The organism is Deltaproteobacteria bacterium (assembly GCA_030690165.1).
Taxonomy (GTDB): domain Bacteria; phylum Desulfobacterota; class GWC2-55-46; order UBA9637; family UBA9637; genus JACRNJ01.
Genome location: JAUYHF010000033.1, coordinates 1 through 95754 on the forward strand (window position 1 = coordinate 1; position 95754 = coordinate 95754).

General features: G+C 42.8%; 90 protein-coding genes, 3 tRNA genes and 1 riboswitch. Of the genes, 56 read left to right on the forward strand and 37 right to left on the reverse strand.

Annotated features, from left to right (window positions below):
- Nucleotides 1-248 precede the first annotated feature (248 nt).
- From Q8P28_05675 to Q8P28_05700, 6 genes are all read left to right on the forward strand, one after another.
- Nucleotides 249-434, forward strand: coding sequence for a 4Fe-4S binding protein (locus Q8P28_05675; GenBank protein ID MDP2682281.1), 186 nt, complete (start codon nt 249-251; stop codon nt 432-434).
- Between the two features lie 72 nt (nt 435-506).
- Nucleotides 507-1460, forward strand: coding sequence for a CoB--CoM heterodisulfide reductase iron-sulfur subunit B family protein (locus Q8P28_05680; protein MDP2682282.1), 954 nt, complete (start codon nt 507-509; stop codon nt 1458-1460).
- Nucleotides 1441-1887 (forward strand): 4Fe-4S dicluster domain-containing protein, encoded by a 447-nt coding sequence (locus Q8P28_05685; GenBank protein MDP2682283.1) that lies wholly within the window; start codon nt 1441-1443, stop codon nt 1885-1887. The genes Q8P28_05680 and Q8P28_05685 overlap by 20 nt, the downstream gene beginning before the upstream one ends.
- Before the next feature lie 21 nt (nt 1888-1908).
- Complete coding sequence (locus Q8P28_05690) at nt 1909-2994, forward strand: glutamine amidotransferase family protein (protein MDP2682284.1); 1086 nt, start codon at nt 1909-1911, stop codon at nt 2992-2994.
- Complete coding sequence (locus Q8P28_05695; protein MDP2682285.1) at nt 2995-4506, forward strand: glutamate synthase-related protein; 1512 nt, start codon at nt 2995-2997, stop codon at nt 4504-4506.
- An 82-nt stretch (nt 4507-4588) separates the two neighbouring features.
- A complete protein-coding gene (locus Q8P28_05700; protein MDP2682286.1) occupies nt 4589-5341 on the forward strand; it encodes a hypothetical protein in 753 nt (250 codons plus the stop codon).
- Here Q8P28_05700 and Q8P28_05705 read toward each other — a convergent pair.
- Both Q8P28_05705 and Q8P28_05710 read right to left on the reverse strand, forming a co-directional pair.
- A complete protein-coding gene (locus Q8P28_05705; GenBank protein ID MDP2682287.1) occupies nt 5338-5721 on the reverse strand; it encodes a hypothetical protein in 384 nt (127 codons plus the stop codon). The two genes, Q8P28_05700 and Q8P28_05705, sit on opposite strands and share 4 nt — an antisense overlap.
- Nucleotides 5722-5945: 224 nt before the next feature.
- Nucleotides 5946-7937, reverse strand: coding sequence for a hypothetical protein (locus Q8P28_05710; protein ID MDP2682288.1), 1992 nt, complete (start codon nt 7935-7937; stop codon nt 5946-5948).
- A 163-nt stretch (nt 7938-8100) separates the two neighbouring features.
- Between Q8P28_05710 and hisB the strand changes: the two genes are divergently transcribed.
- From hisB to hisA, 3 genes are read left to right on the forward strand one after another with little or no spacing between them, the layout of a single operon-like run.
- Complete coding sequence (gene hisB, locus Q8P28_05715; protein ID MDP2682289.1) at nt 8101-8691, forward strand: imidazoleglycerol-phosphate dehydratase HisB; 591 nt, start codon at nt 8101-8103, stop codon at nt 8689-8691.
- On the forward strand, nt 8692-9309 hold the full coding sequence (gene hisH, locus Q8P28_05720; protein ID MDP2682290.1) for an imidazole glycerol phosphate synthase subunit HisH: 618 nt from the start codon (nt 8692-8694) through the stop codon (nt 9307-9309).
- A 5-nt stretch (nt 9310-9314) separates the two neighbouring features.
- Complete coding sequence (gene hisA, locus Q8P28_05725; GenBank protein ID MDP2682291.1) at nt 9315-10043, forward strand: 1-(5-phosphoribosyl)-5-[(5-phosphoribosylamino)methylideneamino]imidazole-4-carboxamide isomerase; 729 nt, start codon at nt 9315-9317, stop codon at nt 10041-10043.
- Here hisA and prmA read toward each other — a convergent pair.
- From prmA to Q8P28_05740, 3 genes are read right to left on the reverse strand one after another with little or no spacing between them, the layout of a single operon-like run.
- Nucleotides 9983-10948 (reverse strand): 50S ribosomal protein L11 methyltransferase, encoded by a 966-nt coding sequence (prmA, locus tag Q8P28_05730; GenBank protein MDP2682292.1) that lies wholly within the window; start codon nt 10946-10948, stop codon nt 9983-9985. The genes hisA and prmA overlap by 61 nt on opposite strands.
- Nucleotides 10949-10960: 12 nt before the next feature.
- Nucleotides 10961-11740 carry an inositol monophosphatase family protein gene (locus Q8P28_05735; protein ID MDP2682293.1) on the reverse strand — a complete coding sequence of 260 codons (780 nt, stop codon included), beginning with the start codon at nt 11738-11740 and terminating at the stop codon, nt 10961-10963.
- 53 nt (nt 11741-11793) lie between these two features.
- On the reverse strand, nt 11794-13467 hold the full coding sequence (locus Q8P28_05740; protein MDP2682294.1) for a ribonuclease J: 1674 nt from the start codon (nt 13465-13467) through the stop codon (nt 11794-11796).
- 122 nt (nt 13468-13589) lie between these two features.
- Between Q8P28_05740 and mgtE the strand changes: the two genes are divergently transcribed.
- The 5 genes from mgtE to nth all read left to right on the forward strand — a co-directional run bounded on the left by mgtE (nt 13590) and on the right by nth (nt 18330).
- On the forward strand, nt 13590-14948 hold the full coding sequence (gene mgtE / locus Q8P28_05745; protein MDP2682295.1) for a magnesium transporter: 1359 nt from the start codon (nt 13590-13592) through the stop codon (nt 14946-14948).
- A 62-nt stretch (nt 14949-15010) separates the two neighbouring features.
- Nucleotides 15011-15802, forward strand: coding sequence for a DNA repair protein RecO (recO, locus tag Q8P28_05750; GenBank protein ID MDP2682296.1), 792 nt, complete (start codon nt 15011-15013; stop codon nt 15800-15802).
- A gap of 5 nt (nt 15803-15807) precedes the next feature.
- Entirely contained in the window at nt 15808-16647 is an 840-nt protein-coding gene (locus Q8P28_05755) for a glycine--tRNA ligase subunit alpha (GenBank protein MDP2682297.1), read from the forward strand.
- Nucleotides 16648-16665: 18 nt separating this feature from the next.
- Nucleotides 16666-17640, forward strand: a complete 975-nt coding sequence (locus Q8P28_05760; GenBank protein ID MDP2682298.1) for a polyprenyl synthetase family protein — start codon at nt 16666-16668, stop codon at nt 17638-17640.
- Nucleotides 17641-17691: 51 nt separating this feature from the next.
- Nucleotides 17692-18330 carry an endonuclease III gene (gene nth / locus Q8P28_05765; GenBank protein MDP2682299.1) on the forward strand — a complete coding sequence of 213 codons (639 nt, stop codon included), beginning with the start codon at nt 17692-17694 and terminating at the stop codon, nt 18328-18330.
- Nucleotides 18331-18557: 227 nt separating this feature from the next.
- Here nth and Q8P28_05770 read toward each other — a convergent pair whose 3' ends face one another.
- The 4 genes from Q8P28_05770 to Q8P28_05785 form a co-directional block, all read right to left on the reverse strand.
- Complete coding sequence (locus tag Q8P28_05770) at nt 18558-20114, reverse strand: hypothetical protein (GenBank protein MDP2682300.1); 1557 nt, start codon at nt 20112-20114, stop codon at nt 18558-18560.
- 5 nt (nt 20115-20119) lie between these two features.
- Nucleotides 20120-21202: a DNA adenine methylase gene (locus Q8P28_05775; GenBank protein ID MDP2682301.1), complete on the reverse strand. Its 1083-nt coding sequence runs from the start codon at nt 21200-21202 to the stop codon at nt 20120-20122.
- A 2-nt stretch (nt 21203-21204) separates the two neighbouring features.
- Nucleotides 21205-21990, reverse strand: coding sequence for a type II restriction endonuclease (locus Q8P28_05780; protein ID MDP2682302.1), 786 nt, complete (start codon nt 21988-21990; stop codon nt 21205-21207).
- 182 nt (nt 21991-22172) lie between these two features.
- Nucleotides 22173-22256: transfer RNA gene (locus Q8P28_05785), tRNA-Leu, on the reverse strand.
- Nucleotides 22257-22336: 80 nt separating this feature from the next.
- On the opposite strand from Q8P28_05785, the gene fsa reads away from it, so the two are divergent.
- Genes fsa through rlmB form a run of 3 tightly spaced genes read left to right on the forward strand, consistent with a single transcriptional unit; the run spans nt 22337 to nt 25321 of the window.
- The gene (gene fsa / locus Q8P28_05790; GenBank protein MDP2682303.1) at nt 22337-22984 is read left to right on the forward strand and encodes a fructose-6-phosphate aldolase; all 648 of its coding nucleotides are present in this window, start codon (nt 22337-22339) and stop codon (nt 22982-22984) included.
- A 20-nt stretch (nt 22985-23004) separates the two neighbouring features.
- Nucleotides 23005-24546: an MFS transporter gene (locus Q8P28_05795; protein ID MDP2682304.1), complete on the forward strand. Its 1542-nt coding sequence runs from the start codon at nt 23005-23007 to the stop codon at nt 24544-24546.
- Nucleotides 24547-24583: 37 nt separating this feature from the next.
- The gene (gene rlmB / locus Q8P28_05800) at nt 24584-25321 is read left to right on the forward strand and encodes a 23S rRNA (guanosine(2251)-2'-O)-methyltransferase RlmB (GenBank protein ID MDP2682305.1); all 738 of its coding nucleotides are present in this window, start codon (nt 24584-24586) and stop codon (nt 25319-25321) included.
- Here the strand turns inward: rlmB and Q8P28_05805 are convergent.
- From Q8P28_05805 to mnmG, 12 genes are all read right to left on the reverse strand, one after another.
- A complete protein-coding gene (locus Q8P28_05805; GenBank protein MDP2682306.1) occupies nt 25256-25909 on the reverse strand; it encodes an XTP/dITP diphosphatase in 654 nt (217 codons plus the stop codon). The two genes, rlmB and Q8P28_05805, sit on opposite strands and share 66 nt — an antisense overlap.
- Nucleotides 25910-25942: 33 nt before the next feature.
- Nucleotides 25943-26863 (reverse strand): branched-chain amino acid transaminase, encoded by a 921-nt coding sequence (locus Q8P28_05810; protein MDP2682307.1) that lies wholly within the window; start codon nt 26861-26863, stop codon nt 25943-25945.
- A gap of 123 nt (nt 26864-26986) precedes the next feature.
- Entirely contained in the window at nt 26987-27151 is a 165-nt protein-coding gene (locus Q8P28_05815) for a hypothetical protein (protein MDP2682308.1), read from the reverse strand.
- Nucleotides 27152-27235: 84 nt separating this feature from the next.
- Complete coding sequence (locus tag Q8P28_05820; GenBank protein MDP2682309.1) at nt 27236-29188, reverse strand: hypothetical protein; 1953 nt, start codon at nt 29186-29188, stop codon at nt 27236-27238.
- 6 nt (nt 29189-29194) lie between these two features.
- Nucleotides 29195-30991 carry a M14/M99 family metallopeptidase gene (locus Q8P28_05825; protein MDP2682310.1) on the reverse strand — a complete coding sequence of 599 codons (1797 nt, stop codon included), beginning with the start codon at nt 30989-30991 and terminating at the stop codon, nt 29195-29197.
- On the reverse strand, nt 30988-31623 hold the full coding sequence (locus tag Q8P28_05830) for a hypothetical protein (GenBank protein MDP2682311.1): 636 nt from the start codon (nt 31621-31623) through the stop codon (nt 30988-30990). Before Q8P28_05830 ends, Q8P28_05825 begins: the two co-directional genes overlap by 4 nt.
- Nucleotides 31620-33266, reverse strand: coding sequence for a L,D-transpeptidase family protein (locus Q8P28_05835; protein ID MDP2682312.1), 1647 nt, complete (start codon nt 33264-33266; stop codon nt 31620-31622). Before Q8P28_05835 ends, Q8P28_05830 begins: the two co-directional genes overlap by 4 nt.
- A 1-nt stretch (nt 33267) precedes the next feature.
- Nucleotides 33268-33678, reverse strand: a complete 411-nt coding sequence (locus Q8P28_05840) for a polymer-forming cytoskeletal protein (GenBank protein ID MDP2682313.1) — start codon at nt 33676-33678, stop codon at nt 33268-33270.
- A gap of 43 nt (nt 33679-33721) precedes the next feature.
- Nucleotides 33722-34564 carry a ParB/RepB/Spo0J family partition protein gene (locus Q8P28_05845; GenBank protein ID MDP2682314.1) on the reverse strand — a complete coding sequence of 281 codons (843 nt, stop codon included), beginning with the start codon at nt 34562-34564 and terminating at the stop codon, nt 33722-33724.
- Between the two features lie 10 nt (nt 34565-34574).
- Entirely contained in the window at nt 34575-35336 is a 762-nt protein-coding gene (locus Q8P28_05850) for an AAA family ATPase (GenBank protein ID MDP2682315.1), read from the reverse strand.
- A gap of 219 nt (nt 35337-35555) precedes the next feature.
- Nucleotides 35556-36206: a 16S rRNA (guanine(527)-N(7))-methyltransferase RsmG gene (rsmG, locus tag Q8P28_05855; GenBank protein ID MDP2682316.1), complete on the reverse strand. Its 651-nt coding sequence runs from the start codon at nt 36204-36206 to the stop codon at nt 35556-35558.
- A 3-nt stretch (nt 36207-36209) separates the two neighbouring features.
- Nucleotides 36210-38081 carry a tRNA uridine-5-carboxymethylaminomethyl(34) synthesis enzyme MnmG gene (gene mnmG / locus Q8P28_05860; GenBank protein MDP2682317.1) on the reverse strand — a complete coding sequence of 624 codons (1872 nt, stop codon included), beginning with the start codon at nt 38079-38081 and terminating at the stop codon, nt 36210-36212.
- A 304-nt stretch (nt 38082-38385) separates the two neighbouring features.
- On the opposite strand from mnmG, the gene Q8P28_05865 reads away from it, so the two are divergent.
- The 12 genes from Q8P28_05865 to hisF all read left to right on the forward strand — a co-directional run bounded on the left by Q8P28_05865 (nt 38386) and on the right by hisF (nt 51066).
- Entirely contained in the window at nt 38386-39027 is a 642-nt protein-coding gene (locus Q8P28_05865; GenBank protein ID MDP2682318.1) for a response regulator, read from the forward strand.
- 22 nt (nt 39028-39049) lie between these two features.
- Nucleotides 39050-40318 (forward strand): phosphoribosylamine--glycine ligase, encoded by a 1269-nt coding sequence (gene purD / locus Q8P28_05870; protein MDP2682319.1) that lies wholly within the window; start codon nt 39050-39052, stop codon nt 40316-40318.
- 155 nt (nt 40319-40473) lie between these two features.
- Complete coding sequence (locus Q8P28_05875; protein MDP2682320.1) at nt 40474-43737, forward strand: SIR2 family protein; 3264 nt, start codon at nt 40474-40476, stop codon at nt 43735-43737.
- Between the two features lie 94 nt (nt 43738-43831).
- Complete coding sequence (locus Q8P28_05880) at nt 43832-44116, forward strand: DUF4258 domain-containing protein (protein ID MDP2682321.1); 285 nt, start codon at nt 43832-43834, stop codon at nt 44114-44116.
- Nucleotides 44113-44334, forward strand: coding sequence for a YgiT-type zinc finger protein (locus Q8P28_05885; protein MDP2682322.1), 222 nt, complete (start codon nt 44113-44115; stop codon nt 44332-44334). The genes Q8P28_05880 and Q8P28_05885 overlap by 4 nt, the downstream gene beginning before the upstream one ends.
- A 38-nt stretch (nt 44335-44372) precedes the next feature.
- Nucleotides 44373-44894 (forward strand): 5-(carboxyamino)imidazole ribonucleotide mutase, encoded by a 522-nt coding sequence (gene purE / locus Q8P28_05890; protein ID MDP2682323.1) that lies wholly within the window; start codon nt 44373-44375, stop codon nt 44892-44894.
- Nucleotides 44891-45526, forward strand: a complete 636-nt coding sequence (locus Q8P28_05895) for an L-threonylcarbamoyladenylate synthase (protein MDP2682324.1) — start codon at nt 44891-44893, stop codon at nt 45524-45526. The genes purE and Q8P28_05895 overlap by 4 nt, the downstream gene beginning before the upstream one ends.
- A 168-nt stretch (nt 45527-45694) precedes the next feature.
- A complete protein-coding gene (locus Q8P28_05900) occupies nt 45695-46942 on the forward strand; it encodes a Glu/Leu/Phe/Val dehydrogenase (protein ID MDP2682325.1) in 1248 nt (415 codons plus the stop codon).
- A gap of 193 nt (nt 46943-47135) precedes the next feature.
- Nucleotides 47136-48482: a chromosomal replication initiator protein DnaA gene (gene dnaA, locus Q8P28_05905; GenBank protein MDP2682326.1), complete on the forward strand. Its 1347-nt coding sequence runs from the start codon at nt 47136-47138 to the stop codon at nt 48480-48482.
- Nucleotides 48483-48716: 234 nt separating this feature from the next.
- Complete coding sequence (gene dnaN, locus Q8P28_05910) at nt 48717-49817, forward strand: DNA polymerase III subunit beta (GenBank protein ID MDP2682327.1); 1101 nt, start codon at nt 48717-48719, stop codon at nt 49815-49817.
- 34 nt (nt 49818-49851) lie between these two features.
- Nucleotides 49852-50268: a single-stranded DNA-binding protein gene (locus tag Q8P28_05915; GenBank protein MDP2682328.1), complete on the forward strand. Its 417-nt coding sequence runs from the start codon at nt 49852-49854 to the stop codon at nt 50266-50268.
- A 27-nt stretch (nt 50269-50295) separates the two neighbouring features.
- Nucleotides 50296-51066 (forward strand): imidazole glycerol phosphate synthase subunit HisF, encoded by a 771-nt coding sequence (gene hisF / locus Q8P28_05920; GenBank protein ID MDP2682329.1) that lies wholly within the window; start codon nt 50296-50298, stop codon nt 51064-51066.
- A 15-nt stretch (nt 51067-51081) separates the two neighbouring features.
- Here hisF and Q8P28_05925 read toward each other — a convergent pair whose 3' ends face one another.
- The 6 genes from Q8P28_05925 to sucC all read right to left on the reverse strand — a co-directional run bounded on the left by Q8P28_05925 (nt 51082) and on the right by sucC (nt 56335).
- Nucleotides 51082-51630, reverse strand: a complete 549-nt coding sequence (locus Q8P28_05925; GenBank protein ID MDP2682330.1) for a 2-oxoacid:acceptor oxidoreductase family protein — start codon at nt 51628-51630, stop codon at nt 51082-51084.
- A 120-nt stretch (nt 51631-51750) separates the two neighbouring features.
- Nucleotides 51751-52614, reverse strand: a complete 864-nt coding sequence (locus tag Q8P28_05930) for a 2-oxoacid:ferredoxin oxidoreductase subunit beta (protein MDP2682331.1) — start codon at nt 52612-52614, stop codon at nt 51751-51753.
- 135 nt (nt 52615-52749) lie between these two features.
- Nucleotides 52750-53952 (reverse strand): 2-oxoacid:acceptor oxidoreductase subunit alpha, encoded by a 1203-nt coding sequence (locus Q8P28_05935; GenBank protein ID MDP2682332.1) that lies wholly within the window; start codon nt 53950-53952, stop codon nt 52750-52752.
- A 91-nt stretch (nt 53953-54043) separates the two neighbouring features.
- On the reverse strand, nt 54044-54250 hold the full coding sequence (locus tag Q8P28_05940; GenBank protein ID MDP2682333.1) for a 4Fe-4S binding protein: 207 nt from the start codon (nt 54248-54250) through the stop codon (nt 54044-54046).
- A 14-nt stretch (nt 54251-54264) separates the two neighbouring features.
- The gene (gene sucD, locus Q8P28_05945) at nt 54265-55137 is read right to left on the reverse strand and encodes a succinate--CoA ligase subunit alpha (protein ID MDP2682334.1); all 873 of its coding nucleotides are present in this window, start codon (nt 55135-55137) and stop codon (nt 54265-54267) included.
- 28 nt (nt 55138-55165) lie between these two features.
- On the reverse strand, nt 55166-56335 hold the full coding sequence (sucC, locus tag Q8P28_05950) for an ADP-forming succinate--CoA ligase subunit beta (GenBank protein MDP2682335.1): 1170 nt from the start codon (nt 56333-56335) through the stop codon (nt 55166-55168).
- Between the two features lie 110 nt (nt 56336-56445).
- Nucleotides 56446-56538, reverse strand: a riboswitch (ZMP/ZTP riboswitch).
- 184 nt (nt 56539-56722) lie between these two features.
- On the opposite strand from sucC, the gene galU reads away from it, so the two are divergent.
- The 15 genes from galU (at nt 56723) to Q8P28_06025 (ending at nt 75926) form a co-directional block, all read left to right on the forward strand.
- Nucleotides 56723-57586: a UTP--glucose-1-phosphate uridylyltransferase GalU gene (gene galU / locus Q8P28_05955; GenBank protein MDP2682336.1), complete on the forward strand. Its 864-nt coding sequence runs from the start codon at nt 56723-56725 to the stop codon at nt 57584-57586.
- 79 nt (nt 57587-57665) lie between these two features.
- Nucleotides 57666-58118, forward strand: coding sequence for an Hsp20/alpha crystallin family protein (locus Q8P28_05960; GenBank protein MDP2682337.1), 453 nt, complete (start codon nt 57666-57668; stop codon nt 58116-58118).
- 83 nt (nt 58119-58201) lie between these two features.
- A complete protein-coding gene (gene lon / locus Q8P28_05965) occupies nt 58202-60622 on the forward strand; it encodes an endopeptidase La (protein ID MDP2682338.1) in 2421 nt (806 codons plus the stop codon).
- 95 nt (nt 60623-60717) lie between these two features.
- A complete protein-coding gene (gene thiL / locus Q8P28_05970; GenBank protein MDP2682339.1) occupies nt 60718-61734 on the forward strand; it encodes a thiamine-phosphate kinase in 1017 nt (338 codons plus the stop codon).
- Between the two features lie 15 nt (nt 61735-61749).
- Nucleotides 61750-63087, forward strand: a complete 1338-nt coding sequence (locus Q8P28_05975; GenBank protein MDP2682340.1) for a HAMP domain-containing methyl-accepting chemotaxis protein — start codon at nt 61750-61752, stop codon at nt 63085-63087.
- The gene (locus tag Q8P28_05980; protein MDP2682341.1) at nt 63084-63575 is read left to right on the forward strand and encodes a chemotaxis protein CheW; all 492 of its coding nucleotides are present in this window, start codon (nt 63084-63086) and stop codon (nt 63573-63575) included. The genes Q8P28_05975 and Q8P28_05980 overlap by 4 nt, the downstream gene beginning before the upstream one ends.
- A 52-nt stretch (nt 63576-63627) precedes the next feature.
- Nucleotides 63628-65238, forward strand: a complete 1611-nt coding sequence (locus Q8P28_05985) for a chemotaxis protein CheA (protein ID MDP2682342.1) — start codon at nt 63628-63630, stop codon at nt 65236-65238.
- 23 nt (nt 65239-65261) lie between these two features.
- Nucleotides 65262-66011 carry a nickel pincer cofactor biosynthesis protein LarB gene (gene larB, locus Q8P28_05990; protein ID MDP2682343.1) on the forward strand — a complete coding sequence of 250 codons (750 nt, stop codon included), beginning with the start codon at nt 65262-65264 and terminating at the stop codon, nt 66009-66011.
- Between the two features lie 22 nt (nt 66012-66033).
- Complete coding sequence (larC, locus tag Q8P28_05995) at nt 66034-67188, forward strand: nickel pincer cofactor biosynthesis protein LarC (protein MDP2682344.1); 1155 nt, start codon at nt 66034-66036, stop codon at nt 67186-67188.
- Nucleotides 67189-67585: 397 nt separating this feature from the next.
- Nucleotides 67586-68305: a 7-cyano-7-deazaguanine synthase QueC gene (queC, locus tag Q8P28_06000; GenBank protein MDP2682345.1), complete on the forward strand. Its 720-nt coding sequence runs from the start codon at nt 67586-67588 to the stop codon at nt 68303-68305.
- A gap of 368 nt (nt 68306-68673) precedes the next feature.
- Complete coding sequence (locus Q8P28_06005; GenBank protein ID MDP2682346.1) at nt 68674-69519, forward strand: toll/interleukin-1 receptor domain-containing protein; 846 nt, start codon at nt 68674-68676, stop codon at nt 69517-69519.
- A 166-nt stretch (nt 69520-69685) separates the two neighbouring features.
- On the forward strand, nt 69686-72355 hold the full coding sequence (locus tag Q8P28_06010) for a DNA methyltransferase (protein ID MDP2682347.1): 2670 nt from the start codon (nt 69686-69688) through the stop codon (nt 72353-72355).
- A 100-nt stretch (nt 72356-72455) separates the two neighbouring features.
- On the forward strand, nt 72456-72914 hold the full coding sequence (locus tag Q8P28_06015) for an endonuclease domain-containing protein (protein MDP2682348.1): 459 nt from the start codon (nt 72456-72458) through the stop codon (nt 72912-72914).
- A gap of 5 nt (nt 72915-72919) precedes the next feature.
- Nucleotides 72920-75736 carry a DEAD/DEAH box helicase family protein gene (locus Q8P28_06020; GenBank protein ID MDP2682349.1) on the forward strand — a complete coding sequence of 939 codons (2817 nt, stop codon included), beginning with the start codon at nt 72920-72922 and terminating at the stop codon, nt 75734-75736.
- A 1-nt stretch (nt 75737) separates the two neighbouring features.
- A complete protein-coding gene (locus Q8P28_06025) occupies nt 75738-75926 on the forward strand; it encodes a hypothetical protein (protein ID MDP2682350.1) in 189 nt (62 codons plus the stop codon).
- 3 nt (nt 75927-75929) lie between these two features.
- Here Q8P28_06025 and Q8P28_06030 read toward each other — a convergent pair whose 3' ends face one another.
- Complete coding sequence (locus tag Q8P28_06030; protein MDP2682351.1) at nt 75930-76511, reverse strand: Slp family lipoprotein; 582 nt, start codon at nt 76509-76511, stop codon at nt 75930-75932.
- 34 nt (nt 76512-76545) lie between these two features.
- On the opposite strand from Q8P28_06030, the gene Q8P28_06035 reads away from it, so the two are divergent.
- Nucleotides 76546-77703: a deoxyguanosinetriphosphate triphosphohydrolase gene (locus Q8P28_06035; GenBank protein ID MDP2682352.1), complete on the forward strand. Its 1158-nt coding sequence runs from the start codon at nt 76546-76548 to the stop codon at nt 77701-77703.
- Between the two features lie 12 nt (nt 77704-77715).
- On the opposite strand, the gene Q8P28_06040 is transcribed toward Q8P28_06035, so the two are convergent.
- Nucleotides 77716-77791: transfer RNA gene (locus tag Q8P28_06040), tRNA-Phe, on the reverse strand.
- A gap of 144 nt (nt 77792-77935) precedes the next feature.
- Between Q8P28_06040 and Q8P28_06045 the strand changes: the two genes are divergently transcribed.
- The 11 genes from Q8P28_06045 (at nt 77936) to Q8P28_06095 (ending at nt 88687) form a co-directional block, all read left to right on the forward strand.
- A tRNA-Ala gene (locus Q8P28_06045) sits at nt 77936-78011 on the forward strand.
- A 49-nt stretch (nt 78012-78060) separates the two neighbouring features.
- The gene (locus Q8P28_06050) at nt 78061-79302 is read left to right on the forward strand and encodes an NAD(P)/FAD-dependent oxidoreductase (protein ID MDP2682353.1); all 1242 of its coding nucleotides are present in this window, start codon (nt 78061-78063) and stop codon (nt 79300-79302) included.
- Nucleotides 79290-80321, forward strand: a complete 1032-nt coding sequence (rlmN, locus tag Q8P28_06055) for a 23S rRNA (adenine(2503)-C(2))-methyltransferase RlmN (GenBank protein MDP2682354.1) — start codon at nt 79290-79292, stop codon at nt 80319-80321. The genes Q8P28_06050 and rlmN overlap by 13 nt, the downstream gene beginning before the upstream one ends.
- A 43-nt stretch (nt 80322-80364) precedes the next feature.
- Nucleotides 80365-80688, forward strand: a complete 324-nt coding sequence (locus Q8P28_06060; protein MDP2682355.1) for a metalloregulator ArsR/SmtB family transcription factor — start codon at nt 80365-80367, stop codon at nt 80686-80688.
- 12 nt (nt 80689-80700) lie between these two features.
- On the forward strand, nt 80701-81105 hold the full coding sequence (locus tag Q8P28_06065) for a CoA-binding protein (GenBank protein MDP2682356.1): 405 nt from the start codon (nt 80701-80703) through the stop codon (nt 81103-81105).
- A gap of 42 nt (nt 81106-81147) precedes the next feature.
- Nucleotides 81148-82002 (forward strand): methyltransferase domain-containing protein, encoded by an 855-nt coding sequence (locus Q8P28_06070; protein ID MDP2682357.1) that lies wholly within the window; start codon nt 81148-81150, stop codon nt 82000-82002.
- A gap of 143 nt (nt 82003-82145) precedes the next feature.
- Nucleotides 82146-82826, forward strand: coding sequence for a class I SAM-dependent methyltransferase (locus tag Q8P28_06075; GenBank protein MDP2682358.1), 681 nt, complete (start codon nt 82146-82148; stop codon nt 82824-82826).
- 129 nt (nt 82827-82955) lie between these two features.
- Nucleotides 82956-85274: an MMPL family transporter gene (locus Q8P28_06080; protein MDP2682359.1), complete on the forward strand. Its 2319-nt coding sequence runs from the start codon at nt 82956-82958 to the stop codon at nt 85272-85274.
- 3 nt (nt 85275-85277) lie between these two features.
- Nucleotides 85278-86087, forward strand: coding sequence for an outer membrane lipoprotein-sorting protein (locus Q8P28_06085; protein MDP2682360.1), 810 nt, complete (start codon nt 85278-85280; stop codon nt 86085-86087).
- A 14-nt stretch (nt 86088-86101) separates the two neighbouring features.
- Nucleotides 86102-87352, forward strand: coding sequence for an FAD-dependent oxidoreductase (locus Q8P28_06090; GenBank protein MDP2682361.1), 1251 nt, complete (start codon nt 86102-86104; stop codon nt 87350-87352).
- Nucleotides 87353-87391: 39 nt separating this feature from the next.
- The gene (locus Q8P28_06095) at nt 87392-88687 is read left to right on the forward strand and encodes a hypothetical protein (protein MDP2682362.1); all 1296 of its coding nucleotides are present in this window, start codon (nt 87392-87394) and stop codon (nt 88685-88687) included.
- Nucleotides 88688-88879: 192 nt separating this feature from the next.
- On the opposite strand, the gene amt is transcribed toward Q8P28_06095, so the two are convergent.
- The 8 genes from amt to Q8P28_06135 form a co-directional block, all read right to left on the reverse strand.
- On the reverse strand, nt 88880-90166 hold the full coding sequence (gene amt, locus Q8P28_06100; GenBank protein MDP2682363.1) for an ammonium transporter: 1287 nt from the start codon (nt 90164-90166) through the stop codon (nt 88880-88882).
- A 218-nt stretch (nt 90167-90384) separates the two neighbouring features.
- Nucleotides 90385-90723 (reverse strand): P-II family nitrogen regulator, encoded by a 339-nt coding sequence (locus Q8P28_06105; GenBank protein ID MDP2682364.1) that lies wholly within the window; start codon nt 90721-90723, stop codon nt 90385-90387.
- A gap of 87 nt (nt 90724-90810) precedes the next feature.
- A complete protein-coding gene (locus Q8P28_06110; protein MDP2682365.1) occupies nt 90811-91968 on the reverse strand; it encodes a porin in 1158 nt (385 codons plus the stop codon).
- A 372-nt stretch (nt 91969-92340) separates the two neighbouring features.
- On the reverse strand, nt 92341-93069 hold the full coding sequence (locus tag Q8P28_06115) for a type 1 glutamine amidotransferase (GenBank protein MDP2682366.1): 729 nt from the start codon (nt 93067-93069) through the stop codon (nt 92341-92343).
- Nucleotides 93069-93647 (reverse strand): response regulator, encoded by a 579-nt coding sequence (locus Q8P28_06120; GenBank protein ID MDP2682367.1) that lies wholly within the window; start codon nt 93645-93647, stop codon nt 93069-93071. Before Q8P28_06120 ends, Q8P28_06115 begins: the two co-directional genes overlap by 1 nt.
- A gap of 190 nt (nt 93648-93837) precedes the next feature.
- Nucleotides 93838-94248: a type II toxin-antitoxin system VapC family toxin gene (locus Q8P28_06125; GenBank protein ID MDP2682368.1), complete on the reverse strand. Its 411-nt coding sequence runs from the start codon at nt 94246-94248 to the stop codon at nt 93838-93840.
- Nucleotides 94249-94250: 2 nt separating this feature from the next.
- Complete coding sequence (locus tag Q8P28_06130) at nt 94251-94526, reverse strand: hypothetical protein (GenBank protein MDP2682369.1); 276 nt, start codon at nt 94524-94526, stop codon at nt 94251-94253.
- 2 nt (nt 94527-94528) lie between these two features.
- Complete coding sequence (locus Q8P28_06135) at nt 94529-95521, reverse strand: hypothetical protein (GenBank protein ID MDP2682370.1); 993 nt, start codon at nt 95519-95521, stop codon at nt 94529-94531.
- Between the last annotated feature and the right edge of the window lie 233 nt (nt 95522-95754).

Consider the following 95754-nt stretch of genomic DNA (forward strand, 5'->3'; position numbering starts at 1 on the left):
ATCCATGGAGGAGATTGAACTACAGTAAACATGCTGACAGATATAAAGATATAAACAAAAAAGAATTGAGGGAGGCTGATACATAAAACAGGACATTTCTATTTTGGTAAGAATAGGACATTTCTATTTTGGCTTTACAGAGCCATAAATTTTTCTTGAATTTTGGGGAAATAAGCGTTAGTATACTGTATACAATATCAAAAAAGGATTAAAGGTTAGAGGTAAATAACGAAAGGAGGTAATTAAAAGTGGCGTTAAAGATTACTGAGGATTGTGTTGCATGCGGAGTATGCTTGCCGGAGTGTCCGGTCAATGCTATCAGCGAGGGGGATATCTATGTTATAGACCCTGCAACATGCGTAGAGTGCAAGGGGTATTATGATGAGCCGAAGTGCGCAGAGGTTTGTCCTGTTGACTGCTGTGTGCCGGCATAATTATGGGTTTTAGGGATTGAGGGTTAGGGGATAGCCCTGACCCTCGAACCCTGCTTTGGAGAAAACAATAAGATGAAAGACTTCGCAATATTCTGGGGTTGTACAATACCAGCCCGTTTTCCATTTCTTGAAAAATCAACGCGGATGGTTCTGGAGGGTTTTGATCTGCCCTACAGAGACCTCGACGGCTTTACATGCTGTCCTGAGAAATCGCTTGTAAATAATGTTGATCACGGCCTGTGGGTTCTTACTGCCGCAAGGAATATCGCGCTTCTGGATAAGGCGCAGGTTGACCTTGTAAGCCCGTGCACAGGCTGCGCATCCAATCTTGCGACAGTTAATTCAGAGCTTCATATGAATCATAAAGAGAAAGAGAGGGTTAACAACATATTGAAAGAGGTCGGCCTGGAATTTAAAGGCAAAAGCAAGCTCCGTCATCTTGTGCCGTTTTTTCATGACGAGGTCGGCATTCCAAAGATAAAGAATAAGATTATAAAGCCCTTTAATGGGATGAGGATTGCAATACATTATGGCTGCCACATGATACGGCCGAGTCATGCCTTGAAAAACGACGACCCGCTCGACCCGAAAAAGTTTGACAACCTCATAAGGGCAATGGGCGCAGAGAGCGTCCAATATATGACAAAGCTTATGTGCTGCGGTCAGGGACTTGACAGGGTTGACCAGCATGAAAATGCCCTGCATTTTGCAAGGATAAAACTTAAAGAACTTAAGGCTATGAATGTTGACGCAATGGCGCTTTGCTGTCCTTCCTGCTATCTCCAGTTTGACAATAACCAGTTCCTGATGGAAAAGGAAGGAGAAAAATTCGGCATACCGATACTCTATTTTTCGGAGCTTATGGGGCTTGCAATGGGATATAAGCCTGAAGAGTTAGGCCTCGATTCCCACAGGGTTGATGTAAACGGTTTCATGGAGAAGCTGGAGAGGCTTAACAGTGAGCTAATCAAGACAGAAGAAATCACAAAGGCAATGGAGGCAGGCTTTGGAATCGCTCAATCTTAAATTATTGGAGGTGTGCTCAAGATGCGGCGCATGTTATCATATATGCCCGTCGTGCATTAATCTGCCCGATTACGACCCAAGGGCTGTTATAAAAGATATACTGGCCGGCAAGTATGAAAAATGGCTGAATCACAAATCCATCTGGCAATGTCTTGAATGCCACCACTGCCTTGAGATATGTTTTCAGCACTACGGTTTTGAAAATGCAATGGCCGCTATGAGAACAGTTGCGTCAAAGAAAGGCATTACACCGCCTCAGGTAAAGAGAGGGTGGGACATGTTTATAAAAACGGGCAGACTCGGCGAGCCAATGGCATCGGCAAGAAAGAAGCTGAATCTGCCGGAGGCCGCAAAGAGCGGGGCAGAGGATTTTAAGAAGATGGTGAAAATATACCAGGAGGAAAAAACAGCAGGCAGTAAGGAGTAGGACTGCTTACTGAAATATTATATGAGCTACGATTTTCAGAAAGACATATCAGGCTGCGGCCTTGTCGGCATTATAAATAAGGACGGCAAGAGGATTGACGGCAGTTACATAAAAAAATCGCTCTGCCTTATGAACGACAGGGGAAACGGGCTTGGCGCAGGATATGCGGCATACGGCATATATCCAAAATATAAAGACCTGTATGCGTTTCATATAATGTATGACGAGCCGTCGGCAAAGACCATTGCCGAGGAGTATCTTAAAATCAACTATCACATTGAGAAAAAGGAAGAGATGCCGACCGCGCCTGTGGAAGGGATTACAATACACCCCATCCTGTGGAGGTATTTTGTAAAACCTCTCGCTCAAAAGGCAGAGAGGGAGATGGCAGACCTTTCCGACGACGATTTTGTTGTGCGGACCGTAATGAAGATAAACTCCGAGATAGAAGGCGCATATATATTCTCGAGCGGCAAAAACATGGGGGCGTTCAAGGGTGTTGGCATGCCTTCGGCCATTGCCAGATTTTTCAGGCTTGAAGAGTATGAAGGTTATATATGGACAGGCCACACGAGATTCCCTACAAACACGCCTGGCTGGTGGGGCGGCGCTCATCCGTTTACGCTCCTTGACTGGTCAATCGTGCACAACGGTGAAATATCGTCATACGGCATAAACAAAAGATACCTTGAGATGTACGGGTATAAGCTGACCCTTTTGACTGATACAGAGGTTGTTGCATATCTCTTTGATTTGCTTGTAAGGAGGCACGGCCTGGATATACCTACTGCATGCACTGCCCTTGCAGCGCCTTTCTGGAAAAATATTGACGATATGGATGGAGATAAAAGAGATGCAATAACTGCGATTAGAATGGTATACGGCAGCGCCTTGATGAACGGCCCATTTTCTATCTTATTCGGACACAGCAAAGGTCTCGTCGGATTAAATGACAGGATTAAATTAAGGCCCCTTGTCGCGGCAATAAAAGGAAAGACTGTTTATATGGCGAGTGAGGAATCTTCAATAAGGGAAATTTGTCCAAGCCCTGATAAGGTCTGGGCGCCGCGGGCAGGGGAGCCTGTGATTGCGGAATTGGAGGCGTAAATGTTTAAGAGTCTTGCAGTGCCGGAATTTCTGGCTAAAATAGATAAAGTAAAATGCATAAGGTGCAAAAGGTGCATCCAGAACTGCGGCTGGGGCGTGTATTCATGGGGCGGGGATAATGTCCTTATTGATACATTCAAATGCGTAAAATGTCTGCGGTGCTATCACTATTGCCCTGAAGAGGCGATTACAATAGAAGACAACCCTGTCCGATACAGAAACAATGCAAACTGGGGTTTTTACAATATAAGAAATATCAAAAAGCAGGCAGAGACAGGCGGCGTCCTGCTGACAGGCATGGGGAGCGATATGCCATATCCTGTGCTCTTTGACAGTCTCCTGATAGACGCATGTCAGGTTACAAATCCGTCCATTGACCCGCTGAGAGAGCCGATGGAGCTAAGGACATACCTCGGCAAAAAGCCTGCAAGGCTTGAATTTGAAAAAGGCCCTGACGGCAAATCAAAACTCAAGACAAAGATGCCTCCGCAGATAAAGCTGGATTTGCCGTTCATATTTGCGCCTATGTCATACGGCTCAATAAGCTTGAATGCGCAAAAGACCCTTGCCATAGCCGCAAAAGAACTTGGCATTGTAATGAATACCGGAGAGGGTGGGCTGCATGAGGAGATTTACCCCTATCGCAGCAATATAATAGTTCAGGTGGCATCAGGCAGATTCGGCGTAAATCCCGATTACTTAAATGCCGGGGTCGCTGTTGAAATAAAGATCGGCCAGGGCGCAAAGCCTGGAATAGGCGGACACCTCCCCGGAGAAAAGATACCCCTTGATATTGCTAAAACGAGAATGATACCTGTCGGCACAGATGCGCTTTCGCCGGCCCCGCAGCATGACATCTATTCCATAGAGGATTTAAAACAGCTCATATACGCTATAAAAGAGGCGACAAATTACACAAAGCCTGTTTCAGTAAAGATTGCGGCTGTGCACAATGTTGCCGCGATTGCGTCAGGCATTGTGAGGGCAGGCGCGGATATTGTTTATATAGACGGGTTCAGGGGCGGCACAGGCGCGGCGCCTTCTACTATAAGAGACCATCTCGGCATTCCGATAGAATATGCTATTGCCGCTGTTGATGAAAGGTTAAGGCAGGAAGGCATAAGGAACGAGGCCTCTATCATAGCCGCGGGCGGCATACGGAGCAGCGCGGATGCTGCCAAGGCGATTGCGCTTGGCGCTGATGCTGTTGCGCTGGGCACTTCCGCGCTTGTAACTATGGGCTGCACTGTCTGCGGCAAGTGCTATACAGGCAACTGCTCATGGGGTATAACAACACAGAGGCCTGAGCTTACAGTAAGGCTTAACCCTGAAATATTTGCAGAACGGCTTATAAATCTAATCCACGCATGGACACATGAACTGAAGGAGATACTCGGCGCGCTTGGCATAAATGCGGTAGAGAGCCTGAGGGGCAGCAGGGAAAGACTGCGCGGCGTCGGCATGGATGCACAGACGTTGGATATACTTGGTATAAAACCGGCGGGAAGGTAAAATAAAAATTCAAAATGCAAAGTGCAAAATGCAAAATTTGAAAAAGTCTTTTTAATTTGCAATTTACAATTTTCACTTTGCAATGGAGCGATGCGACATGCTTACCATAGACGCAAAAGGGGTTTACTACAGAGAGTTGAACAGCAAGGTTCGGGATGCTGTTTCCAAAGGCGAGAAGGAGATACTCCTCAAGAATGTCAACGGCCAGTATTATATCGGAGACGGCCTGCAGGGCGATGCAAAAATCACTATTGAGGGCGTGCCGGGCAATGACCTTGCCGCATTTATGGACGGTCCTACAATTATTATAAAGGCCAATGCGCAGGATAATATCAGCAACACTATGAACAGCGGAAAGGTTATCGTCCACGGCAATGCAGGCGATGTCCTGGGATACGGCATGAGGGGAGGGAAGCTTCACATCAAAGGCGATGTCGGCTACAGGGTCGGCATCCACATGAAGGGATATAAAAAGCAGATGCCGGTTATTATTGCAGGAGGCAAGGCAGGGGATTTTTTTGGCGAATATATGGCAGGCGGAATTTTAATCCTGCTTGGTCTTGACAGCAATGATAAAAGGCCGTTGGTAGGCGACTATCTTGGCACGGGTATGCACGGCGGGATGATATTTATAAGAGGCGCTGTTGACAAGAAACTGTGCGGGGCGGAAGTAGGGGTAATGGATTTAAACGAAGAGGATATCAAACTCCTTACAGACTATTTGAAAGATTACTGCAATGATTTCGGCCTTAAATTAGATGAGGTTATGAAGACCCCTTTCAAAAAACTTATTCCCGCATCACTTCGGCCATACGGAAACCTTTACGCATATTAAAAGGCGCCGGGCTTGAGGTTAATAAGAAAGAGTATCTGACCTGCGCTTTCAGGACTTAAAAGCAAAAGTGGCTTAAAAATCTTTAGATGCCTGGTTATATCAGGTCTTTTTGTTAAATTGTCTACAGAGAACGACAGATATTCCTCGGCCGCCAGATCACGCCACCGCAAGAGTTCCTTTCTGAAACCCCTCCGGGAATTCGCCGCTACCGTGAGGTCTGTTAAATAAAGTATCCTTTCGTAACAGAGTTTTAAACCTTCTTTATCCAGAGGAGAAAATAATCTCTTTGCCCTGTTCATCTCATTCGCTATCATGAGTATCTGCTGCACGGGTGGAAAAGACGACCATCTCTCTTGTGTAAGCGTAGAATGCTGAGCCATTTATAAAGCTTCTCCCTTTCCTATGAAATCAAAGGTTATCTCTTTAATCTTTTCCCGCAAATCCTCGTTTACGATTTCCATGCTGTTGTTTCCCCCCCCATATCCTTGAAGCCTTCGTCAACAAGCCTTTTCAATTCATCTTTATCTATTTTTGTAGTTATTAGTTTTATGTCAGACATAAAAATATGAGGAATGTCCCGTTCCACCTTTCTCCACTTATTTTATTACGGATATATCTCACGCCAGTTAATAATGGGGACATAGCGTTCAGAGGCTATAAAAACCCGCTCCAGGACAGGATCGGGCACCGTGGGGCCGGCCCAGACAGGATCGCTCGGCGTGGTAGATGGACTGCTCAGGGTGGACCATGCGGCGCTACCGCCGGTCAAGTGCATCTCCCGGATATCATCTGATCCTGCCGCGCTGTCTTCGTAAACTGCGGTAAGCACTGTCCTGCTTTGAGGAAGCGCCAGAAGCTGCACTAAAGCAGTATCATCTCCTACAGTAGTTGGGGCACCCCAGCTATTGGTAGCGGAATCCCACTGTTTTCTTGAAACATTTGCAGCATTTCCCCACACAAGCCATGCTTTCCCGGCATTTGCAGGATGGGTTTCAAACACTATGTCAAAGTTCCTGCTATCAGTATCTTCAGTGGTGCCATCATGCTCAGGATGCTGAGCAACTGTGTCCCATGCAATGCCGTTCCAGAGGCGCGTATTTAAGTCGCGGCCGTTGTCTTGAACCCCGACCATCAGTTGATTAGAACCAGGAGTAGGATTGGGCACCAATCTTATCCAATTCGCGACATCGGCCATTGTGCCAATCACAAGATCTGTACGCACTGGGTCTAATGTGACTGTAGCGCTATCCCAAATACGATACGGTAGTCTTTGGTTACCACCTCCTCGATCGTCGTCGCCCCAGATAAACATGGCTCTTCCCGATGTTTGCTCATAGGCCACATCGATAATCTTTGGGAAATCGTTCATGTTAGGGACGTTAGTATCGTTAACGGCGGTCGTGGTATCCCATGCTCCGGGAGCACCCATGTCATTCCATGCTGCCCCGGTCCAATACCGAGCATAGACGTCTGTATTGTTCTTAAGCGTAATCATGGCAATCTCATCGTTTTGAGGATTAGGCGCGAGTTCGATCCAAATCGGTCTCGCGCCAGCAATGGGTATATCCGCGGCAGCCGACCAAGGCGGTGTGCCATTCCAGATACGATAACTGGGGTTACCGTCACCATCGTTGTAGACCACGATTGCGCGGTCACTGGTGGTTTCATATTCAATATCAAAACCGCGATACAGGGAGTCGCCACCGCCAACGGTAAACAATAGCAGTGGGGCGCCCCATGTCTGTGTATTTCCATTCCATACTTGCACATTTATTGCACCGGTTGACGATAATGTCCCGAGAATTGCCTCATTGCGGGTTCTGGAGAACTTAAGAACCAAATATCGGATAGTAGATGGTACAGCGGTAGCGTTGCGTTCCGGTCCCCAGTTGGTCCCGTCCCACCGCCGGTAGTACACATTACCGTCAATGTTTGCCTTTGCATATACCATCATTGCCCCGGGCATCTGAATCCCTTTTTCAACAATGCGCTGGGCAGAACTATTGGTAACGGTGCCGGTGGAGCGGACAAGGCACTCTTCCTGCGCCGTATTAACGCCTGCGCCGGCATTGTGGAGAACAGCGGTGCTGCCTGCAACGCCACGTTGCGCTCCGGTAAAACAGGCAGGCGATGCAAACGGGGCGCAGGTTGTGGATGTTGCCGCATAGTTTATGTCTTCATTCTCTATTCTTATACGGCCGTGGCTGGCATAGCCTGCTGTGGAATTTACAGGGATTACCGTATCCGCGGCCGTAATATTGGCATCCAGGAGAACATTCATGGTGTGCAGGGTTGGGGCTGTTGTAAAACTACCGGCGCCTAATGAATTGGTATAGACAAGGGATGCGCATGGTGTGTTGTTTTTGACAAATTCGGTAAGCGCCTTTTCAATACCGCCTTCCGCGATATTGAACGCCTGCTCAGACTGGAGCTGGTTTATGGAAATATCGCTGCCTGTTGTAACCAGCGACACAAGCGCCGCGCCCATTACAGCAAGTATGAGCATGATGGCTATGACGGCGATTATGGATGCGCCTTTTTGATTTGAGATAATATCTATTTTTTCAGCCATTCTATCTCTACTATCCACCTTCATCCCCTTTGCATATAGTGCCAGGCTTTAGTTTTTTGAGTATAACTTATCGTAAAAAGCATGTCAATCTTACCCAGGTTCAGCTTTGCAAAAAGATTATCCTTGAATGGACAGCAGTTCTTCTTGTAGAATGCATTCTGTGGCAAATATGGATTAGGGGGGATATATGTCCAGAAAGGCGCAGATAATCAGAAAAACAAAAGAAACAGATATAACCCTTTCTTTAAATCTGGATGGCAATGGCGCGTATAATATTCATACATCCATCCCTTTCCTTGACCACATGCTGTCGCTGTTTGCAAGGCATGGGCTGTTTGATTTAAAGATAAAGGCAAAGGGAGACATTGAAATAGACTATCACCATACAGTTGAGGATGTCGGGATATGTCTCGGCGATGCCTTGAAAAAGGCGCTTGGCAGCAAGGCTGGCATTAAAAGGTATGGCAATGCCACAGTGCCTATGGATGAGGCCATTGCGTCAGCGGCAATTGATGTCAGCGACAGGCCTTATCTGGTTTATAAATTGACATTGCCTAAAAAGAGCAGGATAAAAAACTTTAATGCAGACCTTGTGGAGGATTTTCTTCAGGCCGTTGTTTCAAGAAGCGGGATTACCCTGCATGTCTCTTCGGCCTATGGAAGAAATATCCATCATATAATAGAGGCTGTGTTCAAGGCATTTGGCAGGGCTTTGAAAGAGGCCGTAAGCATAGACCCAAGGATAAAGGGTGTAATGTCAACGAAGGGAAGGCTGTGAGTGATTGCCATAATTGATTATGACATGGGAAATCTGAGGAGCGTTCAGAAGGGTTTTGAAAGGGTTGGACACAACTGCATTATTACAAGAAACCCGGAGGAAATTTCCAATGCAAGCCATGTGGTTCTGCCCGGGGTCGGCGCATTTAAGAATTGTATGGACAACCTCAGGAATTACGGCCTTATTGAACCCATATTAAATGCCATAAAATCAGGCAGGCCCTTTTTGGGCATATGCCTCGGTCTTCAGCTTCTATTTTCGGAAAGTGAAGAGTTTGGAAAACACAAAGGGCTTGATGTTATTAAGGGCAAGGTGGTAAGATTTCCATCCGAATCCCATGCCCATCTTAAGATCCCCCATATGGGCTGGAATGACATAAAAATAAAGAATAGGCCGGCTGTCCTGAAAGACATTCCGGACGGCTCTTACCTCTACTTTGTCCATTCATACTATGTTGCGCCTGAGGATGCAGATGTTATAGCAACGACAACTTTCTACGGGATAGACTTTGCAAGCAGTATCTGGAAAGACAATATATTTGCATGCCAGTTTCACCCTGAAAAGAGCCAGAAGACAGGGCTTAAGATATTAAAAAATTTCGGCGACATGAAAGGATAAACTTTATGATAATCATCCCGGCCATAGACATAAAAAATGGCAAATGCGTCCGTCTCACGCAGGGGAGGATGGATGCAGAAACAGTATATTCTGAAAACCCTGTTGAAATAGCAAAGAGGTGGGAGGACTGCGGCGCAAAACTGATCCACCTTGTTGACCTTGATGGCGCAATTGAAGGGGCGCCGAAGAATATGGACATTATAAAAAAGATAATAAGCGCTATAAAAACACCTGTTGAGATTGGCGGCGGAATCAGGGACGCAGGCATTATTAAAGACTATCTCGGCATTAAAGGCGTAAGGCGTGTAATCATAGGGACAGTGGCTGAGGAAAACCCTGAGTTTGTGGAAAAGGCATGCAGGGAGTTTCCCGGAGGCATAGCAGCAGGGATAGATGCTGTAGATGGCATGGTTGCAACGCGCGGCTGGGTAAAGGTTACTAAGGAGAAGGCAACTAATCTGGCAAAAAAGCTTGAGGGGCTTGGAGTATCATGCATAATTTATACAGACATATCAAGGGATGGAATGCTCACAGGCCCGAATGTGAAGGCCACAAAAGAGATGGCGCATGCAGTAAATATACCGGTGATTGCGTCCGGCGGCATGAGCTCTGTTAAGGATATAGAGGGTTTTAAAGGTATGAAACTGGAAGGAATAATAATCGGCAAGGCCCTTTATACAGGGGATATAGATTTAAAAGAGGCGATAGAAACAGCTGAAATGCTCAATCTCTGACGGAGTATGCAGGAAAAGGGTGAGACAGCAGATTTTGACGTGGGGGTTTTACTGTCTCTCTTGCGCAGGATGAGGCATATCCATTCCCCTCTACTATAAGTCTTGAAGGGCTTGAAACCCAGCCGCTTATATACAACCTCAACCTCCCTGACCCTATCTTTTAATACTCCGGACAGTATCAAAAATCCATTATCCATTATCCTTGCCTTAAGATGGCCGGCAATCTTTATGAGCTCTTCAGCAATTATATTTGCAAAGATTATAGAAAATCTATTTTTAATCTTTTCCAAAGGTTTGCCGGTTAGTTTGACGATACTGCTTACCTTGTTCAATCTGATATTTTTCTTTGCAACCTTTATGGCCTCCGGATCTATGTCAAGGCCAACCGCATTTTCCGCTCCGAGTTTTGCAGCGGCTATGGCAAGGATTCCAGAGCCTGTTCCAACATCAAGAACGCTATTCCCTTTGATAGCATTGGCGAGTTTGACGACTGCCTTGAGACACATCATGGTTGATGCGTGAGAGCCTGTGCCAAATGCCATTCCCGGGTCTATCTCTATAATTATCCTCCCCGGCTTCCTCTCAACTTTTTTCCATGTTGGCTTTATGATTAAGCTGTTGGAGACCCTGATTGGCTTTATATGCTCCTTCCATTTACTAAGCCAATCCATGTTTTCAAAGAAGCTCCCTTTATATGTCCACCCGAATTTTTTAAGGCTTTTCTTTAACAAAATCCTATTTTTGTTAAGAGATAAATCTGCCGGGATATATGCCTTTATGATCTTTTTATCTTCCTGTCCCTCTTCCAGCACGGCAGGGCTTCCGGCCTCTATTAACAGGCCTGTTATTGATTCTGCCGCCTTTGCAGGACCGATGGCTGTTATTTCAAACCATTTTTTTATCATCTCGCTACCCAACTATCTGCCTTGCAGCGCCTTTATCATTTCATCATGAATCAAACAATTACTTGCCAGAGTTTCGCCTGAATAGAGGGAAAATTCTTTGCCGTTAAAGCCTGTTACCATGCCACCGGCCTCTTTAATTATAAGCCATGCCGCAGCAGTATCCCACGGTTTCAGCTTCATCTCCCAGAAACCGTCAATCCTTCCGCAGGCAACATAACACATATCCAGCGCGGCCGAGCCTGCCCTTCTTATGGCCTGAGCCCTTACGGCGAAATTTGCAAAATGGGCGATGTTATTGTCCCGGGATGTCCTGATATCGTACGGAAACCCGGTTGCAAGAAGGCTTTTTGTAAGCTCTTTAATATCGGACACCTTTATCTTTTTGTTGTTGAGATATGCCCCTTTGTTTTTTTCTGCTGTAAACAATTCATTTAGCATTGGATTGTAAACAGCGCCAAGGATTATTCCTTCCCCGCTTTTTTCTAACGCAATAGATACGCAAAAAACAGGAAATCCGTGTGAATAGTTTGTGGTGCCGTCCAACGGGTCAATTATCCAACGGTATCCTGAATCGGATTTTTGCTCCAGGCTCTCCTCTGTCAGTATCCCATGCTCAGGAAACTTATTTTTAATTATTTTCATTATCAGGTCCTCTGCCTTCCTGTCCATCTCTGTTACAATATCTATCGCGCCCTTGAATTCAATGCGATGCGCATTGCCGATATTTTTTTTAAGAATGGCTCCGGCGCTTTTAGCAGCGGTAATGGCTGTTTTTTTAAATGTGTTTGTCATAATTGGCTGCACTTTGAGAAGATAAGCGGTTAATAGGTTTAGAAGCGTATAGCCTACATCTCTAATATAAGCGGAAGTATAATTGGTTTTCTTTCCAGCGCCTTGTTAAAAAACCTCCTGAGGGCCTTTCTTATCTCTTCCTTAACCTCAAGCCAATCGGTCTTTGCCTCTGTATTTATATTGCCAAGCGCCCCCAGGACTACATTTTTAGCGTCCTCAAGAAGTTCGGCAGACTCCTGCTCAAATATAAGCCCCCTTGTGATTATGTCCGGGCCGTATATGACCTCCCCTGTTTTTTCATTCAACGCCAAAATAGCAATCACCAATCCATCCTGCGAAAGGTGTTTTCTGTCTTTCAACACCATGTCGCCCACATCTCCGACACCCTTGCCGTCCACAAAGACCTTTCCATACTCAACCTTTTCTCTAACAGACATACTGTCCTTTGTAATCTCCACAACATCGCCGTCTTCAGCAAGGATAATATTCTCTTTTTTTATCCCCACCTTTTCTGCAAGCTGGCTGTGTTTTACCAGATGCCTGTACTCGCCGTGTATCGGGATAAAATATTTGGGCCTGACCATATTGAGCATTATCTTGAGTTCCTCCTGGCTTGCATGGCCGGAGACATGTATCTCAGACACCTTTTCATATATAACCTCTGCCCCGCGTCTGTATAGGTGGTTCATCATGTTGGAGATTGCCTTTTCATGCCCTGGAATAAACTTAGAGGAAAGGATAACAGTGTCGCCCCTCTGAACCTTTATCTGTTTATGGTCATTCATTGCCATTCTGGTTAAAGCGCTCATCGGTTCGCCCTGGCTCCCTGTTGTCAAAAGGCAGACCCTCTGCGGCGGGAGACTGTCAATTTCTCTCAAATCAACTATAAGCCCGTCCGGTGCCTTAAGATAGCCGAGTTCCTGCGCTATTCCCACATTGCCTACCATACTCCTGCCGTTAAGCAGGACCTTTCTTCCAAATTTTTCCGCAACATCCATCACTTGCTGAACCCTGTGGATATTAGACGAAAAAGCGGCGATGATGATCCGTCCTTCACTTTTACTGAATATTTCTTCAAAGGTTGTGCCTACATCCCTCTCGGACACTGTATAGCCTTCCTTTTCCACATTCGTGGAATCAGAAAGGAGCAAGAGAGCGCCCCTTTCGCCGTATTCTGAAAATCTGGCATAATCCAGCACCTCTCCGTCAACCGGTGTCTGGTCAAGCTTAAAGTCGCCGGTGTGGATTACAACACCAACAGGGGTTGTAATTGCAAGGCCTACACCGTCGGCAATTGAATGGCTTACCCTTATGAATTCTATCTCAAACGGGCCAATAGAAACCTTTCCACGGGGCTTGACAGTCTTAAACTCTGTATCTTTATTAAGATTAAATTCCTCAAGTTTTTGCTTAATAAGACCAAGGGTAAGCGCTGTCCCATATATCGGCGCTTTTATGTCCCGCAGGACAAACGGCAGAGCGCCTGTATGGTCCTCGTGGCCGTGTGTTATAAGAAAGGCCTTAACTTTCTCTCTGTTTTTTCTAAGGTAGGATATGTCAGGAATGACTATGTCTATTCCGAGCATATAATCTTCAGGAAACATCAGGCCGCAATCTATGACAATTATAGTATCATCATATTCCATAACCATCATATTCAGGCCTATTTCGCCAAGACCGCCAAGCGGAATAATGCGGAGGGGATTTTGCATAGCTGTATTTTCCATAATGCCGGCTAACATACCACAACAGCAGTTAAGCGTCAAAAACTATCTTTTTTTCGTATTGACTTAACCTTTTTGTATATGCTAATTTTTAAAATCAAGTATACTTTTTTAAAGGCGGAGCAATGGCTGAAGATATCGTAGCAAATAATATTGAGGAATTAAAACGCCTCATCCAGAAGAAGGATGATAAGGCTGTGACCGGTTTTATCTCTCACCTTCATCAATCTGATATCGCCAAACTCCTTACAGGCCTTGAAGATGAGGAAAAGATAGCGGTCTTCGGGCTACTCCCCCCCGAAGCGGCTTCAAATGTGCTTTTGGAGGTAGATGAAAAGACAAGGGAAAAACTCATTGCGTCAATATCAAAGGCAGAACTTACAGAGATCGTGGATGAGATGGCAACTGATGATGCCGCTGATGTGATTGCAGAACTCCCGCACGAAGAGGCAAAAACAGTCCTTGAGGGCATAGGCTGGGAAGAATCCGCAGAGGTTCAAAAGCTTCTTAAATATCCTGAGGATACTGCCGGCGGTATAATGCAGACCGAGATGGTGATGGTAAGTGAGGATGCCACCATTCAGGAAACCATAGAGCAGGTGCGGACAAAAAGCGAGGGAATGTCTAATGTACATAATGTCTTTGTTGTAGATGATTCCTTACGGCTTATAGGGCTTGTCCCGCTGGAAAAGCTGATCCTTACAAGACCGCACCTGCCGATCAAAGATATCATGAATAATAAACCGGTTAAGGTGTTGGCTGAGACAGACCAGGAAGAGGTTGCCAGGATATTCCAGAAATATGACCTTGTTACCCTGCCCGTTGTAGATAAAGATGACAGGCTTCTGGGCAGAATTACCATAGATGATGTCATGGATGTTATAGAAGAAGAAATCTTTGAGGACTTTTACAAGATGGCAAGCCTCAATACGGATGAGAGAGTGCTGGACTCACCTTCAAGATCGTTTAAAATGAGGTTCCCCTGGCTCCTTATAAATCTCGCAACAGCTTTCCTTGCAGCAAGCGTTGTAAAGGTGTTTGAAAATACAATCCAGACTGTTGTTACATTGGCGGTTCTCATGCCGGTTGTCGCAGGAATGGGCGGCAATGCGGCAACCCAGACGATTACCGTGGTTGTCAGGGGGCTTGCCCTCGGAGAACTGGAATTAAAACATGCAAAGAAGGTGCTTTTAAAAGAGGTCATGGTTGGTTTTGCCAATGGCGCATTAAACGGCATAGTAGCTGCGGCTGCCGCATATTTCCTTGGTGTGAATTATATGATAGGGGTGCTCCTGTTTCTTGCCATGATTGCCAACCTTGTAATAGCAGGTTTCAGCGGAACCATTATCCCGTTGATACTTAAGTGGTATAAGGCAGACCCGGCGCTTTCAGCGACAGTCTTTGTTACCACCTGCACTGATGTAGGCGGCTTTTTCTCGTTTCTGGGGCTTGCGGCAGTGTTTATTAAATATGGATTGCTTTAACCCCCTCACCCTTCCCTCTCCCCAAAGGGGAGAGGATTAAGGTGAGGGGAAATTTTTATAATATGACCGGTCATTTTAATACAGAGGCTATTGTCTTAAACTCAATGGATTACGGAGAATCTGATAAGATAGTAACAATTTACACATTGGAATTTGGCAAGATTAAAGGCATAGCAAAGGGCGCCAAGCGGAGCAAAAAAAGATTTGTAAACAATCTTGAACCATTCTCATATATAAGGTTGTTGTTTTTCCAGAAACAGGGCAGGGATCTTGTGATGCTGGAGCAGGCCGATATTATCAAAAGATTTGACAGCCTTTTCCTGGAGATAGACAGGATTGCCTTTGGAAGCTACTGTCTTGAGCTGCTTAATGAGATGACGCCGGAAGGTCAAAAAAATCAAAAGGCCTTTGAACTCCTCCTGGAATCTCTCATCATGCTTGATAAAGGCGCCAACATCAGAACCATTGTGATGTTTTTTGAGATGAAACTTTTATCCATACTCGGCTATCACCCTCATCTTGATATGTGTGTTGTATGTAAAAAGCCGGCCACAAGAGCCGGCGCTGCTGAAACAAAGATATTTTTTTCCTCTGTTAGAAGTGGTATACTGTGCCTTAATTGCAAGGCGATGGAGAGGTCTCTTATTTCTGTTTCTCCAGGGACAATAAAATTTCTCATGCTGGCGGCAAAGATTGATGTTGACAAGGCTGACAGAATAACCATGCCAGATTGGGCAGTAGAAGAATGCAAAAAGATTATGGATGATTTTCTAAGGTATCAGTTAGGCAAGGAGTTAAAGAGTAAAAGATTTTTGGAAAAAATACAGGTACTGGGCGCGGGCTATAAGCGGTGACAACTATATATTTTCAGGACATAATAACAAATCTGCAGATATACTGGGCAAAAGAGGGATGTGTAATCTGCCAGCCGTATGATATGGAAAAAGGCGCAGGGACATTCAATCCCGCCACATTTTTAAGGGTTCTTGGGCCTAAGCCGTGGAAGGCTGCGTATGTGGAGCCGTCGCGGCGTCCCACAGACGGCCGTTACGGTGAAAATCCGAATAGGCTTCAGCACTATTATCAGTTTCAGGTTATCCTGAAACCGTCTCCTGACGATATTCAGGACATATATCTGAAGAGCTTAAAAAAACTCGGCATAAATCCGTTAAGGCATGATATACGATTTGTTGAGGACGACTGGGAATCGCCTACACTGGGCGCATGGGGGCTCGGCTGGGAGGTATGGCTTGACGGCATGGAGATAACGCAGTTTACATATTTTCAGCAGGCAGGCGGCATGGAACTTAAGCCGGTTTCCGGCGAGATTACTTACGGCCTTGAGAGGATAGCGATGTATCTGCAGGGTGTTGACAACATCTTTGATATAGAGTGGGCAAAGGGGATTAAATATAGTAATGTCCATTACAGGGACGAGGTTGAATATTCATTCTATAATTTTCAGGATGCTGATATAGATATGCTTTTTAAGCTGTTTGATATGTATGAGAAGGAGGCCTTAAGGCTTCTTGAGAAAAGCCTTGTGCTGCCCGCGTATGATTACTGCCTGAAAAGCTCCCATACATTCAATCTCCTTGACGCAAGAGGCGCCATAAGCGTGGCCGAGAGGACAAGGTTCATAGGAAGGGTGAGGGATATTACAAAAAAATGCGCGGAGGAGTATTTAAAAAAAGGGTGAGGTTAAGAGTTTATTTTTATGCGTATTCAAGAAGCATACGACACAATAAAACAAGACCTTAAAGATGTGGATCTTGAGTTCAGGAAAAATCTTGACTCAGATGTCCACCTCATTAAAAAGGTCGGGGAATATGTCTTAAACAACGGAGGAAAGCGGCTGAGGCCGTCACTTCTGCTCCTGTCCGCCAGACTTTGCGGCTATCAGGGCAGCCGCCACATACCGCTTGCCACGGTCATAGAGTTTATCCACACAGCCACGTTGCTCCATGACGATGTTGTTGACAATGCAGGTATACGAAGGGGAAAGGCCGCCGCAAATACCCTCTGGGGAAGAGGCGCAAGCATCCTTATAGGCGATTTCCTTTTTTCCAAATCATTTTACCTTACAGTGGCTGATGGCGATTTAAATATCCTTAAGGTCTTATCGTCAACTACTACACGGATGGCAGAGGGCGAGGTCTTGCAGCTCCTTAAAGACAGCGATGTGGAAACTACAGAGAGGGATTACCTGGCTGTTGTAACAAATAAAACCGCATCGCTTATATCTGTCGCATGTCAGATAGGGGCAATATTAGGAAAGGCGTCTGCAGAAAAAGAAAAAGCCCTTGCCGGATACGGCATGGATGTAGGCATAGCATTTCAATTAGTAGATGACTGTCTGGACTACACCTCAAGCAATGAGGAATTGGGCAAGGCAATTGGGAATGATTTGAAAGAGGGAAAGATAACGCTTCCGTTAATACACGTCATTAAAAATGCCGCAGCCTCAGAAAGGGAAGAGATACTGACAGCTATAAAGGCCGACGACCTTAAAAATTCGCAGCTTTCATCGGTAATCAGCTTAATCAATAAATATAAAGGGATAGATTACACCTTAAGCAGGGCAAGACAGTATGTGGAAAATGCAAAGGCCTGTCTTAATATATTTGAACCGAATGTTGAATGGGCTGCGCTTATAGCCCTTGCGGATTATGCGGTGGAAAGAACATATTAAAACAGGTTGAGGTTTAGAATTCCCTCAGCCTTAACCTTAACCTTTTATCTTATGACTCTTTCTGAAAAGGCAAAAAAGGTTCTGGACATCCTTGAGAAAGAATATCCAAATCCAAAAATCGCATTAAATTTCAAGACCCCCCTTGAACTCCTCATAGCAACAATACTTTCTGCGCAATGCACTGATGAAAGGGTAAATAAAACAACACCTGTCCTGTTTAAGAAATACAAAAAGACAAAAGACTATGATGAGGCTGATTTGAAAGAACTGGAAGGGTATATCAGTTCTATAAATTTTTTTAGAAATAAAGCAAAAAATATCCAGGCCTGCTGTAAAAAGATTGTGAATGAGTTTGGAGGGGAGATTCCTGATACGTTGGAAAGGCTGATAACACTTCCCGGTATTGGCAGAAAGACAGCTAATATTGTCCTCGGCAGCGCATTCGGTAAAGATGCCATTGCAGTTGATACCCATGTAAAGCGCGTCTCCAACCGCATCGGCCTCGCTTCTTCTGATAAACCTGACAAGATTGAAGAGGAACTCTGTAAGATTATTCCACAGAAGAGATGGATAAAGGCAACAAATCTTTTAATACTTCATGGAAGGAATACATGTGTCGCAAAAAAGCCGAAATGCGAAATATGCAAAATAAAGGATTACTGCAACTACTTTAAGGGTTCAGACACATAAAGATTGATGCTAATTTACCCCATGTATTACAAGGAATGACCGATGCTTAAAGAAAAGACAGAATCAATCTATCCTGCCCGAAAATCAAATTTTGGTGCAGTTATTTGACCAAATCCGAACCTATTTTGAACGGAGCTGGCGCTTCGGCTCGGGCGAGGCGGAATTCCCCCCACCCCCCTTCCGCCTCGCCCTCGCTTGGGCTGGCGAAAATTTTTGCGGCGGGGTTTTCAAATACCTGCCTTCAAGTTTGCAAAGAAATTATAATAAATCCTATCTAAAAAATCCACCCGATAGATTTCTGTATTTCCATTCACTACATCCACGATAGAGTGATATAAATTTTGTTGCTTGTCTTTTGATTGTTGACATACCAACTCAAATTCCCAACAGCCAAAAATGTAAAAATTATCTGATTGCTCTTTCATTTTTTCTTTAATTTTTTCTCTCGCATACCTATTTATGGCGAACATTTCGTCTAAAAATACTATAATGTTTATAATTTTTTGATTTTTGTAATTTATCCCGTCAACCTTACCGTCTTTGAGGTGTTTTTCCTTTTTAGCAATCTTATCCACTTCTTTTGCTATATCGCCAAGCAACCCTTCAATACCGGTGCCATTGGTGTTTTGTATCCCTGCTTTTGAATAGTTATCAATTTTTCGCTTTTTGCATTCAATCTGGAAGATATACTCGTCTGAAACTAAAATCCAATCAGCACTTTTCCACTCCTCGCCATCTATTTTGTAAGTTTTTTCTGGAAAAATTTGTGCTCGGCTCAAAACATCAATATTGTATTGTTTTATAAATTCACCGATATACACTTCAAAAATTGTTCCGATTTCCTTAAATAGATTATCCTTTTCCTTTGCTTCAAGTTTATCAAGCAAAACATAATACAAGCCCTCAAAAGAACCATAGAGAAAATCGGAAAGAGATGGAATGATATACTGCTCGTTTTTCTTTTCTGAATTCGTTTTAATAACAGGAAACCTTTTTAGTGGATTAAACTCATACTTTTTTAGCGTTACTTCGGCTAACTCATATTTTTTATATTCTTTCTGAAACTGCTCGGGTGTTATCGCAAAAATATCAAAAAATTTAAGAATATTTTCTTCTGTCAATAATGGCTTAAGAGCTTCAATTGTGGTGTTTACATAACTGTCCATCAAAAACGAGGTGGCAAATTTTCCATCTTCCCTTGGACAAAAATTGGCATAAATACAAGTGCCGATTTTCATTGCCTTAAAAATTTCAAGTCCTAGTGCCTGATCTAACCTTGTGCCCAATGCATTGTTACGCTCAAAAATTTTTGAAAAAATCCAAAAATATCTGGCTATAATGCTGGAGTGAAATCTCAAATAATACCACTGGTGATTGGTTGATCTAATCACCCATAACCAACCCTTATCTTTTGTTTCGCCATCTGTCTCTATTTTATGTAAATCAATTTCAAGATTGCCGTATAAATAGATTAGATTTAACAGATCGACATCGTTGTATTGAATATCTTTTTTCTCACAATTCACTAAAACCTGTTTTGCAATGAAAGATACAAGGTCTCTCGTTAGCATTCCCGCTCTCAATTTAATTTTCGGAGAGGCATAAAATTCAAATTCTATATTCGCATTTACATAAACTTGATTTCCCATTAAGGCACCAAGTTTCTGCAAAAACATCAATGAACCAACCGAATCAAAAATTTTTACTATTGAATTAAAATCATCAATCGTAAAGTTTCTTGAAAATTCTATATCAGATGAAGTTTGAATTTTGATATTGGCCATATTGTTTATTGAGCGATGATAAGTACTTCTTTTGAGTTTCCATTGCTCAAAACATATTTATAGTCCAGCTTTTTAACTTCCACGGACTTCTTGTGTTTTTTGAGCATATTTACCAATTCAGATATTGTCGGAGTGCCGTCATCACGATAGGAAACTACTAAAATTGAATTTTTAAACTTATCAAACAATCGCTCAAAAGCACCATGTATTTCGCCTTTGTTGCACCATTCACTTTTGCCGTTTTTTATCTTTTTGTGTTTTGAATTTTCATCAATGAGTTTTGCCCATTCATCATAGAAAACAATGCCTTCCAAAAAATGATAAAAATCGAAATAGTTTACGCCTACGCCCCTTGCAGAAATATATGGTGTATCAATATAAACAAGGTCAATTCCCGGAATTGTTAAATCGAAAATATCTGAATGAAATGCTTGATTTTTTTTGCCATTATCAAACGCGGAATTATTTGCTTCTTCAACAAACTTTAAAAAATGATCCTCAAACGGAGTATCCCATGTTTTCTTGTTGCCGAAACTTCGTTCAACTTCTGCCGTCCTGATATAGAGATTTTTACGATGAAATAAATTATATGGCCGTTTGATTATGCAGGACTGAAACAAGGCATAATATGCTAATGCCTGTTTGTATTTATCCCGCATCTCTCCAATGTTTGTTATGACAACATCAAGCCATTTATTTTCCTCGTCCGTAAAATAAATGTCGTGGAAAGTATCCTGAATGAAGGACGGGTATTTTATTTTAGAGTGTTTTTTGAGAATAAAATCCAAATCTTCATTTGTTAGTGCGGTGTCTTTGTTTTCAATTAAAGCAAGCCCGACATAATGATTAAATTTTAGTGAATCATTATAAAAAACCTGCTTGCCATTTTTTTTGTACATATAACCAACGCAACCAGTTCCACCGAAAGCGTCAAGTACTGTGTCAAAATCTAAATCTTTTGTATAGTAATCTATCCATTTGAGGATTTTATATTTACTTCCTTGATAGCGAGTAGACGGCAAAACACCAGCATTTTTTGTTGGAATCTCATTGAATAATTGTGATTGCTGTTGTTTTACGCTTCTCATGGCTAAAGATTTTTTATGTTGCGATATTTCAAATAATCTTTGAGGTTTGAGTATGGCGGCCGTTTCAGTTTCGCGCTCCGCGCCATCTCTAATGTCATATAATTTATCCAGTAGTCGTCGAACACCTTAACTCCCAGCGTAGAAAACGGCCCCGTTCCCTCTTTCAATTCACTCATCTTTACGCAGGAGCCAATATTTTTTGTGTTTCCACTTCCGGGACGGTCTTTGGCAATTCTGTATTTTTCTTGAACGATGAAATCAAAATCCTTTACCACCGACAAAATGTCTTCCAAATCATCAATGGTATAAACTTTGTTTTCGTCTATCAATTCTTCCTGTTGAGTATAGATAATGCCGAGAATGTAATGCTTGTCATATTCTTTGTATGGAAAGGTGATATTTTTCTTTGAATCCCTGTAACGAAAATATCCGGTAAATGCACCGAGTGTAAAACCAGAAATTGCCTCGTGATTTTTTCGGTAAGTGCTTTTGAGATCGAGGGCGATTTTCTTTTTATCTTTCGTAACAAAAGTAACATCGGGGTAATGATTTTGTTCCGCGGAAAAAATCATTTCGTAGCTATTCTCTTTCGCGAATTTCTGAATGACCGGAAACATCATCAACTCGATGATCTTTGAAACAACCTTTGTATCAACCGAGATGGTGTAGATATTTTTTGCTATATCAATAAAACCCTTCACTGACCAATCACCGGACGGGGTGGCGAGGACTTTCCTAAAGTCCTCTGTGTGTTTGAGTAAATTCTTTTGAAAAATGTCTTGTTCCATAATGTTATTTCATCAAGTCATCGAGCAAAATGCCGATTGCTTTAGCGATTTTCTATAGAGTTTCAACTGTTGGGTTCGGGCTTTCGCCTGTTTCTATTTTAATAACAGTATTCAAGACAATATCAGCGTTTTTTGATAGGCGAGTTTGAGAGATGCATTTTGCCTGTCTGAAAATCAAATTCTGGTGCCGAAGGGGGGACTCGAACCCCCACAGGTCGCCCCACTAGAACCTGAATCTAGCGCGTCTGCCATTCCGCCACTTCGGCATGAAAATCTTGTTGAACAAATCTTGTTTTTAATCTATACTCAAACACTGTTTATGTCAAGAAAATCATAAGGGGGGTTTATGAAATTTTTTATTGATACCGCAAATATTACGGAGATAAAGAAGGCCAGCGAGTGGGGACTTGTGGACGGTGTAACAACAAACCCGTCTCTTGTGTCAAAGGAAGGCAGGGATTTTAAAGACCTCATCAAGGAGATATGCTCAATAGTGGACGGCCCTGTCAATGCCGAAGTCATAAGCCTTAATGCAGAGGGTATGATTAAGGAGGCAAGGGAGTTAAGCAAGATTCACAAAAATATCGTTGTCAAAATGCCCATGACACTGGAAGGGCTTAAGGCTGTAAAGACTGTTTCCAGAGAAGGTATTAAAACAAACGTCACTCTGGTATTCTCACCCACTCAGGCTCTTATGGCTGCAAAGGCAGGGGCAACTTATGCGAGTCCGTTTGTAGGCAGGCTTGATGATATTTCGCATAACGGCATGGATTTGGTTAGTCAGATTTTGACCATTTATGAAAACTACGATTTTGCTACTGAAGTGATTGTTGCCAGTGTAAGGCATCCTCTGCATGTGGTGGATGCGGCGCTTTTGGGGGCACATATAGCCACCATACCATTCAAGGTCATAGAGCAGTTATCCAAACATCCCCTCACAGATATCGGCATTGAGAGGTTTCTGGAAGATTGGAAAAAGGTGCCGAAGAAATAGAGAACAAAAAGAGATTCATTATGCAAAAACCCGCCTACCGCTGGTTCCGTCTTGGCGATATAAACGCCTTCTTCGGCCTCATGGGCGACAACATGAGCGACCTTGTTATTATGGCGGGGTTACTCGTCGGCGTATTTCAGTTTCCTGCTGATATTGTCCTTTATAAGATGATACCAGGGACTGCCATAGGCGTCCTGATAGGCGATCTTGTTTATACCCGGATGGCAATAAGGCTTGCAAAAAAGACAGGCAGAGATGATGTTACCGCAATGCCTCTTGGTCTTGATACGCCGTCCACATTCGGTCTTACATTCGGAGTTATAGGCCCGGCATTCCTTGCAACAAAGGATGCCATGCTCTCGTGGAAGATTGCAATGGCAGTAGTTGTTGCAATGGGTGTTATAAAACTTATCGGCGCGTGGATAGGACCGTCCATAAGAAGGAATGTGCCAAGGGCAGGGCTTCTTGGCTCAATAGCAGCAGTGGCGCTTATTCTGATTGCCTTTCTCCCTTCGCTGGAGGTATTTGCCAATCCTATTGTTGGGCTTGTATCCTTCGGCATAATACTCATGACACTTATTGCAAAGGTGAGGTTTCCATTTAAACTCCCCGGCGCGCTCGCGGCGGTTTTATTCGGCACAATAATCTTTTATCTCCTCTATCTTGTGGGTGTTATTCCGGCAGAAAAACTCCACCTCTCTGATTCGGCAAGTTTTAATTTTTCATTCCCTTGGCCTACACTTGGTTTTCTTGAAGGTCTGCCGCATGCGCTTCAGTATCTCCCTGTTGCCATCCCTTTTGCTATCGCTATAATTGTAGGCTCTGTGGATGTTATAGAAAGCGCTGCAGTGGCAGGGGATGAATACAATACAAGGGATATTATTTTAACAGACGGCATTGCCACCATAATTGCAGGACTCTGCGGCGGAGTTGCCCAGTCAACGCCTTACATCGGCCACCCCGCGTACAAAGACATGGGCGGCAGGGCAGGATATACATTTGCAACTGCACTGTTTATCGGCATCGGCGGGCTATTGGGGTATCTCTCGTTTTTTGTGAATCTTCTTCCAAAGGCGGCTGTTGCGCCGATATTGATTTTTATAGGCATGGAGATAACTGCGCAGGCATTTGAGGCAACGTCAAAAAAACATGCAAAGGCAGTTGCATTTGCATTTGTGCCTGTTATAGCCAACCTTCTTTTAATAGAAATAGGCTCGCTTTTGGCCAATCTTGGGAAAAATGCCGCTGATCTAACCGGCGGATTCGCAGAAACATACCATAGCATTATTGTGCTGGCCAATGGCTTTATCATATCTTCCATGATATGGGGCGCGGCCATTGCATATATCATAGACCACAAACTCCACACCGCTGCATTCTATTTCTTTGCAGCAGCAATACTGTCTCTGTTCGGCATTATCCATTCACCTCTGGAAAACGGCGGCCTGTTCCTGCCATGGCAAACAAACTCATCAGCGCCAATAACCTTATTTGCAGGCTATCTTGCAACAGGCTTGATGCTGAATTATGTGGGCTTTCATAATAAGAGGTTTGAGGGGTAAACCCAAGCGCCAAAATTTTTGGCGCGGGGTAAATTACATGCGTATAATCTACGGTATAAATCCACTGACGGAAGCCTTAAAATCCCATCCCGAATATTTTAAAGACATACTCATTGCGCATGGCAGGGCTGGTCAGGAGGTTGAAAAAATAAGAAAACTTGCCGGGCAGCACAATATTAAATACAGGATAGTTGAGAAAGAGGATATTGAAAGCCTTGCCGGAACTGCGCATCATCAAGGTGTTGCCGCTATTCTGTCTGAATTCAAATATGCAGATGTGGAAGATGTATTGGAGAGATGGCGGTCGTCTAAAGAAAAAGCTATTATTCTTATCCTTGACTGCATCCAGGACCCGCAGAATCTGGGTTCGTTAATCAGGACAGCCAATGCAGCAGCCGTTCACGGTGTAATTATTCCAAAAGACAGGGCAACAGAAGTTACGCCAGCAGTTGTAAAGGCATCTGCTGGCGCGATAGAGCATATCTTGATTAGCCGTGTAACCAATATCGCAGATACAATAACAAGGCTCAAAAATACCGGCATCTGGGTTATAGGCATAGAGGCAGACAGTAAAGAAGATATCTACTCGTTTGATATGGATACAGACCTGGCGATTGTAATAGGGAGCGAGGGCAAGGGCATAAGACGTCTTGTCAAAGAAAAATGCGATGTATGTCTTTCTATACCGATGAAAGGCAATATCTCGTCCTTAAATGCCTCTGTTGCCGGAGGGGTAGCTCTTTTTGAGGTGTTGAGAAGAAGGCATAAAAGATAATAGAATAGTCGTAAGTTTTTCCTTCAGTTTTGCCAGCGCCTTTCCCCTGTGACTTATGCGGTTTTTTATATCAGGCGGGAGTTCTGCCATAGCCTTTCCATATTCTGGAACATAGAATAGCGGGTCGTAGCCAAAACCGCCTTTGCCTTTTGGCTCAAGGGCTATAAAGCCATTGCAGTTTCCATCAACTGTTTCTTCCTCTCCTGAAGGAAAAACAATTGCAATAACACATTTGTAATGCGCGCATCTTTTTTCAAGGGGAATATCTTTTAATTCCAGGAGCAGTTTTTTATTGTTTTCCTCATCTGCGGCATTTTCCCCTGCATAGCGGGCAGACAATATCCCCGGCCTTTTGTCCAGGGCATCCACCTCAATCCCTGAATCATCGGCAAGGGCAGGGATATTCAAATATCGGGATACAAACCTTGCCTTTTTTAACGCATTTTCTTTAAAGGTTTTTCCATCCTCAATTATAGAAGGGACTTTAGGAAAATCATTAAGGGAGAGCATATCCAAATCCAAGCCTCTAAGAATCTCTTTAATCTCCTTAACCTTACCCATATTTCTGGTCGCAAGCACGATCTTCATAAAATGGACATATTCAATAGCTACTACTGTTATTTATGCTATATATGTCAGCCAGTCCGCGTATTTTTTATCTTTCCCTTTGACGGTATTGAAAAATGTCTCCTGAATCGTCTTTGTTGCTGCTCCCGGTTTTCCTTGGCCAATTTTTCTATTATCAACCTCTCGTATGGGAGTTATCTCTGCGGCAGTGCCTGTGAAAAATGCCTCGTCTGCTGTGTAGAGTTCATCGCGGCTGAATCTGCCTTCAAGCACAGTGATGCCTTTGTCTTTTGCAATTTTTATTACAGAATCTCTGGTAATTCCTTTTAAAACAGATGTTAAAGGCGTAGTTTTTAAAATGCCATCTTTTACAATAAAGATATTTTCTCCGCTTCCCTCTGACACATAACCGTCTGTATCAAGCAGCAGGGCTTCATCATAGCCATTAGCGAAAACTTCACGTTTGGCAAGTATAGAATTTACATAGTTTCCCACAACCTTTGCCTTTGTCATTCCCACATTGACATGGTGTCTTGTAAAAGAGGATATTTTTACACGAATACCTTCCTTGATCCCTTTTTCACCGAGGTATGCGCCCCAGTTCCATGCGGCAATTGCAACCTTTACAGGATTTTCTTTTGGATATATGCCCATACTGCCTTCAGCCAGATAAACCAATGGCCTTATGTACCCTTCCTTCAAATCATTGATTTTCAGGGTTTCAATGATGGCCTTGTTTATCTCATCCCGTGTAAATGGTATGTCAATCTGCATTATATGGGCTGATTCAAACAGTCTGTTTGTATGCTCCTTGAGCCTGAATACCGCAGATTTTCCATTCTCGCATTTGTAGCACCTTATGCCTTCAAATACACCCAGTCCATAATGCAACGTGTGCGTCAGGATATGCACATTAGCGTCATCCCAGTTTACAAATTTTCCGTCCATCCAGATTTTTTTTGTCTTTTCCACGATATGCTCCTTATTATAGATTTTTAAAATAATCACATCCATTACAGCGCAGTTTACAAAGCCTTAGCTTCGGCCTAATAATATAATAGCGAGGTTGGACCGGTGCGCTACAACTAATGATTATTTTTACCATGTATTATTTTTTACTATAAGTCCCCACTTTTTACCTCTATTACGCATTGTAGTCGTCAATGCATCCACAAGACTAAAGAGCCATATAAGAATTACTGTTATAATTAGCAGCCAGAGTCCCATCATATCAACACTGCTTGTTCTATATACCGCCGCCATTATTGGATTCATTGAGTAAAGCACTATTATGCCAAAATATGCCATGATTGCTATGCCTTTCTCAAATTCATGGTTATAAAGTTGTCACATTCCAGGTAAAAGCATTGAAAGTATCGCCGGTTTCCAAAGGTTTATTTTACTGACCTCGCAAACCGTGCAGCCTGCGCTCTCCAATATTTTTCCGCACGTTGTGCATCTGTCTATAAAAGCTGGTAATGTTGGAGTTTTTATAATATTGCATTTTGATATTTCATTGCACAGCTCTTTTGCAGCAATATAATCTATTAAATTCAAATTATACGGTGTGCCGTCTTCAGAGGTTTTAAAAATAAAATAAGTGATAGGATAATCCATGGGCCACAATTTACCGCTCAAGGTTTTCTTTTCTATTAATGTCGTTGATTTTAAGCAGGTGCAGTCAATCTCCTGAATACGATGCGCGATATTTTCAAACCTGCTTAGTGTAACTACAAACATCTTGTTTTCTATCAAAAGAACTAATGCCTGATATCCATCAATAATAGCCGTGGAGTAATGCTTAATAACTGTTTCACCTTCTGCCAGTTTTTCAATAATTTCAGCGTGTTTTGACATCAACCTCCTTGCATAATAGTGAAATACCGGATGATAACGGCCTCTGCGGGAGCCTCTGGCCAGAATAAAGCTTCCTGCGGCAGAAAACATAAGAGTAATCAGAATTGCTATCAAAAATATACCGAGCAATAAAATCCATAGCGCAACCCATATAATAATTGGAGAGGCTCGTGTGTATGGCTTGGAAATCGGCACTACCGTGCTGATTAATATTAGCTGTAAAATCAGACCTACCGTGCTAATTAATATTAGCCATGCCACTATCCTGACAGTTAATCTGAACAGAAGAATACTCGTAGTAAGCAGGGCTAATTCAAGGCGCAGGAAAAGAGATGGCCTTTCAACAAGAGAATCAGTTTTAACCGTTGCCTTGATAGGGCGATTGTATTCTGTTCTGCGAACAGCAGCCAATATTATAAACAAAGCAAATAGAATAACGCCAAGCAAAACCTGTCCCGTCAATATTGTCATTTCATAAGTCTTATGGCGCAGCTTGAGGGTATCAAGCACATTCTGAAATTCCGGACTGCCAAATCTGCTGAATGAATTTTTCAGCAAATCCAGCCTGCGTATCTGGAAGTTAAAGTGATCAGTAAAAAGCAGATCGTTTTTTCCTGCAACAATAGCTACGGGCTGAGCGCGGTTCAGAAGGGGAATAAGAGATTCTCGCTTCCCCTGTTGATTGAGTTTTACAATCTCAGCAAATTCCAGATTATTGTCATGATTGGTTACATAGGTATTGCCGGAATTATCTATTGCCAGATGCACAGGCCATTGAAATCTATAGGGGCTATTTGAATAAAGGGCTGAAGCAAGAGGATTCCATGTCGTCTCTATTGTTAACGATGGGTGAAGCACTTTTATATCATGATTATTAGTATCGGCAACAATGATTCTTCCCGCGGCATCTACAACGATGTCATTAGGAAAATGAAAAATTCCTGGCACTGACCGGCTCAACAGTGTGCCATCCCTGCTTAACATGATAATGCGGTGATTGCTTGTATCTGTAAGCAGGATTGCATCCTTTTCAGGATAATAAGCGAGATGAAACAGGCGGAACGGTTTGCCGGCGCCTGTTGCGTGAAGGTCAATAACTGCTCCAAGCGAGCCATCAACATGAATAAAGTGTATCTTGGCCGACTCTTGACTGCCAATAAGCATGTCTCCATTTGGCAATGCTGCAATACCCGCAAAAGGCGGTTGAATTCCCATTTGATTAGCAGTTAGTTGCCTAATTATTTTTCCATCTTCACCCAATATGTAAAACTCGTCATTTACCTGAACCCATATTTGCCCCGTATTGTCCAATGAAATCAAACCAAGCCCGCTATTTGCAGAATCCTTAAACGACACCCAAGAAACAATGCCAGCAAGAACAGCAATAACAAGCAATGCTATATAGAATATTGCCTTCCTGTGTTTTTGTAATTTTTGAATCACGACTTTTTATCTAACCGCCACCGGTTCTCCAATCTGTATCTTTGTCTTGCCTATAACAATCCCTTCTCTGGTTACCACTATTTCATTGTCTCTGTTTGCAGCATAATTCTTGTTAAAGGTTATAATCTTGTTTACGTTTCCAAATTCATTGCCGGAAAAATTTACTTTTACACCGCCGTTTCCATTGACATTGGTCTTCACATCTATAATCTCCAGGGTGTCCTTTGCTGTAACCGATATGGTGTCTCCATTGGCATACCACCTCTTGCCGCCCTGTCCGTGTTTCACCACAATGTAATTGAGTTTAGGCTCTTCCATATCAACAAAGACCTCTCCGAACTTTTTATCCTTATAACTTATTGCAACCGTGTATTCAAGGCCTTTACCGCCCTTTGAATATTTCAGCCACAGGTCTTTTGCCGTATTGATGAGATAACCTCTGTCTTCTCCGGTGTTTTTCATTTTATTTCCCACAAAGCCGAGAAAATTTACCGTCAGCGCCATCATATCATTGGCAGCACTTATCCCGTCCACAACAACATCCAGAAGTTTCATTTTGTCGCCTTTAATAATCCTGAGATGCTCTTCATGAGAAAGAACCTGCCGCAGGCCGTTTACCTCAACTATAAGATATTTGAATTTGGAGGATTGAGCGGATGGCGGCGCATTTTTTATCCCGGCATCCTGCACATCTGATACCGAGATTGTTATTTCTCCGCAGGGGAAACTATCTTTTCTTACCATGGCCTTTGTTGCAGCATTTATCTCAAATTCTTTGTTCAGATCATTTGCCGTGCCTATATTAAGTATATCAACGCTCAAACCGCGTTCGTAATTGGCCTCTATCTGGGAGATTTTTATCCTGTCCCCTTTTCTTAATTTAATCTCGTCTCCGTCTCTCGCCATGATATTTTGAGTTCCATTTACGGATAGTATGACATATTTAAGCCTCGGCGGGTCCAGCGCCACCCTGGGGTTCTCCGGTATGATGCCGAACTCGTCCATAAAGACGTTGATGACCATAGTCTGCATCCTGACCTTTGCCTCAATCTCCTTTATCTCTTTGGATGTCTCTACTCCAAATGCAGGTATCCCATAAGTGGAGAGGGCATAAAAGGTAGCAGACTTCTTCTGTTCAGGATGGCTGGTGTTTTTCTCAAATGTCCTGTGATTATTAAATCTGAAATGGTATTGCTGATTATCTATTATTTTATTTACATGGTCTGCTATCTTTCTTGCTATGTCCCCGAGAGGGATGTTTGCCCCTTTTTCCTTTGAATAATATATGTCTGCGTCTGCAATTATAGATTGGCCGAACCTCATGGGGTTTTTCAGACCGCTCTCATAGCTTTCTCTAAAAAAGCCGGAACCCTCATGCAGATTGAGAAAAAAATCGCTCTGGCTCATCAGGCCTTTGAGTATCTCTACAATCTTGTCTTCATAATATTCCTTGCTGTTTGCAATAGCAAACCTCCGGTTCATGTCCCAGTTGATAGCCCTTTTATGCTCTATGATGGAAAAAAAATTAGCGCGCGGCACAACAATCAGATTCCCTTTGTGAAGGGCCATATCCGCATACAAGTCTGCCGACAGATAGCCGCCCGGCTCATCCCCCTGTATGCCGCCTACTATCATAAGGGTTTTTCCTTTTTCTGCTCCATATACCTTGTAGATATTCAGCTCATATTCGGTATCTTTAAAGTAAACCTCGTGCAGGGTTTTGCAAAATCCATTGCCGGCAAGAAATATGAGAAAAAAGGCTGCTCCGAATGCATACACGGCTTTTCTTTTTAAATTTTTCACAGGCCCGCCTCCTTTTTAATAAGGAGGTCCCCATCTGCTGAATATACAAATATACTTACCATTTTTATAGCATTGCCATTGAAAGATGGGAATATCCTCTCTATATGCTTCTGCCACTTTATGGTAAATTTGTCCCCTTTTTTAAAATCAACAGGAAAACCATCTTTTACCTCTACATCTTCAGGAAAACAAATATAGGTTCCTCCATAATCTCCAACTATAAAAACATAACCATGCAATGTTTCACCGGCGCTGTTTGTCTTGGCCATGTCAAAGCTAACCGCAAGGTTGCCGCCATCTTTTTTAATCTGAAAATCATGAAGTGAAATAAGTTCTGTTTTTTTCTCATTTCCGTTATTAACAGCCCCTTTATCTGTTGAGGCTGTTTTTGCCACCATATCCTTAAACCTTTCCTCTAATGATTTTTTCTCCATGTTTGCGGAGGCAAGTTCATCGGTTAACCTCCCTTTTTCAATATACAGCTTAAAGGAAAAGATGGCGGCGGTTATTGAAACAAGTATTAAAATAAAAAGACCGACTATGAGCAATGCCAGACTTTTTAGAGAAAATTCTACAGTGCGAGCCTTTCCAGCGTTATCTGTAAAATATATTATTGTTATCGTCTGTTTCATTGAACTGTTCGTGGCTGCCCCTGAATGTTTCTATCATGGGAAGGAAATTTTTTATGAAGCAGCAGTTCGCCTGTTCTTGAATAAACCAGAACTGTAACATGGTCAACAATATTTTCGCCAAGTTCCCCGTTTACAATCTTAAAACGTCTTATTGAAAACCACTCGCCTTTTCTAAAATCCATGGGAATACCCTGTTCAAGCGTAATTGGCGGATATGCTGTGTGGCGAATCCCATTGTCGTTTTTGTTTGCAGCTACAATTACCACCCTTCCTGATATCATTTGCTGTTCCATTGTTTTATTTATCAGCTTGAATTTGACCTTATTTGCAGCCATTCCTTTATCAATTGCAAAGTCTTCTATATCTACAAGTGGCCTGCCCTTGACCCACCCCTTTATCCCCTCCAGGGAGGGGAAGGGGTGGGTCAGGGGTGTTTTTGATAAAACAGTTACGTCAGAAGGTAGTGTTGCTCCTGCTGCTGTCCCATTGGAAGGAGCCGATTGTAAGGTTTCGGTCTTTGCCACTTTATAGGCAGTATATCTTTTTGCGACCTCTGCCGGCCTTTGTGTCGGCAAAGGGCTCCATTCTTCTCCAATTATTTTCCATTCCCCGATAGAAGCATTCGGGGACAGGGCCGCATTTTCATTAACAAGATAGAGCCTCTTTATTCCAATGCTTGTCAGCCTGTCATTTTTATAGCGCTGCGCAAATGAGACAACCACATGGTTATTATGACGAAGGATTTTGATGTCTGACAAGGAGACATTTATATGTTTATATTGCCGGTTAAGACTCTCTTTATATTTTCTCCATCTTTCAAAATCCATACCATTTGTTCTGAAATTTTTTGAATACGTATCCGTATAACGGTTAATATCTTTTTTCTGCCAGCCGGTCTGCCACTTTTCAATCAGGCGCTCAATTTCCCTGCGGGTGTTCGCTATATTTTCACCGCTGTCATATTCAATCTTGTCCACGATGATCATCGGCGTTGTCTGAAGTTTTATATATTCCGCAAGCTCAAGGACGTCTTCATTTGCGGCTACAACACAGCCCCGCGTATCATACGGTTTTAAAGGCCGATCCGGTTGATCGGTTGCATGAAACCAGATGCCGTTTCCTTTTTTATGCAGAGTGGCATCTATGAAATTCGGATAATTTATCGGCATGGCCATTACGCCGTATTCAGGCAGCAGTTCCCTGTCATCCTTAACCACTGTAAAAAAATAAACCCCTTCAGGAGTTTTACGGTCCCCGCTCCTGCCCTTGTCCCCTTGATTCCGGCCTGTAGTAACCTGAAAGGTTTTTATCAATTTATAATATTTATCGTAGAGATATAGTTTTTGGGTTGATTTTTCCACAAGTATTGCGTAATCCCAAAGCCCTATAAAATAAAAAGGGATCGTAGTTTGCAGAGATGTATCAGATATGCGGCCATTGATAGAATTACTGTTTTGTAGATTACCGTTAGTCGGTTCGGCAGACTCACGATGAGGTTGCGCCGCTGTTTCTGCCCCGGAAGAAGGGGTTTTTGCGAGGGAGCTTATCTGATTATTATCAGAAAAAACATATCCCGCATTGCCTGCCATCCAAAACAGGACGAGGCCTATTCTGACCACTGACCACTGACCACTATCTTTCAACCTACAGCGCCTCCATTTTTTGACCTTCCGCCCCTGCGCCAAGTGTATGCCCGCCTTTCTTCTCACCCATCTCGCATGTACCTTCAAATATCACGCCTTCGCCAATAATGAGGTTGGTTGTCCTGATATTCCCGAACAGCTTGCCAGGCACTCTCAGTTCTATCCTGCTTTTTCCCTCTATGTTTCCCCTAAACTCGCCGCTTATAATAGCTGTGTCCACTGCTGCCTTTGCTTCTATAAGCGCGCCCTCGCCTACAATAAGGGTTCCGTTTATTGCGTCAACTTCGCCGTTAAATTTCCCGTCAATTCTGACAGAGCCCTCAAACTCAAGCTTTCCGGTAATAGCCACATCCTTGCCGATGAATCCGTTCATCTGCATGTCCCCTCTTTTTTTGTCCTTTTCGCCAAACATGATTTCCTCCTTTTTTTTATTTCTCAAACATAAAGCCTTGATGTTATGCCTTGATATTTCTCATCATCTCCAATATCCGTTCCAATTCTTCATAAGAATAAAACTCTATCTCCAAACGGCCTTTCCCCTTGTTTTCCTTCACCAAAACCTTTGTGCCGAAAATACCCCTTAGTTCATCCTCAACCGATTGCTGATGACCAGCCTTCTTGTGATGGGTTTTATCTTTGTTGATCCCCCTTTTTACAGCCTCTTCAGTCTCCCTTACAGACAGCCCCTTTTGTATTATTTTTCTACAAAGCTCTCTTTGACCGGCATGGCTGTCAAGGCCAAGGAGGACCTTGGCATGTCCCATAGATATTGCGCCTTTTTGCAACTCATTCTTTACCTCAGGCGCAAGTTTCAGGAGTCTTAAATAATTTGCAACCGTTGCCCTTTCCTTGCCCACCTTTTTTGCCGTATCGTCCTGAGAAAGAGAGAACCTCTCCATCAGGCTTTTATAGGCCAATGCCTCTTCAATAGGATTTAAGTCCTGCCTCTGGATATTTTCTATAATTGCAAGCTCAAGACTCTCTTCCTCTGTAGCATCCCTTACAACAACAGGAACCTCTTTAAGCCCTGCAAGCCCCGCTGCGCGCCATCTCCGTTCGCCTGCTATCAGTTCATACCCGTTTTCCGACCTTCTGACAATAAGAGGCTCTATAATCCCCTTTTCCCTGATGGAATCGGCAAGCTCTTTAAGCTGCTCTTCATTAAAATCCTTTCGCGGCTGAACCTTGCTGGGGGTTATTTCATCTATAGGGCAGACAAGGTAATTGTCCCCTGTTTTTTCAATATTCTGAATCAATGCGCCCAGCCCCTTGCCGAGCGCCTTTCTCTTTACCAACATAGCTAACCCCTTAATTTTTCAAAAGAATTTCCTTTGCCAGCTCCATATAACTCAATGCGCCTTTGGATGTTATATCGTAAAGTATTACAGGTTTTCCAAAACTCGGACTTTCGCTTAGCCTTACATTTCTTGGTATTATTGTCTTGAATATCTTACTGGCAAAATGCGTTTTTACCTCTTCGGCTACCTGATGGGCAAGATTATTTCTTGGGTCAAACATGGTAAGTAGTATGCCCTCTATTTCTAAATGAGGATTAAGATTTTTCTTTATAAGACCTATGGTTTTCATAAGCTGTGACAGGCCTTCTAATGCATAATATTCGCACTGCATAGGTATGATAACTGAATCTGCTGCTGTCAGGGCATTTACTGTTAAAAGACTCAAAGATGGAGGACAGTCAATAAAAATATAATCATAGTCATTAACGATATCCTTTAAGGCATCTTTTAATTTTATCTCTCTTCTTGGGTCGTCTATTAATTCCACCTCAGCGCCTATAAGGTCTATTGTGGAAGGGACAGTTTTTAGAAATGGAATCTCGGTGTCTTTAATAACCTCTTTTAGTCCTTTGTGCTGAATTATTGCCTGGTATATACTGTCCTTTGAGCCGTTTTTTGAGAGTCCAACTCCACTGGTAGTATTGCCCTGAGGGTCAAAATCAATCAGAAGAACCCTTTTTTCTGCAACAGCGATGGATGCAGAAAGATTTACAGCCGTCGTGGTTTTGCCAACACCACCCTTTTGATTTGCTATTCCTATTATTCTTGCCATTTATTTTAAGTAAACCCCGTTAGAAGTCTCCTCCGTCAGGGGTAAGCCCTGATGGAAGAATAGTTTCCTGATAGGTAAACTTCTAACAGGGTAAACTCCGAATCTTCCTCGCCCCTGATTTCGTAGGAAAGTTTACCATACAGTTTTCATTTTTCAAGGAAAAAATTGGCGGCTGTCTTTATTGTTCCACATGGAACAGTTTTTCGGGTTATCGTTGGTTTAAATCTTTTTAAAACTCAAAATGGTTGTTGCAATATCTATAAACGGCAATTTTATTTCTTTTGCCCCAACATATTCCACATCAAGCTGCTTGAGCCCTTTTAATTCTTCCATCCACTTGGGGCCTTTTACTGATAGGAGGGCGCCTCCCTTTTTTGCGTAAGGCGCAGCTATATTTAAAAAACTACCAAGCCCGGCAAATGCCCTGGATGTAACAACATCAAAATAGGCGGCAAACTTTGTTATGGTTTCCTTATCTTCAGCCCTTGCCTGAACAGCCTCTATATTCTTAAGCCCGATTGTCCTTATTATATGCCTCATAAAAATAACCTTTTTATTGACAGAATCCATTAACGTTATCTTTAAATCAGGAATGACAATATTTAAAGGAATACCAGGGAATCCAGCGCCAGAGCCAATATCAAGAAGGGTTTCTTTGCCGGACAGGAAGGAAGCCAATGTCAATGAATCCAGGAAATGTCTTATTATTATATCTTTATCATCTGTAATGGCAGTGAGATTAATCTTTTTATTCCACTCTTTTAGCTCCTTAAGATATGAGGGGAAGGAGGATAATGCTTTATCTCCGATGGTAAGCCCAAGTTCTTTACCGCCTGCCTTTAAAATATTTTTTTGCTCTTCGTTTGTCATGGCCTAAATATGCCCTGTCTTTTTCAAATGTATCAAAAGCATGGACACCGCAGCAGGCGTGATGCCGGACACCCTTGCTGCCTGACCAATGGATTCGGGCTTTATTGAAACGAGTTTCTCCATGACCTCTTTTGAAAGGCCGCTTACATCATCAAAAGATATGTTTGACGGTATCTTAATCTCCTCCATCTTTTTAAATCGTTCAACCTGCCCCTGCTGCTGGTTTATATATCCTTCGTATTTAATCATTATCTCAACCTGTTCCATAACATCCAACGGCGGCAGGTTCTTCCACTGCATAAGTTCATACACTGTTTTTACATAAACGCCATGTCTTTTGACGAGCTCTTTCAGGGTCGCGGCTTTTTTAATATCATCCAATTTGAGTATTCTAAGCATATTGTTTATATCGTGGGTCGGCAAAACCCTGTTTCCCTCAAGTTTTTTCAACTCATCCTCAATTGCCGCTTCCTTGGCCTTAAATATCCCGTAAGCAGTATCATTTATCAGTCCGATCTTATAACCCTTTTCTCTCAATCTCAAATCCGCATTATCTTCCCTTAAAAGCAGGCGGTATTCTGCCCTTGAGGTAAACATCCGGTAAGGTTCTTTTGTCCCCTTTGTCACAAGGTCGTCTATCATTACCCCGATATAGGCCTCGGAACGGTCAAGCACAAGCGGCGGGCTGCCTTTTATTTTTAAACCTGCGCTGACACCAGCAACAAGCCCTTGGGCTGCTGCCTCTTCATAGCCGGACGTCCCGTTTATTTGACCGGCAAGATAAAGGCCTTCTATCATCTTTGTTTCAAGGGTTGGTTTTAGCTGGGTTGGCTCTACATAATCATATTCTATGGCATAGCCAGGCCTTAGAATCTCTACATTCTCCAGCCCTATTATGGTCCTTAAAAACCTGAGCTGAATATCAATTGGCAGGCTTGTGGACAGGCCATTCGGGTATATTTCTGTTGTCTCATATCCCTCAGGCTCAAGAAATATCTGGTGACGTTCCTTATCAGAAAATCGTACAACCTTATCCTCAATAGACGGGCAATATCTCGGCCCGGTTCCCTGAATTACGCCGCTGTAGAGTGGAGAGCGGTCAAGGTTTTCTTTTATGACTGTATGCGTTTTATGGTTTGTATAGGTAATGTGGCAGGGAACCTGTTTATTTGTAATCTTTTTTGTTGAAAAAGAAAATGGCGGTGGAGGATTATCGCCATCATGGACATCCAATTTTGAAAAATCTATTGTTTTTGCATCAAGTCTCGGACATGTGCCTGTTTTTAACCTCCCCATGTTAAAACCGAGTTCTTTGAGGGAGAGGGAAAGATTTACAGACGGCATATCTCCGGCCCTCCCGCCAGGGAAATTATTCAGCCCAATATGGATAAGACCCCTTAAAAAAGTCCCTGTTGTTATAACAACAGCCTTTGCATTAAAAATCTCTCCTATATTTGTCTCCACCCCGCAAACCTTGCTATCCTTTACTAAAATCTTCTCAACCAATACCTGTCTTATATAAAGATTTTTCTGCGATTCAAGAACAGACTTCATCCTTAGGCGGTATAGCTGCCTATCTGCCTGAGCCCTTGTTGCCCTTACAGCAGGTCCTTTGCTCATATTAAGTGTTCTGAACTGGATGCCTGTGGCGTCAATATTCTTTCCCATCTCGCCGCCAAGGGCATCTATCTCTCTTACAAGATGTCCCTTTGCAATCCCGCCTATGGCAGGGTTGCACGACATAAGGCCAATGGTATCGAGATTTATGGTGAGAATAAGGGTTTTTAGCCCCATTCTTGCACAGGCCAGGGCTGCCTCGCAACCGGCATGTCCGGCGCCAATAACTATTACATCATATTGATTTTCTTTTGCCATAATTTTAAACCCCGTAAGACCTTCGGTCTCTTGGGGGTAAACCTGAATCAATGTTCCACGTGGAACAATACTCAGTTTAAAAATTTTAATTTGTAGGCTTGCAGACTTATGAGACTGCCTTTAATAGAACAAAAACTACAGAAGGATCTGCCCATATAGGCGTTTACTATAACAAAGCTTTGGTTTAAATACAAGACTGGGCAATAACTATAGAAAAATATTTTTATGCAGTTTGTCTTTTCCTGGTTTTTAGCGGGCTAAAATCCCTTGACAGACACAGACCATACAGGTTATATGAGATACCATGGCAGAGAAGAAACCCATAGAGATAGAATGTCCGGGATGTAAGATAAAGTTTCGCTTATGGGTTCCTGCGGATCTCTTTTCAAAGTGGAAGAATGGGGAAAAGGTAGGATGTATAAAATGTGGAGCACACATCATATTGGAAAAAGAGGGCGATAGTTTCCGGGTCAAGTCCAAACAGCCGGTTGAAACAATAATAACAGAGCCTGCGCCGGAAGAAACCTCTGAAACCGTTGAAGCTATAGATGGAGTCATTCTTGTTGTTGACGACGACGGTCTTGTCAGGAAGATGGCAGAAAATGTGCTTAAAAAAAATAGATTTATGCCTTTAACAGCAAAAAACGGACCAGAGGCATTGAGGAGTATAGAACAAAACCGTGTGGCGCTTGTAGTGGTTGACCTGCATCTTAAAAACCCAAAAGATCCTGAATCCATTATGGATGGAGAAGAATTTTTACAAAGGCTTGTAGATTCTGGAAAGAATATCCCGGCCATAGTAACTACCGGCAAAGATATTATTGATGACATAATCTTTGAGCCAAAATGGTATGACCTTCATGTTATGGCTTTTATTCAGAAGGGGAGCCCCTTTTGGACTGATGATCTTCTGGTAAAAATAAAAGAAACTTTAAAAAAGGATTAGGAAGCAGGGTGGGAAAAATATAATGAATATATTAGTTGTGGGAAGCGGCGGCCGCGAACATGCTCTGGCATGGAAGATAGCCAAAAGCCGAAAAGTAAAAAAAATCTTTTGCGCGCCCGGAAATCCAGGAATTGCTCAGTTGGCAGAATGTGTTTCCATAAAGATTGATGATATAAACGGCCTTAGAGAATTTGCTGTTAAGGAAAAGATAGACCTTACAGTTGTAGGCCCGGAACTGCCGTTAACGTTAGGTATAGTTGACAGCTTTGAAGAAAAGGGGCTTAATATCTTTGGCCCTTCAAAAAAGGCAGCAGAGATAGAAGGGAGTAAGGTCTTTGCAAAAGACCTGATGCAGAAATATGAAATACCAACAGCAGTTTATAGGGTATTTAAAAATCCAAAAAATGCAAAAGACTATGTAAAGGAACACAGCCTCCCGCTGGTTGTCAAGGCAGACGGCCTTGCGGCAGGTAAAGGGGTTATAATCTGTAAAACAAATGAGGATGCGCTTGACGCAATAAGGCTTATAATGGAAAAAAGGGAATTTGGCAGAGCCGGAGACAGGGTAATCGTGGAAGAATTTTTAAAAGGCCAAGAGGTGTCATTTCTGGCAATAACTGACGGTAAGACAGTTATCCCCCTGCCACCTTGCCAGGATCACAAGGCTGTGTTTGATGGGGATAAGGGGCCGAACACAGGCGGCATGGGCGCCTATTCCCCAACACCGCTCGTAACTGCCAAATTAAAAGATGAGATAATGAACAGCATAATGATTCCGACTGTTAAGGCAATGGAAAAAGAGGAAAGACCTTATAAAGGCGTGCTTTATGCAGGACTTATGATTACAAAAGACGGCCCCAGAGTTTTGGAATATAACTGTAGATTTGGCGACCCTGAAGCGCAGCCTATAATGATGAGGCTTAAAAATGATCTGATAGATGTTCTTTCAGCATCGGTTGAGAAGAGGCTTAATAGGATTAAGCTTAATTGCGATAACAAGGTTGCTATATCCGTTGTTATGGCATCAAAAGGTTATCCGGGAAATTATGAAAAGGGTAAAGAAATAAGAGGAGTTGAAGATGTATCGAGACTAAAAAATGTTGTTGTTTTTCATGCCGGCACAGCAATAAATGGTAACAAACTTGTGACAGCAGGGGGCAGGGTTCTCGATGTAACTGCCATGGGCGTTGGAATAAAAAGGGCTATGAATAAAGTCTATGAGGCGGTATCAAGGATAAAATGGGAAGGTGTGCATTATCGGAAGGATATTGGGGCAAAGGCGATAAAATAGTTATTCACGCTCAAAAATTGCCCATCTGCTGCGTTGTCGCTGCGGTTTCGTCTACACTGCCAATTGGGAGTATAGACGAACCTATTCATTTATGAGCAAGATAGGTAACATTTTGCTTGCAGACTTAAGAAAAACAAAAGGCAAGGAAATTGGAAATGTTAAGTAACAATACTGAAAAATCTTTACAGGAGATATTGCGTCAAATTCAACAAGGGAAAGTAGCACTGTTTCTTGGCGCTGGTGCTTCTCATTCCGCAGGAGGACCTACAGGGAAAAAACTTACCGAAATGATAAAAGAGAGGTTTTTAAATATCGACCAGTCCCTAAATGGTTTTATTGAGGTTTGCCAGGATGTTATTGATACACCGCCTTATAATCGTAATGAGCTTGAGGAATTTATAAAAAGTAAGCTTGAATCTCTTCAGCCTACCATATCACATGAAATAATGACAAAATATGATTGGGCAGCTATTTTTACCACGAACTTCGATGACCTTGTTGAGGTAGCATATAGGATAAATACCGAAGAACGGTTTAAACCTTGTCAGCCAATCTATTCAGAGAAGTTTCAGGTAAACCCTTCCGATAGAAGCAAAGTTTGTTTATTTAAAATAATGGGCTCTATAACAGCCACAGAAGGTGAGAGTGGCCGTATGGTATTGTCCAGAGCAGACTATAACCATGCTCTCATAAGAAGACGAAAGTACCTCGAGTTGCTTTCAGACTTTGTTAAATCTGGAACTACAATTTTCATGGGATATAGCTTTGGAGATCGTTTAGTTTTGGATATCATAGACGATTTAATCGAAATCTATGGTAAAGACAGGCTACCATGGAGTTATGCCCTCTTTGATCAATTACAACCAATGGATGAAAAGACGCAGCATATGTTTTCAAGTAGGAAGATAATTCCTTTGGAATATGGTTTTGATAATTTTTTTAAGTTTTTAGATAAGAACCACCAAATCCCTGCAGAAAAATATGTTGCTAAGAATGTGCGATTAAAACTGAAAGGACATACTCTGGAAATTAGCGATGCCGATGAGAGACAATACGCAGAGTATTTTGAGATTTTAAACGAAGAAAAAATCTATCAGCAACTAGGTGAAAAAGATAGATTTTTTATGGGGACTAACAAAAGCTGGGGGGCTTTTAGAGAGGACTGGGATTTCAAGCGAGACCTTTACATATCACCTAATTTCAAGCGAATATCTGGTGAAAAAGAATTCTCGAGATGTCTTAAAGATAGGGTATTTGATGAACTCAAGAAACATGACATTGAAAATAATAAGGTGCTTTTGCTAACAGGGATGTCTGGGGTTGGCAAGACAATGATGTTAAGGAGATTGGCATATGATGTATATAGAAGCGGTGAGGCACCTGTCATTATTGTTAGCTCATCTCGGATTAGTTTTGATTATAAATTAGTCGCAAGTTTAATAGAAAACCTGAACCATGAACTTAATCAGAAAATTCCTGAAGGCCAACACATACCTCCGATAAAGCCTGTTATTATAATTGATGACGCAGCTTCACTCATCCGACATGTAAATCGTTTAAAGGATTACCTTACGTCAAGAGGCAGACCTGCTCTCATCATTGCTGCTGAGCGCAAGGGGGAATGGGATTTGATGTGGAAGACATTTCCATTCCAAATACCGAAAGAAAATATTTATGAATTAAGTGAACAATTGACTGATGATGAAAAGATTAAAATTATTGATCATCTTTATAATTTGGGTTACATCCAAACAAAAGGAACATTTTGGGATGCTATCATTGACAGGGAGTTAGAAGATTCCTTTTTTGCTACGATATATACTTTAGTCCATCCTTCAAAAAAACCGTTGAATCTGATTATCCAAGACCAATATCAAAATCTAACTAATCTTACACAGAAAGCTTTTCAATATATATGCTGTTTCCATCAATTCAATCTTCCAATGAACCTCGAACTTTTAGTCCGATCTTTAAAATGTACTTATGCCGATTTTAATAGCGATGTTATTGAGAAAGATGCTGCCAAAGTAATATTTGAAGAACAAGATGAAATTGGGAATCTTCTTTATCGCACTCACCACCGTATTATAGCCAAAAAAACAGTAGAATCATTCTTTGGTGACCCAGAAATGCAAAAAAATATCTTCTTAGAAATCTTCAAGGAAGCCATTTTAACAAATCGTAAGGAAAGGGAAATCTGTGAGAAACTTTTGGTTGAGCATATTGGACCAAATGCTAAGCCACAGATTCTTTCCCATGAACAACAAAGACAAATCTTTAGAACAATTTGTGAAAAGAATCCTGTTCGGAGTTTGGTACATCATTGGGGCGTGTTAGAAGTGGATGACCATCAACCTTTGGAAGCAGAAAGGTTATTGAAATGGGCTTTGGAAATACCACGAGATGATATTGAATCATATCGTGGTGAATCAGACCAAAATATTCTAACCTCTCTTGGTAGTCTTTATTCCCGTATGGGCATAGATTGCATCAAAAAAAGTAAAATGAAAGAAGCCGAAGAATATTTTGAAAAAGCTGAAGCATCCTTTCAAAACGCAAAACATGGAGAATTCCCAAATGCGTATGCCTATCATAGTCATGCGTATATGTGGTATTCGAGAGGGAATCAAACAGGAGATGAAGTAGAAAAAATAAATCATTATGCTAATGCCTTAGAAATCTTATCAATTGCAAAGGACAACTTGAATGAAGAGGAACTTCAACAAATTTATGAGTTAGAAACATTAATCTGGTCTCAAATTGGAGATGAAACAAGAATTGTCCAAAGCTTGGAAACCTTGCGAGATAAATTTAAAAGTGCACGCGGTTATTATCTAAACGCTGAGTTACTGTGGCGCAAGGCACAGGAGAAAGAAGGCGAAGAAAGAAAAAAGATTTTTGAGTTAGCAATGAGGAAAGTTGAAAAGGGACTCAAAGTTTTCCCTCAAGACGAACATTGCCTCCGTTTGCAGTGTAAATTATTAAAAGAACTATTGCCCGGTGATTTAAATGGGTATTACGAATCTCTGACGAAATGGAAAACAGCAGCCACTATGCCAAATGCATGGCTTTTATATGAATTGGGAAGGACTGCCTTCATCTTAGGATATTATGACCATTCTAAAGACTTCTTTAAAGAATTAGAAACTGGCGTTGGGATGGGACATAAATTGCGTTCTCGTCCTCGGAATCCTATCCTTGATGAAAAAGAATATAAGAAAGAATTTGAGGGAAATATAGTAAAGATATTATCATCATATGAGGGATACATCCGATGTGAGACTCTACGAAGCTTAAGATATAATATTGCATTTCGTCCAATTGCCAGTAATTTTACACCTTCTCCTGGAGATTCAGTAAAATTCCATATAGAGTTTAGCTATAGAGGACTAAGAGCAGAAAATGTAAGAAAAATATAAGTAAAATGGGTAAATGAAAGGTAAATGGGACAAAGGCCTCACCCTTCTCAAGCACTCAGAACCGTTCTTCACAATCGCACCCTGAGAGAATGGAATGTCAAGGATACAAAAGATTAGGCAGAGGATTAGTGATAAGGACTATTACATTTCATCACATGCAGAAGATGAAATGCTTGATGATAAAATAGAGAGAGTTGATATAGAGAATGCCGTTCTTAAAGGAAGGATTGAAAAGAAACTAACAGAGGACATAAGGGGCGTAAGATATAGAATTGAAGGGCCTGCCAGAGATGGCAGAAAACTTCATGTTATTTGTAGACAAAAAGACGACGGAAATCTTATTATAATAACAGCATATGCTTTAACGGAGGGAATATGATTTGTGAATTCTGTGGAGGACAAACAGCAACGAAGAAGGTTAAAAGGCAACACTGGCTCCATAACAAACTGTATATAGTTGAAAATGTAGAGGCAGAGGTCTGTTCTGAATGCGGCGAGCGCTATTTTCATGCCAAAGTCCTTGAAGAGATAGACTATCTTCTTGAAAAAGAACATGTTGTCAAAGAACAAATAAATGTAGAAGTTGTTAGCCTATAAAAATAGAGTAGAAAAAAACTCCATGCTCCGGAGGCGCTATGGCAAAACCTTTAGTTGGCATATTAATGGGTAGCGATTCAGACCTTCCTGTCATGGAAGAGGCTGTAAAGGTGTTAAAGGATTTTGATATACCGTATGAAATCACAATTTCATCTGCCCATCGTTCACCAAAAAGAACTTCGGATTATGCAAAAAGCGCGGCAGACAGGGGTATCAAGGTTATTATTGCAGGCGCAGGAAGAGCAGCGCACCTTGCAGGATTTATAGCAGCAGAGACAATATTGCCTGTTATTGGCGTACCCATAGATTCATCTTCTTTAAAAGGTATGGATGCGCTTCTATCCACTGTCCAGATGCCTGGGGGTGTGCCTGTTGCAGCAATGGCAATCGGCAAGGCAGGGGCAAAGAATGCAGGGATATTTGCGGCGCAGATACTTGCTACGGCTGATAAAGGGCTGCATGAAAAACTTAAGGCATACAAAGAAAAACAGGCAAGCGCGGTGGAGAAAAAGGCAAAAAAACTCAACTCCTCGATTAAAGATTTCGGGGACAAGCTATGACCATCTTTTTTAAAGGAGCCGACGTATTACTCAACGGTTCAGCTCAGAAGCAGATTCCGGATATTTTTAAAAGAGGCGGAGTAATTGTATATCCCACAGAAACCTTTTACGGCCTTGGGGTTGACCCTTTTAATGAGGCTGCGGTAAATAAACTTTTTAAATTAAAAGCCCGCGACCCTGACAAACCGATATCAATCCTGATTAAAGATGAAAAGATGCTTCTGGAGCTTGTTGAAGAAATCCCGTCATCCGCAGAAATATTGAGAAAAAAATTCTGGCCGGGGCCTTTGACAATTATATTCAAGGCAAAAAAATTAATTCCATCCGTTATTACTGGAAACACAGGCAAAATAGCCGTTAGAATATCCAGTAACCCTATAACTCAAAAACTTCTTGAAATAATAGATTCTCCTATTACAACAACCAGCGCTAATCCATCGGGCAAAAAAAGTCCAGTAACAGCAGATGAGGTTGCAGGCTATTTTGGAGATAAAATAGACCTGATAATTGATGGCGGCCTGTTATCCGGTAAACTCGGCTCAACGATTGTAGATGCGACAGAAGAAAAATTGAAAGTAATAAGAGAAGGTGAAATCCCTGTAAAGACCGTATTAGCGTCGGTTCAACAATAAAGCGCACCGCTTGGGAAAGCAGAAAGGATATCCTGATCAGATGGCGCTTGCCTAAAGGGACTGATTTCAGTAAGATTAGCGATGTGCAGATAACAGAGATATAATCATCGCTCTTAAACAATCGCCCCAGGAAATGGATAGGGGTTAAATTCACCACTGGAGGTATGAATGACCAATAATAATTCCTTTCAAGAAGTTCTGGACAGACTTGAGAAGGTAAATAAACATCTCAATCTCCCCCCCGCAATCTACAACAGGCTGCGCTGCCCCCGACGTTCTCTGATAGTCTCCCTCCCTGTTAGGATGGACAATGGAGAGGTCAGATATTTTGAAGGCTACAGGGTGCATTATAACACTGCCAGAGGCCCTGCCAAAGGCGGTATAAGATACCATCCTAATGTTACGCTAAATGAAATAATAACCCTTGCTGCGCTTATGACATGGAAATGCGCGGTTGTAGACGTACCGTTCGGGGGCGCTAAAGGCGGCGTTGCCTGCGACACCACAAAAATGAGCCGCGACGAGATAAAACATTTGACCCGCAGGTATACATACGAAATAGCGATGCTGATAGGTCCTGAGTCTGACATACCCGCGCCTGATATGTATACAAACGAACAGGTAATGGCATGGATAATGGATACCTACAGCACAATAAAAGGATACTCTGTGCCGGGTGTTGTTACAGGAAAACCTGTTTGTATCGGAGGCTCTCTGGGTAGAAAGACCGCCACCTCCCAGGGTCTTGTAACTGTGCTGCTGGAGGCTGTCAAACATCTTGGGCTTCCGCAGACAGGTCTTACAATTTCTATAATAGGCTTTGGCAATGTGGGAGCAGCAGCAGCAGACATACTATATGAAAAGGGGATGCGCATAGTGGGCCTAGCAGATTCCAAAGCCGCTATCTATAATCCCAAGGGACTGGATATAAACGCTGTGAAAAAACATAAGTCTGATAAAAAATATCTTGCGGGCTTCAAAGGCGCAGATGAGATTTCTGTGGATGAGTTGGTCGGCCTTAAGTGCGATGTGCTGATCCCTGCTGCACTGGAAGGCCAGATAAACTCAAAAAATGCAAACAATGTTAAAGCCAAAATCATTGCAGAAGGCGCTAATGACCCGACAACCCGGGAGGCAGATACAGTACTGAATGAAAAGGGTGTGTTTATACTCCCCGATATCTTGGCCAATGCTGGAGGCGTTGTTGTCTCATACTTTGAATGGGTACAGGATATACAACGGTTTTTTTGGCAGGAAGACGAGATACAAAAAAAATTAGATGGGATTATGATTAAAGCCTTTAAACATGTGCTGGCAATATCTCAGGATAAAAAAGTAGATATGCGAACGGCTGCAATGATTCTGGGGGTTGGCCGGGTAGCTGAAGCCAGCGCGGTAAGAGGTTTGTATCCCTGATTCACGTTGACAAAATACAGATGATAAAATACCTCTTGAAAAGTTAAAATAACTCTGCTAAATTTGTCATCTTCTTCTTCACTAAACTTGCCCCTGATTGCCCCCGACAGAATCTATCGGGGGGTACCAATGGCAGGTAGTTATCAACAGGTGTTGATAATGTTGTGGGTAATTTTCTTTGGGTGTTTTTACTATGAGTACAATTGACATCTGGAAAAAATGTCTTGAGGCTGTTAAGGGCCAAATACCCGGTCAGCATTTTAATACATGGTTTAAGCCTATAAGTGTAGCAGGTATCAATGAAACCTCTTTAGAATTGGAGGTTCCCAACCGCTTTTTTCTGGAATGGCTGAAGGACCATTATCTCCCTCTTATACAAGAGGCCATTACAAAAACAAGTCAGAGGGAATATTCTATCGTATGGCGTATAGGAAAAGTATCGACGCAACGTACCTCCATACCTGTTTCAACCGCCCTTTCACAAACATCTGCTGTCGCTGAAAGAGTTCTGACAAACACAGGTTTTAACCCGTATTATACCTTTGAAAATTTTGTTGTGGGAAAAGATAATCAACTTGCCCACGCAGCGTGTACTGCTGTGGCTAATCAATTTTCCAATAAATATAATCCTCTTTTTGTATACGGCGGGGTTGGGTTGGGGAAAACTCATCTCCTCCAGGCTATTGGACATAATGTCCTTCAAAGAACTAACTCCACCAAGATATGCTACTATACATCTGAAGGATTTATGAATGAGTTTGTAAGCGCGATGCAGCGCGGTAAGATGGATGATTTTAGAAATAGGTTCAGGCGGTCAGATCTCCTCCTTATAGATGATGTCCAGTTTTGGGCAGGAGGCAAGGGGAGAACCCAGGAGGAATTCTTTCATACCTTTAACGCCCTCTATGAGGCACATAAGCAAATTGTAATTACCAGCGATAAATACCCGAAAGATCTTGATGGCCTGGAGGAAAGGCTCAGGAGCCGTTTTGAGATGGGTTTAATTGTTGATATCCAGCCCCCTGATATGGAAACAAAAATGGCCATTCTGCAAAAAAAAGCAGTGTTGGAATCCGTCGTCCTTCCTGATGATGTCACCCGTTTTTTGGCATCTCTTGGCAGCTCCAATATCAGGGAGTTAGAGGGTTATCTTGCCAGGACAATCGCGGTATCTTCATTATCAAGCAAAGAGATTACTCTGTCTATGGTTAAGGATACTCTCAAAGATATAATGAAGGACAATAAAATAAAGGTTATAACTATTGACATGGTTCAAAAGGCTGTGGCTTCATTTTTTAATATAAGTGTGGCTGACCTAAAATCCAAAAGAAGACTGAGAAATTTTGTTGTGCCGAGACAAATAGCAATGTATTTTGCAAGGGAGTGTTGTAAATCTTCATTCCCTGAGATAGGAACCGCCTTTGGTAATAAAGATCATTCCACAGTTATCCATGCCGTCAATAGGATAAAAAAGCTAATAGAAAAAGACCCTGAGCAGAGAAGGGTTGTCCGTTCTATAAAAGATATTATAAATAAATGATAATAAATTGTGGAAATGGTGGTGTTTTATTGTGGATTTAAGTTTGTTTTTTTATAATAATGTTTTATTGGTTGTGTTTTTGTTGATAAGTTTTATTGTTTTCCATATATTAATAGTGGTGGATTGTTAATAAATTTTATATACTTATGTTTTTTTCCACAAAAATGGCTGCTCTATAACTACTACTAATTTAAATATATTTAATAAAGATATAAAAACAAAAGGAGACTTATTATGAAATTTCAAATTGAAAAACCTATATTTTTAAAAGCGCTTCAGCGGGTTCAGGGAATCGTTGAAAAAAGGAATACTATGCCAATATTAGCCAATATACTAATAAAGGCACAGCATGGAAAGATTGAAATAATGGCAACCGATCTTGAAGTGTCAATTAAAGATTTATGCGATGTAGTGGTAATAAAAGAGGGGAATGCGACAATAAACGCAAGAAAACTTTTTGAAATAATAAAAGAGGCCCCGGAAGACAAAATAGATATAGCAGATGAAGACGGCGGAAAAATAACCATAAAAAGTGGAAAGGCTAAATTTAATATAGTTGGTCTGCCTGTAGAAGAATTTCCATCTTTTCCTGTTTATGACGAAGGAGGGTTTTTTAGAGCGGCGCCGGAAACATTAAAGGAAATGATAGAAAAGACGGTCTTTGCCTCTTCCACAGATGAGACACGATATAATATAAACGGTGTGTTTGTGGAAAAAGATGGGACAAAGATAAGAATGGTGGCAACAGACGGCCACCGCCTGGCTGTAATAGAAAAAAACAGTGAGTGGCCGGAGCTTAATAAAGGGGTTATACTGCCGCGAAAGGGAATTTTAGAGTTAAAGAAATTCCTTGATGACGCAGTGGAGGGGGCTTTCTCCTTGGCCTTTACAGTTAATAGTATGATTGTGAAAAAAGACTCTACTGTTTTAGTTATACGACTTATAGATGGAGAATTCCCTGATTATAAACAGGTTATACCAAAGGGTAACGACAGTAAGGTAAAATTGGGGAGAGTGGATTTTTTAAGTTCTTTAAGAAGGGTTTCCCTGCTCTCTATGGAAAAGGGAAGAGGTGTTAAATTCGGTTTGTCAAAAGGAAAGTTGGAGCTTTCTTCTAATAATCCTGATGTCGGGGAGGCAAGGGAAGAGATAGGTGTGGACTATAAGAACGATGGGTTGGAGATTGGTTTTAATGCCACATATATGATGGAGGCTTTAGGGGTTATTGGAGGGGATGAAATTGTCCTTGAGCTTAAAGACCGTGAAAGTCCGGCCATGTTGAAATCAGCCATCCCAAATGGTTATGTGTATGTTATCATGCCCATGAGAATTTAAGCAATACGTTATACCTAAAAAACAGGGAGGATATATGGCAAGTCTTAACAAGGCAATGTTAATAGGAAATCTTGGCAAAGACCCTGAAATAAAATACACCCCGGAAGGTCTGGCAATAGCAAAGTTCAGTATAGCCACAAAAGAACAGTGGAAAGATAAAGACGGCAAAAAACAGGATAAGACCGAATGGCATAATATTGTTACTTTTGGTAAATTGGCGGAGATATGCGGCGAATACCTTGTAAAGGGCAAACAAGTCTATATCGAGGGCAGGATACAGACAAGAAGTTGGGACGATAAGGACGGCAATAAAAAATATATGACAGAGATTGTCGCCAACACCATGCAGATGCTCGGCAAAGCAGATGCCTCATTAAAGGGCGCAACGGTTACCGATGAAAATGCTGTTGTTTCAGAACCACCTCATATGGATGAGGATGTTCCTTTTTAAGTTGATGAGTTTAGGAGATGGGAAATTATGCTCGCCAAACGTATAATACCCTGTCTTGATGTAAAAGACGGCCGAGTCGTAAAGGGTATAAGTTTTGTTCAGCTTAAGGATGCAGGAGACCCTGTAGAATGTGCCAAGGCATATGAAGAACAAGGGGCGGACGAGATGGTCTTTCTGGACATAACCGCATCCTATGAAAAAAGAAACATTATTATTGACATTGTTGAAAGGACAGCCACAGAGGTTTCTATGCCGCTCACAGTTGGCGGCGGCATAAGGACACTGGAGGATATAAAAACCTTACTTCGGGCAGGCGCGGATAAGGTGTCAATCAATACCACAGCCGTAGAAGACCCGGAGTTTGTAAAAAAGGCGTCTGAAAGGTTTGGAAGCCAATGTATTGTTGTTGCCATTGACGCAAAGAGGAGAGAGGCGCTTGTGCCAGCATGGGACGTCTATACCAACGGCGGAAGAAAAGACAGCGGGCTTGACGCGGTTTCCTGGGCAAAGAGGGTGGAAGTGCTTGGCGCAGGCGAGATACTCTTGACCAGCATGGACAGGGATGGCACAAAGGAGGGATACGACATAGCTCTCACATCAAGCATATCAGAGAAAGTTGGCATACCTGTTATTGCATCAGGCGGCGCAGGCAGCCTTGAGCATCTTTACACCGCATTTAAAGAGGGAAAGGCAGATGCTGTGCTTGCAGCCTCTATATTCCACTTCGGCGAGTTCACCATCCCGCAGACAAAAAGATTTCTTAAAGAAAAGGGGATAAATATAAGAGAAGAATATTAAAGAAATCTTTTCCTGTTATACCTTAAATCCTTTTGCTTTATCAAAACCAATCTGAAGGGCTTTTTTATTCAAATCAAGAAATGCGGCAGGAACCCGTGCGAGTACCGCCCTTTCAAGCGCCTCGTGGGAGATAATCTTTGTAATCTCGGTTATCATACCCAAAGCAATTATATTGGCAACTATGGTTTTGCCAAGTTCATTCCTTGCAATAGTCGTTATAGGAAAAGAGTAGGCCTTGAAATTTCCGGAGGGAATATTCTTTACCTCGTCTGAATCCACAAGCAGTATGCCGCCGTCCTTTATGTCCTTATAGTATTTTGTGCATGCCTCCTGTGTCATGGCAAGCATGGCATCAATGCTGGTTGCCTTTGGGTAATCTATCTCCTCATCGCTTATTATAACCTCACTCTTGGATGCGCCGCCCCTTGACTCAGGGCCGTATGACTGGCTCTGCGAAGCGTTCTTGCCGCCGTATATTGATGCGGCCTCTGCCATTATAATACCAGCCAGAATTATACCCTGGCCGCCTAAACCGCTGAATCTCATTTCATATCTCTGTCCCATTATAACCTCCATGTCGCTTTGCTCCAATGCAAAATGCAAAGTGTAAATTTCAAATTTAAAAAACCTTAATTTTACAATTTGCAATCTTCAATTTACAATTAGACATTCATAGAATATCGCTTACTTCCCCTGCGCCTTTGCCATTAACTTCTCATATTCCTCGCAATATTCCGGTCTCTCTGTTTTATGCAAAACCCCTCTCAAAAGTTTTCCCTGTAGCTGCTCCGGGGTCATTTTAGCTGCTTGAGCCACAGAAACAGTCCCTTCTTTCTCAACCTTCTCCATCATCTCAGATGCGCTCTTCATTTTGTTAAATCTTCCGTAATAGGTTGGGCAGGAATCAAGGATATCCACCACTGCCGTGCCTTTGTGCATGATAGCGTCATAGATTGTCTTTTCAAGCTCCTGGCAGTGATACGCAGTCCCCCTTGCCACAAATGTTGCGCCTGCAGCCTTTGCAAGATTACATGTGTCAAATGTCGGCTCAATGCTTCCGTATTTTGCTGTCGTTGCTATCATGCCCTGAGGGGTTGTTGGCGAAGACTGTCCGCTGGTCATACCATAGATATAATTATTGTAAACCAGAATAACCATATCCATATTCCTTCTGCATGCATGGATGAAATGATTCCCTCCGATAGCCAATGCATCTCCATCTCCGGTTGTTATAATCACTTTAAGTTTTGGCTTTACCAATTTAAGCCCTGTTGCATAAGCAATGGCCCTTCCGTGAAGGGTATGGAGTGTGTTGAAATCCAAATAGCCCGGCGTCCTGCTGGAGCAGCCTATGCCGGAGACCATGGCAATGTCGTCCTGCGGAATGCCTGTTGCATGGATAGCCCTTAAAAGGCTCTTCATCACTATTCCGTGCCCACATCCAGGACACCATAAATGCGGAAGCTTGCCTTTTCTCATATAAGAACTATAATCAAAGGGTTTTTTCTCTTTATAAGGAACTGTTGCTATTGCAGCCTGTGTAGACATTGTATCCTCCATGTCGCTTTGCTCCAATGCAAAATGCAAAATGCAAAGTGCAAAGTGTAAATTTCAAAATTTAAAAAACCTTAATTTTGCAATTTGCAATCTTCAATTTACAATTAGACATTCATAGAATGTCGTTTACCCGTCTATCATATCCCTTGCAACCATCACATCAGCGGGAATCACTGTCGCATCAACCGGCTTGCCAAGAATGGCGTTCATTATCTGCTTCGGGTGAATCGGGTCTGTATCAACCCTGAATATGCCTCTTACCTCGCATCTGCCCCTGGATGCGCGCTGCACCTCATGTACAATCTGGCCAAGGTTCATCTCCGGCACTATAATGGTCTTCACCTGTTTTGCCATCTCCTCTACTGCATCATCAGGGAACGGCCAGAGGGTTAATGGCCTTAAAAGCCCTGCCTTAATGCCTTTGCTCCTGAGCTCCTTAACGGCAAACTTTGCGCTCTTTGCGCACACACCGTATGCAAAGACCCCAATCTCCGCGTCGTCAAGATAAAACTCCTCATTCTTCCAGATAGTCTCTCTGTTATCGTATACCTTTTTTACAAGTCTTTCGTTGGATTCCTGGATAAGCTTTGTATTGCCGCTGGGAAAGCCGTCCGGCGCATGATAAAGCGCTGTAATATGGAACCTGTAACCTTCGCCGTAAGCAGCCAGCGGCGCAACCTTGCCGTTTTTTACTTCATAAGATTTGTATTCTGAAGGAGGACAGGTTGGCTTTGCCCTTTCAATCACCTCTATCTCTCCAGGCTCAGGAAGGGTAACAGCCTCTCTCATGTGACCTATGACCTCGTCATATAATATCAGCACAGGCGTCCTGTAGATCTCAGACAGGTTAAATGCCCTTATGGTTTCATGCAGCGCTTCCTGCACGGAAGAAGGGCTAAGGGTAATGGCAGGATGGTCGCCGTGGGTTCCCCATTTTGCCTGCATTACATCAGACTGGCTTGGACCTGTTGGATAACCTGTGGACGGACCGCTCCTCATAACATCTACGATGACGCACGGTACCTCAGCCATGCACGCATAGCCGATGCCTTCCTGCATAAGAGAAAAACCGGGGCCCGATGTCGCTGTCATTGACTTTAGGCCGCCAAGCGCAGCCCCGACAATTGCGGATACGCTTGCAATCTCATCTTCCATCTGAATAAATACGCCGCCCATCTTTGGGAGCTTTGCAGCCATAACCTCCATAATCTCAGTGGACGGTGTAATTGGGTAACCTGCATAAAATCTGCATCCTGCATAAAGTGCACCCTCTACGCATGCCTCATTACCCTGTATAAATTTCCTCTGTTTGCCTTTTTTTATGGTCATAAACTCTCCTCTATCGCGCTTGTATAATTTAACATAAAGTGTAAAGAGAAAAACTTAAAGCTCAAAATCTTAACTTTGCATTTTGCGAGCTTTACGCTGGAAAGACCCGGATTGCAAAGTCAGGGCATCTTAAGTCGCATAGCTGGCAACCTGTGCATGCCTCCAGATTTTTAACTCCCACAACCGTGCCTTTCATCTCTAACACATTGGTCGGACAAAAATCAACACAGATATCGCATCCCTTGCAGAACTTTTCATTAATCTCTATACGCCATATTTTTTTTGCCGCCTCAGCCATTTATTGCCTCCTTCTTATTTCTTTAACAACTCCATAATTGTCTTCCCAATATCCGCAGGGGTCTTTGTAACCTTTATCCCTGCCTTCATCATTGCCTCAAACTTTTCCTCCGCAGTTCCCTTGCCTCCCGATATTATCGCGCCTGCATGTCCCATCCTCTTCCCCTTCGGCGCTGTAACGCCTGCGATATAGCCCACCACAGGCTTTTTAACATTCCTCTTTACAAATTCCGCAGCCTCTTCCTCTGCTGTGCCGCCTATCTCGCCTATCATAATCACGGCATCCGTATCCTTATCCTTTTCAAACATCTCAAGCGCTTCTATAAAATTAGTGCCGTTCACAGGATCTCCGCCTATGCCAACACATGTTGACTGCCCCAAACCCAATCTTGTCAACTGGTCAACAGCCTCATAAGTAAGCGTGCCGCTCTTTGAAACAACGCCGACCCGCCCTTTTTTATGTATATGGCCCGGCATGATGCCTATCTTACATTCATCAGGGGTTATAACCCCCGGACAATTTGGCCCGATAAGCCTGGATTTTCTGCCATCCATAAATCTTTTGACCTTCACCATATCCAGAACAGGTATCCCCTCTGTTATGCACACCACAAGCTCTATTCCTGCATCCACCGCCTCCATTATCGCATCTGCCGCAAATGCCGCAGGCACATATATTACAGATGCGCTTGCGCCGGTCTTTTTTCTTGCCTCATCCACTGTGTCAAAAACAGGAATACCGTCAACATTCATGCCGCCTTTCCCCGGCGTTACGCCGCCCACCATCTTTGTGCCGTATTGAACCATCTGCCTTGTGTGAAATTGCCCCTGTTCGCCGGTTATTCCCTGACAGATTACCTTGGTATTTTTATTTACAAGGATGCTCATGAAGCCTCCGCTAAACTCTTTAAACTATTTAAAATGTCTTTGCTGCTTGTACTACCTTTTCCGCTGCCTCGTCCATCTTTTCCGCAGTTATAATATTTAAACCTGATTCAGATAAAATCTTTCTGCCCAAATCCACATTCGTCCCCTGCAAACGGACAACCAGCGGAACCTTTATGCCAACCTCTTTTGCGGCAGCTATCACACCCTCCGCGATTATATCGCATCTCATTATCCCGCCGAATATGTTTATCAAAACCGCCTTTACCTTTTCATCTGACATCAAAATCTTAAATGCCGCAGTAACCTGATCCTTGTTTGCGCCGCCGCCCACATCAAGAAAATTCGCAGGCATGCCGCCGTAGAGTTTTATGATGTCCATTGTCGCCATTGCAAGACCAGCGCCATTTACCATACATCCTATGTTGCCGTCAAGCGCAACATAATTAAGGCTGTGCCGTGACGCATCCACCTCTTTCGGGTCTTCTTCATCCAGGTCGCGCATATCATATATATCCTTGTGCCTGAAAAGCCCGTTATCGTCAAAACCCATCTTTGCGTCCAATGCGATAATATTCCCGTCCTTTGTGATAACAAGCGGGTTTATCTCAGCCATTGATGCGTCAGAATCAACAAATGCCTGATAAAGTCCGGTCATAAATTTAACAGCCTTATTCACAATGGACTTGTCTATATTGAGTCCGAATGCAAGTTTCCTTGCCTGAAATGCCTGCAAACCAACAGCAGGGTCAACATACTCCTTTAAAATTTTTTCAGGGCTCCTAACTGCAACCTCTTCTATCTCAACCCCGCCTTCCGATGATGCCATAACAACAACTCTCTGTGTGCCTCTGTCAACAACAATCCCAAGATAAAGTTCCCGTGCTATCTGACAGCCCTCTTCTATAAGAACCTTTTTTACCTTTTTGCCCTCAGGCCCTGTCTGATGGGTTACCAATTTTTTGCCGAGCATCACCTCTGCAAATTCCCTTGCCTCCTGATGATTCTTCGCAAGCTTCACACCGCCTGCCTTGCCCCTGCCGCCTGCGTGTATCTGCGCCTTTACAACGCAAAGCCTATCGCCCATGAAGTTCTTGGCAATATCTTCTGCTTCATCAGGCGTCCACGCAACCCTCCCCTTCGGCACAGCAACACCATATTTTATCAAAATCTCTTTTGCCTGATATTCGTGGATATTCACTTTTACGAGACCTCCTCAACAAAATAAAAAAACCGTCCGGCCATTTTAGTTGGGAGTTCGTAGTACGGAGTATGTGTTTTTACTTCTAACTCCGAACTCAAAACTCATAACTTAATCGCCCAGACGGTCGGCTTGTCTTTCAATAAAACCTCTTCCGCTCCCCGGTGGTAGCCACCTTTATTCCGTCAGTTGCGGAAAAAACCGGTTACTACTATGCACAGGTATGGTAACACAAGAAAAGCTGTTGTCAAGCGATTTTCGGAAATTTGTCAACCCAAAGGAGGACAGTTTACTTGCTGCTAACACCGCATCTGAAAATTATTGACTTGTTTACGAAAAAGGCATACTATCCCATCTATTAAAGTTTAAAGAGATGGTGATTGGATTATGAGGATACGAAAGGCTGTATTTCCTGCCGCTGGTTTTGGGACAAGATTTTTGCCTGCCACAAAGGCGATCCCAAAGGAGATGCTGCCTCTTATAGACAAGCCGTTAATCCAGTATTCTGTTGAGGAGGCCAAAAATTCCGGGCTTGAAGAGATAATTATTGTAACCGGGATGGGCAAAACCGCTATTGAAGACCACTTTGATGTAACCTTTGAATTAGAAATACTCCTGAAGGAAAAAAAGAAGACAGATATATTAAGGATGATCGAAGAGGTATCTAACCTGGCGCATTTCTCTTATACACGGCAGAAAAAACCATTAGGGCTCGGACACGCTATCCTTTGCGCAAAAAATCTTGTCGGCATGGAGCCATTTGCCGTATTCTTAAGCGATGATGTAATAGATGCAAATGTTCCGGTTATGAAACAGATGCTTAAGGTCTTCCGCCAATATCCGGCTACTATTCTGGCGGTTCAGCGGGTTCCGATGAAAGATGTGCATCATTACGGCATCATAGAAGCAAAAAAGATAGGGCCGAGGATTTACAAGGTTATTGACATGGTAGAAAAACCGCTCCCTAAAGATGCGCCTTCAAATCTGGCAATTATAGGCAGATATATCCTTATGCCTGAGATATTTGCCATGCTGGAACAGACAAAGACAGGCAAGGGCGGAGAGGTTCAACTTACTGACGGGCTTAAAATGCTTTCCAAAAAACAGCCCATATATGCATACGAATTTGAAGGGGACAGGTATGATGCTGGCGATAAACTCGGTTTTTTAAAGGCCAATGTATCCTTTGCGATAAAGAACCCTAATATAAAAAAAGAATTTAAGAAATTTTTAAAAGGGCTTAGGCTCTAACAAATTGTAAAATGCAGATTGGAAATTGGAAATTTAAAATCTAAAATCTACAATCTTCATTTTTCCAATGGAGCGGCAAGTGGCAAAGATACCTAAAAAAGAGGTCATGGATCAGCCAATTTCTAAAGACATTGGCATGATATTCCGATACTTGTATGAGGAGACGGAAAATATCGGGCTGCATAGTGAATCTGCTATAAACCATACCCCTGTTGTTGATATACTTTCAACATCAGACAGCATAATAATTGAGATTGAGCTGCCGGGCGTGAGGCAGGGAGAAATAGATGTTTCTATCCTGCGCAATGAGGTTACTATTAAGGCCCTTAAGTATGAGTGCTTTGACGAAAAAAAGATAAATTTTGTCTGTATGGAAAGAAGCTTTGGGAATTTCTTCAGGGTTATAGACATTCCATCTCCTGTTGACACAACCAGAATAAAGGCGGCATTCAGGGATGGCTTGTTAACCATTACATTGCCGAGGATTGAAGAGAAGCGCGGGGTTCCAAAAAAGATTAGTATAGAATCATAAAATTAGCTCATGGTTCATAGCTCATAGTTTTTACTATCAGCCATGAGCCATTAGCTATCAACTCAATTATTTGGAGGGGCATAGTGGCCGACGAAAAAGAAAAACAGGAACAAAAGGGAGAAGAACTTCAAATCCCTGATATCCTTCCCTTGCTGCCGATAAGGGATATAGTAATATTTCCTTTTATGATAGTCCCATTGTTTGTCGGAAGGGAAAAGTCCATATATGCTGTGGATTCGGCCCTTGCAAAGGAACGTCTTGTCTTTCTGACAACGCAGAAGGATATTTCCAATGAGGAGCCGGGGCCAAATGACCTCTATCAGACAGGAACAGTTGGAATGGTAATGAGGATGCTGAAACTGCCTGACGGCCGTGTAAAGGTGCTTATTCAGGGGCTTGCGAGGGGAATTATAAAAGAGTATACCCAGGAAAAACCCGGCTATATTGTTAATATTGAAAAGGTTAAAGAAGCCCCTGTGCTTCAGCCAACCCCTGAGGTAGAGGCGCTGATGCGGAATGTAAGGGAGCAGCTTGAAAAACTTGCCTCGCTTGGCAAAACAATATCTCCGGAAATTATGATGATAATAGAAACCGTAAATGAGCCAGGAAGATTAGCTGATATTGTGGCTGCAAATCTCGGCCTCAAGGTTGAAGATGCCCAGATTATCCTGGAAATAATAGAACCTATAAAGCGGCTTGAAAGGGTGAATGAATACCTTGTAAAAGAGCTCCATGTTGCCACTATACAGGTAAAGATACAATCCCAGGCAAAAGAGGAAATGGATAAAAGCCAACGTGAATACTATCTGAGAGAACAGATGCGGGCCATAAAGAGCGAACTTGGCGAACTTGAGGAGATAACCGAAGAGATTGATGAGATAAGAAAAAAGATAAAAAAAGCCAAGATGCCGCCTGATGTTGAAAAAGAGACATTAAAACAGACAGACCGGCTTGAGTCAATGCACCCTGATGCGGCAGAGTCCGCAATTATAAGGACATACCTTGACTGGCTTGTTGAACTCCCGTGGAGCAAATCAACAAAGGACACGCTTGAAATTAAAAAGGCCAAGAATGTCCTTGATGAAGACCACTATGACCTTGAAAAGATTAAAGAGCGCATACTTGAATATCTGGCGGTAAGAAAACTTCAAGAGAAGAGCAAAGGTCCGATACTTTGCTTTGTCGGCCCGCCTGGCGTTGGCAAAACCTCATTGGGCAGATCAATAGCAAGGGCCATGGGCAGGAAATTTGTGCGCATATCCCTAGGCGGGATAAAAGACGAGGCTGAGATAAGGGGACACAGGAGAACATACGTGGGCGCTCTGCCTGGAAGGATAATCCAGGGAATGAAGCAGGCAGGCACAAACAATCCTGTATTTATGATGGATGAGATAGATAAGATAGGAACGGATTTCAGGGGCGACCCGTCTTCAGCCCTTCTGGAGGTTTTAGACCCTGAGCAGAACAATGCATTCAGCGACCATTATCTGAATCTTCCCTTTGATCTTTCAAAGGTTATGTTCATAACAACAGCAAACATCCTTGATCCAATCCCTGATGCGCTTAAAGACAGGATGGAGGTGTTGGAGCTTGCAGGATATACTGGGGAAGAAAAACTTGAGATTGTAAAGAAATTTATAATAGAGAGACAGCTTAATGAAAACGGTTTAAACAGAAAACTCCTTGAGATAACCGACGATGCGCTTGAAAAGATAATCTCACAGTATACAAAGGAGGCGGGTTTAAGAAATCTGGAAAGGGAGATAGCCTCTGTATGCAGAAAGGTTGCCAGAAAGGTTGCAGAGGGTGAGAAGGTGCAAAGTCTTGTTACTGCAAAAACAGTTGAAGAATATCTTGGCATTCCTAAGTTCATACCGGAGACGGAACAGGAAGAGGATGAGATAGGCGTTGCCACAGGCCTTGCATGGACGCCTGTAGGAGGGGAAATCCTTTATATAGAGGCGACAACAATGAAAGGAAAAGGGAATCTTACGCTTACAGGCCACCTCGGGGAGGTAATGAAGGAGTCGGCGCACGCAGCCTTAAGCTATACAAGGAGCAGGGCGAAGGTCATTGGGCTTGCAGAAGATTTTTATAAAGAGATTGACATACACATCCATGTGCCTGCCGGTGCAATACCGAAGGACGGACCGTCCGCCGGTGTTACTATGGCAACTGCCCTCATATCAACGCTTACAAAAACCCCTGTAAGCAAAGACATCGCTATGACAGGAGAGATTACCCTGAGAGGAAGGGTGCTGCCGATAGGCGGCATCAGGGAAAAGGCGCTGGCAGCGCTTCGGGCCAAAATAAGGACCATTATATTGCCAGAGAGGAATAAAAAAGATATTGAGGAGATACCAAAGGATATCCGGAAAAAGATGAATTTTATATTTGTAAGGCATATGGACGATGTGCTGAAGATAGCGCTAAAGAAAAAGGTTAAGGCAATTAAAAAGCCCCTTCGTCCCATAGGCAAGAGAAATGTTGCTGTGGCAAGATGAATAGCTCATGGCTCACAGTATTTGTATTTGCTATCAGCTATGAACTATCAGCTATGAACTATCAGCTATGAGCTATCAGATATGAGCTATCAGATATGGAAATCAAAAAACTTGGAGAACTTGCTCTTATAAAAAGGCTGGCTGAGCAATTTACACCCGGCCATCCAAGGGTTGTAAAAGGTATCGGGGATGATGCATCTGTTACAATACAAGATGATTCCCAATATCTCCTGTGCACCACAGATACACTGGTTGAAGATATACACTTCTCTCTGCAATACACACCTTCCTACAATCTTGGCAGGAAGGCGGTAAGCATATCTCTAAGCGATATTGCAGCCATGGGTGGAACGCCGATGTTTCTCTTTACATCAATAATCCTTCCGCCTGCAACTTCGACAGATTTTATAAACCTTCTTTACAAAGGGATAAAGGAAATGGCCCTTGAGTTTGATGTTGCGCTTATCGGCGGTAACACATCATCATCTCCGGACAAGATAATAATCAACACAACAATACTTGGAGAGGTTCCAAAAGATCAGGTGATGTTCAGGAAAGGGGCATCTGTTGGAAACAGGATATATGTAACAGGCTGCCTTGGGGATTCAGGTCTGGGATTGAAGATGTTAAAAGAAAGTCAAAAGTCAAAAGTCAAAAGTCAAAACTTAAAAAATAAAGTCATACTGAAACATATTGACCCCTTGCCTCGTGTAAGGGAAGGAAGAGAGATAGCAAAAAAAAAACTTGCAACCTCAATGATTGATATAAGCGACGGCCTGATTTCAGATTTAAGGCATATCGCTGAAGAAAGCAGGGTTGGGGCGCAGATATGGCTTAAAAAACTGCCTCTCTCCACAGGCCTTAAAAAATGGCTGTCAGACCATCCTCAGGATATAGCGCTTGCGCTTAGCGGAGGAGAGGATTATGAGCTGCTATTTACTGCCCCAAAAGGGAATGACCCTCAGATAGATGCCCTGTCAAGTGAGCTGGGCATACCGATAACACAGATTGGTGAAATTGTGCCGGAGGGATGCGGGATAACTGTATTGGATGAGAAGGGAGATATATTCCATCTTGCAGTTGAGGGATTTGAACACTTTAAGACAGAGTAAAAATTTGGAGGCCTTATGAAGATAAAAGTCCAGATAGGTTATAAATTTATAATCGGATTTATTTTAGTTGTTTCTACAGCCGCATTTGCGCCCCGCTTTGTAGAGTCGCTGGATATTGTGGAATGGTTAAAGGAGCCCCTGAGTTTTTTAATTGCAATCCTCATAGGGCTGATACTGGGTTCTATCCTTACAAGAACCATTACAAAAGGCTTTCGCCAGCTTACAACAATTGCCAATGATATAAGCAGCGGCGACCTGACAAGACCTGACAACATAGGTATGAACGGAAAAATACTTGAGGATGAATCCACTGAGCTTGCTGCCGCCTTAAATGTAATGCTAAAAAATCTCAAGGGACTTGTAAATCATATAAAGGATGCGGCAGGCAATCTTTCTGAGGCTGCTGAAACATTAAATACACTGGTAACAAAAGGGCATAAAACTACCGAGGATATCAGCACAGGCACATCAAAGATATTTGAAGGCGCATTGGAACAGGCTGGCTATGTGGAAAATGCCTCAAAGACAATGGAGGAGATGGCAAAGATGTCTGATGATGTGTCTCTTAAGGCAACGGATATGGCGGCTGTGGCGGCTCAAACCAGATCCAGAGTCCAGAAAGGCGCTGCAATATCTACATCGGCTTTGAAAAAGATGGAGTCCATACTGCATGGCGTTGATTCCACAAAAGATATGATTATCGGCCTTGAGGAGAAGTTGAACAATATTCCGAAGATATTGGATGTAATCACTCACATATCAAGGCAAACAGACCTGCTTGCGATTAATGCAACCATAGAGGCGTCAAAGGCAGGCGAACACGGCAGGGGATTTGCAATTGTTGCCGAAGAGGTGCGCAGGTTCGCTGATAATACAAAACGTTCTGTAGAAGATGTTGCCTTTATAATCAAGGATATAAAGGCTGAGGTGGAGAGGCTGGTAAATGCTGAGGCAGAGAGCTCGGCGTTTACAAAGGAAGGGAGAGAGGATATCAATAAGGTTAAAGAATCGCTGGATGAGATTACTGCTTTTACTTCCGAGGTTGCGGATAAGGCAGAGAATATCCTTGTCCTTACGCAGAAACAGAAACAAGGAGGGGAAACGGCTGTCAGCCTTATAGAACAGATTGCGCATATAGCGAGAGAGAGTGTGTCTGCCACCGAAGAGGTGGATACGGTGGTTGATGGCCACAAGGCATCAATAGAAGAGATGTTGGCTTCTGCAAAAAAACTGTCAGGGTTTGCAGATGACTTAAAGCGGGTGGTATCCAGATTTAAGCTGGAGCAGGATGATGTTGAGATTTTGCCGGAGAATAAACCTCAAGTGCTGGAAATGGCGGAAAGGGGCGTATGACAGACGGCGATAAGCTTCTCATATACATAGATGACAAAATATTTGCCGTGGATGCGGATACGGTGGATGCGCTGGTGGAGACGGAACGGTTTTTCATGCTGCCGATGCTTCAGTCCCATTCATTTTCCGCCCCCTATCCCCTTCATGGAGGGGGACAGGGGGCGGTGGGATTTATAAAAGGCGTGATAACCAGGCGCGGTGATGTGGTCGTTGTGGTTGATATAGGGGATCTGTTTGGGGCGCCGTCGGTTCAAGGTGAAGGGAGATATAAGGTTCTTGTGCTTAAAAAAGACGCCTTATGTCTCGGAATATATGTCGGCGCAAAAGGGCTGTCATTTCTCTGGGAAGAAGATCTAAAGAACCTTGAGTTTAAACCATTAACGGAAAATTATATTCATGGCATGATTGACCCTTCAGGTAAAAAAATACGCATTCTTGACTGGCAGAGGATATTGGAAGAGACACAGAGGTTGGTAAGCAGCAGGTAGAGATAGCGGGTAGCGTTTAGTATTTCCTATCCGCTATCCGCTACCCGCTAATATGGACACATCACAATACAAGACGCTTTTTCTTCAAGAAACAGAGGAACACCTTAAAGGAATAAGCGAGGAACTGCTTAAACTGGAAAATGAACCGCATGCCCCTTCCGGCATAGATAATCTCTTCAGACACTTTCATTCCATTAAAGGGATGGCCGCATCAATGGGTTATGAAGCTATGGCCGGCTTCAGCCATCAATTAGAAGACCTCCTTGACGCGGTCAGAAAAAAAAAGATACCCCTCAGCCAGGAGATTATAGACGTCATTTTAAGCGGGACAGATATTCTGCAAACATTTACAAGACTCATTGCAGAGGATAAACCCCTTGATATGGATACCAGCCGCTTATTGTCAAGGATTAAGACCATATTGACTCAGGAAGAATCCCCTTCGGAGGCTGTTGATAGACCTCCAGTTGCTGTCTCTTCCACCCTTCAAACTGACGCTGCGTCTGCTCCAAAACTTGGCCTTCCCACCACTATGAAAGTGGACAGCAAGGTATTTGATAATTTTATGGAGTCTGTTGGAGAGCTCTTTACAGTGAGGTCAAGGATGAAGGAGGTTGTTGCAAATTCTTTTCCTGTGGAATTTCAGGAGACAACCCATCAGCTTGGCAGAATTATAGAAGACCTCTACTACAGAGTGATAACAGCAAGGATGATACCCTTCGAAGACCTGACGCAAAATTTACCCAGGCTAATAAGGGATATGTGCAAAAAAAATGGGAAAAACGCGGAACTGATCATAGATGGAAGCGATGTAAAGCTTGACAGGGCTGTATTGGAGCACATAACCGACCCGCTGGTTCATATTATAAGAAATGCGGTAGACCATGGCATAGAAACTCCGGAAAAGAGGGCGCAGCATGGAAAACCGGCAAAGGGGCGCATAACCGTTGCTGTTGCAAGGCAGAGGGATAATATAATAATAGAGATAACCGATGACGGCCGGGGCATAGATATAAATAAAGTAAAAGAAAAGGCTCTGCAATCAGGCATCCCTGAAGAAAAGATAAAAGGCATGGCGGATAAAGACGCATTGCTGCTTGTTTGCCTGCCCGGTTTAAGTCTGGCAAAGGAGATTACAGAGACATCAGGCAGAGGGGTTGGGATGGATGTGGTTAAAGCAAATATTGAGGCAATAGGGGGGAGGCTGGAGATATCCTCTGTCATTAATAAAGGCACAAAGATTATACTTGAACTGCCGGTAACAATATCAATAGTAAAGGTTCTCCTCGTATCTCTGGGCGCTGAGTTATTTGCCTTCCCCATATCAAAGGTGTTGAAGGTGCTGGATATAAATAAGGCGGATATAAAAAACCACGGGAACAAAACTTATTTTGTCTATAATGATACTGAGACGTCTGTTGCAGATTTGAGGAGTATTCTTGCTCTACCGCGTCTTGTTGAAAAAGATCCAATCTCTGTTGTGATAATTGATGCAAAGGAGAAAATATCAGGTATAATCGTAGATGATTTTGAAGGCGAGATAGACGCCTATATAAAGCCGCTTGCGCAGCCTATGACAAGGATGCGGGGGGTTATCGGAGTTACAGTCCTTGGGGACGGCAGGCCGGTATTCCTTCTTGACCCGGCAGCTATTGTAATATAGTTGCAACTTGAAACTTTTAGATTATGAATGTTGAAAGCTTAAAAAAACTCATAAGCGATATTAAAAAAGGGAAGGTGGAAACGTCTGAGGCATTAGAGACGTTAAAGGCCCTCCCCTTTGAAGATATGGGGTTTGCCACATTGGACACCCACCGTTCGCTGCGGCAGGGTTTTCCTGAGGTCATACTCGGCCATTGGAAGACAGCTGATCAGATTATTAAGATTGCAAAAAAAATGAAGGCAAGGAAAGAGAATATACTTATAACGCGGGTTGACACAGCAAAGGCGCGGGAGATAAAGAAGGCGGTTAAAAATTCCTCATACAATAAAGATGCAAAGACAATATTTATAAAATCCCATCCCATTAAAATAACAGGCAAAGGAACGATACTTGTTATATGCGCCGGGACATCGGATATCCCGGTAGCAGAAGAGGCGGTGGTAACAGCAGAGGTTATGGGCAACAAAGTGGAAAGGCTCTATGATGTGGGAGTTGCCGGCATACACAGGCTTCTCCATAAAAAAGAAAAAATCCTTGCGGCCAATGTTTTGATTGTTGCCGCAGGCATGGAGGGGGCGCTCCCTTCAGTGGTGGGCGGCCTTGTTTCAAAGCCTGTTATAGCGGTTCCAACCAGCGTAGGCTACGGCGCAAACCTCGGCGGAATTACGACGCTCCTTGCCATGCTCAACTCATGCGCCGCAGGCGTTACCGTGGTAAATATAGATAATGGTTTCGGCGCCGGATATGCGGCGAGCTTGATAAACAGGGGATAAAGACAAAAGTGGAGCGATTACATTGAAGACAGCATACTTTGACTGCTGTTCCGGCATAAGCGGCGATATGGTTCTTGGCGCATTGATTGATATGGGCCTTGATATCAAGATTCTGCGGAGGGAATTATCCAAACTGCATATCAGTAATTATTCCATATCCGCATCAAAGGCCAGGCGGCATCATATAACAGGCACAAGCTTCAAAGTCAGATTCAAAGAATCCCGCCACCATAGGACCTTTACTGACATAAAAAATCTTATAAATAAAAGCAAACTCTCTGTAAAGACCAAAGAATTGAGCATATCCATATTCTTTAACCTCGCGAAGGCAGAGGCAAAGGTTCACGGCTGCAAGGTTGATGAGGTTCATTTCCATGAAGTTGGCGCAGTGGACTCTATTGTGGATATAGTTGGAACCGCTATCGGCATGGAACAACTGGAAATGGAAAATGTATATGCCTCTCCACTGCCGCTTGGCTCCGGATGGGTTGAAACAGCGCATGGAAGAATGCCAGTGCCTGCGCCAGCTGCTTTGGAACTCTTGCGGGGTGTGCCTGTTATCCCATCTCCGGTGAAATCAGAGTTGACCACGCCGACAGGTGCAGCTATAATAAAAACAATTGCAAAAGGCTTTGGCAATATGCCGCAGATGAAGATGGAAAAGATAGGCTATGGCATAGGCACAAGGGATTTTGAACAAATCCCGAATATATTGAGGATTGTGACAGGGGAAGGGAGCGGCGGCCAGGAAAAACTTATCATGATTGAAACAAACATTGATGATATGAATCCACAGATATATGATTACCTGATGACAAGGCTTTTTAAAAAAGGCGCCCTTGATGTGTTTCTCACGCCGATTCAAATGAAAAAGGGGAGGCCTGCGGTTCTTTTAAATGTTTTATGCAATGAAGACAAAAAAGCGCAGGTCATGGATATAATCTTTGAAGAAACAACCACCATCGGCATCCGTACCTATGAAGTAAACAGATATTGCCTTGAGAGGGATACAAAGCAAGTCTCGACGCCTTATGGAAAGATGCATATAAAAATATCTCAAAAAAACGGCAAACCGATAAACATCCAGCCCGAATATGAGGATTGCAGAAAAATAGCTGAAAAGAAAAATGTGCCTTTAAAGAAGGTCATGGATTCGGCAAAAAGGAAGTTCTTTTAAAGTGTTTGCAACAACCCAAAAATAGACTTTGATTTTTTGGGAAACATGCAAGTTGCCTGCCAGACGAGGCAGAGGCCATTTTTGCGACGAGCCGTATATCACCAATACGGTGAGAAGCAAAAATGCGCCGATAACGAAGTATGGCAGGCAAATCGCATGTTTGTAAAATAGCGAGGTTTTTAATAGCTATTTTACGGAATAATAAACAGAAAGGGGGTGAAGCACTATGGCAGCCAAGAAGAAGGCGGCAAAGAAAACAACGAAGAAGACGGCTAAAAAAGGAAGCAAATCTTCCTGCAAGAGCTGTTAGCCGGGTTGATTCTGGAGGGGAGAATCCCCCTCCCCCTGTCCCCCTCCATGAGGGGGATAAAGGGGGAGGGGGGTTCTCCAATATTTTATGGAAAACAAAATGGAAAATAAACCTCTTGCCGTAGCGCTTGTAAGCGGCGGCATGGACAGCCTTGTTACTGCCGCTATTGCAAATCTTGAACATGAAATGGCGCTCTTGCATCTCAATTATGGACAGAGGACAGAGAAAAGAGAACTCAGGGCATTCAATGACATTGCAGATTTTTATGGCATTCAGAAAAGACTTGTTGTTGATGTGAAGTATTTAAAAGAGATTGGCGGCTCTGCACTTACCGATGAAAGGATTGAAGTCCCTGTCCATCACACACAGCATCTCACGCCCCGCATACCAATTACTTACGTTCCCTTTAGAAATGCCCACCTCCTTTCCATTGCAGTATCGTGGGCAGAGGTTATAGGGGCCCATAAAATTTATATCGGCGCTGTTGAGGAAGACAGTTCCGGCTATCCTGACTGCAGGGAGGTTTTTTACAGGGCATTTGAAAAGGCAATAGATGCAGGCACAAGGCCGGAGACAAAGATAGAAATAATAACGCCGCTGATTCATATGAAAAAATCAGCAATTGTAAAAAGAGGCGCTGCGCTTAATGCGCCGTTTCATTTGACATGGTCGTGCTACCTCCCCCCTTATCCCCCTCATGGAGGGGGACAGGGGGAGGTAGCCTGCGGCAAATGCGATTCGTGCAGATTGAGGGTTAAAGGATTTGGAGAGGCCGGGGTTGTTGACCCGATACAATACAAGATGTGATTTTTGACAAAGCATACTCCGCTGGACAATTTGGTAGCGTTCCCAATAGGAGACCCATCCCCACCTCAATCCTCCCCTTGAAGGGGAGGAAGTTATTTTCCTCTCCCTCAGGGAGAGGATCAAGGTGAGGGTGGGGTTTAGGGATTTAATTAAGGTCTCCTGTTTTCTACGCTGCCAATAATTTTAAAGAGGTAGTCAACGAAAGGAAGATAGAAGGGCTGGGGAAGGGTAAAGGGATTGGTGATGAGAGGTGCGGGGGAATAAATTCGTCCCTAATTTTTGTTGAATCTTCGCACAAATTGACCTAAAATTCACTAAAAGAGGCATGTAGACATAAAAAAGAATGTTATGCTACCAAAAAGGAAGAAATGTCAGATCACCACATTACAAAACCTAAGCTTTTCATAAGTCATGCTTCCTCTGATGGAGAATTTGCTCAAGTTCTTCAAACTGAAATCGCAAAAGTTTTTGCTGATGGCATCGAGGTCTTTTGCACTAGCTCTCCTGGAGCAATTAAGGCATCAAGCGATTGGTTATCGAGCATTGAAGAAAAATTGGACAACGCTCAAGCTGTTATAGTTATTATTACGCCTGTTTCGATTGAACGCCCATGGCTCTGGTTTGAAGTTGGAGCTTTTTGGCTTCGTGCAAGAAAAGACCAAACTGCAATATATCCCCTCTGTGCTCCAGAGATTGATTTAGGAAACTTACCCTCCCCTCTAGACAGACTTCAAGCACTATCTATGGGGAAATCGCAGGATTTAAAATTGCTTTTTGAGGGACTTATCAAACAGTTTGGTTTTGGTAAGATTAGTTCTTTTGGAGCGGCAAATATCACAAAAAGAATTCCAAAATATAAAAATGTAAAACTTAACGAAGTAGATATGCAAGAGAGAGTCTTATATTCGGGAGAATATACAGGCTATAGTGATGAAGAATTAAAGGAAATCATCTGCTCGGAGTATTTATCGAAAGCTGCCGATGAAATAATAGACTATCCAGGATTGCACTCTAAAAGAGAATCTTCTATTTATAGAGGGGAGCTTATTCATTTCAGAAAGTTTGATAAAAACTTAAAGTTACCACCCGGAACTGCAAAAAGATTGTTAATAGAGACAGCGGCAGCCTACGGATTAGAACCAGAAACTTTACATGACAATGTCGTAAGATTTAAACCTACAAAAGAATTTAAAAAGGACTACTTAAATGAGTAGCTAACAAAACCTTGCACTTGAACGAGTGTCACAGGACGCTTTTTCGGTATGTGGTTGGCTTGAGGAATGCAAAAGAGTTTTTGGGTAACTTGCTGTTATTTGTGGCACTTGTCAGTGAGCTTGTCGTTGGGCGAATGGATTGAATATAATTATTGCAGGGGACACTATGGCAGGAAAACGAAAGACTGAAAACACTAAAAAGCCCATCGAACAATATGAGCATAAAGACAAAAAGCGGCTGAATAATCCGCCGGTTGGATTGGTGGATGCTCATACTGATAATGGCGGACTGAGAAAGAAGAAATACGCCTATGACCCACATCTTGACCCTCAACTGCAATGGGCGGGCAAGGCCGAGCATACCAATTTTGAAGTGCCTACCGTGAGCCTGCATGTCCATGAGCGCATAGATCCTCGAAAGATTATTAAAAGCGTGCAGAAAATGTCCCCCGCTGGCGGGGGTGCAGGGGGTGGACAAATAAGTTTGTTTGAAGCTGATAAAAAACCCCTCCGTGAAGCCATTGAGTTTTACAAGCACAAAGAAAACTGGAGCAATCGCCTTCTTGCCGGTGACAGCCTTCTGGTGATGAATTCCTTATTGGAAAAAGAAGGCATGGGCGGCAAGGTGCAGATGGTTTATTTTGACCCGCCTTATGGAATTAAATACGGCAGCAACTTTCAGCCGTTTGTGAATAAGCGGGACGTGAAAGACGGCAAAGACGAAGACCTTACAGCCGAACCGGAGATGATAAAGGCGTTCCGCGATACCTGGGAGTTGGGGATACACAGCTATCTCACCTATCTGCGCGACCGCCTGTTATTAGTCCGTGACCTGCTGCACGAAAGCGGGAGTGTGTTTGTGCAGATTTCTGATGAGAATGTGCATTATGTTAGGGAAATCATGGATGAAGTTTTTGGAAGTGAGAATTACGTTGTAAAAATATTTTTTAAGAAAACATCTGGTCAAGCTTCCAAATTACTTTCAACGAGTTGTGATTTCTTGCTGTGGTATGCAAAAGATATTTCTAAAATAAAGTATCGCCAAATTTTTAAAGAAAAGGATACAGAAGAATTAACGAGTTATTCATTAATTGAATCTCCAAACGGTAAAGAGTGGAGAAAGATGTCTAAAGAAGAAATAAAAGATAATTCTTTAGTCCCAAAAGGTTGGCGAATTTTTTCTGCCCAGAATTTGCGCTCACAAGGATTTAGTTCCAATAGCACTGTAGAATTTGAATTTAAAGGGCAAACATTTTATTGCGGTGATAATAATCATTGGAAAACAACCCCTGATGGGTTAAAGAAATTAGTGGATGAAAATAGATTGATTGCTTTTGGAAATAACTTGAACTACAAAAGATTCATTGATGATTTTCCTGTAATTCCTTTTAATGAAAATTGGGATGATACAGCAATTGCAGGTTTTTCAGGTGAAAATAAAGTTTATGTTGTTCAAACAGCAATGAAAGTAATTGCAAGAAGTTTATTAATGACCACCGACCCGGGAGACCTCGTTCTGGATATCACCTGTGGCAGTGGCACTACGGCTTATGTAGCGGAGAACTGGGGCAGACGGTGGATTACCTGCGATACATCAAGAGTTGCTGTAACACTTGCCAAGCAGCGCCTTATGACGGCTGTGTTTGATTATTACGAACTGGCCCATCCGAATGAAGGCGTAGGCAGCGGGTTTAAATACAAGACCGTTCCGCACATCACCCTCAAAAGCATTGCCAACAACGAACCAGCCGCGCAAGAAACCCTTTACGACAAGCCTTTTATAGACAACAAGCGGCAAAGGGTTACAGGGCCATTTACTGTTGAGGCCGTTCCGGCGCCGGTGGCGAGGTCGTTTGAAGAATTCAAGTCCTCCCCCTTACCCCCTCCAGAGGGGGACAGAAACGACCCCCTCAAAGAGGGGAACATATCCCCCGCTGGCGGGGGTGACCCGCAGGGGTCGGGGGTGGAATTTACCGCCGATACTTCCGTTGCCCGCAGCGGTGAAACGCTTCGGCAAAGCAATTGGCGCGATGAGCTGCTTCGCTCAGGGGTAAGAGCAAAAGGCGGCAAGCTGATTGAGTTTACAAGGGTGGAAACAGCAAGGGGTTTCCGCTATGTGCAGGCAGAAGCTGAAACAAAAGAAGACAAACCAAAAAAAGTGTATGTGGTATTTGGTCCAGAACATGCGCCTCTGGAGCAGCGAATGGTGGAACTTGCATGGGAAGAAGTAAAACCTTACAAATCAGATATTCTTTTGTTCTGTGCTTTGCAGTTTGACGAGGAGGCCGCCAAGGATATTGATGAGATGAATCCTGAAATTACCAAAACAGTTTTTCTCAAAGCACAGATGAACGCCGACCTGCTCACCGATGACCTGAAAAAGAAACGGAGCAGCAACGAAAGTTTCTGGCTTATCGGTCAGCCGGATGTTGTTCTCCGCAAAGTTTCTCCCTCTGGTGCGAACAAAAAGAATGAAGTGTCCCCCTCTGGAAGGGGTAAGGGGGAGGAGTTCTACCATGTAGAAGTTCTCGGCTTCGATTACTACAATCCGAAAACAGGAACAGTGGAGAGCGGCGGAAAAGGCGACATCGCCATGTGGATGCTTGATACCGATTACGACGGAAGGAGTTTGTTCCCTTCACAAGTGTTCTTCCCTATGGCAGGGGCAAAGGAAGGCTGGACAACATTAGCCAGAAATCTGAAAGCGGAAATTGATGAAGAAAAGATAGTTGCCTTTGGCGGAACACTGTCATTGCCGTTCACTCCTGGCAAAGCGGTTGCGGTAAAAATTATTGATGCAAGAGGGATAGAGAGTTTGAAGATAATCCGCCCATGATGTCCTCCGCTGGCGGAGGTGTCACGAAGTGACGGAGGTGGTGTCCTCCCGCCGCCGGGGGCTACTAATGTCCCCCTTTGGAGGGTGACAGGGGGAGGATATGAAAGCCGGCAAAACCAACAATTACGCCTACAACAAAAAGTTACAGCCTTTCGTAAACAGATTACGTAAAGAAATGACAAAGGCTGAGGCATGTTTGTGGAAATATGTATTACGAGCAAGGCAAATGAAAGGGTATCAATTCAGAAGACAAAGACCCGTTTTGAGTTACATTGCTGATTTTATGTGCAAAGAATTGAAACTGGTTATTGAAGTGGATGGAGTAACGCATCAATGGGAAGAAACGGTTGTAAAAGATTTGAAGAAGGAAAAAGATCTGATAGAAGCAGGATTTAAGATGTTGAGGTTTTCTGATGAGGAAGTGTTAAGAAACATGGAAAGTGTGAGAGAAAGCATTTCATTAGCTATTCAGGAGATAGAACAATCCACCCCCTTGATCCCCCGCCAGCGGGGGACAGCAAACCCCTTACTCCCCCGCTGGCGGGGGACAAACAAATAGTCGCTATGAAAAATATTAACAAGCTCATCATCAATTTCCCTTACGAAGAACCGGGGCAATATTGGGAATACATCAGAGACACGCGGGAATTTGTTCTGCAAGAAGGCAGAAGGCCAGCTGGGTATGTGGTCGCCTCGGAAAGCTCAAGGGCATTTGACGACCCGGGAATATTTATTCCAATTCCTCTGGTAAACGCAATTAGACCGAGAATAAAAAAGTGGCGTGAGCAAGGTTACCCCGGTGTTACAGGGATTACAAAAAGACTTTTGGAACACTGGCAAGACCCTGAAGAAAGAAAAGACCGCAGGTTTTTCTTTTGCCAGTTAGAAGCCATTGAGACTTTGATTTGGCTTACAGAAGCGCCGGAGGCAGACCGCACGGGCATTGAGATTGAAAGTGATGGCGGAGCCTTTTCTCGTTGGTGCAGCAAAATGGCGACAGGTTCGGGCAAGACCATTGTAATGGCTATGCTCATAGCATGGCAGGTATTAAACAAGATAACGAATGGAAAAGACACACGGTTTTCAAAAAATGTGTTGGTTGTTGCGCCGGGTTTAACGGTTCGCAACCGCTTATCAGTGCTCAATCCTTTTGATAAAGCAAATTACTACGAAGAATTTAATATCGTGCCGTCAGGCTTGATGGAATCATTGCGTCAGGGCAAGGTAAAAATTATCAACTGGCATGCCCTTGCATGGGACAGCGAAGAAAGACTGGCAAAGAAAAAGACCGTTGATAAACGCGGCGCCAAAAGCGATGAAGCCTATGTCCGTGAAACGCTGGGCGATATGGCAAATGCAACGAATTTAATTGTCATCAATGATGAGGCGCATCATGCGTGGCGAATACCCGCAGAGAGTAAGATCAAAGGTGTCAAGAAAGAAGACATTGAAGAAAGCACTGTCTGGGTCGGCGGCTTAGACAGGATTCACAGGGCAAGAGGCATTATCCGCTGTTTTGATTTATCGGCAACTCCGTTTGCGCCTTCCGGTAAAAAAGCGACCGAAGAAGCATTGTTTTCATGGATAGTCAGCGACTTCGGTTTGAACGATGCTATTGAGTCAGGATTGGTAAAAACGCCGAGGGTGGTTATCCGTGATGATGGAAACGTGGATAATAATTTGCGGTCACGTTTGTATCACATTTACATGGATGAGACTGTTAAAGATGACATCACCCAGAAGGCTGAAGACAGCGCCCCGCTTCCCGACCTCATTAAAAATGCCTATCTGCTTTTGGGCAAGGACTGGCAAGCTACTAAAGACGATTGGAAGAAGGCAGGGCATAAAATTCCTCCTGTAATGATAACCGTGGCGAACACTACTTACACATCGGCACGGATAAAGACCTCTTTCGATAAGGATACTTTCTTGCTTTCCGTTGCTGGGTTAGGTGATCTGTGCAATCCGCAAAGAACATTACAAATTGACAGCAGTATATTAGAGAAGGCCGAGGCAGAAACAGAAGAGGTTGATATTACCGTTGAAGAAACTGACGATGAAAATGATGAACCTAAAGAGAAGAAGTTTACCAAAAAACAACAGGCAGAGTTATTAAGACGAACCGTTGATACGGTTGGAAAGATCGGCGAACCTGGTGAGCAGATTCAGAATGTGATTTCCGTAGGTATGCTCAGCGAAGGCTGGGATGCGAAAACTGTTACACACATTATGGGCTTGCGGGCATTCAGCAGTCAGTTGTTATGTGAACAGGTTGTTGGAAGAGGCTTGCGGAGAACTTCATATGATGTAAATCAAGATGGGTTATTTGAGCCTGAATATGTAAACATTTTCGGTATTCCTTTTACCTTCCTGCCTCATGAAGGGGGCGAGGATGGCCCGCCTCCACCTCCTCCACCTCCCAAGACAAGGATTGAACCTGTCAAAGAAAAAGCGGAGCATGAAATTTCATTCCCAAACATTCTGAGGATTGATCATGTTTATAAGCCTCAACTTACTCTTAACATGACAGATGTCAAACCGCTTGATATTGACCCATACGAATCAATAACAGAGGCAGAATTAGCAGCTATCATTGCCGGTAAACCCAATCCTGCTGCATTAACAGAAATTGATTTAAAGGAAATTGGTGAAAAGTTTCGCTTGCAATCTATTGTTTTGAGAATTGCATCCACTATCTATAATTCAGAGAAAAAGCCTGACTGGAAAGGAAGCAAGGAATCCTTTCTTATTCAACTTATCGGCATCATAGAGCAGTTTATCAATGCTGGAAAGATTCAGATAAAAAATCCGCTGTTCAATCAGGATGAACTGCGCAAGCGTATCCTGATTATGCTGAACATGAACAAAATAATCCAGCATATCTGGAATGAGATTAGAGCAGTAAACACTACTGAACTGACGCCCGTATTTGACAAAGAACACCCGGTTCGGTCAACATCCGATATCCGCACATGGTGGACAAGCAAACCCTGTGAAGGCCTTTCTAATTCGCATATCAACTTTACTGTGGTTGACAGCAAATGGGAATATCTTGAAGCAAAGACCATCAATGACAGTAATGTTGTAACTTCTTTTGTAAAGAACGACCATTTAGGCTTTGTAATTCTTTACAATTATCAGGGGGTAATCAGAAGGTATTTCCCAGACTTCATCATTAAACTAAAAAGTGGAGAACATCTTATACTTGAGACCAAAGGGCAGGATAGTGAACAGGACAAAACTAAGAGGACTTTTTTAGATGAATGGTGCCGGGCAGTGAATCAACATGGTGGTTTTGGTAAGTGGAGTTGTGCAGTATCATTTAACCCCAATGACCTGCAAATGGTACTTGAAAATGCTATAATCTATCAAAACAGCTAACATGCTGATATTTGTCGTTAGTTTGGCCAACAACTACAGAATAGACAATATGACATTCAAAGAATTTCTTAAACAAAAAAAAGGGATTGACACAAGCAATGTTGACCCAATGGATTTTATGGATGAGTACTATGACGAATACACAGAGTATCTGTCAAATGTAAAGGATGGCTGCGGTCCACAAGAATAGGCTCTACCTTAGCGGATAATAAGGGTCGTAATATGGATAATGGTAATAGGGATAGAAGGGGTAATAGGGGTAATATGGGTTGTATAGCTGATAAGGCCACCATGGTGAAGGCCAATATCTTATTTCTGGTTGAGGTTCAAACACGCGCATCTGCAATGGTTCCAGAACCGGATAGGCATAATCCCGTTCCCCAATCTTCTGTAAACTTATACCTTTGATTATGCCGGCAACGATTATCTCTTTTCCTTCTTTATATAAAAATGTGTCCAGATATGATGAACTCTCTGCAAGGAATCTACCCTGGGAGAGTTCTTTGTCAGTCACCCTATCGCTTATATCTAAAGGGGTTTGAAGCGCTTCAATAACTGTTTTATCTGCAAGATTTTTTGATGATATAATTATGCCGCCCCAGATGACTGTTTTACCCTTGAAGGCATCAGGGTTTGCCTGAACCATAGGCAGGGTTATTGTTCGGTCAGCTTCGCGCCTTATATCTTTGGATATGACAGAGCAGCCTGCTATAAAGAAAGCAGTCAGTAAGCAGTGAGCAGCAAGCAGAAGAATGGATAAAATCTTGGATTTCACATTTACATTCTAACTCATAAGGAGAAATTGTCAAATGGAAGTTATAACCGCCTCAGGTGGAGAAATAGAAGCAAAAAGGCTTGCACCTTATGCAATGGCCAGCAAAAATTCTAAAGGCCGCAAGCACAAGGAAGACGAGCACCCTTTCAGAACAGCATTTCAGAGAGACAGGGACAGGATTATCCACTGCAATGCATTTCGCAGGCTGGAATATAAAACCCAGGTCTTTATCTACCATGAAGGAGACCATTACAGAACCCGCCTGACGCACACAATAGAGGTGAGCCAGATAGCCCGAACCGTTGCAAGGACGTTAAATTTAAATGAAGACCTATCAGAGGCAATTGCGCTTGCCCATGACCTGGGCCATCCGCCGTTTGGGCACACAGGCGAGGATGTTTTAAACCGGCTTATGAAGGGCCGCGGCGGTTTTGAGCATAACCTGCATAGTTTAAGGATTGCAGAGCATCTTGAAAGAAGGTATCCCGGGTTCAGGGGTTTGAACCTGACATGGGAGGTAAGGGAAGGGATTGTAAAACACTGTTCTGAACATGACAGGCCGGATGCGCTGAAGGAATACGCGCCTGAAAAGGCCCCATGCCTTGAGGCGCAGATAGTTGATGCGGCGGATGAGATAGCATACAACAATCATGATATAGACGACGGCCTGTCTTCAGATATGCTTGATGCTGCGCAGCTCAAAGATGTAGAACTATGGCAGGAAAATTATGAGAGGATAAAAAATAAATTTCATAGAGAAGGATTTAAGGTTCACAAATCCCAGACAATAATCCAGATAATAAACCAGCAGGTTACTGATTTAATTACCCAGATATTAAATGAGATAGAACAAAGAAAGATAGGCTCTGTTGAAGATGTCAGGGTTGTCGGCGAATCAATTGCAATATTTTCCCCTGATATGAATAAAAAAAACACAGAGTTAAAGAAATTCCTCAAAAAGAATCTCTACAATCACCACAGGGTAATAAGAATGTCAGATAAGGCAGGCCGCCTGCTGAAGGCGCTCTTTAAGGTTTATTCGGATGAACCGCAGCTTCTGCCCCCGCATGTGTATGCTGCGATGGAGGACACCGGCAAGGAAAGGCTTATATGCGACTACATAGCCGGCATGACAGACAGGTTTGCGCTTGATGAATATAAAAAACTCTTTGATCCGTATGAGAGGGTATGAAAGGCAATAAAGTGGTGCCCAAGGAGGGAATTGAACCCCCGACACGAGGATTTTCAGTCCTCTGCTCTACCGACTGAGCTACCTGGGCATTAACTAACAACTGATATGAATTATCAGCCGCTGTTTTTATACATACATTATAAGATAATTTATAAAAGCTATTCTTGTCAAGGTTTTTTTGTGTTGACAAAAAAATAATGGGGTGTTACTTTTTAAAAAATAAAAATTCAATGGGGCTGTAGCTCAGTTGGGAGAGCGCAAGGCTGGCAGTCTTGAGGTCAGGGGTTCGATCCCCCTCAGCTCCACCATTATTTTTAAGGATTGTGCATAATTTCACAATCCTTTTTTCATTTAAAAATGGCAAAAAAAGTAATTATAATAGGCGGCGGCGCTGCCGGCATAATAGCGGCAGGAAGGGCTGCGGAGCTTGGCGCAGATGTGGCTCTACTTGAGAAGATGCCGCAATTGGGCATAAAAATTTCCATCACCGGCAAGGGGAGGTGTAACTTAACCAGCGGAGAAGAGATGGACAAGTTCATAGAGGCATTCGGCTCTACAGGAAAATTTCTTATCAATGCCTTTGCAAAATTCTTCAGCGAAGACCTCATTGATTTTTTTGAATCCATCGGTATAAAGACAGTGCAGGAAAGGAGCAAACGGATATTCCCTTTATCAGGAAGCGCAAAGGATATTGTTAAAGCACTCGTAATATATCTCAATAAGCAGGGCGTAAAGATAAATACCAATACTGCTGTAAAGGAAATACTTACTCAAGACAATAAGGTTATTGGTGTTGATACCAATAAGGGTATTTTTCACGGAGATGCCGTAATACTTGCTACAGGCGGAGCATCGTATCCGCAGACAGGCTCAACAGGAGACGGCTATGCCATGGCAAAAAAACTGGGGCATACGATTATACCCATAAGGCCGGCGCTTGTGCCTCTTGAGGTTAAAGAGGCTTATGTTAAAGACCTTCAGGGACTGGCCTTAAATAATGTAACTGCATCTGTATGCCTTGATGGAAAGATTATTGCAGAGGCCTTTGGTGAAATGTTATTCACACATTTTGGCCTTTCAGGGCCGATAATCCTTACACTAAGCAAGACTATTGTGGACAGCCTTCCGAAAGGCAAGGTTGAGGTTTCAATCGACCTTAAACCTGCATTATCAAAGGAAAAGCTGGGATTGAGATTTTTACGCGAGATAAAAGAGCATGGCAATAAAAATATTGACAACCTGTTAAAAAACATCTTGCCCCAGAGCATGATACCTGTTTTTATAAAACTTGCGGGCATATCGCATGATAAAAAAGTGCATCAGATTACTCAAAAGGAGCGGACAGAGATAATCAATCTTTTAAAGGACATGAGATTTGCCATAACAAGGCATAGACCATTAGATGAGGCGATTGTTACAGCAGGCGGCGTATCAATAAAAGAGATAGACCCAAAGACAATGGAGTCAAAGATAATTAAAAACCTCTTTATCTGCGGAGAGGTTGTGGATGTGGATGCAAAGACAGGCGGATACAATCTTCAGGCTGCGTTTTCAACAGGATGGGCTGCTGGCGCAGCCGCTGCGATATGCAAAATATAAAAGACCTCACCTTAACAGAGATTGAACAATGCCTAACCTCCCTTGGAGAAAAATCTTATAAGGCATTACAGGTTTTTGTATGGGTGTTCAATAGAGGCGTCAGTTCTTTTGGCGATATGACAGACCTGTCAAAGGAATTAAGAGGAAAACTCAAAGAAAATTTCTACATAAACCAGCCAAAGGTTTTTGCGTCAGAAAAATCTAAAGACGGGACAATAAAACTCCTCATTGAATTGGAAGATAAAAATTTCATTGAATGTGTCCTGATACCTGAAGAAGACAGGCTTACACTCTGCATTTCCAGTCAGGCGGGATGCTCTTTGGATTGCGGTTTTTGCATGACAGGCAAAGGCGGGTTCATAAGAAATCTTAAATCGTCTGAGATGGTTGACCAGGTCTTTGCGGCACAGGGTATTGTTTCTGTTGATCAGAGAATTACTAATCTTGTGCTTATGGGCATGGGAGAGCCGCTCTTAAACTATGATGAAGTTTTAAAATTTCTGAATATAGCTACTCATCAGAAAGGCCTCGGCTTTGCGCCAAGAAGGGTAACAGTTTCAACCTCTGGTATTGTCCCAATGATAGAAAGACTCGGCAAAGAAACAAAGGTAAACCTTGCAATATCCATTAATGCAACAACGGATGAGGTGAGAAGCCGTTTAATGCCGATAAATAAAAAATATCCGTTAAAAGCCCTGCTCGATACCTGTAAAAAATATCCTGCGGCAAGAAACAGGCACATAACCGTTGAATATGTATTGATAGAGGGCGTTAACGACTCAATGGAAGACGCAAAAAGGCTTGTACGGCTATTAAAGGGTATAAGATGCAAGATAAATCTTATACCCTTTAACCCATTTGCCGGCGCAGAGTTTAAAAGACCGTCTGATAAGGCAATATCAATCTTTCATAAGATTCTTCTGGATAATAATTATACCTCTATTGTAAGGGCAAGCAAGGGACAGGATATAAGCGCGGCATGCGGCCAGTTGAATGGAAAGTTGAAGGAAAAGATTTGAATCTTCCCTTGACATTGTTGCAATGTTTAGCAATAATGCAACTATGAAACAGCTTTTTTCTCTCCATGCAGAAGTCTGCAAAACGCTGGCAAATCCCAAAAGGCTGGAGATTATCTATGCCTTGAAAGACGGCGAACTCTCGGTCGGCGAGCTTGTCAAAAGACTCGGTATCCCCAAGGCAAATGTATCGCAGCACCTTGCCATCCTTAGACAGCGAAGGGTTGTGGCCTCCAGAAGGGAAGGGGTAAATATATACTGCCGTATATCTAATCCCAAGATAGTTAAGGCATGCGGCCTTATGCGGGAGTTTCTGATGGAGCAACTCAACGAAGCTGGAAAGATGGTAAAAATGGCAAGGGGAGTATAATAGGAGGGTGCGATGGAAGATGTCATCAGAAACATTTTGCAAAGGGCAAAGAGGATTGCCGTGGTCGGCCTTTCACCGAAAAAGGACAGGCCGAGTTACCGGGTTGCAGAATATCTCATGGCCAACGGCTACGAAATCATACCGGTCAATCCCAATTGCGCGGAGGTCTTCGGTAAAAAATGTTACCGGAGTCTTACGGATGTGCCGGGAGATGTGGATGTAGTGGATATATTTAGAAAGCCGGAGGAAGTGCCTCCTGTTGTTGACGACGCCATAAGTATTAGGGCAGGTGTAGTCTGGATGCAAGAAGGGATTGTCAATGAAGAGGCTGCAAGAAAGGCAAAAAATGCGGGATTGGATGTGGTCATGGACAGGTGCATGTTGAAAGAACACAGGAGACTTTTAAAGGGAGGTTAAGGGTTGTAAAGAAATGGTTAAAAACTGAAAGGGGCAAGTATAATGTCACAGATTGATGTCAATCAGATAATTGAGACACAACGGCAGGATTGGAATCGTGTTGCGCAGGCATGGGAAAAATGGGATCAGCTTCTGGAGCGAAACCTGGCATTTGTAAATTATCGGTTGATTGGAGATGCGCGGCTTCGCTTTGGCCACCATGTTATGGATATTGGCTGTGGAACAGGGTACCCTGCGCTTTTGGCAGCGCAGGCAGTAGGAAGCGCAGGAAGGGTCACGGGGATAGATTTAGCCGGGGAGATGCTGGAGGTTGCCAGACGCAAAGCCCAAACCCTCGACATTACAAACATCACCTTCCAAATAGCAGACGCAACAATCCTCCCATTTGAAGCAGATTCCTATGATGCAGTAATCAGCAGATTCTGCCTGATGTTTCTTCCGGATGTTTCTAAAGCAATGAGCGGGATTGCCCGTCTTTTAAAACCAAGGGGATATTTTGCAGCAGCAGTCTGGTCATCGGCTGATAAAAACCCTTTCCTTAAAATCCCTATGGATGCGCTCAGGAAATTTATTGAGCTTTCTCCGCCTGATCCGGAGCAGCCAGGACTTTTTCGTCTGGCCAAAACAGGAGAATTATTGGGAATTGCCGAACAAGCTGGGCTTCAGGGGTTGGCCGACGAGGAAATGACAGGAGAAGCGTCTTTTGAATCTGCGGATGAATATCTTGCAAGCCTTATGGACATGGCTGCGCCTCTCCAAGGGCTTTTTAATAAATTATCCCAGCCTCAGAGGGATGAGGCGCGGATAGAGATTAAGCGCACAGCAGATAAATACAAAAAAGGCGATAAAATTTTTCTTCCGATAGCGGTCCGGATAGTAGTTGCAAAAAAGCCATAAAGGCTGGGATATTGGAAATAGGGGGATGAGGAATATTATGTAGCAGGAGATACTATGGCAAAGATAATAATCATTGGCGCACCAACAGGCGGGCTTTCTGCTGCGTATGAGATAAAGGAGGGCGGTCAGGTAATGGTATTTTAATGAGCAAACTTTCTCCAACAGAATATGACGCATGGTACGAAACTCCGCTTGGCAGTCTGTGCGACAGGTTGGAAAAAGAAGCGATATTTGCGCTCTTTAAACCAAAGGGGCTTGTTTTAGATGTTGGCTGCGGCACAGGAAATTACACGTTGGAGATTGCAAGGCGCGGCGCAAAGGCTGTGGGTATTGATTTGTCGTTTGATATGGCCATTTTTGCAAAGACTCAGGCTGAAAGAGAAGGATTGAAGATGCATTTTGTTGTCGGAAGGATTGAGGCTATGCCGTTTAAGAAAGATGTCTTTGATGGTGTTTTAGGGGTGACAGCGCTCTGTTTTATATCCAATGCCGAAACAGCGATTGTTGAGATAAACAGGGTTATGAAAAAAGGCGGATTGGTTATTTTAGGGGAGCTTAATAGATTTAGCTACTGGGCATTATTACGGAGGATGGAGGGTTTATTTAAGAAATCAAGCTACAGAGGAGCAAGATTTTTCAGTTTGAAAAGAGCGCAAGGGCTTCTGCAGGAGTCTAGCTTCATAGATTTAAAATGGTCATCATGCATCTATTTCCCTCCGATAAACTTGCAGTTTTTTTTAAATCGTTACAAATTTTTTGAAGCTATAGGCAAGTTATTGTTTCCAAAAAGCAGCGCATTTATTGCGATAAGAGGGAGGAAATAATGGATTGGAAAATAATTGTCATAATCGCCCTTGTAATTATTATTGCGGCAAAATTCTGGAAACCCGGCGGTACTTGAAAAACTCCTCAAAAGTAACCGGTTCGGCTGCTGAAATATAAAAAAACTCACTATGATTGAAAAGGCTATAAGAAAATTAGTCATATTCTCAATAGACCATCCTAAAACCATAATCGGTCTTTTGCTGGCAATCACCATTATCTTTGCCATACAGTTTCCAAAAATCAAGATAGACACAGACCCTGAAAACATGCTTGAGATAGGCCAGCCTGACAGGGTCTTTTATTCTGAAGTAAAAAAGGATTTTGGCATCCATGATTTTATTGTCCTCGGAATTACAGATGAGCAGGGCATATTCCAGCCCGATACACTAACAAGGATTGAGCAAATCATTTCAGAGATATTAAAGATTAAAGGCGTAATAACCAAAGATGTAATAAGCCTAACCACCACTGACAATATAAAATCTAAAGATGATATTCTGGACATAAAACCAGCAGTTCACAAAATCCCTCAAACAAAAGAAGAATCGGATAACCTGCAAAAGGACATTGCAAACAATCCATTCCTCCATGAAAAGATTGTTTCGAAAGACGGCAAGGCAACTGCCATCTACATACCCATACAAAGAAAAGACATGAGTTATCAAATCGGCAAAGAGATAGAAACTATCCTTAAAAACAATCTTAAGCCGACCCAGAGATATTACCTTGCAGGACTCCCGATTGCAGAGGATACATTCGGTTATGAGATGTTCAAGCAAATGGCAATGGCAGCGCCTCTTGCAGGCATCGGGATTATGCTTATCCTTTACCTTACGCTTCGTAAAGTAAGTTTTATATTTATCCCGATGATGGATGCAATGCTTTCTATAATATGGGCAATGGGCGCTTTAATTGGTCTCGGGTTTACTGTTCATATTATGAGTTCCATGATTCCTATATTCCTGATGCCAATTGCCATCTTAAATGATGTCCATGTCTTAAGCGAATTTGTTGACCGTTATCCTCATATAAAGGATAAGCGCAAAACCCTTTTAGCTACAATGGAGGAACTATACATACCATCTTTTTATGCCCCTCTTACAACAGCAATAGGTTTTGCCTCCTTAGCCCTTGCCCATATACCGCCTGTGCAGGTATTTGGAATATTCACAGCATTTGGCATTATACTGGCATGGCTCTTTTCAATGACAGCAGCGCCGGCTCTCATCATGTTGATGAAGGAAGAACATATTGCAAAGGCATTTAGCCATGAAAGAAAACACCTGCGGCAGAAAAAACTTTTAAATGTCATAGGCAATTTTGCATGGAATAAAAGCAATTTTATAATTATAGCATTTGCTGCGCTATTTCTTATAAGCGTCTACGGCATCTCTAAAATCAATGTCAATGACAATCCAGTCAGATGGTTCAAATACGGGCATCCTTTGCGTGAGGCAGATAATTTAATGAATAAACTCTTTGGCGGAACATATATGGCATATCTTGTTGTTGAAGGAAACAGAAATGAAATTATCAAACAGCCGGAGGTAATGAGTTATATTGACCGATTGCAGAAATTTCTTGAAAAAGACCTGTCAGTTGGCAAATTGGTTGGAAAGACATCATCAGTTGCAGACATTGTAAAAAGGATAAATTTTGTTCTAAATAATGAAGACCAAAGATATGATGCTGTGCCTCAAACTTCTTTAGCCATCGGTCAGATGCTGTTTTTATTTCAATCATCCGGCGACCCAAATGACCTTGACAATTTTCTGGATATTGATGGAAAAAGGGCGAATATATGGGTTCAGATGAAGGGCGGGGACAATCAGCAGATGGCTCATGTTGAAGATGCGGTTAATAAATTTATAAAAGACAATCCACTCCCTGAAGGGATTAGTCTTCAATGGTCAGGTCTCACTTATATAAACAAGGTCTGGCAGACAATAATGGTTAAAGGCATGCTCTTTGCTGTAACAGACAGTTTCATACTTATATTTATTTTAATAGCCTTTGAAATAAGGTCAATCATGGCAGGTTTTTTAGCAATGCTTCCTATAACCTTATCAATCCTTGCATCTTACGGCATCCTTGGTCTTGCAGGCAAAGACTATGACATGCCGATCGCAGTCTGCGCAGCGCTGGCTTTAGGTTTAGGAGATGACCTTGCTATCCACTTTTTCCACCGCATCAAACATTATTACAATGCGACAGGGAATATAAATGAATCAATTGCCCGCTATTTTCAGGAGCCTGCAATGGCAAGTTTCAGGATGTCCATTGTCATTGCTGTGGGATTTTCGCCGTTACTCTTTTCATCCCTCACCCCATATATTACAGTCGGGAGTTTCTTTGCATTACTTATGTTCTTTGCTGCTGCAGTTACCTTGTTTTTACTCCCAGCATTAACTCATCTATTGGGACATAGATTTTTAAAAAGGAGGTAATTTATGAAGATAAGATTTGTGGTCATATGTTTGATAATATCTTTTCTGCCATCCATTGCATTTGCTATTGATGCAGCGGAGATTATGAAAAAATCCCAACTTGCGTTTTTATATCCGGGCAAGGATATGAAGATAAGGGTTTACATGAAACTCATAAGTCAGGACGGCAAGGAGCGGGTGCGGGAGATGACCATGCTCCGCAAAAACTATCAGGAAGGCGGAGACCAGAAATATTTTATCTATTTTTATCAGCCCGCCGATGTCCGGGACATGACATTCATGGTTTATAAATATACTGATCGGGATGACGACAGATGGATATTCATGCCTGCCCTTAATATGGCGAGGAGGATTGCCGCCAATGACAGGAGGAGTAGTTTTGTTGGCTCAGACTTTACATACGAGGATGTTTCAGGGAGAGATATAGAAGATGATAATCATGAATTCATAAAAATAGAAGAAGTTGCTGGCAGCCCGTGTGCTCAGAAGGAATGTTATAAGATAAAGAGCGCCCCAAAGGAGGAGAAAAGCGCTGACTTTAGTTACAAGCTTTCATGGATAGATAAGGTGAGTCTTCTGCCGTTGAAAGAAGCGTATTATGACAAACGCGGAGAGCTTTACAAGGTTTTTACAGCCGATGAGGTAAAAGATGTTCAGGGCTTTCCTGTTATTACAAAGAGGACAATGAATGACACAAAAACAGGCCACAGGACAGAGGTGGAATTTAAGAAGGTGGAATTCAATGTTGGGCTGGATGATGATGTGTTTACAGAAAGGTATCTGAAAAAACCGCTTAAGAAGTGGATAGAGTAAAAAAGGAGGATGTCATGGCAAAGATAATAATCATAGGCGCTTCAACAGGCGGACTGCCTGCTGCATACGAAATGAAAAAGATGCTTGGCAGCTGGCACGAGGTCATTGTCATCTCTGATACTGAGATTTTCCATTTTGTCCCTTCCAATCCCTGGGTTGCGGTGGGCTGGAGGGCAAGAAAGGACACAGCCTTTTCTTTAAAGCCTTATCTGGAAAAGAAGGGCATTGGTTTAATTGCAGAGGCAGCACAGAAGATTGACCCGCAACAAAAGCAGGTAACAACTATCAAGGGGACTGTAATTTCATACGATTATCTTGTCATAGCCACAGGGCCTAAACTTGCATTTGATGAAGTGGAAGGATTAGGGCCAGAAAGGAATACCGTATCCGTCTGCACCATAGACCATGCAGAAAAGGCGTACGAGACATATCAGAAATTTATTAAAGAGCCGGGACCAATTGTTGTGGGCGCTGTGCAGGGGGCATCGTGCTTCGGTCCTGCGTATGAGGTTGCCTTTATTTTAGATACTGACCTGCGGAGAAGAAAGATCCGTAAAAAGGTCCCCATAACTTTTGTGACATCAGAGCCGTACATAGGCCATCTTGGGCTGAGCGGTGTAGGTGATTCAAAGGGCATGCTGGAGCATGAATTCCGCGAGAGGCATATAAACTGGCATACCAATGCAAAGGTAAAAAGGATTGAGCAGGGGAAGATGGTGGTTGATATCGTGAACGAAGGAGAGAAGGATATCCCATTCAAATATTGCATGATGATACCGGCTTTCAAAGGTGTGGATGCTGTGAGCAGTGTTGAAGGGCTTTGCAATCCAAGAGGCTTTGTCATTGTTGATGCCTATCAGCGGTCTCCTAAATATCCGGACATCTATGCTGTTGGCGTGTGCATAGCCATTGCGCCGGAGCCAACCCCTGTGCCCACAGGCGTGCCAAAGACAGCCTATATGATAGAGAGTATGGTAACAGCATCAGCCCATAATATAAAATCATCTATTGAGGGTAACCCTGTTTCCGCAAAGGCAACATGGAATGCGATATGCCTTGCTGATATGGGGGATACAGGCATAGCCTTTGTGGCAATGCCCCAGATACCGCCACGAAACGTTACATGGGCAAAGAAAGGGAAATGGGTGCATCTGGCAAAGGTTGCCTTTGAAAGATATTTTATACGAAAGATGAAAAAGGGCGTGAGCGAGCCGTTCTATGAGAAGGCGATTTTAAATGCAATGGGGATTAAAAAATTAGAATAACCGCCAAGATAAGTGGTGAGTGGTCAGTGTTGAGTGCTTATGGCGAGAATTAAGAATTATGAATTAAGAATTACGAATTTGTTAACAGGTGTCATACTGTTTTCACTGCTTACTGTTCACTGGGCACTGTCCACTGCCTCTTATGCCGCCGAACTCCACGGTTTTCTGCAGGGCAACTATTCCTACAGGACATCCGATACACACTGCTATGGTGCAGCCCCATGTGACAAATATTGGCTTTTGATAGAGGAGAGGGCGCAGATAAGCCCGTTGTATGAAGATCCTTCCGGCACATTTACGGCAAAGGCAAAGCTGGATTTCTTTCATGATGCTGCTGTGGACAGTGATTTTGACATGGATGTCAGGGAGGCATATTTTACCCTGCAGGGAGGCTCATCTGACGCAAAAATCGGGAGGCAGATTATTACATGGGGTCTTGGCGACCTTGTATTTATAAACGATGTTTTCCCAAAGGACTGGACTGCATTCATAATCGGCAGGCCGATAGAGTATTTTAAAAAAGGCATAGATGGCGCTAAATTCGGGTTATATGGCGAGGCGGTCAATGGAGAGCTGATAATCATCCCAACATTTGAACCGGATACGCTCCCTGATTCCAGGAGACTTTTATACTTTGACCCATTGCCGCAGGTAACAAACAGAGATATTAAGGAGCCTGCTGAAAAGCCTTCCAATACAGAGATTGCACTCAGGCTTTACCGCTCCATATACGAGTTTGACACATCCCTTTATTTTTACAAGGGCTATTACAGGACACCTTCCAGCCCAAAGGACTCCACCCTTACAAAGGTAAATCATTTTTATCCTGAACTTAAGGTCTATGGCGCATCTACACAGGGCGCAGCATTTGGAGGGGTTTTAAGCCTTGAGGCAGGATATTATCATTCCCAGGACAATGCGGGCTCTGACCCTGAGATAGAAAATTCCCAGGTAAGGTATCTTGCAGGCTTTCAAAAGGCATTTGCAGGCGATTTCACAGCGAGCGTCCAGTATTATGTGGAGAGAATGATGAATTATGAAGAATACACAAAGACACTTGATTCAAGCTTTCCAAGAACAGACCGGACAAGGGAATTGTATTCCATAAGGCTTGCACAGCTTTTACATTATCAGACAATAAGGCTTTCTCTATTCACCTTTTATAGTCCGACGGATAAAGATTACTTTGTAAACCCAGAGATAAAATACAATATTACTGATAATCTCTGGACAAACCTTGGGGCGAACCTTTTTGGCGGTGAACAGTCAAGCACATCCCTGGGCCAGTTCAGGCACGATGATAATGTTTACTGGAATATAAGGTATGAGTTTTAATATTCCCACCATTACCGTCACAGACTGATTATCTCAAATTCCCGCCTTTCTACCCCTTCTCTACTCCGCTCAAACCACGGCTCCTTTTCCCTCTGGAGCGCAAAAAAAGGCGCCTTGAGTTTTAAGAGACCCAAGGCGCCTTTGCCTTATACTTTAACACCACATCACTGCAGCGTTTTTTACTGCTTACTGCTATACCGACCTTATCCTTTCCTCACCACCTGATATATGATAAGCCTCAACCCCGTGTTCACCTATGTCAAGACCCATGGTTTCCTCCTCTTCGCTTACCCTAAGGCCGAAGAGCGCCTTTATAACATACCAAGCGATAAGGCTGATGATGAAGGTAAATGCCCCTATACCGACGATACCCACTATCTGCGCAAAGAACAACTTTGTCCCGCCAAATAAAAGCCCATTCCCTGTCGTACCCGGCATAAACCTGTCTTCTGCAAAGAGTCCGAGCGCAAATGTGCCAAACACCCCGTTAACAAGATGGACAGACAGCGCACCCACAGGGTCGTCCAACTGTAACTTGTCAAACATGATTACAGCAAGGACAACCAGGACACCTGCTATAAGGCCTATAATCAGGGAGCTTGGCACGCTCACAAAGGCACAAGGGGCAGTTATAGCCACAAGACCAGCCAAGGTACCGTTTAATATCATGGAAAGATCAGGTTTGCCCAGCATAAGCCATGCTGTAAGTGTGGCGGCCAAGGTAGCGGCTGCTGCTGCCGTATTGGTAGTTAGGGCTATTCTGGCAATGGCATCCGCATCGGCAGCCATTGTGGAACCTGGATTGAATCCGAACCAGCCCAGCCACAGGATGAGCGCACCCAATGTTGCCGTGGACATATTATGAGCGGGTATTGGATTCACCTTCCCGTCCTTTCCATATTTCCCAATCCTCGCTCCCAGAACGATTACACCTGCTAAAGCTGCCCAACCGCCTATAGAATGAACTACTGTAGAACCTGCAAAATCAAACATCCCAATCTTTGCCAGCCAGCCGCCGCCCCATATCCAGTGACCGCCTATAGGATAGACGATACCTACTATTATGAAGGAGAAGACAATGAAGCTTAAAAATTTTATCCTCTCTGCCACTGCGCCCGATACTATGGTTGCTGCTGTCCCTGCAAATACCAGTTGGAAGAAGAACTTGGCAAAAAGCGGAACGCCTGTCCAGTTCATGGCAGAATATACACCCTTATATGCATCCCCTGTTGTAGGGCTGTTATCCGTCCCGCCCAGGAAAAGGAGCCCCTTTATCCCAAAGAAGGCATTTCCGTCGCCAAACATTAGCCCCCAGCCTATGATATAAAAGGCTATGGAGGCTATCGCAAAGACAACGAAGTTCTTTGCAAGTATATTCACGGTATTTTTTGCTCTGCACAGCCCTGATTCAACGAGCGCGAACCCCGCGTTCATCCAGAATACGAGGAAGGCTGTGACCAAAACCCATATGGTGTCCATGGCCACCTTGTGTGAGGCCAATATCTCGTCAATACTTGGCGCCTTTTGTGCTGGTTGCGCTGCAACCGCAGGCGCTGCCCCCTGTTCTGTTGCCACAGTGGACTGTGCCTCATCTGCCGCCACTATCGCCGGCATAAAAAGATATGCTGTAAGCATTAGCGCTGTTATTATTTTTTTAAACATCTTTTATATCCTCCTTCTTATAAAAATTTGAAATTCTACAGGGCGTCTTTCCCTCGCTCTCCTGTTCTTATCCTGACGGTCTCTTCTATAGAGGAAACAAATATCTTGCCGTCTCCGATCTTGCCTGTCTTTGCTGCGCCTGTTATTGCCTCCACCACCTTGCCGGCCATCTCCTCTGTTGTTACCACCTCTATCTTTACCTTGGGCAGGAAATCAACCACATATTCAGCGCCTCTGTAGAGTTCTGTATGCCCTTTCTGCCTTCCGAAACCCTTTACCTCAGTAACGGTCATACCTTCTATATGAATATCGTTCAAAGCTTTTTTGACCTCGTCAAGTTTAAAAGGTTTTATTATCGCCTCAATCTTTTTCATTGGATTTCACCTCCATAAGAACTTCGGTTCTTCAAAAAATAAGCTCACATTCCCATCGGACATCATTGCCCGGTCTATTCCTTTGATTTAGAACATATATACAAGACCTAATACGACACGGCTCTGGCTGTCTTCTATAAATTTGCCATCTTTATCCTCATATATTTTATCGTCCGACATATCCGTTCGATATTCCAGTCTGGTTAAAAGACTTCCTGCAATGGTCCTCTCGGCAGTCAGAGTGATTTCCTGAATCTTGTTTCCGTCTGGTGTTGTGCCAGCAAACATAACATTATTTTTGTCATCCGCTATTTCATACCGGAGGGCCAGTGTATAGGGATCCTGCTTCCATTTGGCATAAGCTGCGATGCCAGAATATTTCTGTGATGTACCTGTCAGGGAATCCTGTGTTCCATAATTATAATCAACCATGAATGATAGGGAATCAGTGGCATTATAACTGACAATTGCCTCATAGACCTGGCGGTTATTAGCTGAACCCACAAAATCCTCCGGCCCGATCCAACTCAGGATGATTGGAAGTTGTGGGATAGGGGTAATCCCTACCTGTAGGCCATAGGTCTTGTTTCCATTATTCTCAGTAACATTGTTCCAACCATTGTAAATATAACCATTAACGAAGAGTTTGTCGGAAATAGGGTAATTCGCTCTTAAACCTGCATGATAGTAAGGTATAGCGCAGCAAAACAGGAGCCCCCGTGTATAGTTCCAGTTATCTTTAGACTCGATAACCTCGGCACCCATGTGGGTGACGAATTTTCCATAATCGAGATTTAACTTGAAAGGAGATGCCCAGCTCACATAGACCTGCTGCAGATGTCTAAATGTACTCTCGGCAGTGGATACAGTATCGCAGTTAGTTGCTCCGCAGTGAACAAAATCTGTGGCAGGGCCAAAATCCAGATCTATCCTAAAACCTACCGGATCGGATGTCTTGGATATTACTAACTCAGCCAGGTTAAGGCTAAATGTATTATGCTCGAAATCAAAATTCGTGGTGGATGGATTAGATGTACTTGTGTTGCGTCTGCTGTTGGGATTGTTAAGGTTGTAACTATAATACATATCCACAAATCCTGATATCTCTACCCCCTTTTCAGCCGCACTTACTTCATAGAGAGTCCGATGGGGCTTTGCAATAGGCTCATCAGCCGCACCGCTATCTGAGACCGAGTAGGTCACAGACAATAAAGCTAATATCAACACCCATAATCCTTTTTTCATGTTCTTTTTCCTCCTTTGTGTTTTTTTAAGTTGTATCTTCAATTATTATGTCTGCAATACTTGTGCCAATATATTTGGCTGATATTACTGTGTATTTCTCAGCCATTCGGGGCTTTCTATTATGGAAACTGCTTAACTTTTAACCACCAATGCCTATCTATCAATCACGGCATGGGCATACTATGGAATATTCCTTGTCCCGAAAATACCGTTTATACCCCATCCCCACCCTGACCCTCCCCTTGAAGGGGAGGGAGGAAAAGCTTTCCTCTCCCTCAGAAGAGGATTCCCTACTTTGTCTCCTCTCCCTCAGGGAGAGGATTAAGGTGAGGGTGGGTTAGATTTTCATGCCCCTTGCTGCGAGATAAGCGCTCATGTGTGTTTCACCAGATTGAAAAATCTCGAGAAGATTACCTCGCCGTATCTATGGACGGTCTCTATGTGATTAGCCGTTTCCTTGATGATATTCTTTGGATTTATGTATGCATTTACAGAGGCCAATTCTCTATCGTTTAGAGCAATCCAGTTTTTTATCATATCTTCTGTCACCTCAAGATGAAACTGAAGGCCATACGCATTCTTACCGACTTTTATTATTTGATTGGGAAACAATTCTGAAGACGCAAGGCATTTACTGGGGACAGATTTTAAATCTGTCCCCAAATCAAATGTGTCACCGTGCCACTGAAAAACCGTAAACTCATCAGGCAGGCCGATGAAAATACTGTCCCTTTTACCCTCATCACTCAACTTTATCTTATACCAGCCAATTTCCTTCTTTTTCCCCTTGTATACATCCGCTCCTGCTGCCTTTGCCAGTATCTGCGCGCCAAGGCATATGCCAAGTATTGGCGTATCATCTTTAATGGCGCTTTTTATAAGCGTAATCTCGTCTCTTATAAATGGATAAATATCCTCTTCGTATACGCCCATTGGCCCGCCGAATATTATGAGTCCATTGTAGCCTTCAAGGCTTCTTGGTATCTTGTCGTTTTTAAAAATCCTTATCAAATCGGTTTGGATTCCTCTCTGTTTTACAGCCTTATTTATTATCCCCAATCCCTCACTTTCTACATGCTGGAGAACGAGAACCCTTGACATTACCTTCCCCCTTCCAATGCAGCAATCAGTATCTCCGCAATCTCTTTCATTGGCCTTCTTTTGTCCATACTTAACTTTTGAATGCGTGAAAATGCACCTCTTTCTGACAATCCTTCCTTCTCCATTAAAAGACCCTTCGCCCTTTCTATCACTTTCCTTGCCTCTATTGACTCTTTCAATTCCAGATTTTGTTTGCTCACAATTTGAAATTCCTTGAACCTTGATATGGCAAGTTCAATGGTCGGCAACAGGTCTTCTTCTCGTATCGGCTTTACAAGATATGCCATAACGCCAGCATCAGCAGCCCTCTTTATAGTCTCTTCATCTTTTTTTGCTGTTAAAAGAATTACAGGAGTTGGCTTCAGCTTATTTATTGCCATTGCAGCTTCAATGCCATCCATACCCGGCAGCTTAACATCCATCAATACCGCATCCGGAGATAGTTTCTGCATCAGCTCTACTGCGTCAAGGCCGCTGTCGCCTTCGCCAATAACCTCGCAGCCGATATATGTTAAAAGACCCTTTAATACAAATCTCTGGTCGGCATTATCGTCAATTATGATTACCTTCCTCTTCATCACATTAAATTGCAATGCAATTATAATGCCAAAAGAAGCAGGCAATGGGTAATTGGCTATAGACAATAGGAAAAAACCTATAGCCCATAAATTGTAGCCCATAACCTGTATTTTTTGTGATTTTATATGAAGCGGTGATGGATAAAATTTGGGCAGAATATCAAAAAAATATTATACGAAGATAAACTCTTTAAGAAGACAACCAATTTTCTATTGATAATCCTGGTATCCTTTCAAAATGCTTCGTATTACTCGTAATTAAAACCATACGGTTTGATAACGCAATTGAGGCAATTCTTAAATCAGGCTCTCCAATTGGTGTGCCCTGTTTTTCCAATTCGGCCCTCAACTTACCATAAATATACGCAGATGCCTTATCAAAAGTAAGAATATTAATATTTGGCAAAACTTGTTTTGAAAGTTTTTCTAAAAAATGGTCTGCGCTTAAACCCTTTTTACAAGCCCCATATACCATTTCACCAACATTTATTGCAGTTGTAAATTGTTGTTCAGGGGGAACTTCGGCGATTTTACTGACAAGTAAAGACGGTGGATTTTTTTTTATAATATGACTTATAGTATCTGTATCAAATAAAAACATGTTTATAAGGCCACGCTACGGTCAAACGCTTTTTCCCTTTTCCTATATATATCTTCTACAAATTCATCAATACCATCATAATCTTCCCATGCGCCAATAGCAGCTAAAAGACCGCCTTTAAGCTCAATTTTAAGTTCCGTAGTTTGTATAAACAGCACATTTATCGCATCTATTTTGATATAAGTAGGGCTTACTATAAATTCTCCATATAAAGGCTCAGCCGTAAAGTAAGCTTTATTATCTATCAAATCCACCTCTGCTGCTGATGTAAAATTCATTGTCATTCACCCCTTTCTAACCAACCCTGATAAGTTGTACTTATATTTATCTGTGGTAACGGATGCGCTGGTATTTTTATCAATTGTAAATGAGATTCAAAAATACTTGTATTACCAACACTTTCAATTAACGCCCTTCGTGATATATAATCAATTTTATCCTTTTCCCCAAGAATTTTCAATGGTTCAAAAGGTTTGGTAATTTCCAATATATTATCATATGCATTAGTTATGGTGTTCACTAAATCCTCTAAATCTTTCGAAGCATATTCTATAATATTGCCAAAACATAGAAGCTCTTTCGCCTCTTTTCTATTAATAAAATGATTATGGAAATAGAGTTTTTCAGTCAAATGTTCAACTATGCCGCTTATCTGTTTTCTCTTATTCCTTCCACTTAAATGTAACTTTAAGAGGTTCTCAGATATTCTTCTTATTAAGAAATGAGTTCTGTTTACAGAACCCAATATGTGGGCCGGAATATCATTAACTAAGCTTTTTAGAATTTCTGCTAAAGAAGCCTGTTCTTTTATACCAATTTTTTCTTTGGCTAAATTTATAAAACCAATTACATCCTCTACTTCTAATTTTATCTTTTTACCATCTTTAGTTACAAATTCTCCACTAGGGTCTACAGAACTCAATTGACTAAAAGGTGTCATAACAATTTTGTTTGCACCCAATGCGATAAGGGTAGCTGCACTTAATGCTTTATCAAGGACTATAATTTCAAACTCTTCACAATACTCTCTGATAAGATTTACTAAAGGCCACGGGGTATCAATATTCCCCCCTGTACTTTTAATACATAATGAAATTCTTTTTACCTTTCCTATCCCTTTTAGTTGACTATAGAATAAAGGCAAAACATCTAAGGCAATCGATGCAGAACAAAACTGTGGCGGTTGTCTATCGCTGGTAATATAAACGATTACCTTGGATTCTCTTTCCCCTTCAAGTTTTTGAAGAAGTGCTATTCTTTCCTGTCTTTGCATAATAGTTATTAAAAATATCCCTTAAACTTAAATACAAGGTTCTCTGAACAGTTATATGAGAAGCCTCCCAAAGATAGCATTACAATATTTCTCTGTCAAGGTCTATTGATGCCTGTGTCATTTAAAAATTAAAAGTGCACTGGTTTAAAGATTAAAAGTGCACTATTGTGTCTTTTTCAGGATTTTCTCACATCTATCAAGCCAAGGAGGATAAAATGGGCAAACACTTACGA

Bases quoted from the DNA above. Each gene is read 5' to 3' on its own strand.
- Q8P28_05680 (MDP2682282.1), top strand. From the start codon at position 507: ATGAAAGACTTCGCAATATTCTGGGGTTGTACAATACCAGCCCGTTTT.
- Q8P28_05690 (MDP2682284.1), top strand. From the start codon at position 1,909: ATGAGCTACGATTTTCAGAAAGACATATCAGGCTGCGGCCTTGTCGGC.
- Q8P28_05695 (MDP2682285.1), top strand. From the start codon at position 2,995: ATGTTTAAGAGTCTTGCAGTGCCGGAATTTCTGGCTAAAATAGATAAA.
- Q8P28_05700 (MDP2682286.1), top strand. From the start codon at position 4,589: ATGGAGCGATGCGACATGCTTACCATAGACGCAAAAGGGGTTTACTAC.
- Q8P28_05705 (MDP2682287.1), bottom strand. From the start codon at position 5,721: ATGGCTCAGCATTCTACGCTTACACAAGAGAGATGGTCGTCTTTTCCA.
- Q8P28_05710 (MDP2682288.1), bottom strand. From the start codon at position 7,937: ATGAAGGTGGATAGTAGAGATAGAATGGCTGAAAAAATAGATATTATC.
- hisB (MDP2682289.1), top strand. From the start codon at position 8,101: ATGTCCAGAAAGGCGCAGATAATCAGAAAAACAAAAGAAACAGATATA.
- hisA (MDP2682291.1), top strand. From the start codon at position 9,315: ATGATAATCATCCCGGCCATAGACATAAAAAATGGCAAATGCGTCCGT.
- prmA (MDP2682292.1), bottom strand. From the start codon at position 10,948: ATGATAAAAAAATGGTTTGAAATAACAGCCATCGGTCCTGCAAAGGCG.
- Q8P28_05735 (MDP2682293.1), bottom strand. From the start codon at position 11,740: ATGACAAACACATTTAAAAAAACAGCCATTACCGCTGCTAAAAGCGCC.
- Q8P28_05740 (MDP2682294.1), bottom strand. From the start codon at position 13,467: ATGGAAAATACAGCTATGCAAAATCCCCTCCGCATTATTCCGCTTGGC.
- mgtE (MDP2682295.1), top strand. From the start codon at position 13,590: ATGGCTGAAGATATCGTAGCAAATAATATTGAGGAATTAAAACGCCTC.
- recO (MDP2682296.1), top strand. From the start codon at position 15,011: ATGACCGGTCATTTTAATACAGAGGCTATTGTCTTAAACTCAATGGAT.
- Q8P28_05760 (MDP2682298.1), top strand. From the start codon at position 16,666: ATGCGTATTCAAGAAGCATACGACACAATAAAACAAGACCTTAAAGAT.
- nth (MDP2682299.1), top strand. From the start codon at position 17,692: ATGACTCTTTCTGAAAAGGCAAAAAAGGTTCTGGACATCCTTGAGAAA.
- Q8P28_05770 (MDP2682300.1), bottom strand. From the start codon at position 20,114: ATGGCCAATATCAAAATTCAAACTTCATCTGATATAGAATTTTCAAGA.
- Q8P28_05775 (MDP2682301.1), bottom strand. From the start codon at position 21,202: ATGAGAAGCGTAAAACAACAGCAATCACAATTATTCAATGAGATTCCA.
- Q8P28_05780 (MDP2682302.1), bottom strand. From the start codon at position 21,990: ATGGAACAAGACATTTTTCAAAAGAATTTACTCAAACACACAGAGGAC.
- fsa (MDP2682303.1), top strand. From the start codon at position 22,337: ATGAAATTTTTTATTGATACCGCAAATATTACGGAGATAAAGAAGGCC.
- Q8P28_05795 (MDP2682304.1), top strand. From the start codon at position 23,005: ATGCAAAAACCCGCCTACCGCTGGTTCCGTCTTGGCGATATAAACGCC.
- rlmB (MDP2682305.1), top strand. From the start codon at position 24,584: ATGCGTATAATCTACGGTATAAATCCACTGACGGAAGCCTTAAAATCC.
- Q8P28_05805 (MDP2682306.1), bottom strand. From the start codon at position 25,909: ATGAAGATCGTGCTTGCGACCAGAAATATGGGTAAGGTTAAGGAGATT.
- Q8P28_05815 (MDP2682308.1), bottom strand. From the start codon at position 27,151: ATGGCGGCGGTATATAGAACAAGCAGTGTTGATATGATGGGACTCTGG.
- Q8P28_05830 (MDP2682311.1), bottom strand. From the start codon at position 31,623: ATGAAACAGACGATAACAATAATATATTTTACAGATAACGCTGGAAAG.
- Q8P28_05840 (MDP2682313.1), bottom strand. From the start codon at position 33,678: ATGTTTGGCGAAAAGGACAAAAAAAGAGGGGACATGCAGATGAACGGA.
- Q8P28_05845 (MDP2682314.1), bottom strand. From the start codon at position 34,564: ATGTTGGTAAAGAGAAAGGCGCTCGGCAAGGGGCTGGGCGCATTGATT.
- Q8P28_05850 (MDP2682315.1), bottom strand. From the start codon at position 35,336: ATGGCAAGAATAATAGGAATAGCAAATCAAAAGGGTGGTGTTGGCAAA.
- rsmG (MDP2682316.1), bottom strand. From the start codon at position 36,206: ATGACAAACGAAGAGCAAAAAAATATTTTAAAGGCAGGCGGTAAAGAA.
- mnmG (MDP2682317.1), bottom strand. From the start codon at position 38,081: ATGGCAAAAGAAAATCAATATGATGTAATAGTTATTGGCGCCGGACAT.
- Q8P28_05865 (MDP2682318.1), top strand. From the start codon at position 38,386: ATGGCAGAGAAGAAACCCATAGAGATAGAATGTCCGGGATGTAAGATA.
- purD (MDP2682319.1), top strand. From the start codon at position 39,050: ATGAATATATTAGTTGTGGGAAGCGGCGGCCGCGAACATGCTCTGGCA.
- Q8P28_05875 (MDP2682320.1), top strand. From the start codon at position 40,474: ATGTTAAGTAACAATACTGAAAAATCTTTACAGGAGATATTGCGTCAA.
- Q8P28_05880 (MDP2682321.1), top strand. From the start codon at position 43,832: ATGTCAAGGATACAAAAGATTAGGCAGAGGATTAGTGATAAGGACTAT.
- Q8P28_05885 (MDP2682322.1), top strand. From the start codon at position 44,113: ATGATTTGTGAATTCTGTGGAGGACAAACAGCAACGAAGAAGGTTAAA.
- purE (MDP2682323.1), top strand. From the start codon at position 44,373: ATGGCAAAACCTTTAGTTGGCATATTAATGGGTAGCGATTCAGACCTT.
- Q8P28_05895 (MDP2682324.1), top strand. From the start codon at position 44,891: ATGACCATCTTTTTTAAAGGAGCCGACGTATTACTCAACGGTTCAGCT.
- Q8P28_05900 (MDP2682325.1), top strand. From the start codon at position 45,695: ATGACCAATAATAATTCCTTTCAAGAAGTTCTGGACAGACTTGAGAAG.
- dnaA (MDP2682326.1), top strand. From the start codon at position 47,136: ATGAGTACAATTGACATCTGGAAAAAATGTCTTGAGGCTGTTAAGGGC.
- dnaN (MDP2682327.1), top strand. From the start codon at position 48,717: ATGAAATTTCAAATTGAAAAACCTATATTTTTAAAAGCGCTTCAGCGG.
- Q8P28_05915 (MDP2682328.1), top strand. From the start codon at position 49,852: ATGGCAAGTCTTAACAAGGCAATGTTAATAGGAAATCTTGGCAAAGAC.
- hisF (MDP2682329.1), top strand. From the start codon at position 50,296: ATGCTCGCCAAACGTATAATACCCTGTCTTGATGTAAAAGACGGCCGA.
- Q8P28_05925 (MDP2682330.1), bottom strand. From the start codon at position 51,630: ATGGGACAGAGATATGAAATGAGATTCAGCGGTTTAGGCGGCCAGGGT.
- Q8P28_05930 (MDP2682331.1), bottom strand. From the start codon at position 52,614: ATGTCTACACAGGCTGCAATAGCAACAGTTCCTTATAAAGAGAAAAAA.
- Q8P28_05935 (MDP2682332.1), bottom strand. From the start codon at position 53,952: ATGACCATAAAAAAAGGCAAACAGAGGAAATTTATACAGGGTAATGAG.
- Q8P28_05940 (MDP2682333.1), bottom strand. From the start codon at position 54,250: ATGGCTGAGGCGGCAAAAAAAATATGGCGTATAGAGATTAATGAAAAG.
- sucD (MDP2682334.1), bottom strand. From the start codon at position 55,137: ATGAGCATCCTTGTAAATAAAAATACCAAGGTAATCTGTCAGGGAATA.
- galU (MDP2682336.1), top strand. From the start codon at position 56,723: ATGAGGATACGAAAGGCTGTATTTCCTGCCGCTGGTTTTGGGACAAGA.
- thiL (MDP2682339.1), top strand. From the start codon at position 60,718: ATGGAAATCAAAAAACTTGGAGAACTTGCTCTTATAAAAAGGCTGGCT.
- Q8P28_05975 (MDP2682340.1), top strand. From the start codon at position 61,750: ATGAAGATAAAAGTCCAGATAGGTTATAAATTTATAATCGGATTTATT.
- Q8P28_05980 (MDP2682341.1), top strand. From the start codon at position 63,084: ATGACAGACGGCGATAAGCTTCTCATATACATAGATGACAAAATATTT.
- Q8P28_05985 (MDP2682342.1), top strand. From the start codon at position 63,628: ATGGACACATCACAATACAAGACGCTTTTTCTTCAAGAAACAGAGGAA.
- larB (MDP2682343.1), top strand. From the start codon at position 65,262: ATGAATGTTGAAAGCTTAAAAAAACTCATAAGCGATATTAAAAAAGGG.
- queC (MDP2682345.1), top strand. From the start codon at position 67,586: ATGGAAAACAAAATGGAAAATAAACCTCTTGCCGTAGCGCTTGTAAGC.
- Q8P28_06005 (MDP2682346.1), top strand. From the start codon at position 68,674: ATGTCAGATCACCACATTACAAAACCTAAGCTTTTCATAAGTCATGCT.
- Q8P28_06010 (MDP2682347.1), top strand. From the start codon at position 69,686: ATGGCAGGAAAACGAAAGACTGAAAACACTAAAAAGCCCATCGAACAA.
- Q8P28_06015 (MDP2682348.1), top strand. From the start codon at position 72,456: ATGAAAGCCGGCAAAACCAACAATTACGCCTACAACAAAAAGTTACAG.
- Q8P28_06020 (MDP2682349.1), top strand. From the start codon at position 72,920: ATGAAAAATATTAACAAGCTCATCATCAATTTCCCTTACGAAGAACCG.
- Q8P28_06025 (MDP2682350.1), top strand. From the start codon at position 75,738: ATGCTGATATTTGTCGTTAGTTTGGCCAACAACTACAGAATAGACAAT.
- Q8P28_06035 (MDP2682352.1), top strand. From the start codon at position 76,546: ATGGAAGTTATAACCGCCTCAGGTGGAGAAATAGAAGCAAAAAGGCTT.
- Q8P28_06050 (MDP2682353.1), top strand. From the start codon at position 78,061: ATGGCAAAAAAAGTAATTATAATAGGCGGCGGCGCTGCCGGCATAATA.
- rlmN (MDP2682354.1), top strand. From the start codon at position 79,290: ATGCAAAATATAAAAGACCTCACCTTAACAGAGATTGAACAATGCCTA.
- Q8P28_06060 (MDP2682355.1), top strand. From the start codon at position 80,365: ATGAAACAGCTTTTTTCTCTCCATGCAGAAGTCTGCAAAACGCTGGCA.
- Q8P28_06065 (MDP2682356.1), top strand. From the start codon at position 80,701: ATGGAAGATGTCATCAGAAACATTTTGCAAAGGGCAAAGAGGATTGCC.
- Q8P28_06070 (MDP2682357.1), top strand. From the start codon at position 81,148: ATGTCACAGATTGATGTCAATCAGATAATTGAGACACAACGGCAGGAT.
- Q8P28_06075 (MDP2682358.1), top strand. From the start codon at position 82,146: ATGAGCAAACTTTCTCCAACAGAATATGACGCATGGTACGAAACTCCG.
- Q8P28_06080 (MDP2682359.1), top strand. From the start codon at position 82,956: ATGATTGAAAAGGCTATAAGAAAATTAGTCATATTCTCAATAGACCAT.
- Q8P28_06085 (MDP2682360.1), top strand. From the start codon at position 85,278: ATGAAGATAAGATTTGTGGTCATATGTTTGATAATATCTTTTCTGCCA.
- Q8P28_06090 (MDP2682361.1), top strand. From the start codon at position 86,102: ATGGCAAAGATAATAATCATAGGCGCTTCAACAGGCGGACTGCCTGCT.
- Q8P28_06095 (MDP2682362.1), top strand. From the start codon at position 87,392: ATGGCGAGAATTAAGAATTATGAATTAAGAATTACGAATTTGTTAACA.
- amt (MDP2682363.1), bottom strand. From the start codon at position 90,166: ATGGACACCATATGGGTTTTGGTCACAGCCTTCCTCGTATTCTGGATG.
- Q8P28_06105 (MDP2682364.1), bottom strand. From the start codon at position 90,723: ATGAAAAAGATTGAGGCGATAATAAAACCTTTTAAACTTGACGAGGTC.
- Q8P28_06110 (MDP2682365.1), bottom strand. From the start codon at position 91,968: ATGAAAAAAGGATTATGGGTGTTGATATTAGCTTTATTGTCTGTGACC.
- Q8P28_06115 (MDP2682366.1), bottom strand. From the start codon at position 93,069: ATGTCAAGGGTTCTCGTTCTCCAGCATGTAGAAAGTGAGGGATTGGGG.
- Q8P28_06120 (MDP2682367.1), bottom strand. From the start codon at position 93,647: ATGAAGAGGAAGGTAATCATAATTGACGATAATGCCGACCAGAGATTT.
- Q8P28_06125 (MDP2682368.1), bottom strand. From the start codon at position 94,248: ATGTTTTTATTTGATACAGATACTATAAGTCATATTATAAAAAAAAAT.
- Q8P28_06130 (MDP2682369.1), bottom strand. From the start codon at position 94,526: ATGAATTTTACATCAGCAGCAGAGGTGGATTTGATAGATAATAAAGCT.
- Q8P28_06135 (MDP2682370.1), bottom strand. From the start codon at position 95,521: ATGCAAAGACAGGAAAGAATAGCACTTCTTCAAAAACTTGAAGGGGAA.